This is a genomic window from Shewanella donghaensis (genome assembly GCF_007567505.1).
Classification (GTDB): domain Bacteria; phylum Pseudomonadota; class Gammaproteobacteria; order Enterobacterales; family Shewanellaceae; genus Shewanella; species Shewanella donghaensis.
The window spans coordinates 2883573-2998915 of record NZ_CP041783.1 but is presented as its reverse complement, the minus strand read 5'-3'; the positions used below and the strand labels follow the sequence as shown (position 1 = coordinate 2998915).

100 protein-coding genes and 1 pseudogene (2 of these 101 cut by a window edge) are annotated in these 115343 nt (G+C 41.0%); 44 read left to right on the top strand and 57 right to left on the bottom strand.

The window, feature by feature from the left end:
* On the bottom strand, positions 1-307 hold the 5' portion of the coding sequence (locus FPK91_RS12705; protein ID WP_144211595.1) for an NADPH-dependent FMN reductase. 221 nt of this gene lie to the left of the window's left edge; the window shows 307 of its 528 coding nt (coding positions 1-307); its start codon is at positions 305-307; its stop codon lies off the left edge, out of view.
* Between the two features lie 212 nt (positions 308-519).
* On the opposite strand from FPK91_RS12705, the gene FPK91_RS12700 reads away from it, so the two are divergent.
* Positions 520-1437: a LysR family transcriptional regulator gene (locus FPK91_RS12700; protein ID WP_144211594.1), complete on the top strand. Its 918-nt coding sequence runs from the start codon at positions 520-522 to the stop codon at positions 1435-1437.
* Between the two features lie 168 nt (positions 1438-1605).
* Here the strand turns inward: FPK91_RS12700 and FPK91_RS12695 are convergent, their stop codons facing one another.
* Both FPK91_RS12695 and FPK91_RS12690 read right to left on the bottom strand, forming a co-directional pair.
* Complete coding sequence (locus FPK91_RS12695) at positions 1606-3477, bottom strand: methyl-accepting chemotaxis protein (protein ID WP_144211593.1); 1872 nt, start codon at positions 3475-3477, stop codon at positions 1606-1608.
* Between the two features lie 419 nt (positions 3478-3896).
* Positions 3897-4208 carry an ArsR/SmtB family transcription factor gene (locus FPK91_RS12690; protein WP_144211592.1) on the bottom strand — a complete coding sequence of 104 codons (312 nt, stop codon included), beginning with the start codon at positions 4206-4208 and terminating at the stop codon, positions 3897-3899.
* 105 nt (positions 4209-4313) lie between these two features.
* Here FPK91_RS12690 and FPK91_RS12685 point away from each other — a divergent pair, with 105 nt between their 5' ends.
* Positions 4314-5261 carry a permease gene (locus FPK91_RS12685; RefSeq protein ID WP_144211591.1) on the top strand — a complete coding sequence of 316 codons (948 nt, stop codon included), beginning with the start codon at positions 4314-4316 and terminating at the stop codon, positions 5259-5261.
* Positions 5262-5369: 108 nt separating this feature from the next.
* Here the strand turns inward: FPK91_RS12685 and FPK91_RS12680 are convergent, their stop codons facing one another.
* Positions 5370-5933 (bottom strand): lactoylglutathione lyase family protein, encoded by a 564-nt coding sequence (locus FPK91_RS12680; RefSeq protein WP_144214391.1) that lies wholly within the window; start codon positions 5931-5933, stop codon positions 5370-5372.
* A 452-nt stretch (positions 5934-6385) separates the two neighbouring features.
* On the opposite strand from FPK91_RS12680, the gene FPK91_RS12675 reads away from it, so the two are divergent.
* The 4 genes from FPK91_RS12675 (at position 6386) to hmpA (ending at position 9939) form a co-directional block, all read left to right on the top strand.
* On the top strand, positions 6386-7267 hold the full coding sequence (locus FPK91_RS12675; protein WP_144211590.1) for a LysR family transcriptional regulator: 882 nt from the start codon (positions 6386-6388) through the stop codon (positions 7265-7267).
* Between the two features lie 50 nt (positions 7268-7317).
* Positions 7318-7851, top strand: a complete 534-nt coding sequence (locus FPK91_RS12670; RefSeq protein ID WP_144211589.1) for a DUF2937 family protein — start codon at positions 7318-7320, stop codon at positions 7849-7851.
* Positions 7852-8046: 195 nt separating this feature from the next.
* On the top strand, positions 8047-8520 hold the full coding sequence (locus tag FPK91_RS12665; protein ID WP_144211588.1) for a peroxiredoxin: 474 nt from the start codon (positions 8047-8049) through the stop codon (positions 8518-8520).
* A 225-nt stretch (positions 8521-8745) separates the two neighbouring features.
* The gene (hmpA, locus tag FPK91_RS12660) at positions 8746-9939 is read left to right on the top strand and encodes an NO-inducible flavohemoprotein (protein WP_144211587.1); all 1194 of its coding nucleotides are present in this window, start codon (positions 8746-8748) and stop codon (positions 9937-9939) included.
* 94 nt (positions 9940-10033) lie between these two features.
* On the opposite strand, the gene envZ is transcribed toward hmpA, so the two are convergent.
* The 10 genes from envZ to FPK91_RS12610 form a co-directional block, all read right to left on the bottom strand.
* Positions 10034-11353, bottom strand: a complete 1320-nt coding sequence (gene envZ, locus FPK91_RS12655) for a two-component system sensor histidine kinase EnvZ (protein ID WP_144211586.1) — start codon at positions 11351-11353, stop codon at positions 10034-10036.
* A 42-nt stretch (positions 11354-11395) separates the two neighbouring features.
* Positions 11396-12121: an osmolarity response regulator transcription factor OmpR gene (ompR, locus tag FPK91_RS12650; RefSeq protein ID WP_144211585.1), complete on the bottom strand. Its 726-nt coding sequence runs from the start codon at positions 12119-12121 to the stop codon at positions 11396-11398.
* 196 nt (positions 12122-12317) lie between these two features.
* Positions 12318-13370 (bottom strand): hypothetical protein, encoded by a 1053-nt coding sequence (locus tag FPK91_RS20950; protein ID WP_264371763.1) that lies wholly within the window; start codon positions 13368-13370, stop codon positions 12318-12320.
* Between the two features lie 184 nt (positions 13371-13554).
* Positions 13555-14034 carry a transcription elongation factor GreB gene (greB, locus tag FPK91_RS12640; RefSeq protein ID WP_144211584.1) on the bottom strand — a complete coding sequence of 160 codons (480 nt, stop codon included), beginning with the start codon at positions 14032-14034 and terminating at the stop codon, positions 13555-13557.
* Positions 14035-14155: 121 nt separating this feature from the next.
* Positions 14156-14596 carry a hypothetical protein gene (locus tag FPK91_RS12635; protein ID WP_144211583.1) on the bottom strand — a complete coding sequence of 147 codons (441 nt, stop codon included), beginning with the start codon at positions 14594-14596 and terminating at the stop codon, positions 14156-14158.
* Positions 14597-14695: 99 nt separating this feature from the next.
* The gene (locus FPK91_RS12630; protein WP_144211582.1) at positions 14696-15388 is read right to left on the bottom strand and encodes a TorD/DmsD family molecular chaperone; all 693 of its coding nucleotides are present in this window, start codon (positions 15386-15388) and stop codon (positions 14696-14698) included.
* A 52-nt stretch (positions 15389-15440) separates the two neighbouring features.
* Positions 15441-16121: a DMSO/selenate family reductase complex B subunit gene (locus tag FPK91_RS12625; RefSeq protein ID WP_144211581.1), complete on the bottom strand. Its 681-nt coding sequence runs from the start codon at positions 16119-16121 to the stop codon at positions 15441-15443.
* Positions 16122-16133: 12 nt separating this feature from the next.
* Positions 16134-18647 (bottom strand): DMSO/selenate family reductase complex A subunit, encoded by a 2514-nt coding sequence (locus FPK91_RS12620; RefSeq protein WP_144211580.1) that lies wholly within the window; start codon positions 18645-18647, stop codon positions 16134-16136.
* Between the two features lie 45 nt (positions 18648-18692).
* The gene (locus FPK91_RS12615) at positions 18693-20684 is read right to left on the bottom strand and encodes an MtrB/PioB family decaheme-associated outer membrane protein (RefSeq protein WP_144214387.1); all 1992 of its coding nucleotides are present in this window, start codon (positions 20682-20684) and stop codon (positions 18693-18695) included.
* 27 nt (positions 20685-20711) lie between these two features.
* Positions 20712-21629, bottom strand: coding sequence for a DmsE family decaheme c-type cytochrome (locus FPK91_RS12610; RefSeq protein ID WP_319593220.1), 918 nt, complete (start codon positions 21627-21629; stop codon positions 20712-20714).
* Between the two features lie 254 nt (positions 21630-21883).
* On the opposite strand from FPK91_RS12610, the gene FPK91_RS12605 reads away from it, so the two are divergent.
* The gene (locus FPK91_RS12605; protein WP_158638089.1) at positions 21884-22801 is read left to right on the top strand and encodes a helix-turn-helix domain-containing protein; all 918 of its coding nucleotides are present in this window, start codon (positions 21884-21886) and stop codon (positions 22799-22801) included.
* 247 nt (positions 22802-23048) lie between these two features.
* Positions 23049-25409, top strand: a complete 2361-nt coding sequence (locus tag FPK91_RS12600; protein WP_144211577.1) for a Tex family protein — start codon at positions 23049-23051, stop codon at positions 25407-25409.
* 174 nt (positions 25410-25583) lie between these two features.
* Here the strand turns inward: FPK91_RS12600 and FPK91_RS12595 are convergent, their stop codons facing one another.
* Both FPK91_RS12595 and FPK91_RS12590 read right to left on the bottom strand, forming a co-directional pair.
* On the bottom strand, positions 25584-26489 hold the full coding sequence (locus FPK91_RS12595) for a hypothetical protein (RefSeq protein WP_144211576.1): 906 nt from the start codon (positions 26487-26489) through the stop codon (positions 25584-25586).
* Positions 26490-26771: 282 nt separating this feature from the next.
* Positions 26772-27062: a putative quinol monooxygenase gene (locus FPK91_RS12590; protein ID WP_144211575.1), complete on the bottom strand. Its 291-nt coding sequence runs from the start codon at positions 27060-27062 to the stop codon at positions 26772-26774.
* A 177-nt stretch (positions 27063-27239) separates the two neighbouring features.
* Between FPK91_RS12590 and FPK91_RS12585 the strand changes: the two genes are divergently transcribed.
* Positions 27240-28175 carry a LysR family transcriptional regulator gene (locus FPK91_RS12585; protein ID WP_144211574.1) on the top strand — a complete coding sequence of 312 codons (936 nt, stop codon included), beginning with the start codon at positions 27240-27242 and terminating at the stop codon, positions 28173-28175.
* 410 nt (positions 28176-28585) lie between these two features.
* Here the strand turns inward: FPK91_RS12585 and FPK91_RS12580 are convergent, their stop codons facing one another.
* Both FPK91_RS12580 and bioH read right to left on the bottom strand, forming a co-directional pair.
* On the bottom strand, positions 28586-29095 hold the full coding sequence (locus FPK91_RS12580) for a hypothetical protein (protein ID WP_144211573.1): 510 nt from the start codon (positions 29093-29095) through the stop codon (positions 28586-28588).
* 66 nt (positions 29096-29161) lie between these two features.
* Entirely contained in the window at positions 29162-29953 is a 792-nt protein-coding gene (gene bioH, locus FPK91_RS12575; protein WP_144211572.1) for a pimeloyl-ACP methyl ester esterase BioH, read from the bottom strand.
* Positions 29954-30022: 69 nt separating this feature from the next.
* Here bioH and FPK91_RS12570 point away from each other — a divergent pair, with 69 nt between their 5' ends.
* Complete coding sequence (locus FPK91_RS12570; protein WP_227006559.1) at positions 30023-30847, top strand: ComF family protein; 825 nt, start codon at positions 30023-30025, stop codon at positions 30845-30847.
* A gap of 32 nt (positions 30848-30879) precedes the next feature.
* On the opposite strand, the gene FPK91_RS12565 is transcribed toward FPK91_RS12570, so the two are convergent.
* Positions 30880-33468: a M14 family zinc carboxypeptidase gene (locus tag FPK91_RS12565; protein WP_144211571.1), complete on the bottom strand. Its 2589-nt coding sequence runs from the start codon at positions 33466-33468 to the stop codon at positions 30880-30882.
* A 198-nt stretch (positions 33469-33666) separates the two neighbouring features.
* On the opposite strand from FPK91_RS12565, the gene nfuA reads away from it, so the two are divergent.
* Together nfuA and FPK91_RS12555 are read left to right on the top strand one after the other, a co-directional pair.
* Positions 33667-34245, top strand: coding sequence for a Fe-S biogenesis protein NfuA (nfuA, locus tag FPK91_RS12560; RefSeq protein ID WP_144211570.1), 579 nt, complete (start codon positions 33667-33669; stop codon positions 34243-34245).
* 152 nt (positions 34246-34397) lie between these two features.
* Positions 34398-34988 carry a prepilin-type N-terminal cleavage/methylation domain-containing protein gene (locus FPK91_RS12555; RefSeq protein WP_144211569.1) on the top strand — a complete coding sequence of 197 codons (591 nt, stop codon included), beginning with the start codon at positions 34398-34400 and terminating at the stop codon, positions 34986-34988.
* Between the two features lie 84 nt (positions 34989-35072).
* Here FPK91_RS12555 and FPK91_RS12550 read toward each other — a convergent pair whose 3' ends face one another.
* Positions 35073-36167, bottom strand: coding sequence for a PepSY-associated TM helix domain-containing protein (locus FPK91_RS12550; RefSeq protein ID WP_144211568.1), 1095 nt, complete (start codon positions 36165-36167; stop codon positions 35073-35075).
* Positions 36168-36739: 572 nt separating this feature from the next.
* Between FPK91_RS12550 and FPK91_RS12545 the strand changes: the two genes are divergently transcribed.
* Positions 36740-38878 (top strand): TonB-dependent siderophore receptor, encoded by a 2139-nt coding sequence (locus FPK91_RS12545; RefSeq protein ID WP_144211567.1) that lies wholly within the window; start codon positions 36740-36742, stop codon positions 38876-38878.
* 142 nt (positions 38879-39020) lie between these two features.
* On the opposite strand, the gene FPK91_RS12540 is transcribed toward FPK91_RS12545, so the two are convergent.
* Both FPK91_RS12540 and FPK91_RS12535 read right to left on the bottom strand, forming a co-directional pair.
* Positions 39021-40946: an alpha/beta hydrolase family protein gene (locus FPK91_RS12540; RefSeq protein WP_144211566.1), complete on the bottom strand. Its 1926-nt coding sequence runs from the start codon at positions 40944-40946 to the stop codon at positions 39021-39023.
* A 91-nt stretch (positions 40947-41037) separates the two neighbouring features.
* Positions 41038-42375, bottom strand: a complete 1338-nt coding sequence (locus FPK91_RS12535) for an MATE family efflux transporter (RefSeq protein WP_144211565.1) — start codon at positions 42373-42375, stop codon at positions 41038-41040.
* 9 nt (positions 42376-42384) lie between these two features.
* Here FPK91_RS12535 and FPK91_RS12530 point away from each other — a divergent pair, with 9 nt between their 5' ends.
* Positions 42385-43431 carry a polysaccharide deacetylase family protein gene (locus FPK91_RS12530; RefSeq protein ID WP_144211564.1) on the top strand — a complete coding sequence of 349 codons (1047 nt, stop codon included), beginning with the start codon at positions 42385-42387 and terminating at the stop codon, positions 43429-43431.
* Between the two features lie 142 nt (positions 43432-43573).
* On the opposite strand, the gene FPK91_RS12525 is transcribed toward FPK91_RS12530, so the two are convergent.
* On the bottom strand, positions 43574-44293 hold the full coding sequence (locus FPK91_RS12525) for a porin (RefSeq protein ID WP_144211563.1): 720 nt from the start codon (positions 44291-44293) through the stop codon (positions 43574-43576).
* Positions 44294-45258: 965 nt separating this feature from the next.
* Between FPK91_RS12525 and FPK91_RS21270 the strand changes: the two are divergent.
* From FPK91_RS21270 to FPK91_RS12515, 3 genes and pseudogenes are all read left to right on the top strand, one after another.
* A pseudogene (locus tag FPK91_RS21270) lies at positions 45259-45484 on the top strand (S26 family signal peptidase); the annotation flags it as partial.
* 370 nt (positions 45485-45854) lie between these two features.
* Entirely contained in the window at positions 45855-46697 is an 843-nt protein-coding gene (locus FPK91_RS12520; protein WP_144211562.1) for a leucine-rich repeat domain-containing protein, read from the top strand.
* 644 nt (positions 46698-47341) lie between these two features.
* Positions 47342-47698, top strand: a complete 357-nt coding sequence (locus tag FPK91_RS12515; RefSeq protein WP_144211561.1) for a hypothetical protein — start codon at positions 47342-47344, stop codon at positions 47696-47698.
* A 967-nt stretch (positions 47699-48665) separates the two neighbouring features.
* Here the strand turns inward: FPK91_RS12515 and FPK91_RS12510 are convergent.
* From FPK91_RS12510 to FPK91_RS12490, 5 genes are all read right to left on the bottom strand, one after another.
* Positions 48666-49295, bottom strand: coding sequence for an SCO family protein (locus FPK91_RS12510; protein ID WP_144214384.1), 630 nt, complete (start codon positions 49293-49295; stop codon positions 48666-48668).
* 152 nt (positions 49296-49447) lie between these two features.
* Positions 49448-50353: a heme o synthase gene (gene cyoE / locus FPK91_RS12505; RefSeq protein WP_144211560.1), complete on the bottom strand. Its 906-nt coding sequence runs from the start codon at positions 50351-50353 to the stop codon at positions 49448-49450.
* Positions 50354-50367: 14 nt separating this feature from the next.
* The gene (locus FPK91_RS12500) at positions 50368-51348 is read right to left on the bottom strand and encodes a COX15/CtaA family protein (RefSeq protein WP_144211559.1); all 981 of its coding nucleotides are present in this window, start codon (positions 51346-51348) and stop codon (positions 50368-50370) included.
* Positions 51348-51902: a hypothetical protein gene (locus tag FPK91_RS12495; RefSeq protein WP_144211558.1), complete on the bottom strand. Its 555-nt coding sequence runs from the start codon at positions 51900-51902 to the stop codon at positions 51348-51350. The genes FPK91_RS12500 and FPK91_RS12495 overlap by 1 nt, the downstream gene beginning before the upstream one ends.
* Before the next feature lie 37 nt (positions 51903-51939).
* Positions 51940-52707: an SURF1 family protein gene (locus tag FPK91_RS12490; protein WP_227006558.1), complete on the bottom strand. Its 768-nt coding sequence runs from the start codon at positions 52705-52707 to the stop codon at positions 51940-51942.
* Here FPK91_RS12490 and FPK91_RS12485 point away from each other — a divergent pair.
* Complete coding sequence (locus tag FPK91_RS12485) at positions 52706-52924, top strand: DUF2909 family protein (protein WP_144211556.1); 219 nt, start codon at positions 52706-52708, stop codon at positions 52922-52924. The genes FPK91_RS12490 and FPK91_RS12485 overlap by 2 nt on opposite strands.
* A gap of 7 nt (positions 52925-52931) precedes the next feature.
* Here the strand turns inward: FPK91_RS12485 and FPK91_RS12480 are convergent, their stop codons facing one another.
* The 6 genes from FPK91_RS12480 to lexA form a co-directional block, all read right to left on the bottom strand.
* Positions 52932-53807, bottom strand: coding sequence for a cytochrome c oxidase subunit 3 (locus tag FPK91_RS12480; protein WP_144211555.1), 876 nt, complete (start codon positions 53805-53807; stop codon positions 52932-52934).
* The gene (locus FPK91_RS12475; protein WP_144211554.1) at positions 53804-54367 is read right to left on the bottom strand and encodes a cytochrome c oxidase assembly protein; all 564 of its coding nucleotides are present in this window, start codon (positions 54365-54367) and stop codon (positions 53804-53806) included. The genes FPK91_RS12480 and FPK91_RS12475 overlap by 4 nt, the downstream gene beginning before the upstream one ends.
* Before the next feature lies 1 nt (position 54368).
* Positions 54369-55973, bottom strand: coding sequence for a cytochrome c oxidase subunit I (gene ctaD, locus FPK91_RS12470; protein WP_144211553.1), 1605 nt, complete (start codon positions 55971-55973; stop codon positions 54369-54371).
* A 9-nt stretch (positions 55974-55982) separates the two neighbouring features.
* On the bottom strand, positions 55983-57572 hold the full coding sequence (gene coxB / locus FPK91_RS12465; protein ID WP_144211552.1) for a cytochrome c oxidase subunit II: 1590 nt from the start codon (positions 57570-57572) through the stop codon (positions 55983-55985).
* Between the two features lie 430 nt (positions 57573-58002).
* The gene (locus FPK91_RS12460) at positions 58003-58509 is read right to left on the bottom strand and encodes a cell division inhibitor SulA (protein ID WP_144211551.1); all 507 of its coding nucleotides are present in this window, start codon (positions 58507-58509) and stop codon (positions 58003-58005) included.
* Positions 58506-59123 (bottom strand): transcriptional repressor LexA, encoded by a 618-nt coding sequence (gene lexA / locus FPK91_RS12455; RefSeq protein ID WP_144211550.1) that lies wholly within the window; start codon positions 59121-59123, stop codon positions 58506-58508. The genes FPK91_RS12460 and lexA overlap by 4 nt, the downstream gene beginning before the upstream one ends.
* A 160-nt stretch (positions 59124-59283) precedes the next feature.
* On the opposite strand from lexA, the gene plsB reads away from it, so the two are divergent.
* Both plsB and mtr read left to right on the top strand, forming a co-directional pair.
* Positions 59284-61704 carry a glycerol-3-phosphate 1-O-acyltransferase PlsB gene (plsB, locus tag FPK91_RS12450; RefSeq protein WP_144211549.1) on the top strand — a complete coding sequence of 807 codons (2421 nt, stop codon included), beginning with the start codon at positions 59284-59286 and terminating at the stop codon, positions 61702-61704.
* A gap of 11 nt (positions 61705-61715) precedes the next feature.
* Positions 61716-62960: a tryptophan permease gene (gene mtr, locus FPK91_RS12445; RefSeq protein ID WP_168926924.1), complete on the top strand. Its 1245-nt coding sequence runs from the start codon at positions 61716-61718 to the stop codon at positions 62958-62960.
* Positions 62961-62996: 36 nt separating this feature from the next.
* Here mtr and FPK91_RS12440 read toward each other — a convergent pair whose 3' ends face one another.
* Positions 62997-64022, bottom strand: a complete 1026-nt coding sequence (locus FPK91_RS12440; protein WP_144211547.1) for an AraC family transcriptional regulator — start codon at positions 64020-64022, stop codon at positions 62997-62999.
* Between the two features lie 137 nt (positions 64023-64159).
* Here FPK91_RS12440 and FPK91_RS12435 point away from each other — a divergent pair, with 137 nt between their 5' ends.
* From FPK91_RS12435 to FPK91_RS12420, 4 genes are all read left to right on the top strand, one after another.
* Positions 64160-64567 (top strand): MFS transporter, encoded by a 408-nt coding sequence (locus FPK91_RS12435; RefSeq protein WP_144211546.1) that lies wholly within the window; start codon positions 64160-64162, stop codon positions 64565-64567.
* Complete coding sequence (locus tag FPK91_RS12430) at positions 64564-65787, top strand: HlyD family secretion protein (protein ID WP_144211545.1); 1224 nt, start codon at positions 64564-64566, stop codon at positions 65785-65787. The genes FPK91_RS12435 and FPK91_RS12430 overlap by 4 nt, the downstream gene beginning before the upstream one ends.
* Positions 65788-65982: 195 nt before the next feature.
* Positions 65983-66768: a VOC family protein gene (locus FPK91_RS12425; RefSeq protein ID WP_144211544.1), complete on the top strand. Its 786-nt coding sequence runs from the start codon at positions 65983-65985 to the stop codon at positions 66766-66768.
* A gap of 42 nt (positions 66769-66810) precedes the next feature.
* A complete protein-coding gene (locus FPK91_RS12420) occupies positions 66811-67077 on the top strand; it encodes a hypothetical protein (RefSeq protein WP_144211543.1) in 267 nt (88 codons plus the stop codon).
* A gap of 84 nt (positions 67078-67161) precedes the next feature.
* Here the strand turns inward: FPK91_RS12420 and FPK91_RS12415 are convergent, their stop codons facing one another.
* The 3 genes from FPK91_RS12415 to FPK91_RS12405 all read right to left on the bottom strand — a co-directional run bounded on the left by FPK91_RS12415 (position 67162) and on the right by FPK91_RS12405 (position 72857).
* Entirely contained in the window at positions 67162-70293 is a 3132-nt protein-coding gene (locus tag FPK91_RS12415; RefSeq protein WP_144211542.1) for an efflux RND transporter permease subunit, read from the bottom strand.
* 10 nt (positions 70294-70303) lie between these two features.
* Complete coding sequence (locus tag FPK91_RS12410; protein ID WP_227006557.1) at positions 70304-72226, bottom strand: efflux RND transporter periplasmic adaptor subunit; 1923 nt, start codon at positions 72224-72226, stop codon at positions 70304-70306.
* Between the two features lie 133 nt (positions 72227-72359).
* Positions 72360-72857: a hypothetical protein gene (locus tag FPK91_RS12405; protein ID WP_144211541.1), complete on the bottom strand. Its 498-nt coding sequence runs from the start codon at positions 72855-72857 to the stop codon at positions 72360-72362.
* A gap of 496 nt (positions 72858-73353) precedes the next feature.
* Between FPK91_RS12405 and FPK91_RS12400 the strand changes: the two genes are divergently transcribed.
* Positions 73354-73917 carry a NapC/NirT family cytochrome c gene (locus tag FPK91_RS12400; RefSeq protein WP_144211540.1) on the top strand — a complete coding sequence of 188 codons (564 nt, stop codon included), beginning with the start codon at positions 73354-73356 and terminating at the stop codon, positions 73915-73917.
* Positions 73918-74016: 99 nt separating this feature from the next.
* Here the strand turns inward: FPK91_RS12400 and FPK91_RS12395 are convergent, their stop codons facing one another.
* A complete protein-coding gene (locus tag FPK91_RS12395; protein ID WP_144211539.1) occupies positions 74017-74301 on the bottom strand; it encodes a DUF1145 domain-containing protein in 285 nt (94 codons plus the stop codon).
* A 42-nt stretch (positions 74302-74343) separates the two neighbouring features.
* Positions 74344-74934: a 16S rRNA (guanine(966)-N(2))-methyltransferase RsmD gene (gene rsmD, locus FPK91_RS12390; RefSeq protein WP_144211538.1), complete on the bottom strand. Its 591-nt coding sequence runs from the start codon at positions 74932-74934 to the stop codon at positions 74344-74346.
* Positions 74935-75111: 177 nt separating this feature from the next.
* On the opposite strand from rsmD, the gene ftsY reads away from it, so the two are divergent.
* The 4 genes from ftsY to rpoH all read left to right on the top strand — a co-directional run bounded on the left by ftsY (position 75112) and on the right by rpoH (position 79351).
* Complete coding sequence (gene ftsY, locus FPK91_RS12385) at positions 75112-76572, top strand: signal recognition particle-docking protein FtsY (protein ID WP_144211537.1); 1461 nt, start codon at positions 75112-75114, stop codon at positions 76570-76572.
* 6 nt (positions 76573-76578) lie between these two features.
* Positions 76579-77271, top strand: a complete 693-nt coding sequence (ftsE, locus tag FPK91_RS12380; RefSeq protein WP_144211536.1) for a cell division ATP-binding protein FtsE — start codon at positions 76579-76581, stop codon at positions 77269-77271.
* Positions 77271-78236, top strand: a complete 966-nt coding sequence (gene ftsX, locus FPK91_RS12375; protein ID WP_144211535.1) for a permease-like cell division protein FtsX — start codon at positions 77271-77273, stop codon at positions 78234-78236. Before ftsE ends, ftsX begins: the two co-directional genes overlap by 1 nt.
* Before the next feature lie 254 nt (positions 78237-78490).
* On the top strand, positions 78491-79351 hold the full coding sequence (gene rpoH / locus FPK91_RS12370; RefSeq protein WP_144211534.1) for an RNA polymerase sigma factor RpoH: 861 nt from the start codon (positions 78491-78493) through the stop codon (positions 79349-79351).
* Positions 79352-79507: 156 nt separating this feature from the next.
* On the opposite strand, the gene menE is transcribed toward rpoH, so the two are convergent.
* The 5 genes from menE to FPK91_RS12345 form a co-directional block, all read right to left on the bottom strand.
* Positions 79508-80998, bottom strand: coding sequence for an o-succinylbenzoate--CoA ligase (menE, locus tag FPK91_RS12365; protein ID WP_144211533.1), 1491 nt, complete (start codon positions 80996-80998; stop codon positions 79508-79510).
* A 1-nt stretch (position 80999) separates the two neighbouring features.
* Positions 81000-82145: an o-succinylbenzoate synthase gene (menC, locus tag FPK91_RS12360; protein WP_144211532.1), complete on the bottom strand. Its 1146-nt coding sequence runs from the start codon at positions 82143-82145 to the stop codon at positions 81000-81002.
* A gap of 47 nt (positions 82146-82192) precedes the next feature.
* Entirely contained in the window at positions 82193-82963 is a 771-nt protein-coding gene (menH, locus tag FPK91_RS12355) for a 2-succinyl-6-hydroxy-2,4-cyclohexadiene-1-carboxylate synthase (RefSeq protein WP_144211531.1), read from the bottom strand.
* The gene (gene menD, locus FPK91_RS12350) at positions 82963-84690 is read right to left on the bottom strand and encodes a 2-succinyl-5-enolpyruvyl-6-hydroxy-3-cyclohexene-1-carboxylic-acid synthase (protein WP_144211530.1); all 1728 of its coding nucleotides are present in this window, start codon (positions 84688-84690) and stop codon (positions 82963-82965) included. Before menD ends, menH begins: the two co-directional genes overlap by 1 nt.
* A 233-nt stretch (positions 84691-84923) precedes the next feature.
* Positions 84924-85358 carry an Lrp/AsnC family transcriptional regulator gene (locus tag FPK91_RS12345; RefSeq protein ID WP_144211529.1) on the bottom strand — a complete coding sequence of 145 codons (435 nt, stop codon included), beginning with the start codon at positions 85356-85358 and terminating at the stop codon, positions 84924-84926.
* A gap of 140 nt (positions 85359-85498) precedes the next feature.
* Here FPK91_RS12345 and yjeH point away from each other — a divergent pair, with 140 nt between their 5' ends.
* Positions 85499-86773, top strand: coding sequence for an L-methionine/branched-chain amino acid transporter (gene yjeH, locus FPK91_RS12340; protein WP_144211528.1), 1275 nt, complete (start codon positions 85499-85501; stop codon positions 86771-86773).
* A 130-nt stretch (positions 86774-86903) separates the two neighbouring features.
* Here yjeH and FPK91_RS12335 read toward each other — a convergent pair whose 3' ends face one another.
* A complete protein-coding gene (locus tag FPK91_RS12335; protein WP_144211527.1) occupies positions 86904-87353 on the bottom strand; it encodes a tellurite resistance TerB family protein in 450 nt (149 codons plus the stop codon).
* Positions 87354-87485: 132 nt separating this feature from the next.
* A complete protein-coding gene (locus tag FPK91_RS12330) occupies positions 87486-88016 on the bottom strand; it encodes a DUF2780 domain-containing protein (protein WP_144211526.1) in 531 nt (176 codons plus the stop codon).
* A 181-nt stretch (positions 88017-88197) separates the two neighbouring features.
* Here FPK91_RS12330 and FPK91_RS12325 point away from each other — a divergent pair, with 181 nt between their 5' ends.
* Positions 88198-88929 (top strand): hypothetical protein, encoded by a 732-nt coding sequence (locus tag FPK91_RS12325; RefSeq protein WP_144211525.1) that lies wholly within the window; start codon positions 88198-88200, stop codon positions 88927-88929.
* Positions 88930-88962: 33 nt separating this feature from the next.
* Positions 88963-90363 (top strand): tetratricopeptide repeat protein, encoded by a 1401-nt coding sequence (locus tag FPK91_RS12320; protein WP_144211524.1) that lies wholly within the window; start codon positions 88963-88965, stop codon positions 90361-90363.
* A gap of 103 nt (positions 90364-90466) precedes the next feature.
* On the opposite strand, the gene FPK91_RS12315 is transcribed toward FPK91_RS12320, so the two are convergent.
* The gene (locus FPK91_RS12315; RefSeq protein ID WP_144211523.1) at positions 90467-90811 is read right to left on the bottom strand and encodes a hypothetical protein; all 345 of its coding nucleotides are present in this window, start codon (positions 90809-90811) and stop codon (positions 90467-90469) included.
* Positions 90812-90933: 122 nt separating this feature from the next.
* Positions 90934-91926, bottom strand: coding sequence for a LysR family transcriptional regulator (locus FPK91_RS12310; RefSeq protein ID WP_144211522.1), 993 nt, complete (start codon positions 91924-91926; stop codon positions 90934-90936).
* 112 nt (positions 91927-92038) lie between these two features.
* Between FPK91_RS12310 and FPK91_RS12305 the strand changes: the two genes are divergently transcribed.
* Positions 92039-93241, top strand: a complete 1203-nt coding sequence (locus FPK91_RS12305) for a multidrug effflux MFS transporter (protein WP_144211521.1) — start codon at positions 92039-92041, stop codon at positions 93239-93241.
* A gap of 122 nt (positions 93242-93363) precedes the next feature.
* On the opposite strand, the gene FPK91_RS12300 is transcribed toward FPK91_RS12305, so the two are convergent.
* The gene (locus tag FPK91_RS12300; protein ID WP_144211520.1) at positions 93364-94392 is read right to left on the bottom strand and encodes a putative porin; all 1029 of its coding nucleotides are present in this window, start codon (positions 94390-94392) and stop codon (positions 93364-93366) included.
* Between the two features lie 145 nt (positions 94393-94537).
* Between FPK91_RS12300 and FPK91_RS12295 the strand changes: the two genes are divergently transcribed.
* Both FPK91_RS12295 and FPK91_RS12290 read left to right on the top strand, forming a co-directional pair.
* A complete protein-coding gene (locus FPK91_RS12295) occupies positions 94538-95194 on the top strand; it encodes a tRNA-uridine aminocarboxypropyltransferase (protein ID WP_144211519.1) in 657 nt (218 codons plus the stop codon).
* 4 nt (positions 95195-95198) lie between these two features.
* A complete protein-coding gene (locus tag FPK91_RS12290; protein WP_227006556.1) occupies positions 95199-95573 on the top strand; it encodes a hypothetical protein in 375 nt (124 codons plus the stop codon).
* 127 nt (positions 95574-95700) lie between these two features.
* Here the strand turns inward: FPK91_RS12290 and FPK91_RS12285 are convergent, their stop codons facing one another.
* Positions 95701-97176: an ATP-binding cassette domain-containing protein gene (locus FPK91_RS12285; protein WP_144211518.1), complete on the bottom strand. Its 1476-nt coding sequence runs from the start codon at positions 97174-97176 to the stop codon at positions 95701-95703.
* A 208-nt stretch (positions 97177-97384) separates the two neighbouring features.
* Here FPK91_RS12285 and FPK91_RS12280 point away from each other — a divergent pair, with 208 nt between their 5' ends.
* From FPK91_RS12280 to FPK91_RS12265, 4 genes are all read left to right on the top strand, one after another.
* Complete coding sequence (locus FPK91_RS12280; protein ID WP_144211517.1) at positions 97385-98686, top strand: amidohydrolase; 1302 nt, start codon at positions 97385-97387, stop codon at positions 98684-98686.
* Positions 98687-98724: 38 nt separating this feature from the next.
* A complete protein-coding gene (locus tag FPK91_RS12275; RefSeq protein ID WP_144211516.1) occupies positions 98725-100050 on the top strand; it encodes a M16 family metallopeptidase in 1326 nt (441 codons plus the stop codon).
* The gene (locus FPK91_RS12270) at positions 100050-101498 is read left to right on the top strand and encodes a M16 family metallopeptidase (protein ID WP_144211515.1); all 1449 of its coding nucleotides are present in this window, start codon (positions 100050-100052) and stop codon (positions 101496-101498) included. Before FPK91_RS12275 ends, FPK91_RS12270 begins: the two co-directional genes overlap by 1 nt.
* 216 nt (positions 101499-101714) lie before the next feature.
* Positions 101715-102290: a hypothetical protein gene (locus tag FPK91_RS12265; RefSeq protein ID WP_144211514.1), complete on the top strand. Its 576-nt coding sequence runs from the start codon at positions 101715-101717 to the stop codon at positions 102288-102290.
* Between the two features lie 61 nt (positions 102291-102351).
* Here the strand turns inward: FPK91_RS12265 and trmL are convergent, their stop codons facing one another.
* Positions 102352-102816, bottom strand: coding sequence for a tRNA (uridine(34)/cytosine(34)/5-carboxymethylaminomethyluridine(34)-2'-O)-methyltransferase TrmL (gene trmL / locus FPK91_RS12260; RefSeq protein ID WP_144211513.1), 465 nt, complete (start codon positions 102814-102816; stop codon positions 102352-102354).
* Positions 102817-103310: 494 nt separating this feature from the next.
* Here trmL and FPK91_RS12255 point away from each other — a divergent pair, with 494 nt between their 5' ends.
* Genes FPK91_RS12255 through FPK91_RS12245 form a run of 3 tightly spaced genes read left to right on the top strand, consistent with a single transcriptional unit; the run spans position 103311 to position 106109 of the window.
* Positions 103311-104378 (top strand): DUF2157 domain-containing protein, encoded by a 1068-nt coding sequence (locus FPK91_RS12255; protein WP_144211512.1) that lies wholly within the window; start codon positions 103311-103313, stop codon positions 104376-104378.
* Complete coding sequence (locus tag FPK91_RS12250; RefSeq protein WP_144211511.1) at positions 104375-105502, top strand: DUF4401 domain-containing protein; 1128 nt, start codon at positions 104375-104377, stop codon at positions 105500-105502. Before FPK91_RS12255 ends, FPK91_RS12250 begins: the two co-directional genes overlap by 4 nt.
* Positions 105495-106109 carry a GDYXXLXY domain-containing protein gene (locus tag FPK91_RS12245; RefSeq protein WP_144211510.1) on the top strand — a complete coding sequence of 205 codons (615 nt, stop codon included), beginning with the start codon at positions 105495-105497 and terminating at the stop codon, positions 106107-106109. Before FPK91_RS12250 ends, FPK91_RS12245 begins: the two co-directional genes overlap by 8 nt.
* Positions 106110-106237: 128 nt before the next feature.
* On the opposite strand, the gene FPK91_RS12240 is transcribed toward FPK91_RS12245, so the two are convergent.
* From FPK91_RS12240 to FPK91_RS12220, 5 genes are all read right to left on the bottom strand, one after another.
* Positions 106238-107509 carry a YeeE/YedE family protein gene (locus FPK91_RS12240; protein WP_144211509.1) on the bottom strand — a complete coding sequence of 424 codons (1272 nt, stop codon included), beginning with the start codon at positions 107507-107509 and terminating at the stop codon, positions 106238-106240.
* Positions 107510-107752: 243 nt separating this feature from the next.
* Positions 107753-108526 carry a hypothetical protein gene (locus FPK91_RS12235; RefSeq protein ID WP_144211508.1) on the bottom strand — a complete coding sequence of 258 codons (774 nt, stop codon included), beginning with the start codon at positions 108524-108526 and terminating at the stop codon, positions 107753-107755.
* Between the two features lie 298 nt (positions 108527-108824).
* Complete coding sequence (locus tag FPK91_RS12230) at positions 108825-109625, bottom strand: ThuA domain-containing protein (RefSeq protein WP_144211507.1); 801 nt, start codon at positions 109623-109625, stop codon at positions 108825-108827.
* A gap of 95 nt (positions 109626-109720) precedes the next feature.
* Positions 109721-111448: a GMC oxidoreductase gene (locus tag FPK91_RS12225; RefSeq protein WP_144211506.1), complete on the bottom strand. Its 1728-nt coding sequence runs from the start codon at positions 111446-111448 to the stop codon at positions 109721-109723.
* Positions 111449-111477: 29 nt separating this feature from the next.
* The gene (locus FPK91_RS12220) at positions 111478-112011 is read right to left on the bottom strand and encodes a gluconate 2-dehydrogenase subunit 3 family protein (protein WP_158638088.1); all 534 of its coding nucleotides are present in this window, start codon (positions 112009-112011) and stop codon (positions 111478-111480) included.
* Positions 112012-112325: 314 nt separating this feature from the next.
* On the opposite strand from FPK91_RS12220, the gene FPK91_RS12215 reads away from it, so the two are divergent.
* Both FPK91_RS12215 and FPK91_RS12210 read left to right on the top strand, forming a co-directional pair.
* Positions 112326-113495 carry a BamA/TamA family outer membrane protein gene (locus FPK91_RS12215; RefSeq protein WP_144211504.1) on the top strand — a complete coding sequence of 390 codons (1170 nt, stop codon included), beginning with the start codon at positions 112326-112328 and terminating at the stop codon, positions 113493-113495.
* A gap of 1213 nt (positions 113496-114708) precedes the next feature.
* Positions 114709-115343: the 5' end (the start) of a bifunctional 2',3'-cyclic-nucleotide 2'-phosphodiesterase/3'-nucleotidase gene (locus FPK91_RS12210; RefSeq protein ID WP_144211503.1), read on the top strand. Its footprint extends 1504 nt past the window's final position; 635 of the gene's 2139 nt are visible here — the first part of the coding sequence; it begins with the start codon at positions 114709-114711; the stop codon falls past the right edge of the window.

Here is a 115343-nt window from a genome sequence, read left to right as displayed (position 1 = left end):
GAAAAACTTTTTGATCAATACGCGAAGTCCAATCAAATAAATTTTTGTAGGCCGCAGTATAAGAACCATTATGCTCAGCAAATGAAATAACTAATGCATCTGCTTGACCAATTTTATCAAAGAAGGCTTTAGCCAATGCAGGCTGACCCAGTTCTTTTTCTCTATCTTCACTAAATAAAGCAATTTCATAGTCGTTAATATCTAACAACTCTACTTCTGCTCCATCGACTAAACTAGCTGCATAGTTTGCTAACGTTTTATTAATTGATTTTCTGCTACTGCTGGCTGCAAATGCTAATATTTTCATGTTATTGCCCTTATTTTTGACTGGTATGTGTTTGCTTGGTACTAACTTATGTCGCTACTTTACGGACTTATTGAGGATTAATTAAGCCATTCATTGGATAATTATTGTTTCCATATGACTCTTAATTGATTACATATTAATAGACTTGCCCTTTATTGGAATGAATAAGCCCGTTATAGTGACATAAATGAATCAATACTTTGCTGGCTGCTATGGACCAAGATACAAAGCTTTTTGATGGTGTAGTGATATTCACACATGTTATTGAATTAGGGAGCTTCTCTTTAGCGGCTGAAAAGACCGGCCATTCGACTTCTTACGTCAGTAAAGAAGTGACTAAACTAGAGCTGCGCCTTAACACTCGGCTATTACATCGCACCACCCGTTCACTGAGTTTAACTGCTGAAGGTAAGCTTTTTTATCAGCAATGCCAGCAAATGGTCGCTGATGCACACGCGGCGATAAATATGATTGATAGCAGCTTGCTCATTCCTTCTGGCACCTTAAAAATTAGTTGCCCAGTGACATTTGGTCTGCAGTATTTACAGCCAATACTGTCATTGTTTATGCGAACGTATCCCGAGATTAAGTTGGATATTGATTTTAGTGATCGGCAGGTCGACTTAGTACAAGATGGTTATGATCTGGCGATTAGAGCAACGGGCCAATTAAGTGATTCAAGTTTAATCTGTAAGCGTATTAGCCAATTTCATGCGCATATTGTGGCAACGCCGCAATATCTTGCACAACATGGCACGCCGCAAACGCCGCAAGATTTGATGGGCCATCAATGCATTTGTTATAGCAATTTAAAGCAGCCAGATCGCTGGCAGTTTGAACATACAGATGGGCATACTGAAGTCGTTGATGTGACCCAAGTTATTGGCTGCAATAATGCCGATATGGAACTGGCAATGGTACTGGATCATCATGGTATTTGCCGCTTGCCGTCGTTCTATTTAACAGAGGCACTAGAGAAGCAGCAGTTAACGATTATATTGCAAGACTATATTCAACCTGAAATTGATATTTATGCGGTTTACCCTAGCCGAAAACACTTAACCCCTAAAGTGCGAAGCTTTATTGATTTACTGGTCGAGAAAATGCCTAAGACGACTAATTTGAACTAAATAAAAAGCTTGGGCTAAAGAACTAGCTAAGATTTTTTAGCAATAAAACCCGTTTTATCGGGCTTTATGAGGTTAAGGCTTTATTAACGCAGTGATAAAAACGCTTAAAAAAGGCTGCAATGTGCAGCCTTATTTTTTTGGGGGATTGCTACATATTCACACTGAAAACTACAGTACAAATGTCGCCACTAAGTCATTCAATGACTTAGCTTGCTTCTTCAAATCTTGTGCTTGTAATAACCCATTCGATGACGCAATACTAATTTCATCAGTGACGTCTTTAATCGCCACAGTATTCTGAGTTATTTCGCTAGTGACCTGGGTTTGTTCTTCTGCTGCCGTTGCAATTTGACTTGCCATGTCTGAAATCAGCGTGACTGCTTGGGTAATTTCTTCAATGGCTTTAGTCGCTTCATCAGCATCATTGACACTGTTAGACGCTAAAGATTGGCTGCTCTGCATTAAGGTAACTGCTTTAGACGTGGTTTGCTGCAGTGTATCGATGGTTTCGTAAATCTCACGTGCAGAGTCTTGAGTTCGATGAGAAAGCACTCTGACTTCATCGGCAACAACGGCAAAACCTCGGCCTTGATCGCCAGCGCGCGCAGCTTCAATTGCGGCGTTTAATGCCAATAAGTTTGTCTGTTCAGCAATACCTTGAATCGTCGAAAGAATACTCGAGATAGCTTGTGCATGACGGCTCAACTCACCAATCACATCAGTGGCTTGAGTAACTTCTTCAGCGAGTAAATTGATTGACTTACGGGTGTTATTTACCAAGCCCTGACCTTGTATGCTGCTATTACTTGATTGTTGAGCTGCTGTAGCGGTTTGCTCTGCGTTTGAGGCAATTTCATTGGTTGCACTGGCCATTTCTGTTACCGCGGTAGCCACCATGGTGACTTCTTGTTGCTGCACTTGTATTTCTTTTTCGGCTTGATGGGAGTTCAATAAACTTTGATCCGCTTCTTCATCTAATTTTTGGGCTACTTCGCGGATTTGATTAATTAATTGATGCTGGCTGTCTACGAATGAATTGAAATTTTCAGCGAGAGTGCCGACTTCATCCTGGGTGTCAATTTCAATGCGTTGAGTTAAATCGCCATTTCCATTAGCAATACGGCCTAGCGCTTGAGAAACTTTTGATAATGGTGCAAGTAAGGTGCTAATCATCCAAGAAATCGTCGCCATACTGATTAAAAGCACAATAGCAGCGATACCTAGTTGAGTTAGTAATAATGATGTCAAAGGTGCTTCAAGGGTTTCTTGATCGAGTATCAGTATAAGCTCCCAATCAGTATTAGGAATATCTTCTGCCCAAACCAGTTTATTTTTATCCTCAGGAGAAAAATGAATTGGCATTAATTCGTTGGAAGTGCGATTTTGCTTTAATAGGTTGTAATCGAGATCGGTATCTATGGTGCTGATGTGACCCATGGTTTTACTTGGGTCTTTGTAAGCGATTACGGTGCCATCTTTATGCATCATAATGGCAAAGCCATTTGAAGGCAGTTTCATCCGATTAACATCATTCACTAAGCCATCAATTGACAGGTCACCACCAATGACACCATTTTTAGTTTGTGCAGCGAGAGTGACCACCAGAATATTATAGGCAACATCGAGATATGGTTTGGTAAGAATGAGTTGCCTTTCTGTTGTTGCTTGTTGATACCAAGGTCGCTGGCGAGGGTCATAACCTGTGCGGTCAATACTTGGGTCTGAATCGATCATTTCACCAGAGTCTTTACCGAAATAAGTCAGCTCGAAACGACCTGATTGTTGTGCTTGTTGTAATGCATCTAAGGTATTGATATTCGCTTTATCACCTAAAGCACTAATGACGTCTTTTCTGGTCGCTAGCCATCCACTAATTCTTTCAGCTTGCTGAGTACTTAAGCGCTGAACTTGCTCAAGGTTAGACTGTAAAAGCATGCTTTTTTGATTGGAATAACTTAGCCAAGACAGTAGTGCGATTACTATCGATAAGGCGACCATTACAGGCACAAGGATTTTTTGCTTTAACGAATAAGATTTCATATTGACCATTGTTATAATTTAATGAGTAGAGCTAAGTACCGCTGAACGTTAATTAAAATGACACTTAATTAATTTGGCCGCGGATAATGACATGGTGCTGTATGTTCACCAAGCAAAATGACTAAAAATCGAGCAGGCTATACACCGATGCAACAACTGATATACGGTTTGGAAATGTTTGCATCAAAATAGATATAAATAGTTTTGTGTTATATAAATTATTTGCGAGTCACTTCGTTGCTCATAGCTCGATCACATAGTTAGATCACATAAAGCGGCCACAAAAGATCTTTACTGTAATCATAAGAGGATTAGATTTTTGGCCATTTAAACTTAAGGTTTTTACAGGGTTGATGATTGCTTATTTTTAAGGCGAGAGAAGCCAGAAGGCTAGGTTAAGAATAGAACCAAAGCTCACTTTATAGTGAGCTTCTTGTTGATGCTTGCTCATCTGCGCAGCATTCATCTTGTAAAAAGCTAATCACTGCTTGCAGCTTATCAAACTCAGCGACACAAAATAACGTACGACCTTCACGACGCTGCGAGATCAGTCCTGCAGAAGCTAAACTCGAAATATGATGAGACAAGGTTGAACCCGGTATCGACAAATCCTGTTGTAGGCTACCAACAGCAATGCCTTGGTATCCAGCTCGAACCACTTTATTGAAAATGGTTAATCGTGTTGGATGGCCTAATTCTTTCAAGGCCTTAGCAATAACTTCAATATCCATATTCACTCCTAAGGAAATTTATATTTCGATATTACTAGAAATATCTTGATCTCGCTAGTTTAATAATCTATATTTCGACTATTCTGGAAATGTAGAGGTGTAATTATGAAAGATTTCATCTTAGTTAATACAGATATGTTTAAAGAAACATTGAATATGTTTGTGTTCTTAGCGGTTGAATTAACCTTGTTGTTTTTGGCCATTAGCTATTTTGTGGGTGTGCTACAACAATTTATTCCGCCTGCCAAGATTCAACAAATTTTGAGTGGTAAAAACGGTAAAGGTTACATCATTGCCGCTTTTTTAGGGGCGATAACCCCGTTCTGCTCTTGTTCTACTATTCCTTTTTTAAAGGGACTGCTTAGAGCAAAGGCGGGTTTTGGCACCATGATGGTGTTCTTGTTTGCAAGCCCCTTACTCAATCCCATTATTATTGGTTTGTTCGTAGTGACTTTTGGGCTGCAAGTGACCTTATTTTATTTTGTCATTGCGATGGGCGTATCAGTTATTGCAGGTTATAGCCTTGAAAAATTAGGCTTTGAAAAATATGTCAAACCAGAAGCATACATGACAGCTGAAGTGAAAGGTGGATGCGGTAGTTCATGTAATGGTAAAGCGGCAAAGCCTCTCACTAAATGGGATAAAGTTTTCAGTAAAGCATTGTGGCACACCACTTGGTCTGACTTTAAAAAAGTATTGCCATATCTTATCGGTGGTATCGCTGTTGGCTCGTTAATATACGGATTTATGCCTACAGAGTTTGTTGCCAATGTTGCGAGTGAAGATAACTGGTTTGCTATTCCAATAGCGGCAGTGGTTGGTATTCCACTTTATATTCGTGCTGAAGCCGTGATCCCATTAAGTGCCGCTCTGGCAGCTAAAGGTATGGGCTTAGGTGCGGTAATGGCGTTAATTATTGGTAGTGCAGGCGCTAGCTTAACTGAGGTTATTTTACTTAAATCGATATTTAAAAATCAGATGATAGCCGCATTCTTAGTGGTGATTTTATCCATGGCAATGTTGGCAGGTTTTACTTATCAATGGATTTTTTAGCCGCGGGGAAATAGTCCAAGTACCAAGCTTGGGTTATTGCAGTTAAAGGGTAAATAAGTAAAAGGAGGCAACTTAAGATGCCTCCTTTTATTATGTTGTGCCGCTTATTTAGTTATATGCGCCGCTGGCATATTGAAGTTCATAGCTGTGGCTATAAATTTCTAGAATGTTTCCAAACGGATCTTCCATATAGATCATGCGGTAAGGTTTTTCACCAGGAAAATAGTAACGTGGTGCTTTCATACGCTTCTTACCACCTGCAGCCACAATTTTATCAGCTAACTCTTCAACGTTTGGATCTTGAACACAAAAATGGAAAATACCTGTTTTCCAATATTCAAAATTATCTTTAGGGTTTTCCTGATTTTTAAATTCAAATAACTCAATGCCGATGCGATCGCCAGTTGATAAATGCGCAATTCTGAACCGCTCCCAACCTGCACCAAAAACATCAGTGCACATCACACCAATTGGGCTATCGTCTTCAACAACTTCAGTCGGTTGCATAATCACATACCAGCCGAGCACTTCAGTATAAAATTTAACCGCTTTTTCTAGGTCTGGTACTGAAATACCAATATGAGAGAAAGTACGTGGGTAGGGAGTGTTGGTATTAAATCTTTCGACATCAACATCGTTCGCTTTATCTGCTGGTGCGCTAGTTGCGCCCATGACTGATGGCGCTGCAGATGCAGCAACAGCTGCGGCAACGCCCATTCCGACTGTTTTTAGCATACTTCTGCGACTTAAATTTAAATCGATACTTTCTTCATTTTTGCTCATGACTTATTCCTAATTAACCTGCCTAGATTTGATAAGCCTAGTCTATAGCCATGGGTATAGGATGAAAAATTATCAATAATTATTGTAATGATAAAAAAATTTGATAATTAATCTGGTTGAACAAAGATGACAAAGTTGGTTTGGTGATGATATTTATTATGAGCTTGCTTGTCTGTGATAGTAGTAAAAATTTAATGTGCTTCTCAAATGTGCCATTTCAGTCACGACATTAATCGATTAATTTTTTCGTCTTAACGGATTTTAATGATAAAAATCTTCCTATTGAGCCATAATCGGTCATTATCCCTGCTTACTTTGCTGTTCTATATTTAAGGACTTCCATGCTAACTCGTTCTGATGATTTAGACATTTTACTGACCGTGGTCGATACGGGTGGTTTTTCAGCTGCTGCTGAACTGTTGGGTATTCAAGTGGCGAGGGTGTCTCGTTCAGTCACTAAAATTGAGCAACAGCTTGGAGTCACGATTTTAAATCGCACTACCCGCAGAGTTGATGTGACAGATGAAGGGCGTCAATTCATTGAAGCTGTTCGCAATGGGTTGCAGCTGTTGCAACAAGCTGAGCATGATCTCATTTGCCGAGGTGATCTACCAAAAGGGCGATTAAGCGTTAATGCCGCAAGCCCATTTGTATTCCATCAATTGGTGCCACTGATGCACGAGTTTAGAACGGCCTATCCTGATATTGAGTTAGAGATCACCTCTAATGAAGGCTATGTTGATCTCCTTGAAAAGCATACCGATGTCGCTATTCGTATTGGTAAACTGTCTGACTCAACTATGCATGCTAGAGCATTAGGGAATAGTTTACTGTACCTAGTGGCTACACCTGAATATTTAGCCAAGCGCGGGATCCCCAAGCAAACCTGTGAGCTAAATTATCACGATTTAATTGGTTTTTCAGAGCCGAAAATTTTGAATAATTGGCCGCTAAAGGGCGGTTATGTAGCAGAACCTACAATGCGGTCCAGTAACGGTGAAACCTTACGTCAGTTAGTGCTAGCGGGTCATGGAATTGGCTGTTTGTCTGGCTTTATGGTGAATAAAGATCTCGCAGAAGGGCGTTTAGTGGCGGTTTTAGAATCTGAAAAATTGGTGAATACCGGTCGTGAGCAAATCAATGCGGTGTACTATAAATCATCATCGGTCGCACGGCGCATTTCAGCATTTATTGACTTTATTCAACCTAAACTCACGCTGTAATTGATGTTCTTACATCATCTTTTTATTTCGTACAAAGGCAGTTATTCATTATGAAACCAGTATTCGATTATTTGCGGTTAGTTCTTTTTGTCTCAGGCGTGCTGTTGGGGATACAAGTTCCGGCTTTTGTGGATCAATATGGCCAGCGTTTAGATGCACACACCACTGAAGCACAATTGAGTTTGTCTGAATTTCAGCGCGATGCTGACCGCTTTTTCGAGGGTGACATTAATCGGCTATTAGCGCATTACCAAGCAAGTCCTGATGTGGTGGTTAATGCTGGTGGTCAGAGCATTCAAGCGGTTTATGATCGCTATCAACTGCTTAATTCAGCATTAGTGCAGTTTAATCAAACCGCTTACAGTGGTTTTGAACAAGTGGCTTTTTCACCGTTAGAAGATATCCGTCAAGAAGTATGGCAGCAGTTTAGCCACACTATTATGTTGGATACTCGGGCTATTGTGATTGGCTTAGTATTAGGCTTCTTATTTTCTTTACTGTGTGAGTTGAGTTTAGTCGGTTGTGGAAAATGCTGTAAGCATGCTTATCGAGTCGTAAGGCCTATTTCATCTAAAACCAGCTAATTCGAGTAAGTCATCTAGATGAATGAACTCAATAATGAACTAGGTATTGAGCCAATTAATAATCTCATCCGTAATATCTTTTTAAGATACATATCACTAGACCGTTAAACAGAGTACCCACACATTTGCTCTGTGTTTGTCAGAGGTTTTTAGCGCTATGCTACAGCACAATAAATACATTAATAGGGGTTTTACATGATTGAACAAGGGCAAAAACTTCCAGCAGGTACTTTAGGTGAACTAAAGGAAAGTGGCATGGTCACTCACGAAGTCGGTGAATTATTTGCGGGTAAAAAAGTAGTATTGTTTGCTGTTCCTGGTGCGTTTACGCCTACGTGTTCAGAAGCACATTTGCCAGGTTTTGTGGTATTAGCAGATCAATTAAAGGCCAAAGGTGTTGACCTTATTGCCTGTCTTTCTGTGAACGATGCCTTTGTGATGAAAGCCTGGGGTCATGCGCAAAATGCCGATGAGCTGATGATGTTAGCCGATGGCGATGCAAGTTTTACTAAAGCTTTAGGTTTAGAAATGGATACTGCTGGTTTTGGCGGCGTTCGCTCACAACGTTATGCAATGATTGTCGATAATGGTGTAGTGACAACCTTAAATGTTGAAGCGCCAAAATCATTTGAAGTCAGTACAGCAGATGCGATTTTAGAAGCGTTATAAGCTTGTTGTAATCGATGCGTGTTTTAATCAAAGCGAAGGAAAGCCAGTGGTTACACTATATTGAGTGAAGCTCTGGCTTTTTATTTGGCATTTTTATTAAAATGGTTTTTTTAATTATTCGATCGTCGTTAAATAATTTTTAATGCGAAATATATTGATCTAAATCAAATGCGTGTTTAATATTATCTTAAAACATGCATTTTAAATACATATTAGAGGTTGTTTATGTTAGATCAACATACGATGGACGTTGTTAAAAGTACTATTCCCTTATTAGAATCAGCTGGCCCTGCGCTAACTACGCATTTTTATCAACGTATGTTTGAACATAATCCCGAGTTGAAAGATGTGTTTAACCTTGCACATCAGCATACAGGCGGACAACCGGTTGCATTATTTAATGCCGTTGCAGCCTATGCCAAAAATATTGATAACCTTGCCGTGCTTGGATCTGCAGTTGAGCGTATAGCCCACAAACATACCGGTTTTTTAATTAAACCTGAGCAATACGCCATTGTTGGTGGTCACCTATTAGCAACCCTAGAAGAGTTAGGTGGCGATGCCGTTACTGAAGAAGTCTTAACGGCTTGGGGTAAAGCTTATGGTTTCCTTGCTGATATTTTTATCAACCGTGAAGCACAGCTTTATCAGCAAACCGCAGCAGCTAAAGGTGGCTGGGAAAATACCCGACGCTTTATTATTAAGGCTAAAACTCAAGAGTCATCATTGATTACCTCGTTCTTGCTAGCGCCTGAAGATGGTAAAGAAGTGATCGACTTTATTCCAGGTCAATACTTGAGTGTGTCGCTTGACCATGATGAATTGGAGTTTAAGGAAGTGCGCCAATATTCGCTTTCTGATGCACCAAATCAACATACTTATCGCATCAGTGTTAAGCGTGAAGAGGGTGGCAAGGTGTCAAACCTATTACATGGCCATTATCAGCAAGGTGATGTTATTGATGTGGTTGCGCCTGCTGGCGACTTTACGCTAATTGAAGATGCGGCTAACCCAGTGGTATTGATCTCTGCAGGTGTTGGGCTTACACCAATGAAAAGCATGCTGAATCAACTTATTGCTCAAAAAAATGGCAATAATATTACTTGGGTACATGCTTGCGAAAATGGGACTGTTCATGGCTTTAAAGAGGCCGTTAAAGCTAAAAAATTAAGCCATGATAAGTTACAAAGCTACGTTTGGTATCGAGAACCAACCGCGCAAGATTTACCTGCTGAAGATTTCGATTTCATCGGGACTGTGGAATTAAGTAAAATTGCTGACAGCATAGTACCCAATGCACATTATTACTTCTGTGGCCCGATAGGCTTTATGTCGGTAATTAAGCAGCAGTTACTGGCATTGAATGTACCAGAATCACAACTTCACTATGAAGTATTTGGACCGCATTCAGATTTATAATTCCTGCTTTTAAAGCGAAAACTATAAAATAAAAAGCGACTCAACTATATACTCTATAGCGGTCGCTTTTTTGTTGTGGTTTGAAGCTCATGCATTACTTTTCCATCGGTAACCATACCTGAGCGTGGAGGCCACCTTCTTCACGATTTTTAAGCTCGATTTTGCCGTGATGCCTATCGATAATACGCTTTACGATAGCTAAGCCTAAACCTGAGCCTACTGAGCCTCGAGCGCTATCGCCTTGGGTAAATGGCTGAAATAGCTTTTCAATCTCTGCTTCGTTAATTCCTGGGCCGTTATCTTCGATAATAAAACTGACACCTTTAGCCGTTTGATATGAGCTGATTTTTATCAAGCCGTTACCATAGCGAAAACCATTTTCGACTAAATTACTCAATACGCGTTTAATCGCCACGCTTTGAAAAGGCACTAAAGGACAATCTTGTAAATTGAGTTCAATTTTGCCTTCTCGGTGCATTTCCTGTTGGTTAATTTCCTGGATTAAGCGGTTGATATCATTTGGCTCTCTGGCACTTTCTTGGTCGTGACGAACATAGGCAATAAACTGATTAATGATGTCATCCATGTCTTCAATATCGGTGACTATGCCATCTTTAAGATACTGATCTTCATCCACCATCATTTCAGAGGCTAAGCGAATTCGTGTTAGTGGCGTGCGTAAATCGTGGGATATGCCGGCCATCAGTAAGGCTCTATCTTGTTCAAGCTGCTTCATACTGTGAGACATTTGATTAAAAGCGTGCGTTACTTCGACGATTTCAGATGATCCGCTTAAGGGTAATGGCTCTGGGAATTCGCCTTTAGATACAGAGAACGCAGCGCGTTGTAAGCGTTTAAGTGGCTTATTCAGACGTCTTGCAAATAACCATCCGCCAGCGACACTTAAGGCGCCAATGACCAATAAATAAAGGGTAAGTGGCGATAAATCGTTTTCGTTTAAGCCAGTTAATGGCACTTTAATCCACACAGATGTGGCTTGAGGAGGCCGGATCCAAACCTCTAGCTGAGAACCTTGTGAAAAGCGCACTTCAGCTTCCCCGCCAAGGTACTCTGACATCTGTTTAGATAAGAAACCGTAGTATGTCGCTGAATCTAAACCCGCCTCAATTGCGCCTTGTTGGTTGTAGATTTTCATATCATCATGGCGCACTTTTGCATTGAGTGCATCGACAATAGTGAGATGTTCACGGCTGACTTCAACTCCGTCAATGAACAATAAATTAATTTGCCGAGCAATCAGCTGGTTAATTTGCTCATAACTGGGTTTGATGAAGTAAATGGTCACCGATAGGTAAGACACCAACTGATTAATCAGTAGCAAGCTACCAATTAACAGCACGGTTTGACTGAATGAATTGCGTGGCAGTATTCGCTGCCACCATTTCAGTGTGATGGCTTTGGGCTGGCTAACGGCTTTGGTCTGGCTGATAGGGAATTAACCTCGAGCTGTGCCGTCGGGCACAAAAACATAACCTAAACCCCAAACTGTTTGGATATAACGAGGATTGGCGGCATCGACTTCGATTAGGCGACGTAAACGTGAAACCTGTACGTCAATAGAGCGTTCAAGGGCTGAATAGTCACGGCCACGGGCTAAGTTCATCAACTTGTCACGTGATAACGGTTCTCTTGGATGCGATACCAATACTTTTAATACCGCAAACTCACCTGAAGTCAGAGCGATACTCTTGTCTTCATGGAACATTTCACGGGTTGCTAGATTCAGTGAAAACTCACCAAAACTGACCATTTCTTCTTGCTGTGCTGGTGCTCCTGGTACTTCGGGAGTTTGACGACGCATCACTGCTTTAATACGTGCTAACAACTCACGAGGATTAAAGGGCTTTGGTAAGTAATCATCAGCACCAAGTTCTAGACCGATGATACGGTCAACTTCATCACCTTTAGCGGTCAGCATCACGATAGGGATTGGGTTTTCTTGTTGGCGTAAACGTCGACAAATTGATAATCCATCTTCACCCGGCAGCATTAAATCTAACACTAATAAATGGAAGTTCTCGCGTTCTAACAAACGATCCATCTGTTCTGCATTTGCGGCACTACGCACTTGATAGCCTTGCTCGAGGAGGTAGCGTTCCAGTAATGCTCTGAGTCGCATGTCATCATCGACAACGAGAATTTTAGATGTTTCCTGACCCATGAGATATCCTTTTGGCTAAACTTTGGCGTTAAATACAGTTATTAAGCTAAATATAGCGACTTTATGAGAGTGCAAACAAGAGGCGAGTGAGTTGTTTGCGAATCGATTAGGGTAATATTAACAATATTGAAGGTTAAGTCTATGAAATAGATTGAATTTAATGCTTTAAGTTTAACAAAGAGAAATTGTAACCAAATCAGTTCTTACGCATTAATTTGGAAAACTCATCAATAATGCCATTGTCATCATTATCCAGTAAGAAGATGAGTTGATCATCGTTGAGTTTTATTTTTAATGCGGCATGAGAAATTTCACTGAAGCGACTAAAACCTGTTTGTTCGTTATCATCGTATTCGGCCTGAAAAAAGACTTCTCCTGAATCTGTTTGGTGTTGATATTGCCCCCATTCCATTCCTGTCAGGTTTTCATCACTATCAAAGTTGATTTGCAGTTGCACGTATAAACCATTTTCGAGCATTAAAACGGCATATAAATCATCACGGTCATCGTTGTACCAATAGCCTTCTATTTGTTGCGACGGTAGCTGAGTATATTCAATAATCTTGTCGATAGAATAATCTGAAGAGGTGTCGATATTGAGCTGTAAACTATGATCACTGCCGTTGAGATAAACATCACTGTTATTAAGCTTAGCTAATAGGGTAATAAACCCTTTAGCGGGGTTATTACTGAAAGTGGGATTAAAGCTAATTAGTAGGGGTAAATCAGCTAGGGTGTTGGTTTGTTTAAGCGTGTAGCTACCCCACTCTGCAAAGCTATTTTCAGGAATCTGTAAATCTATGCCAAGCTGCAGATAAGTTTGATCTTGGTTTATTTGTAATAATTCTATATAGCCAGCATGCTGATTTATCCAATTACCAATAATGTCCATTGACGCTTGATTATGGTTTATTAGCTCAGGATTATTGTGCATCGGGACTGAAGCTAAGGGCTCTGAATATCGCTGTTCTGTATTTAATGACTCTGAACTTAGCGGCTCAGTATTTAGTAACTCTGTATTTAATGACTCTGAACTTAGCGGCTCTGTATTTAGTAACTCTGTATTTAGGAGATTTGAACTTAGGGATTCTGTATTTAGGAGGTTTGAACTTAGCAGCTTTGAGTTTAGTAAATTTGAATTTATGTTTCTAGGATTATGGGGCACTTGCTTGATTGGGGCTTGGCTAATGGCCAAGACCTGAAAACTTAATATGAGTACAGCAATGGCCAACAAAAATTTACGAAACATAAAAGTCCTTTTTATGTTATTTACCAAAGCCTATTTTATTCGTTAAGGCAGAGTAAGCACAAATCAGATACTAAGTTTAGTAAAGTCACTCGATAGGGCAAGTTTTGCAGTGTTAAATTGCCCCAAAGATGGAGCTAAGCGGGATTATGTTCCATTGTGGTGCAAATAGAGAACATTTTGTTAGTTATAAAGCTGTGTAAGATATTTTGTTGATGTACCAATCTTGCGGCCCATCAGGAGTTGGGACAACAGCATCGTCATCGACTTCTTTTTTCAGCAAAGCACGCGCCATCGGCGAGTCGATAGAAATATAACCCTTAGCACCGCCATAAATTTCATCTGGGCCGACAATACGAAACTGCAGTACATCACCGTCATCATTTTCAATTTCTACCCAAGCCCCAAAGAAAACCTTGCCGTCTTGTTCCGGCGAATAGTCAATGACTTTCAAGCTTTCGATACGTTTTCGCAAAAAACGCACTCGGCCATCAATTTGACGTAATAAACGCTTATTTTCTTTGTAATCAGCATTTTCTGAGCGATCGCCAAGACTCGCAGCCCAAGCGACTTTTTTGGTGATCTCTGGGCGATATTCACGCCATAAATAGTTCAGCTCAGTTTTGAGTTTGTTGATCCCTTCTGGGGTGATGAGGTTGGTTTTCACGAATTGTCTCTACGTAGTACTGCCTAGGAGTGAAATTACCTAAAATGGGGGCGGTTGTCGATGGTTTTAAATTTAAGCGTAACGGTAATGATGCCGGTAGTTATGAGACTGACAGATATCACTAGCCCATATTGCGCGTTTGGCTGCGACGTTGAGCGCGAAGGTGGCCTAGCTTTTTCATCGCATCAATGACTTGTTGGCTTTGATTTAACATTTTAATGTCAGTGACGGTGAGCTGCTGGTATTGCTTAGCGTAATATTCAGCTAATTGCAGGATTAAGGCTTCAGCTTGAGTAAGATTATTTTTACTAATCTCTTTAACAAATAACAGTAAAAAACCGTCAAAAAGAGCGCCAAAAACATCTTCTGTCGTGAGTTCTGTTTCGGTGTTTAGACGCTTTTCATCATTCACTAATGCTGCAGTGAGGTTAGCGGTAGTTATAGCCGTGGTTGCACCGACAAATAAGCTGTTCACATAGGCATCTAGCTGCCAAAAAGATACCAATTGATGAGACCATTTGGCCTTATCCCATTGTGCACCGACTGCATGTATAACTGACATAGTGAGTTCCTGAAGCTGGAGTGTTAGCAAGTCTTAATAAGCCACAGCAAGGTGAAGATTTAGCGACCTACTTATGACTTATTTATGACTGATTAAGTGCTATCTAAATAATTTACGTGGCATTGGTATCACGTTAAATGCGTCAGTTAGCTCGGCTAAATAATCACTGGCAAGTAATGAAACTCCGCGATAAAAATCAGTTTCAGCATGTTCTAGCGCAATGTCGAGACAACGTCCGGCCCACGGCAATAAGTGCTGTTGTAGTAGCACTTGAATAAATTGCTTCAAGCTTTGGCTATCACTGTCTTCATCATTATCAGCGTTAATTAAACGCTCAAAACTCGAATCTAATACAGCAAAGAAAAGCCCTAAGTGATCGACAGGTTGTGGCATATCAAGGCTAAAGTTAACCCCGTGCTGTTTATAAAAATCGATAAGGGCGATGGTTGATGCATCGAAATGCACTTGAGCTTCACCTAAATAGGCTGACCCTTGTGGTATCGCAATCGGTTCACCTGGACCATAGAATAGCTGACCATAATCGACTTTAAGGTCGTTCATCTGTTCAACATTCCATTGTCCAAGGTAGTTATTTAGCGCATCACGTCCCTGTTGATTAGCGGTTGTTTGTTTAAATTTTGGCCAAGTAGCCGCTACCGCGTTTTCCTTGAACCCTTCAACGAGTTCTGTCTCTGGATAGAGGCAAAAAACATTATGCAGAATACGTGCGATTGCTTGGTATTCAGCGAGTTTATCTAGCGATATTTGTTCAACAGTTTGTGAGTTGCTCATTATACTTTCCTCAAAAAGGGTAGTGGTTATGACTAACCACTACCAAATCTGATTAGACTTCAGAAGGGTTTAATATCTTACCCGCACCAGCGCCAGCAGGTTGACCATTGCGATTTGCTTTAATGATCAAGTTTGGCGTTGTGATAGATGGATTAGGGAGTGGTGCAATATGCCCATCACCCGCGCCATATTTAGCTTGGATATTTTCTACTGTATCAAAATCTAGTGCACGCATTGGGCATGATTCAACACAGACAGGTTTACGTCCTACAGCGAGTCTATCGTAACAACCATCACATTTAGTCATGACCTTACGTTCTTGGTCAAGTTGTGGTGCATCGTATGGACAAGCTCTTGAGCAGCTTTCACATGCAATACATAAATCTTCAGCAACATGGACTAAACCGTCTTCACGACGCTTATGCATCGCACCTGTTGGACAAGCTTTAACACATACAGGTTCGCTACAGTGGTTACAACCGATAGACATATAATAAGCAAATACGTCTTGCTCAAAAGTCCCTGTTGCAGGGTCAACATTCCAAGACCCACCGCCGTACTCATAAACACGACGCCAGTTAACACCGGTTAAGCTAGGCACGCCGTTTTCAACGGGCTTAGTTGCGTTGCGAATTTCATCACCTTGTCTATCTTTACAAGAGATGTGGCAGGCTTTACAGCCAGTGCATTTAGTCGTATCGACATAAAAACAATATTGAATTGAATCGCTCATAGTGGCGCTCCCTTATAAAACTTTACGAAGTTGAACACGGTTAGTGTGTTGTGGATTACCTTTAGCCACTGGGCTAGGCATGTAACGGGTCAGCGAGTTAATCGCGCCGCCAATATCCACAACTTTGCCTGATAAGCCAGTACGACCATTTGGATCAGGTTTGAACCAAGCGCCTTGACCTAAAGCAACAACACCCGGTAATACGCGAGGTGTTACACGGACAACCACTTCAATAGAACCACGTTCGTTATACATTTCGACAGTGTCACCAGAGGCTACGCCGTACTGCTGAGCATCAATCGCGTTCATCCATACAGCATCTTCTACAGCTTCACGTAACCAAGGTACGTTGTGGTAGCTAGAGTGAGTACGACCCTTAGTGTGATAACCAGCGAGTTGTAACGGGTAATCTTCTTTAGTGTCTTCATCTTCATAGCCATCCCACGTCACTGTGTACTGTGGAATTGCAGTGATGGTGTCGCCTTTAGCTTTGTTTTGTTCCCAGTTTGCTGAGCGCCAAGCTAACTCTGCAGAATGGATTTCAATTTTTCCTGATGGTGTACCAAGAGCTTCTCCGCCATTCACAAATCCTTGTAATGCCACGTTGCGGTTTTCCATGTTCTTACGGAAGAAACCAATTTCTTGTGCTTCTTTATAAGTTGATGGGAAAGCAGGTGTCACACCTAAGTTTTTGCTGTTTTCGCGAGTTTGTTGGTATAACTCTTCAAGCCACTCATCTTCCGTTTTACCTTCAGTGAATGCCGCGCCTACGCCCATAGCTTCAGCAATCATTGCAGATACTTGGTACATTGACTTACAGTCCCAGATTGGATCCACAGCCGCTTTCATCGCAGTGATATAACCCATAGCGCCTGAAGCGTATGAATCATCAACAAGGTCGTTAGACTCTAACCAAGACGTATCAGGAATGATGATATCGGCGAACTTAGCGCCAGGTGTCATCCAGCAATCACACGATACTATCAGTTCAACGCCGCTTTCATCTTTTAAGATTTCTGCAGTGCCGTTGATGTCAGCATGTTGGTTTAGTAGCGAGCTATCAGATGCCGAAATGATCACTTTGATGTTAGTGCCTAGTGGCGTATCTAAGTCATCAGTTCCAGTGATTCCGTGACTACGTGCTGTCATGGTTTCGCCGTTGTGAATGGCTTCTGACCAAGTAAAGAAAGAGATTTTTTCTTTTACAGGGTTTGAGCCAGTAGGGATTGAACCACGGTACATGTTAGTCATGTTTGGTAGCTCACCATTTGATGAACCTTCGCGGCCTAACTTACCTGCTAGTACGCCCAACATGTATATGGCACGAACCGTTTGCTCGCCGTTTGCTTGACGGTTAACACCCGCACCAGCAATGATGTAAGGCTTTTCTGATGCCATTAAATCGTCAGCAACTTGCTTGATATTGGCTTCTGAGATACCAGTGATTTTCGCAGCCCATTCAGGCGTACGAGGTGCACGGTCACTAAATGCGCCTAAGCCCATAATGTAGTCGTAGTAGTTTTCTTCAGACTTCATTGCTGCAGCGTATTCGATTTTTTTCGCGTCGCCACTGGCTGCAAATTCTACTTTTTGCGCTTCGATAGAAGCTGCGTCATAACCCACGCTGTGTTTATTGATAAAGTCGATAGAGTTAGCGTCAACCCAACCAGAACTGATCATCAAGTAAGCAATTGCTTCAGCTAAGGCTGCATCAGTACCTGGACGAATAGGTAACCAAGAAGACTCTTTACCTGTCATTGAATCAGTGTAGCGAGGATCAATCATGGTCACTTTAAGGCCGTTAGCGCGTTGCAATGCCTGTAAGTAATCATAACCTTCACCAGAACCCGATTGACGGATTTCACTTGGGTTGTACGCAAAACCTAATAGAAAGTCACTGCTTTCAAGCGTTACAGTGGCAGAACCTGAAGTGCTGCCAGTACCAAAGGTATGCTTAGCCGCTTCAGTTTGTTGTGCCCAAGAGTAGTTACCGAAGTATTGTAAACAACCGCCAACTAAGTTGAATAAACGGTTGAAGTTAGCATTTGATGCGAAGCCGTAGTAAGCACCTGAACCATAACTTCTGAAGATGGCTTTGTTGCCATGTTCTGCAATAACTGAAGTCAGTTTGCCACCGATTGTGCTAGCCGCTTCTTCCCAAGTGATTGGCACAAATTTGCCTTCACCACGCTCACCAACACGTTTCATTGGCGACTTTAAACGGTCATACGCATAAGTGCGTTGACGTAAAGAACGACCACGGGCACAAGCACGAACTTGATGTAAACCGTAAACGTCTTCTACTTCATGGTCAGTTTCGACACGGGTAATCATCCCATCTCGACTGAAAACTTTAACTGGGCAATTTGAGCCACAGTTAACTAAACATGCTGACCAAGTCACTGCTTCATCGACAGGCGGTTGTGGCGGGATTGGCTCTGCATCTTTCGAACTGCTATTACAGCCGGTTACTGTTGCAGCGCAACCCATAGCCGCACTCATCTTCAAGAAACTTCTGCGTTCCATTATTGTGTCCTCTTACTAAAATATATTCAGCGCGTTGGTAAACGACTACAGCAGATAGCTGAAATTCAGCATGATCTGATGGGCGTTATAGTTGTGATTTAGTTCGCCTAAAGTGACCATGCCTGGTACTTCATCTGGCGATATTTGTGCATCATCGGTGTCGTAATAGCGTTCGTAGCTATAAGTTAGCTTCAGTGCCATTTGCTCATTTAAGGCGTAGTTGGCATACAAGCTAGCGGTATGGTTATAGGAATAGTAATCGCCGTAGGGATTGGTTCCTGTGCTGGTAACGTAAGTGTCACTGCTTGAGTTGCTGAATAGGTAATCAGCGCCTAAAGTCAGTTTGTCTTCCATTAACCCGCCATAACTTACGCCAGCACCCATGTTGATGAATTTGTCTTCAATGTCTGCGTACCAATCAGGATCGCTATAACTTTGACTGCCTGCTTGAGCAGAGTTAATCCACTGTTGGCCAGCAAAACCATAGGCTGATAATTGGTTGGTGATTTGTAGATTAACGTTAACGTCGTAGCCGTAATCTTCTGACTCAGTTAAGCCGATGACAGTGTCGTCGTAGTCATCTTTTGCATAACGACCAGTGAAATCGATACTTAGCCAATCAAGTGGGGTGTGATTAACGCGAAGTTCAACATCATTGCGTTTTCTATCTGCAAGATAGTATTTGCGCATTAAGCTGTTTTCTTCTGATGACGTTAACTCGGTCGCTTCATACTCAGAACCACCACGGTTGCTGTGGCTGGTTTTGATATCAATAACAAAGTTATCAACGGCCCGGATGCTGAATTTAGCCCATAAGCTATCTTCATTCGTTTCTTCACGTTCGCTGTGAGTACGTTCAACGTCTTTGCGATCATATCCACCTTGAAGGCGATAGCCGCTAGCAATGCGGTAGCTTGCGTTTACTTTGAATGTTGAGCGTTCAATGTCAGTGGCGACGTTTTCTTTAAATGTGCCATTAAGACTGTTGAAGCTGTACTGCTGGAATTCAAGTACTGAACTGTTATTTTCGCGATTGCTGTAATCATAGCTACCGCCTAAACGGAAACGATTGGTCAGCATTGATGTCACTCTAAAACTGGCATCAGTGGTATCAATTTCGCCATCCCAGTTTTGAACAGGATTACCAGACATTTGAATCAAGTCATCATCTTGAATCATGCGACCAACAATAAAGCGGCCTGACATAACGGTGCGATCAAGCTGGTATTGACCAGATAAAGAAACTTGATGCGCCTCATTATCTGGCGTCGCAGCATATAAGTCGTATGAGTACGGTAGGCTAAGATCGTTAACGTTATTTTTGTATTGGCTACCAAAATAACTCAGCTCTGTTAACCATTTTTCACCCGTTAATGCAGCACCTGCTGTAAATGAATCAGTCGTTGAGTCGACCACTAAGCCGATATTAACCGGATTTGGGGTAACAATACTGCTGCTCTTATATCCGGTTTTATCTTCGGTTTCGTAGCGTAGATAAGCTTGATAGCCGTCTTGCTTAACTTTGGCGCCTAAACCCATTTTTTCACGTTGTTGAGATAGCTCGAACGTGTAAGGTTCATCACTTGGCACCATCATGCCGTCGTCATAGTAAAGCTGACTTTGAGCATCACCAGACTGGTATGTAGTGAGTAATTGGTAATCAGCATCAACAGAGAATAAACCTGTTTTGCCAACGCTAACGTTGGCAGAGCTGTTTTCAAAACCAAGTTGATTGGCTTGAATACTGGCTTGATAACCATCATCGCCCTGATATTGAACATCACCGCTGACATTAGTCACAAAACCGTCTTGGTCAGTACCAAAGGTATTTGCTGCATGGACATCGTCACTGTCGATGTAACCCGCTGCAACACTTACGCTACCGCTATAGCCAGTGTTTGCTTCACAGCGCTGACATTGATATTTCTGTTGGTCTATATTGGCCGTATTAGCATTACCAACAGCAAAGTTAGCTGCCAATGCGGGTGCTGATGCAACCAGTAATGAGGCGGTAATAATATTAAGTTTAAAATTCAGTTTATAACTCATGGTGTCGCTCCTCATTTAGCGTTGCAGCAAGCTGCCGGCAGGATGGTTAGAACCATGGATTTGACTGTGGCAATTTAAACAACTCTTACCGCCGCCAAATGCATCCATACCGGGTTGCGGTACAACTCGACTTGCGTGACCATCATCGGCATGACATTGCTGACACAGTTGCGGTGCACGGTTGTTGAGCATGCCTTCATTTACACTGCCGTGTGGGTTATGGCAGGTCACACAGTTTTCAGTAACGGGGGCGTGTTCCCATAGCACTGGGCCACGTTTCTCTGCATGACAGCTATAACAAGTGTCATTAATAGAAGGCTTGTTTAAGGCACTTTCTGTCATCGAACCATGAGGAGAGTGACAATCAATACATGTCATCTGATCCCATTTCATTGGGTGAGCTGAGCGCTTGTTCATATCCGCTTTTTCACGGGTATGACAGCTAGTACAGGTATCGTTAACGGTTAACTTGTCTAAGGCAGGGTCTTTCTCGGCATGAATGTTATGACAATCAGCACAAGCAATTTCTTCAAGGTTATGAGTGCTGCTATGCCAGGCCATTTGTTGTGGGTCATTATGACAACCCTGACATACGGTGTTCTGCGCTTGAGTTGATAGCTTGCTGTCCTGACCAAATTGAATCATTGGCTCTTTGCCGCCACGGTTATGATTACCTTGTGGGCCATGACACGCTTCACACTGCAAACCAGCCATTGGCGAACTGCTGCTATTGAGGTCGCCATGGGTACCTTTAAAGATATCCATGACTTTCTCGCTTTTACGATGACACATTAGACAGCTGTCTGCCCCTTTAGGGGAGTACTTTCCTTCAGTGAACTTTTCAACTAATTGTTGCTCTAATTGTTCACCTGAAATGTCATCCCATGGTGCTGAAACAGCACTAAATGAACATAAACATATGGTTATGCTCATATAGGTTATGAAGTTTCGATAGCAGTTCATCAAGTTACCTGACCTTATTAAATCGAATGTTAAAAATTGCACTAATCAATAAGGGGTAGTTTAGAGCTTTAGCTATGTCTAATCGATAAAATTGAATTATCAGAAAACGACAAATGTGATCCAGATCTGCACGTTAGGTAACAAAAGTAATTAAAATACAGCCTCTTTTAAATTGAGTGACAATTAGTTAATTTTATATGATCAAATATAAATGCAGACCGGCTGTGCATACAAAAATCGTATGTGAATATTGTGAATTAATTAATTTTCCCTTGCCGGATGAATACCATCATTATAAATATCTTTCAGATACAGATTTGATTGGTTTTAATACTATTACTAATTTATTACGTTTCATTGAAAAACATTGTGATAATAAATATTTCTTTATTGATCTATTAAAATATTTTAATCAGCGAATAATGGCATTCACCCAAATTGACCTGTCGAGTGAAATAAGTGATGCTCAAAAATTGCTTGCATTTACCCAATTTTATAATGAGGTTTCAGACTTAAATTGGAGTAATGTAGAAACGGATGACTCGATTGGTTTAGTCGCTACTCGTGCACCACAAGCCATTGCTTCACAATATGACGATCTGTTTATTTATAGTTGTTTAACCAATATCTTAAGTTATTCTTCAAAAGAAAAATCTAATATAATTATAGAGTTACCTTTCGAGCGGGCATTTTATGGTGTCAATGTTGATTTGTTTGATAAGGTTACTTTTAATTGCCAATCTATGTCGGTTATCGTCCCTAAAGATGAACGAGACTTTGGCTCACTATCTATGATAACCGAGCTTTCATTTTCGAGTGTCGATCGTATAAAAGCCGCAGCAAATAGTATTCAACCTTCTCAATTATGTTTATCAAACTTGGCCAATGCCATTGGCGTGTCGGAACGTGGTTTACAACGAGAACTTAAAATTAATAATCACTGTGCTAAGGATATGATTAATAAGACGAGAATGAATTCTATTATTTCTATTTTAAATAAAAATAATGGCAATATTAAAAAATCAGCTTATGAAAGTGGTTTTAAAGACTTACCAAGTTTTAGTCGATACTTTTCTAAATCAGCGGGTCACACTCCATCTCAATATGTTAAAAAACATATTTATAACAATGTACAACTTTAGTTTTAAATAATAAATGCAAATGATAATAGTTATTAAATAGATGTATTTTGATCAAATTAATTCAATTAAAATTCATTAACTTACAATTCCGACTAATTAATCGAATATCATACCAGTATTAAAATTCTGCAATTTATCGCATTTATTGTCGATAATATCCTTAAAAAACATCGATTGTTAATAACCGTTTCAGGCTGTTTATGCTATCTTTGGCCTCATTTGTTATTCAAAGCCAAATAGACCTTTTATGCCAAGTATTGCTCAAATAATCGCTCAGGAACTGAATGTTCGTGAGCAACAAGTCTCAGCAACGATTAATCTGCTTGATGATGGTTCTACCGTTCCCTTTGTTGCCCGCTACCGTAAAGAAGCAACTGGCGGATTAGATGATGCGCAACTGCGTACCTTATATAGCCGCTTAGGTTATTTACGCGAGTTAGCAGAGCGTAGACAAGTGATTCTTTCTAGCATTGATACTCAAGGCAAATTAACGCCAGCATTACAGCAAGCTATTAATGCAGCAGACAGTAAAACCCGTCTAGAAGATTTATACCTTCCTTATAAACCTAAACGTCGCACTAAAGGTCAAATTGCAATTGAAGCAGGCTTGCTACCATTGGCTGACTTTTTATTGGCTAATCGCAGCATTAATCTTGATGACAAAGCGGCTGAGTTTATTAATGCAGAAGCCGGCTTTGGTGATGTTAAAGCAGTATTAGATGGTGCACGCTTTATCTTGATGGAACGCTTTGCTGAAAATGCTGACTTACTGCAGAAGGTTCGTAAACATTTGAGCCAACAAGCTGTGCTTGAAAGTCGAATGGTTAAAGGTAAAGAGAAAGAAGGTGCAAAATTCAGAGATTACTTTGAGCACACAGAAGCCATTACTAAAGTGCCTTCGCATCGAGCTCTGGCAATGCTTCGCGGCCGCAATGAAGGCGCACTTAGCTTATCAATGAATGCCGATCCGAAAGCTGAAGTCGCTCAAAGCAGTTATTGTGTGGTGATTATTGCAGATCATTTTAATTTGAAGTTTTCAGATTCGACAGTCGATCAGTGGCTTAAAACGGTTGTGACTGCAGCTTGGCGCATTAAAATTGCCCTGCAGATGGAAACTGAATTCATTAGCCAAATGCGTGAACGTGCTGAAGTTGAAGCCATAAACGTGTTTGCTCGTAATCTTGGTGATTTACTTATGGCAGCCCCTGCGGGTCCTAAAGCCACCATGGGCTTAGATCCTGGACTGCGTACTGGCGTTAAAGTCGCGATTGTCGATAACACCGGTAAGTTTGTCGCTCATACCACTATTTTCCCCCATGCGCCGCAAAACGTCTGGGACAAATCAATTCGCACCTTAGCTAACCTGGTTAAGATGCATAAAGTCGACATCATCGCGATTGGTAATGGCACTGCTTCACGTGAGACCGATAAATTGGCCGCTGAAGTGATGAGCTTTATGAAAGAGACTCACCCAAGTTTGACTAAAGTCATGGTCAGCGAAGCGGGTGCATCGGTTTATTCAGCTTCTGAGTTAGCTTCTGATGAGTTCCCAAATCTTGATGTCTCTATTCGCGGTGCTGTGTCAATTGCGCGCCGACTGCAAGACCCATTAGCTGAGTTAGTTAAAATTGAGCCAAAATCCATTGGTGTCGGGCAATATCAGCATGATGTTAGCCAAAGCCAACTATCAAGTTCACTTGAAGCGGTGGTTGAAGATTGTGTAAATGGCGTGGGCGTTGATTTGAATATGGCTTCAGCGCCATTGCTTGCTCAAGTGGCTGGTTTGAATAAAACCTTAGCTAAAAACGTGGTTAATTACCGCGATGAAAACGGCAAGTTCGAAACCCGTAAACAATTATTGAAAGTGGCACGTTTAGGGCCAAAAGCCTTTGAACAAGCAGCGGGTTTCTTACGTATTAGCCAAGCTAAAAATCCATTAGACAGTTCATCTGTGCATCCAGAAGCGTACAAATTGGTTGAATCTATCGCTGCTGCGAAAAAACAAACCGTTGCTAGCTTAATTGGTAACAGCGAGTTATTGGCACAGTTAGATGCTGCTGAGTTTGTCACCGATGAGTTTGGCTTACCAACCATAACAGACATCCTTGCAGAACTTGATAAACCTGGACGTGATCCACGTGGTGAATTTAAAACCGCCAGTTTTAAAGACGGGGTTGAAGCGCTTAACGATCTTAAGCTTGAGATGATCCTTGAAGGTGTAGTAACCAATGTGACTAACTTTGGCGCTTTTGTTGATGTAGGCGTACATCAAGATGGTTTAGTACATATTTCTTCATTGACGGACAAGTTTGTGAGCGACCCACACACCATAGTAAAAGCCGGTGATGTGGTTAAAGTCAAAGTAATGGATGTTGATGTTGAGCGTCGCCGAATTGCTTTAAGCATGCGTTTGGATGAACCATTACAAACGGATAAGACAGCTAACAGAAGCAGTTCAAACAAGCCTGGTCAAAACACTCCGGCGCACCAAAAGCCGGCTCATAAGGCTGGTGGCCAGAAGCAGGCTGCACGTAAACAGAATAAAGCCCCTGAGAATGCGGCAATGGGTAATGCGTTTGCTGATGCTTTTGCTAAGCTGAAAAAATAATAATGATGTAGCGATATTCGCTCATTATTTTTAACGCCTTAATATATTTGAGTTTACTCATCTGTGTTAGGGCTTTTTTTTTTGCTTGCCGTTTATTGCTTGCAGTTTATGGTGCGGAGTTTATTACAGGTCGTTTACTGGAATGTTTATCGGGTAAAAAGTAGTGAGATATTATTACTCTTCTAAATAACTCAGACAGACCTCTTCAAAATTACTTTTTGGTGAAATGACCTGATTATTTTTGAGCATCTTTGTTAATGCTTGCTGGCTAATATGTTCATTGTCGATAGTAAATACCAAGCGTTTATCAAGTTGGCTTTGGATTAAAACCCGACAATGTTCTCGGTAAAACATATCATCAAATAACCCGTTGGCTTTGATGCGCTGCAAACCGATTTGTATTCTATTGGCTAACTCTGGCAAGGTCGGTGATACATAAAATAAGGTTACTAATGGAATATGTAAAAGGGTATTTTTCTCGACCATTAAATCGGGATAATCTTTGCGATAAGCGGCGACTTCATCATATGCCTCATTAATGCCCCGTCCAAAACTGATAAAGCGTTCTTTATCTAGCATATGGAATAAACCATTATAACTTGAGCCAATCACCACATTCATTTCGGCTTGTTCCATGGCGAAACGGGTCGACCAAAACATACCAGATCCTGTGGGTATTTTTTTGAACTGCTCAAAGGAGGTAATGTTGGCAAATAGGGATTGGTTTTGTTGTTTGATGATGAAAACACGAAATCCTTGAATGCCTTTTCTTAAAGGCACATCAATCGCGATAAGCTTTTCGTTCCAATGGGGTTTAGGTGCTTCAGCAATAACATTAATCAATTGACCACTGACTAACTCAGACAAGACTCTGCTAGCAGTCATGGGGACAGAAGATGTTTTTATTTCCCATTCACCAAAATCATCTTCGGTATGGATTAATATGAGCTCCATAATGTTATGAGTGTATTCATAACGGGTATCTCTTTCTGAATCTGGCAGATTTAAAATAACGATATCTTTGGCAACAGCGTCAGCAGTCATCACTAAACTTAAGTTCAGTAAGATTTTAAACGCCACAAAAATCCCTTTTTTAAATAGCAATATATGCCTTTTGCATAGCCGTATGCGGAATATGAAATAGTTATATCAATATAAAGAATAACGAGTTAAGACACAATCATACTTAGTTATTCATCTTTAATCCTGTGACATTACACCGAGGTAGAATAAAAGCTTCATCGCTTAATCTTCCTTTTGCGTAATAGATGAAATTGATTCTGCGAATCAAAGGCTTTTTCAAGGTATAAAAAATGGGATGACATCTGGTCATCCCATTGTTATTTATCTCATGCTGAAAAATTACGCAATTTGGGTCATTTCATTCAAAATAAACTGCTCAACCGCACCTTCAGTGGCCATCATGTACTGCTCTAAATGGGTATTACCCATGTGTGTTTGCCATAATTCACGGTTTTCCCAGTTTTCATAAAACATAAAATGCGCTGGGTTTTCATTGTCTTGATGTAAGTCGTAATTGATACAACCTTCTTCTGCACGAGTAATATCCATCAGTTTAAGTAGTTCAGCTTTAACGAGTTCTACTTTATCTGCTTTAGTGATGATGTTTGCTACGATAGTTAACTTAGCCATGATGATGATTCCTATTATTTGTGAGAGTCAGTGTTCGTTTGATGTCGATATATTAACCATTGCACTGACATTGATAAACAGGGTAATGTTGGAAAGATTATCAAAAATAAATAGATAATTGTTTATTACAAGAATCGTTTATCACAAAAATTGCTTATCACAAGGTTTGGTTAATAAATGTTATTAGAAGATCTGATTGTTATTCTAAAAGTGGCTGAGTTTCGCAGCATTACTGCCGCTGCGGCCAACCTTGATATGCGTACAGCGACCGCCAGTGCTGCCGTTAAACGTGTTGAAAATAACTTAGGCGTTGAGTTATTTGTTAGAACCACCCGACACTTAAGGCTATCTGCTGCAGGTGAGCGCTATCTTCCTCAATGTGAAAAAGCCTTGTTGTTGCTGGATCAAGCTAAGCAAAACATGAAGGATGATTTGGATATCATCGATGGTCAGCTGCGGATTGCTTTGTCATCAGATTTTGGACGTCACTTTGTCACCCCATGGTTAGATGAATTTATGGATGACCATCCTCAGCTCAGACTACGAACCAGTATTAGTGATAGTAATATCGACTTTTACCGAGATTCTATTGATATTGCTCTGCGTTATGGCTCGCCAACAGAAGCCAACCTTTATGGGTTTAAGATTTGTAATGTGCCAAGGCTATTGTGTGCTACCCCTGAATACCTTGAGAAAAATGGCACTCCACAGCATCCACATGACTTACCATCGTTTAATGGTTTGTTGTATCAGCTTTATGATGTCGTACATGATGTTTGGCATTTCAGTGATGACGAGAATGAATTTAAAATTAAGATGAATAGTAACCGAGCGGGTAATGATGGCGATCTGGTTAGGCGTTGGTGTGTTGCTGGTAAAGGGCTTGCTGTTAAGTCGTGCTTAGATATGTCAGCGGACTTATTAGCGGGTAAGGTTGTTAGTGTTATGCCTGATTTTAAACCCACTCCCACAGAGCTATGGTTAATTTGCCCCAGCAGGCAATCGATTACACCTGCTGTCAGGTTATTGCGAGATAACTTTAGAAAACAAAGCACTGATATTCTTAAGCAACTTATTGCTAAAGGCTTTATTGATAAAAGCGTTTTAAAATAATCAACTGTGTCATTAGAAGTTTAAACGAGTGCAGACAAGTTACTTTGTGACTGAGGCGTTGTGGTTTGTTGATAATAATCGCCAACGCGTTGCCCTAGCTGCTCATAAAACTCATCAGGTTGATCGACCAAATTGTCAGTTAATAGCTGGCTTTGTATTGCTAAAGGCTTTATTGATAAAAGCGTTTTAAAATAATCAACTGTGTCATTAGAAGTTTAAACGAGTGCTGATAAGTTACTTTGTGGCTGAGGCGTTGTGGTTTGTTGATAGTAATCACCAACACGTTGCCCTAGCTGCTCATAAAACTCATCAGGTTGATCGGCTAAATGCTCAGTTAATAGCTGGCTTTGTATTGCTAGAGGCTTTGTTGATAAAAGCGTTTTAGCATAATTAACTGTGTTATTAGAAGTTTAAACGAGTGCTGACAAGTTACTTTGTGGCTGAGGTGTTGTGGTTTGTTGATAATAATCGCCAACGCGCTGCCCTAGCTGCTCATAAAACTCATCAGGTTGGTCGGCCAAATTGTCAGTTAATAGCTGGCTTTGTATTGTGGCTTTATCTGAACTCGTACTAGAGGCATTTGATTGGGTTTTAACCTGAATATCTCGGCGCTGAATTGTTGGAGAATTGTTTGCCGCAATGCGTAATAGTTGTGGCAATACATTTTTAGCGACATTGGATTGTTGTAGCGGGCTTTCTTGACCTGTAGATTGTTTTTGCTGTTGGCGGTATTTCTCTTCAATAACATCGTAGCGTGCAGACTGATCATTTTTTTGATTCAGTGCGCGTTCATGATGTGCATTTGAAAGCTGTTGCGGCGGTAAAATAGGTTTCGCTTGCTGATTATCCGCACGCGCAAGATCGGTTGCAACATTACTTGTCGCAATCGGTACTTGGGGATAATTGGTCACAATCAGCATAAAGCTCACTTAAGAATTAACTAACAACGTTTAAATTATAGTCAATTAGTAAAGGCTTTTATAGGCTTAGTCTGTATATTTTTTGATCCATGGCAATAATTCATTCAAAAATGCATTTGGGTGTGAAATGAACGGTGCATGAGATGCTTTATTGTGAATAACGTCTTTAATACTTGTTGCTTGTGGTAAAAGATTAATTATCTTCTTAGGTACTAAACTGTCACATCTGCCCCAAATACGTAACCATGGCTGAGTAATCTTATGTAGTTCAGGACGTAAATCTACGTCCCTTAGCATGGCTAATCCTTGATCTAAAACCGCCTGGCTAGGTAAAGGTTTAGCTAAAACAAGTCGTTTAATCGTGAGCATATCCTTTTTAGCAGAGTCACTGCCCATGGCTTGAATCGCTAAAAATCGCTCAACCGTTTTGGCTAGATTGATATTTAATTGCTGGTGAAATTGGCTGAGCACTTTGGGATCAATACCCGGCCATTCAGGTTGTTCCTGCGCCATAAAGCAGGGGGAAGAGGCAACTGTAATTAGCGCTTTGACAGATTGTGGATGGCTAATGGCGATTTGAGTTGCGACTAGTCCGCCTAATGACCAACCTAACCAAATTGCATTTTCGGGCAGAGCTTGAGCTAACGCGGTTGCCCATGCCTTTATGTCATTCTCATTGGCTTCGCTATCGCCAAAACCCGGCAGGTCGACATAATGCACCCTATACTCAGACAGCGCTGTTTGTAATGGATGAAAAACAGCGGAATTGACTCCCCACCCATGCAGTAAAACGACATCTTTGCCGTTGCTGGCATTATTATTGTCAATAGTATGGATATGTAACGCTGGTGGATTCAAAAGATAGCCTCAAATTTTTGGCTCGCGATGACGAGGTATTAGCACTGTCATACAGGATAAGGATATTACATGGCTTGGCAACTCACAAAAAATCGCTTTCGCGGTTTTCTGCAGCAAAAATGTCCACCGTTATTCAGGCAAAGCTATGACATACAAAGCCTTGGCATACAAACTGTTATTACTGCGATTAAGCGTAATTTACCTAATCGATGCTTGCTATGTCATCAGGATATTGAGCAATACGCCGAAGGTAAACCGCAAACAGGCGTCTGCCAAACATGTCTAGTCGCAGGACTTTATCATGACGAAATCTGTTTAGGTTGCGGTAAACCCATACCGCTATTACAAGTCTACTGTGGCCATTGCCAACATATTGAACCGATGTTAATTATTGCGCCATGCAGCTATCATCAAGGTTTAGGATCGTTAATTGCTGGGATAAAATATCAGCAGCAATGCGCGCCACTGACAGCATTGGCGCAAGTATTAGCAATTCGAGTGATGGATTTGGTCGCCAGAGGTTTAATTGATTTACCCCAAGTATTGATACCTGTGCCACTTCATCGTAATCGTCTAAAGCAACGAGGCTTCAATCAAGCGTGGTTAATTGCAAACGAGCTGAGTCAGCTGTTGGGTATCCCCATGGATGATAGTTTGTTGAAGCGCATTATTGATACTAAAGCACAAGCGGGACTTGACGGTAAACAGCGCCGACAAAATTGTGCAGATGCTTTTGAATTAGTGAAAGAGATCCCCTATCAAAGGGTGGCATTGATTGATGATGTGGTGACAACAGGCACTACCGCCAATGAGATTGCGAGCTTGTTTCATGGTCATTACGTGCATGTGCAATGCTGGTGCCTAGCAAGGGCTGAAGCACCAGGTTTGCTGTGATATTGATTCAGCCGATAGCCAATGACTAACGCTTATTTAAATCCCTTTTGAATAAAATACAGTGAATTAGCATAGACTTTTTCAGAGCCTAACCAGATATTTCTGAACAGCAGATTATCGGTTAATGCCACAATATGGCCCTTACCTTTTTGCTCCACAATCATGGCAGGGGTGTTGGCAAAGGCACGCTGGTATTCCTTAGCAAGGTAACCACTGACCAGCGGCTCATTCTCATAATCTGCTGCCACAATGAATGGGGTTGAAGTGAGATTGAAACTGATTTCTCGGTTTTTCATGACTTGTAGTGGGTTAGGCAAGCCAAAGTTAATGGGGTGAGTATCATCAAGCTTTAATGACACAATCGCGCCACCAATGGATTGCCTAGCATTCAATTTTGATTTATCGCCAAAACTCATGCCTGAAGTGCTAAATAAATTATTGAGTTCTTTATGTGTTTTAGGTTCAGACTTTAAAATATTGCGCTTATTTAGCCAAACGAGAGCCCGTTTTTGAGCCACGATCGTGCCGCCATCAATAGTAAATTTTCCTAGCTTTCTGGCGGTGGCATCACTCATTAAGTTATAGGGTCCGTCGGCCATGAAAATATGGCTGTATCCAGATAAGTCGAGCTTTGCAAGGCGATCACTATTCACCATAGTCACAGGTGTTCCCAGTGTTCTATCAAGGTAATACCACATTTGCCCTGTTTCAGAAGCGTTAGTATCAGCACCTGTGATGAGTAGTGGTTTAATCGGTTTAATGGTAATGAAGTCATCGCTACCTAAATCCATCCCCGATGAAGTATGTGAGCTGGTTGCTGGGGTGACATTGACTTGGTATTGCTTAGCCAATTTACTGATAAATTTGGGCAGATTACCGCTAAATTTAGGCTGGCGTTGCGGGATCTGCAAGCTGCCTGCAGGAAACGTTATCTCGGCCGACTTGTTAGCCGTAGGGCCGTTATCAGGCAAGCTAAAAGGCATTTTGGCATATTTAACCTGGATATTTTTAGCCAGTAATTGCTGCAACATTGGCGCTGCAGAGGCTTGTTGCCAATCAATCACAAAAGCGACATTTGCTGCTGCATCAAGTTGATTCATCAGGGTTAACTGAGGCTTATTTGCCGTTAAATATTTGGCACTAGGTTTAGCGCCATTTATTATCGTTAGGGCTAATGCTGACTCAAAATTCCAAGTTGAAATATCATAAAATGTTTCATCTTTAAACTCAGTTCGCTTATCAAACAATGCCTGTAAAAGATCATGTTGAGGCTGGCTTTGTGGAATAAAAAGGCTGTTTTGAGGCATAAAGAGGATGTCATCATCTTCTATATTTTGACTCAAATATTTAAAGCTGATTTTGTGTTGTTCAAGAATCGAGGTGAGCTCGTCAATATGTGCTGCGCCACCTTGGGCTTTCACTAGGCGGCCTTTTTGCTTGCCATCACGGGTGCGTTTTATGTTAGTAGCAAAAAAGTCACCCTGGTACTTTATGAGTTTTTTACGTAATGCGTCAGCACCTTTAAGGCTTGATATCGAGGTAGAAAATTGATTATCAATACTGTTTTGTAAGGTCACTACGCCATTCGGTGAGTCTTGTGCCTGACCGCGTGAGCTCGCTTGTTCAAACAAAATTCCAACGGAACCGTTAATATCCGGGTAAGTAGACCCTTTACCGTAAAAGAAGTCATCGAACATCTGCCCGCTGAAATACACCTGTTTCACTTCATCTAAGGCTTTGCGGTGATAGGCGGCAAGCTCATTTGATAAAGTTTGATTGGCTTTACTCGTTAGCGGGTTAACCCTATCTGGGACCCCAGGTTGGAAGAAGTATGATTGGTTGTGCCACATTTCATGGAAATCACCCACATAATGAGGCTGCCACTTATGGAAGAAGGCGACACGACCTTGGGATGCAGGGTGACGTAAGAATAACCAGTCGCGATTTAAATCCGCAAGGTAATGGTTAAAGCGTCCTCCAGGCCAATCCTGGTTATGTTCACGGTGATTTGGATCCGTGACGATAACATTGCTTCGATTATTGTTGGCCCAGGTTGAGAAGCGATCAAAGCCGTCAGGGTTTTGGGTTGGTGTGAGTAGAATTACGGTGTTTTCTAGTAATTGTGACACCCATTGCTCATTTGAGGCTGCAAGGTAATGGCTGAGTGCGACAGCGGCATGAGCGCCACTGGCTTCATCGCCATGTATAGAGTAAGCCAACCAGATGACTAATGGTCCTTGTTGTTTCGCGCCATACTTCACTTGGCTGCGTTGACTTATTATTTCAGCTAGATTTTGTTGGTTTTTGTCTGAGGTGATGACAGCCGTTAGCTGTTGGCGTCTTTCATGGGAGTAACCGGCAGAATCTAATGACACCCTTGAACTTTGGTTGGCTAACAATTGTAAGTAATGGTTTATTTGATCATGGCGTAAATGCCACTCGCCTAAAGGATACCCTAGGTATTCAGCAGGTTGAGTGATACTTGAATCAATGCTTTCGCTTGAGAGACGTTGCTCAATACGGGATTCTGCCTGCGCGATTGCAAATAAAGGTAAGCAAACCAAGCATGAGAAAAGGGTGCTTTTTGATAAGTATTTAAACAGTGTATTGAAGCTAATCATATAAGAAACAAGATCATAAAAATAAAACCGTATAATCACCATAAAGTGATTGAGTTTAAATCTCCATATAAAAACCCATTTTATCCGTATTTTTTATGCAACTTGGGAGTCACAGGACTACAAAGCCGACGCAACTAATAGTATCATGGCGCTAATTCTCACTAAATCACTCAAGTATTATTTAACGGAGCAGTTTTTATGATCAACATTTCTGATACGGCTCAGGCGCATTTTGTAAAATTACTGGCCGATCAACCTGAAGGCACTCATATCCGTGTGTTTGTTATCAGTCCTGGTACCGCTCAAGCTGAGTGTGGTGTGTCTTACTGTCCACCTGATGCTAAAGAAGCTGATGATACTGAATTACCATTTACTGGTTTCAGTGCCATGGTCGATGAGAAAAGTGCACCGTTTTTAGAAGAAGCGAGCATTGATTTTGTAACGGACCAACTGGGTTCGCAACTAACATTGAAAGCACCGAATGCAAAAATGCGTAAAGTGTCATCAGACGCGCCATTAAAAGAGCGTATTGAGTATGTTATTCAATCAGAGATTAACCCACAGCTAGCTAGCCATGGTGGCAACATCATGCTAATTGAAATTACTGAAGACGACGTTGCCGTTCTGCAGTTTGGTGGTGGTTGTAATGGTTGTTCTCAAGTTGATATCACCCTAAAAGATGGTATTGAAAAGCAGCTATTAGATATGTTCCCTGGTGAACTATCAGGTGTTAAAGATGTGACTGACCATCAACATGGTACTCACTCTTACCAGTAAACATGTAAGCTTTATTGTTGGTCACACTGACAATACACTGCACTTGCTTTACAAAAAACGTGGCTATTTAGCCGCGTTTTTTTTGGTTGAATTTATGCTGTTTGTAACCCTTGTGTTATAACTAAAGTATTAAAGTCTGTTAGGGAACTGTGGTGCATTATAAAAATAACGCTTTAAAGCAACACCTGAAAACCCAAGGTTTTACCCTTATTGAACTCGTCGTGGTCATTATTGTGTTGGCTATTTTAGCGATAATTGCGGTGAGCAAATTTATTGATATAAAGCGTGATGCTGAAATAAGCCGAGTAAAGGCAGTCGCGGCATCCTTTGAGCAGTCGGTTGCTTTTTCTCATACACGATGGCAAGTCATTGGTGGCAGCGAGCCAATGAATGATCTACCAGACTTTGCCAATAATGATTTAGATATGAATACCTTTGGCTATCCGTTAGGTACAGGAAAAGGTAACCCTATGGGTAATCCTGTGAATATTGGTCCAGGTCAGCAAGGGTGTGTCGACCTTTGGAATGCTCTGATTGAAAGCCCACCATCGGTTGCCATTAGAAATGCCTCAGATGATGTGGACTTTGAATCATATCGACATTCAGCTGCGGGCGGCACAGGTTCGACGCAATGTACTTATGTACTGCGAACGCTTGGTGATACTGCAGGGCGAAATAGAGCTGAGATAAAAATTGTCTATGACTCGGTAGAAGGGACTGTTCAAGCCTTTATCGATGAATAAATCGTATCAAATGCGAGAAAAAAAATAGCGGCTTAAAGCCGCTATTTTTATGTCTGTGATTTAATATCGAATTAACATAGCTGGCTACTTTTTCTTTTTTGACTTGAATATACGTCGATAAAAAGTGACTGTGCTAAACAATAGAATCAAGGTACCAACCACTGCTACTAAGGTAATAAATACAACGTATTTAAGTGGCATATTCAAGGCGTCATGCAAAGGTCTCACAAAGCTTGCCACTCTGCCTGATAAGTCTCTATCACTGTGTTTCAGTGCCGCTTTTATTGTTCCTTGTTGGTGATTCATCGTGATGCTATCAGCTTGTCTTAGCCAAACATCAGCATGGCTATCAAAACGAATACTGAAATCTACTGATTGTGGCTTGGCTGTTTTAGGCGCATCAGGATCAGGTTTTTTCTGTCTTGGTTTGTTGACTGCAACCAGTAATGACTCTGGCCATAAATCTTGAGCCGTTTGTAATTGACTCTGCCAATCATTCGCTTGGCTAACTGGATAGTTATTGACAGCTTCAACCATTTCGACAGAAGGCTGGTGCTTCAAACTATCCATCCATAAGCCTTTATAGGTAATCAAAAAGCCTGTGATACATAATAAAAATAGTGGCACCGATATGAACAAGCCTAATTGGATGTGGCTTTTAACTAAGCTGCTCGATTTGGTGTTGGTTGGGATCGAATGTTTTAGTCTGAATGTTTTACGTACTCGCCACCAAAGGTAAATACCAACTAGGGTAACAAGACCACCGACTAACGATGCCCAAGCATTGATATATTTACCAACATCACCGAGTAAGAAGTTTCTGTGTAGCCAAAACATGGTGGTCCAAAGAGGGATATCTGTCACCTTGTGATGGGAAATCTCATTCAACTCACTATCGAAGGCGATAGATTGACCACGGGTTGCCCCTTCAATAAAAGGAGTGTGTTCAGTGGGGAAACGCACACTGCTCATTTCTGGGTAATGTTCAAAAATATATTCAGTGGCGTGAGCTTTCTGTTCGATAGTCAAAGGAACATACTGTTGCCCTTTATCGTCCATCCTTTTTAGCATGTCCATGCCGCCCAGATACACGCCAGTCGTGAGTACAATTAGCATACAAATACTAATGACAAAACCGACCCAGTTGTGAAACCACTTTAAAGCGGGGACTACTTTCATGTTTACTTTCTCAGGTTAAGTGTTGGCGATAATGGCCAAAATATTCAGGTTAAATATGACACTGAATCAAATTTTTGAGAATGATAATTAATCTCACTTATTACTTCAATTAAAGAAATGTAAAGAAAGTAAAAAAACCGCCATTATGCCATTTAGGTCACACTTTTGTCGGAGATAGCTATGGGGCGTTAAATATTTAATTTTGAATAAAAATTCATCAATCTGAATAGTTTTTAGTGAGAATAAGTGACTTTTAACTACAATAAAGTGTTTAGTGAAGTTATGAGTTAAGAATAATACCAACCAAATCATTGTTGATATTATGTTAATTGATCTTTTTGCCATGTTTATATCGTATTTTTTCATTTATGCCAATTCAGACATCTTTGATTGATGAACGCTATTTAATATAGTTATGCAACATTTATTCATTGCTATTTACATGTTTTACCTCCTTTAGTGCAGTTGTTCACACTTCTCTATGACTGCGCAATAAAGTACTTCACTTATCGATGAATGCAAATGATAATCCGTCTCATTAACGATTACTGCCAATTTAAGGGCTACTTTGTATGAGACTTTCACCTATTGCATTTGCTGTTGTTGCTAGCTTAGCTTCTGCTTCATTAGCTGCTGAAGAAACAAATAATGACACTGAAAATAACTTAGATTTCGAACTGAACATCGAGAGAATTCAGGTTACAGGGATGAATTTTAATAATTACAAAGTGGGCTCATCTTCAGGAGCAATGCGTGGTGATATCGACTTAATGGATACGCCGCAATCGGTGAATGTGATCCCTGATTTTGTCACTGACGAACAGCTTGCAACTAACTTGTCTGAAGTACTCGTCAATGACTCAAGTGTGACTGGCGGCAGTGAAAAGTGGAATCGCCAAGTATTCAATATTCGTGGTTTTGAATTAGATTCTGGTAGTGGTTTTTTAATCAATGGCCAACAACAATTTTCTCACTATGTGCAACCGATTGAAACACTACAGCAAGTTGAAGTGTTAAAAGGCCCATCAAGTATGCTTTACGGCCAGTCAGGTCCTGGCGGCTTGATTAATATGGTGACCAAAAAGCCAACTTACGACACCTTGTTTGATGTGGCATTTGATACCGATGCCAATGGTTCAACCCGTTTTCAGCTAGATGCTGGCGGCGCGTTAAATGATGCTGAATCTATCCGTTACCGTTCAGTATTAGTTAAGCAAGATACTAACTACTGGCGTGAGTACCAAGATGGCAATGGCGAACAAGAACAAGAACGTGATCGCTTTTTAGGCTATCTCAATCTTGAATTTGACCTACATGATGATGTGATGCTGTCAGTTAAATATGATTACACTGAAGACACTACTGGTATCGATAGAGGTGGCTGGTTAGATGACAGCGGTGAGTTAGTTGGTGATCGTGAAGATATTTGGGATATGTCATGGGCATTTACCGATAACAAGGTTGAAAACTTAGGCGCTGACTTAACTTGGTATGTTTCTGATGATTGGAAAATGACTACAGGTTATAACCATCAGTCATTTACTCGTCAGCGATTAGATTCGTCACCAACAATGGTGGCAGGCATGGATCCAACAACCGATGGTTACCAAATTAAGGCGTTCGATCGCTACGATGATTGGCAACTAAAAACCGCTTATATGGACTTCACCGGTATTGTGAATGCCTTCGGCATGGAACATCAGCTACTTGTTGGTGCCAATATACTTGATTATTACTACGGTCAGCTTAAAGACAGCGGCGAAGCACAAATGGTAAACCCTGGTGATACTGTTGCTCGACCGGATTTAGATTACAACAATGACACCACAAAATATGAGTCTAGCTACAAGCATTATGGCTTTTATGTACAAGACTTAATGACGATTAACGATGAGTGGCAAGTACTTGCTGGTGTGCGTTATGACGAACAGAAAAAAGATGGCGAAGGCGAAAACAGTTACGCAGTATCTCCTAAATTTGGGGTGATTTACTCACCTGCAGATAATGGCAGCATCTATGTAAACTATTCTAAAAGCTTTAATCCTCAGTCAATCGTTAACAGTGATAACGATGTGAATGACGGTATGGATTTAGACCCAGAGTACGGTGAGCAATACGAAATCGGTACCAAGTGGGAATTGTATGACGGTGGCTTACTGTTAACGGGTGCGATTTTTGATACTACAGTCACTAACGTCACAGTCCGTGAGCAATTAGATCAACCTATCGGTGACAACGAGTACATTACGACTCAAAGCGGTAAGCAACATCACCGTGGTTTTGAAATAGGTGCACAAGGTCAAGTGAGCGACAATGTGTTCGTCACCAGCTCAATGATGTTTTTAGATGCAGAATATGTGACAAGCTCTGAAGATACCGAACAACTTGATGGTAAAACACCGGTTGATGCACCTGAATGGTCAGCAAATATCTGGACTCGTTACGAAGTGAATGATGCTTTAGCTCTTAACTTCGGCGCCATTTATGTTGGTGAGCGTTTTGCTAATACCCAAAATACCATCGTCAAAGATGATTACGTCAGATTTGATTTTGGTGCAGCTTATTCGTTTGCGATTCAAAATACTGATATGAGTGTACGTTTTAATATCAAAAACTTATTTGATACCGATTATTTAGGTGGTGGTACGAATACTGATGTCACCGTGGGTGAAGGTCGAAACTTTAGTTTAGCCTTTGAAGCGAAGTTTTAATCTGAGTTCTAAGCTGAGTATAGATAAAGAGTTTTAGTGAAAGGCCCTAACGTATAGCGAAACGTTAGGGCCTTTTTAGTATTCCTGATGGCTTTAAAGTCTGTTTTTAGCTCTTAATAGCTAGGCTTTATAGGGCTAATGGTTAATGTAAATTTTTATGTAAAAATTTTTCGATGGCAATAAAGGTTTGTATACGATGCTCATTATTGCTCAAATAGTGGTCACCATTTTCTAGCTCTATATATTCGACTTGTTTATCCAGATCTTCTAATTCATCGAACATATCTTCACTATGTTGCACTCTAACTACGCGATCTTTATCGCCGTGAATAAGTAATACCGGGACATTAATGTCTTTTGCTTTACTTAAGGGGGAGCGCTCGTATAGGGCATCATAGTCATCACCAATCTGCTTTTTCACGATTTCAAAATTACTGTAACGTCTGGAAGATTTAACTAAATATTCAACGTCGGTGACACCCGCCACACTAACAGCGCATTGATATAAATCTTGAGTTGTAGCTACACCCATGAGTGCGGCATAGCCGCCATAACTTGCGCCGACAATGCATATTTTTTTAGGATCAGACACCCCTTGCTCAATGAGCCAGCGGGTACCATCTTCAACATCGTTTTGCATATCCAAGCCCCAGCTTTTTAAACCCGCTTGCATAAAATCAAAACCATAACCTGATGAACCTCGAAAGTTCATTCGTAGAACGGCATAACCTCTGTTGGCTAGAAACTGCGTCCAATAATCAAAGCTATTTGAGTCATAACTAATAGGGCCTCCATGGGGAAAAATGATAGTAGGCAGGTTTTTAGCTTCCTTATTTTGGGGAGTCGTTAAAAAAGCTTCGATTTCTAGGCCGTCTCGAGCTTTATAAGACAAGGTTTTGGTATCAGCTAATAACTCGGGGGTTAAGCTTTTATATCGATATGCGATAGGAAATAACTGTCCTGCATCACGATCACCAAACAGATAAATACCTGCTTCTTTGGTATTGGTGGAATAAACAATATAACGACGCTCATCTTCACTGAATTGGGTAATATAATTGCGATAATCTGGTAGCGCTTTATTCAGCCCATTAACTAAGCCAATGTATTCTTTGTCCCAAAAGGTATATTCAGACTCGTCACTATCATCAATCCCAATGACTTTTTGTTTGAGATTGGAATATATTAATGAGCCTTCAACATCATAAGATTTTCTGCTAAAGACCAATTCTTTAGTCAGTTTGGGGTCGGTTAAGTTAACCTTGAAAATGGCCAGTAAGTCATTATTGTAAGCCTTTACATAAAGAATATTGGGGTCTTGAGCAAAGCCCATCGGCCAAATTTGTTCCTTAGCAAAGGCCTCAAACTCCCATAAAATGCGTCTATCTTCACCAGTGTCGGCTTGTTCGTAGATTCTGAACTGAGTGTCTTTGTGATAAATGCCAATTCTTACTTTATGTTGCCTATCGGTTATCCAATCTTGGATATTGGGTTCTGCTGGCTGAACAAATTTGAATCGACCATTTTTGGTGTTGAGCTTGATAACTGATTCAAAGTTGGCTTTATTGCCTAAGCCATTAATACCAAGCAGTAAATGGTCATTACTATCAGGGAGTTTATCAATAATATTGGATTGGATCTGAGGCATCCATTTAAACTTTTTCAGCGATTGCTTGCTAAGAGAGTTCATCGACTTCTTTTTACTGAGGGAGTATTTGATTAAACGGGTTTCAGTTGTCGGGGTGCCATATCTTACAGCAGGAAATTTAGCTTTAATGAGTAAAGTGTCATCGTTTGCCCAGCTTAATGACAAAATGACAAATTTTTCATTATCTGTTTGGATAGGGAAGATAGATTCACGGGTATCAATATCAAGGATATTAATAATTGTCCCTTGCTGCTCATCAGTATTTAACCTTACTAATGAAGCTATTTTTTTGCCATTTGGTGACATGCTCACATGACTAACATCAGGAATACTGGCAAACGCTTCTACAGGCAATGGCTGTGCAGATACTGTTACTGATAAAGCGCAGAGCGCCATCAGTAAATTAAAAATCCATTTCATTAAACAATCCCTATTAACACATTTTTGTTATAGGTATGTTATCAGTTAAGGGGCTGATAAATCTACTATTAAACTCAAACAGGATAGGTCGTTAGATTTGCTTAAAAGCACTACTGTAGCGGTAATGCAGCGCTAATGAGAGGCTGCGGCATAACATAAACGCGCTCATGGCAGCCCATAGGGCACTGTTTTCATAATCTCGCAGCAAGTACCAACACGGGAAAAATATTCCAAAAGTTGATAAAATCATACTATTACGCATCATTTTACCCTGTGCCGCGCCAATATATACCCCATCAAATAAGTATGAACCAAATGCCAGCAATGGCATGAATACCAACCAAATAAGGTAGTGCTCGGCTTGTTGTTGCACCAACTCAATATTAGTCAATAAGCTAATGATATTATTGCCAGCAAAATAAAATAACAGGCTGAAACCAACGGCAAACAAGGCCGACCAGGTTGCGGCAAGAGTAACTGAATCATGTAATAAATTTAGATTCTTTTGACCGACAGCGCGGCCAACTTCCGCTTCGGCATAATAGGCTATACCATCTAATGCATAGGAGATCAGCATCAGTAAATTAAGCAGCACAGCATTGGCTGCAATGATGTCATCACCTAACCCCGCACCGTAAAAGGTCATAAAGGTAAAGCTGGCTTGCAAACATAAACTACGAATAAAAATATCGCGATTAAGTTTTAATAAGCGCGAGTAGCCTTTGAAGCTGATATGGACTAATAACTGACGGAGATTAAAGTCAGCTTGCTGATACAAAGCGCGTTTTACAATGACCGCAGCGACGGTAAAGGCACAAATGTCAGCAATAACAGAAGCAAGAGCAGCGCCTTTTACATTCCAATCTAGGCCAATAACAAACACTACATCTAAAACGATATTGACGATATTGGCGATGATTAACTGCCACATAGCGGCTTTAGGTGCTTGTCTACCGAGTAACCAGCCCAGTAGGACTAAATTCAATAGTGCAAAAGGCACTGACCAAATACGAATTTCTACATATTCACGGCAAAATTGCTGCACTTGCTCGCTGGCTTGGCTCAAAGACATGGCAAAATCGAGTAGGGGTTGTTGCAGTAAAACAGCACAAAACCCAAACAGTAAGGCGATGCAACAGCCTTGAACCAGCAATTTTTGCTGAGTTACGGTATCATTAGCGCCGTAAGCTTGGGCAACCAATCCCGTAGTGGACATGCGTAAAAAGCCCAACAACCAGACAATTAAGGTAATGATTGTACTGCCAAGTGCCACCCCGCCTAAATAATAGGCCTCACTTAAATGGCCGATGACCGCGGTATCGACTAAACCTAATAAGGGGATAGTGATATTGGATAAAATCATCGGCAATGCTAAAGCAAAAAGCTGACGATTTTTTTGGCTGTTAAAAAGTAATGCTTTTATGGACATAGGAATATTATGTTAAAACAAAGTCTTTTGGGATTATTGTGGTTAATTTCACTCAATGCCAACGCCGTAGTGATTTTGCAATATCATCACGTGTCAGAAACCACACCTGCGAGTACCAGCGTGACGCCTGCTCAATTTGAACAGCAAATGCAATATCTTGCTGAAAATGAGTTTACCATCATTCCGCTAACCGAAGCGGTAAACGCCATAAAGAATAATACGCCGCTAGCAGATAAAAGCATTGTTATTACTTTTGACGATGGCTACGACAGTATTGCAACGGCAGCAGCGCCAATATTAAAAAAATATGATTTTTCTTATACCTTGTTTGTCTCGGTAGAGCCGATAGAAAAAGGCTATAGCGGCATGATGAGCTGGGATGATATTAATCAGTTAGCTCAAAATGGTGCAACAATAGCTAATCACAGTTGGGCCCACGAACATTTAAATCGTCAGTTAGAAGGTGAGTCTAAACAGCAATGGTTAGAACGAATCGAAACTAATTTACTTGATACCGAAGCTGAAATTAAAAAGCATACGGGTCAAAGTGTAAAAATGTTGGCTTACCCCTATGGCGAGTACAATGCGGATGTAGAAGGCATTCTTAAAAAGCACAATTTTATAGGTCTTGGGCAACAATCTGGTGCTGCAGGACATTACTCAACATTAACTGCACTACCGCGCTTTCCTGTCGCGGGACCTTATGCCGATTTAGATAGTTTGAAAGTGAAATTTACCAGCCTCAATATGCCAGTGGTGAAACAGAACGTCAGTGATCCCTTACTTACTCAAGGTCAATGGCGCCCAGAGTTGATTATCGAGCTAGATATTGAGGATATTTACCCGCATCAGGTGATGTGTTTTGTACAAGGACAAGGCGCGAAAAAGCCGACCTGGCTATCTGAAACAGAGTTTAGTATTCAAGCTTCAGCAAACTTACCCGCGGGTCGAAGCCGCTATAACTGTACTGCGCCGAGTAAAACCAAGTCTGGTTACTACTGGTTCTCACAAGCTTGGGTAAGACCGAATAATGATGGCTCTTGGCCAAAAGAGTAAATCTGTTTTAGCTCCTGAATCCAAACTTTAATGGATTAGCTCAAGAGCGTAGCGCTTGGTTCTCACCAGATCAAAGGGGTAGATTGCTAATACCCCTTTGATCTGGTGAAGTTGTTTCAATGGTGAACGATTTCACTAACAATTAGAACGCGTATGACGCACCAATAACAGTAGTGTAGTTATCAACTGCAAACCCATGTGTGGAAACTAAATCATCCTGGTAGCCAAATTCTAAATAAGGCTGAACCCCATTGCGAGTCCAAGTCGCGCGAACCTCATGCTTTATTGAGTTAGTGCCCTCGTCCATTAGGTAATAAATGTTGTTGTACGAGAACGCGGCGTTAAAATTTGTTGGACTATAGGCAATGCTGTTGTCGAAGCGTGTGCGGAAACGTTTGTAATCGCTGCTATCAAGGTCAATACGGGTGCGATGGCTTAACGATACACCGCTGTCAAAATCATAACCCAATCTGACTAACATACGGCTTTCGATGCTATCACCCTGGTGAATAACGTTTTGATAGCCAGCTGCTACCCAAAAATTCTCACCAGTTGAAAACGATTGCTCAATACCTAGCATGGTATAAGGTGTATCAATATAGTCAACTGTCCCCAGTTGTAACCCATCTAGCTCTATGTAGACAGTAAGATCACCAAAGCTGTTGTCAAAGGCATGACCAGCCTCAATGGTGGCTACCACATCTGAACCGTATCCTGCCTCAACCATCGACCCTGATTCAGAACCTAATCTTGCGTCTATGTCGCTATTAAATTTTACATTACCAGTGATATATGAATTACTTGCGAATGCATTTGATGCAAATATCAATGCAGCCGCTCCTAGAAAGTACGATTTTTTCACAGTGTTACCTTTCGTTATGGCTTAAGTTATGTAATTGGCCATCATTTGCCCCTAACAACGTTCCATATTTTTCGAGCAAACTAAGTGATAGAAATAACACTGTCAAGCGAGGTAAAATGAAAGTCCTCGATAAATTAGCAAGGCCAACTCAATAGTTTCTGCACAGTATTTCAAGGCATCAGAACCAACATTTAGCGTCCATCGAACGCTTGGGTAAAACTGTAAACAGACGCTGAAAATCATAATTTGGGGCTGGCTATTATTGCCAAAGTTATCACCAGAAAGTGCTGCTTGGTGTTGACTTGTGTTCTAACTACTAAAACCTAAAATAATCATTTTTTCGGCCAGTAGTGAATGGTCGGGAATCTAGTCTTGTCACATTAATGCCATTGCCGATGTTGCCATAATCAAGCTGGAACAGTAGCTTGGGCCATTTTTTTTGAAGGTTAAATATTGATTTAATAGACTTTTGTTGATGCATAGTGGCTATCAGGCGATAGCTTTAAGTAATTGATTCTGGTAAGACTTTCTTGCATTCCCAGTTGTCGGCGCGCTTCTATTGACAAGATTGTTACTCATAAATAATTATGAGTTTCACCGTTCAATTTTAAGGATTATCCAGCTGTAAACTTTATTAATCACGACAAGTTTTAAGTTGATGAAAAGCCAAATCAAAGTGATTAAACGCCAAAAAATAAGTTTAAGTCTTAAAAAGAATTAATTTGAACACAGGTTATTTGATAACAATTAATTTCATAGTTAATCATTTAAATCAAAGGCTAAATAACAAGTTGAGCTTCTATATTTTTGTTTTTTCTCTTTTTTGTGAGTTCTAAAATTCTTGCAGAACCTTCTTCCAAAATAGTGAACCCTTGATACGATATAAAGTGCTGTTATGTGATGTTTAATCCTAACCAGGTTGAAAGGGGGCACAATATTATCAGCAACAAGGCACTTAGTATTTTGAATTTGTGGTACCAAAGGATAAATATTTTGTCATGGGACAATCGTGATGATAGCCGTGAGAGTCGCTTTTGGGGATTTATCCAGAGGAAAATTTTGTCGGTACAACCGTGGCAATCTGGATTAGTTTTTGAATACGACCGTAAAGACGCTTATATTTTGCCTTCTTGGCTACCAACTAATATTAGGTTCAGCCGTATAGGTAGTATTATTAAAAGCCTTTTCTGAAGGTTGTTTTAATTTTATAAATCTTTAAAAAAGTTCTATATAACAAGGCATACTCATATCGTTTACATATAAGATGATGCCAATTTATACGAATGTTAATAAAAATGTATTCTGACAAATGTACACAGACTTTAGAACAGAGCAATTATCGGTGAGTAAGAAAAGTTAAGCCTAATATTGTGCTTATTTCACGATTAGCGATACTTTATATGTCGTCGTCTCCATTGAACAGAGCTTTAAAGGTATAACATCTCAATAACTCAACGTAACACATTGTTACTAAGGCTAATTATTCTTTTTTGTTGTGCCAATACCGTGCTTATATGATTAATCAATCAAAAGCTATACGATTTAACATTAAGGCACTTCGATGTTTATTCTCACAAAAAAAAGACTGTTAATTCTCTCAATGAGTGTTTTTATGATGGGGTGTGATTCATCTGAAGATTCGACAGAAGGATGGTATGAGGATGTCTATTTTGAGCATCCTGAGATGAAAGCATGTTTCATTGAGTCGGCTAAAACTCAAAACTGGTCAAGCGTAGATGATGTGACAGGTTTTTATTGTCATCACAAAGATATTGATTCTATCGTTGGTATTGAGCAATTTGAAAATTTAACTGATTTGCAATTAGGAGGCACAGCCCTGAAGGAAATAAATCTTAGTGGGAACCCACTTTTAGATCATGTAGTGATACACGGTAACCCTTTGCTCAAATCCGTTGATTTTTCATCTAATGTTGAGCTAACAAATGTGTATGTTTATGATAATGTAATTGAAGAGGTTAATTTATCTAGTTTGCCTAAATTACATACAGCTTATTTTTTTAAGAATAGGATAAAAGAGATAAACTTAGATGGAACTGATATTGAATTTTTAAACCTTCAACACAATTCGATTGAAGAAATTGATTTAAGTAATGCACGAAGTATCCGAGAACTAATACTTAGTTATAATCCTCTCACTCAAATTGACCTGTCTAATTTACATGATTTACGCGCATTATTTATCATCGATACTGAGGTCGATAAATTAGATGTTTCATTTAATTGGGAGCTTAGCAGCTTATCGTTAATGGAAAATAAGATTGAAAATATTAGGTTTGATAATAATCCTAGCCTTACTAGGGTTAATATTGAAGGTAACCCACTTGATATAGAAACGTTAGATTACTTGTCGACTATTGATTGGATCGAAGACCTGAGTTTTTAATAAATGGTAGATACAAGTTTCAAGGCTATTTTGTAACAAGAGTGCATTACTTATTTGTACAATACCTCTGTGAACATATCCGTTAGATTAAGGACTTTATTTCCTTGATCTAATTATTCTCAGTAACGTTTCACGTTGGTTGGAGCTCACTAGTTTATGGCATAAATCTGTTAAAAATCTACTCATCCACATAAGTTTACTTACCAGCTGCCCAAATACCAATGAATATTAGGTTCAGCCGTATTGGCAGTATTTCGAAACGCCTTTTATATCAACATCGTTCCCTTTATTAAATAAAGCCTATATAGCAAGTGCATGCTCATATACAACGGCTAATTTTGGATTTCTCTCATTTTACCTACAGTGGGTGTCTGTATTTGTAACGTATCCGAATTAAAAAGAGCGCTTTCTAAAGCAAAACGTAGATTCTCACAAAGCCTAACGATTTAAAAAGTGACCTTGTAATATCAAGAGTCTAAACTTAATAAAATCTGCAAGTTATTACAATTATGAATGATTACACTGCTCATACAGTTTTTTATTCAGCTTCATGCTAGTTTATAACTACAATCTAATTGAACATTTTTTATTTTTAAGCATCAGAATGTAAACAACAATCAAATTTGATAATGAGGTAACACCCAATGAATTTAATGAATAAAATATTGCTATCTTCAACCTTAAGCCTGGCTTCATTAACAGGGATGGCTCATGCAAGTGACCTGAATTGTACTGTAGCGGGTGGAGACGATATTTCTATGGTCAATATTGATATTCTGCGTTCAAATGAAGCAGTCGTTAGCTTTGATGGTGGTTTCAAGTCTGCAATATTGAGTAATATTTACCGTATCGATGGTATTGATGGTAAAGATATTAGTGACACTCCAACCTACTTATTATATGAAAAATACCCTTTAGCTGACCACATGATGTTTGCGACAGTGCAAATTGATGGTCAAGATGCTGTTAAAGCGCAATGTATTGTGACTGGTGAAATGTAAGTTACTTATTTTTTATCTAGATGGAATAAGGTAAACAAATTTGCCTTATTCTTATTGGATCTTCAAATTTAGTTCTATTATCCGAAACAGATTAAAAGTTGCGCCTCTTCGCACTCTCTCTATTATTTCCCCAGTAATAGCTGCGAAACTTTCTTAGACGTGAAAGATTTCTAAGGGGGATTATCCAGCTTTAAATTTCATTTGTTACTAATCTCCGCTATTTAATATTATTACAGAGTTAAAATGCTAACGCTTCTAATGAGGTATTTGTACAGCTAGAGCGCGATGTTCACATCCTTATGAGCTTCATGCTGTCTAGAAAAAAGAGCCTCTGCGTCCTCAATTCAAATTGATTCTTTTAGAATTTTAGCTTCAAATCTTTTTGTTTTGTCATTTGCTTACAAAATGATACATAAGTTGAACTGTTGATTTTTAATGAATTTATTTGTTCACCCGACTTTCTAGCATGTACCTCTGTTATATAACAGTGATAAGTGGTTAGAAAAGAGATAGTTTGGTAAATCTTAGCTAAACAACGTAAATATTTTGAGGACAATATGGACAAATTTAACTTTGATGCACAGATCAAGATGCTTACTTATTGCTTCTATTTTGGGGTTTTTATGTTTATAGCCGAGATATATTTCGATGATTTTCTTACTTTAATTGGCATCGAACATGCCTCTGAAAGAGAAGCTCCAAACATGTACTTCTTTTTGTTTTTTTGTTTTTCTTTTTTTGGGTTCCAAGGAATACTTAGAGGTTTAAAGGCTATTTATGAAAGGAAAAACTAAAGCCTTCCTATTATGACTTATGTAATGGTCAACTAATTTTGGCCATCTCGTTACTGGCCACAAGTGAGTAAATATATCGGTAATTTTCTAAAAAACCTCAATATTTTTCATATTGAGGCTTTAACAATTAACTCATCAATCCATCTCACAACATCACTTTCAACGATAAATTCTTAGACATTATCAATAATCAATTTCAGATCCGCTATCAGCTGTTTATTGAGTATTTGCGGTATTTTTCCTGGTTGGGCTTTAGGTTTAAATACGGCAATTTTTTCTGCTTTTGGTGACACTAAAACATAACTGGCACTGTGATCTACTTGGTAATCGTCACCGTCACCGACCATTGCATAGGCAAAACCTAGGTCACGGGTAAAAGGGAATAGCTGGCTATGCTCTGCGGTGACCGCTTTAAAATCCCCATTGAAGAAGTTGATGTAATCCAAACGTTTAGTTTGGCTATCTCGGTCAGGATCCACTGACACAAACACCACCTGAATATTGTCGGTGACAGCTTGCAATTCTGGGTAAGCGGCATTGAGTTTATTGAGGGTTGTTGGGCAAACATCAGGGCATGAGGTAAAGCCGACAAACACTAAACTCCATTTTCCAAGTAGTTGCTCATTACTAAATTCATTACCCAATTGATCGTGCATTGAAAAGGGGGCAAGGGGTCTTGGGTTATCAAATAAATAACTTGTTTCAAGTGCCAGATCCGGCACTGCTTTAGTAGTGGCTATTGTAGCTGATGAATTTTTTTTGCTAGGAAATAGCGCTGCTACAGCAATGCCTAAACCCATCATGATAACGGCTAAAACGAGAATTTTTTTCAATAGCTGACTCCACTAATTTTATTTTTATGTGTAATTTCTCTATAGCGCTAATGTGGCTTCACCTTTTGCCATTCTCAGTAGAATGGCAAAAATCGAGATGAAACTATCAGCTCATCGTAATGCTAGACCCATAAATAATGGTCGACTAACAACACTAAGAATAAAATCATTAAGTGATAAATTGAGAACTTAAATACGTCCATGGCCAAACCTTCTTTATCGTGATATTTAAGCTCCCACGCTTTATAAATAAAGCCACAACTTAATATGGTTGAACCAACAAGATAAACGGGGCCGCACATGCCGACGAGTACCGGCAATAAACAGGCAATTGCCAGTAACAAGGTGTATAGCAAGATACAGGTTTTAGTAAACTCAACACCATGAGTTACCGGTAGCATCGGGACGTCGACTTTGGCGTATTCTTTTCTACGGTGAATAGCCAATGCCCAAAAATGTGGCGGTGTCCAAGTGAAAATGATGATAACCAGCAATAGCGCATTACCGTGTAATTCATTGGTGACCGATGTCCAACCTAATAGTGGTGGCATTGCGCCTGCTAGGCCGCCAATAACGATATTTTGCGGCGTTGCACGCTTAAGGTAAGCGGTATACACCACGGCATAGCCGATTAAGCTAGCAAAGGTTAACCATGCCGTAAGCGGGTTAACTAAGGTATACAAAATAACAAAACCGCCTAAACCGATAGAGGTCGCAAAGGTCATCGCTTTGATGGCTGAAACTTTTCCTTTTGGTAATGGGCGGTTATAAGTACGGGCCATTAAGCCATCAATGCGGCGATCAATTAAGTGGTTATAAGCCGCAGCTGCCCCCGCCATCATCGCGATACCGATCATGCCAAAGACGAGTGGTTGTATTGGCACTGCCCCTGGTAATGCGAGGCACATTCCGACAAGAACGGTTAATAGCATGAGTGCGACAACTTTCGGTTTGGTCATTTCAAAGTAGGCGCGCCATGGTAGCGAAGCGCTGCTTGCATTTGCTGGTATAGAAATAGATTTAGCCATAATAGAATCCTTGCTTAAGCTTTACGCCACAGCGCGTAGTTAATGAAAATAACAGTAAGTAACAATAACGCGGCGCCGCCATTGTGAGAGACAGCAATCCCTAAAGGCAAATGCATCACTATATTGCTGATACCAAGGCCAACTTGAATTACAACTAAGGCAAACAACACCCAAGCACTTTGTCGTATTGTGCTTGATTGTGCTTTGAGTAATTTAAACCCAAGCCAGCACAAGCTGATTGCAGTGACAATGCCCCAAATTCGATGGGTCACATGAATGGTCATTCGAGCAGGGTACTCAAGCACACCATATTCGAAACTTGGATGGTCTCCTTGAAAAGGTGAAAATGCATCTGCAAATTGCAGATTATCAACCCAGTTACCCTCGCAAAACGGTAAAGATGTACAAGCCAAAGCTGCATAGTTAGATGATGTCCAGCCCCCCAAGATGATCTGAACGACCAGCACAACTAAACAAGCCATTGCCAGTGGTGCGAGCTTTCTGGCATAGAGATCACCGCCGGGGATCCTCAGTGGTTTTGTGCGTAAATACAGGAGTAATAACAGCGCAAACAAACTGAAGCCGCCAATTAAGTGCCCCATAACCACGATGGGCATGAGTTTCATGGTGACAGTCCACATCCCCAATGCTGCTTGAAACAGGATTAATGCCGATATAAGTATGGGCAGTTTTTTGGGCGCTTCTGCACGCCTTAGACATACGATGAGAATAGTTAAGACTAATAACCCCAATGTGCCAGCAATGTAACGATGAATCATTTCAAGCCATGCTTTTTCGGGCTCGACAGTTTGATTGGGGAAGGCCGTTTCAACTTTTGCTAAGTCAGCGCTATCACTGGGTACACCAATATGGCCATAACAACCGGGCCAGTCAGGACAACCGAGTCCGGCATCAGATAGGCGGGTATATGCGCCCATTAAAATGACTGCAAAGGTAAATACCAAGGTAAATTTCAGCAGATTTTTTATCACCATTAACCGACCCTCGACAGCTTCAGCATCTTACGAAGATCGCCAATCATTGATTTGCCTTGGGCAATATTTTCTTGCTCGCCAACAATGCCTGGGTATTTCATGACTAAACTGCCTAGTGGATCAACAATAATCATCTGCTGTTTAGTGAGCAGAGCGGTCATTGCAGGGCTCGCTGTCGCGGTTGCAAATGGGACTTGCAGCTTGATTAGAATATCTTTATCGCTATCGGGCGTGAGTAAAATAATTGGGCTGACGCGATCTTGATGTTTGCCTAAAGCCACATGGCTTTGATGGAGTACATACAAGCGCTGCTGACATTGCTCTAGGCATTCTTTAGGTAATAAATATAGCAGTTGCCACATTTGTGGCTGTGGATTTACCATGGCCAATGTTTGATAGTTAACATCAGCCGCAATGAGCTCACCTTTGTTGGTGGCTGCGCCATTATATAAATCCATGCTAAGTACTAGCTTGGCCACCACTACCGGTAAAATGAATACCAGTATTAGCATATAGAGTGTCTTGTTGCCTTTTGGTTTTGATGGGGAGTTCATACTTGCTCCTCTTGTTACGTCTGTTTTTGTTATAGGATTAGGTTTTTACTGCTTCATTTTTCGGTTTAAAAGTTTTCCAACCAAGCCATAGCATGAGCGATAAAAATACAGCTGCCATGGTGAACCATTGCAATGCGTAGCCTTGATGCTTATGGGCTGACAAAGGAATTGGTGTCCAAGGTTTTGCTAGATTCATATTCGGTGTTACATCTGGCTGCAGTACTGCTGGTGCCAGTTCATGACCTATTTTCTCTGCTAAGGCCACAAGATTTAAATTTTGGAAACGAATAATCTCTCGGTTTTTTACTGTAAATTCTTCCACATAAAGTTGGTCACTCAATGGGTTGGTTTGTCGCTGATAAACCCGGCCAATGAGTTGATAAGGCGTCAAAGGTAATGGCATTAAATCAGGTAAGATGCGGCGATCTTTATTGGCCGCCACAAAACCTAATTCAACTAATAACCAAGGTTGAGTCGTTGTTATTTCAAATATTTGGTAAGCCAGATAACCGACTTGGCCGTTATAAACTTGATTCTCAAGCAGTAGTATCTGTGAATTGACAGCTGTGCCAGTGACATTGATACGGTAACCCGTGAGTGGCTCAGCATTACCTAAATTAATAAAAGCGGCATAATCTAATTCACTAGCAGCTTGTCTTGCGGTTAACGTTGTTTGCCACTGTTGCTTTTGTACCGCTCTGTCGAGTTGCCAAAAACCTAGCTTGACCAAAATAGAAAACACACTCACAGTAACAAGCAGTAATAAACCTGTTGATAGTCGCCAGACCCGCGAAGGAGAGCCCATGGACATCTTAGTTATTTTCAAGCTTGTGTTAGTACTGCTGCTTGTATTCATATTATTTAATTTAGCTAGAGCCCTGTTTATTATGGTTAAAGCTGAAAGCCAGCAATCCATGAGTCAATATTTAGGTCGTCGAGTTATCTTTTCTGCTTTAGTGATGTTGCTATTGTTACTGGCCTTAGGATTTGGCTGGATAAGCCCAAATCCGAGACCGTATTAAGTTGTTTTTAAAGTACGTAAACAAAAATAAATAAGCATAACCACACCACATCGACAAAATGCCAATACCAGCTACCAGCTTGAAATGCGAAGTGCTTTTTAGGGGTAAAATGTCCTTTCTGCACTCTAAAAAACAGGATGATTAGAAATACTGTTCCTAAGGTGACGTGCATACCGTGGAAACCGGTCAGCAAGAAGAAGGTATTACCATAAATCCCCGATGCCAGTGTCAGTCCCATTTCTTGATAAGCGTGAACATATTCTTCAACTTGCAAGAATAAGAAGCCGATACCTAACAATACCGTTAGCCCTAACCAAACCTTGAGAGCTCCGCGCTTAGATTTCTCTAATGACACGTGGGCAAAATGTAAAGTAACTGAAGAGGTGATGAGAATAAGGGTGTTATATAGTGGTAAACCACCCCAGCCCATTGCTTCAGTGGTAGTGCCATCCGGCGTTTTCACTAGCGGCCATATAGCCTCAAATGCTGGCCATAGCACCTCGTTGGTCATGGCGTTATTTGATGCACCACCTAACCAAGGGATTGCGACCATTCTGGCGTAAAATAAAGCGCCAAAAAATGCCCCGAAGAACATAATTTCCGAGAAGATAAACCAGCTCATTCCTTGTCTAAAAGAACGATCCATCTGGGCTGAATATAAGCCTGACATTGATTCATCAATGACATTTTTAAACCAACCAAAAAGCATAAATATAATTACTGCGATACCAGCAACTAACATGTAGCCGCCAGAAGATTGCTCTGTAGAAAGCTGTTGAACGTAATTACCAGCACCAAATGCAATCAGGAATAACCCGATAGCGCCGGTAATCGGCCAGACACTTTGCGCTGGCACATAGTAGTTTTCATGTTTCGTTGTCATCTTGCTGCTCCTTGCTCTATGGCTGCAGTCTGTTTGTCTGTGATGTCATAGAGGGTATAAGAGAGAGTCAAAGTATTAATGGATTCAGGTAAATCTGCGTCCACATAAAAAATTAAAGGCAATTCAGCATCAGCCTTTGCTGCTAGAGGTTGTTGATTGAAGCAGAAGCACTCAGTCTTATTAAAATAAGCCGCGCCTTGACCAGGCGATACCGACGGTATTGCTTGGCCTACGAGGTCATTTGAAGATAAGTTCTTTGCTAAAAAAGCGGTCCGTGTCAGTTCGCCAGGGTGAACCTGAATACGGTTCACTGTAGGGGTAAACTCCCAAGGCATATTGCTTTGTACTTGGGCAATAAACTCAACGGTCACGGTGCGATTTTTATCAATTACCACGGCTTCATATGTGCTGGCAGTACTTTGGGGTTTTCCATTAATTCCCAAGGTATCGCACAGCACGTCATATAAAGGCACTAGCGCAAAACCAAAGCCGAACATGCCTATGGAACCAAAGATTAGTCCGATAAGTAATTTACGATTTGATTTTGTCGGCTGGCTCATATCATTTCACCTCAGGTGGTGTGGTGAATGAGTGATAAGGCGCAGGACTTGCAATAGTCCACTCTAAACCTTCAGCACCTTCCCATGGTTTATCGCCTGCTTTTTCGCCGCCCTTGATACATTTCAGTACTACAGCGAGGAAAATCAGTTGTGATAAACCAAAGGCAAAACCACCAATAGAGACAATCTGGTTTACATCTGCAAACTGGATTGCGTAATCCGGAATACGACGTGGCATGCCTGCTAAACCTAAAAAGTGCATTGGGAAAAACAGCACATTGACTGAAATAACACTACACCAGAAATGCCAGCGACCTAATGTTTCGCTATACATATGGCCGGTCCATTTCGGTAACCAGTAATACGCGGCTGCCATAATGGAGAAGACAGCGCCAGTTACGAGTACATAATGGAAGTGAGCTACAACGAAGTAGGTATCATGATATTGGAAATCTGCTGGTGTTATTGCCAACATCAATCCTGAAAAACCACCGATGGTGAATAAGATGATGAACGCAATAGCAAACAACATTGGGGTTTCGAAAGTAATCGACCCACGCCACATCGTCGCGACCCAGTTAAACACTTTAACTCCTGTCGGCACCGCAATGAGCATGGTGCAGTACATGAAGAATAACTCCGCAAATACTGGCATACCTGTGGTGAACATGTGATGTGCCCAAACTAAGAAGGACAAAATCGCAATGCTTGAGGTGGCATATACCATTGACGCGTAGCCGAAGAGCTTCTTACGACTAAAGGTCGGAATAATCGCTGAGATAATGCCGAAGGACGGTAAAATCATAATGTAAACTTCGGGGTGACCAAAGAACCAGAAAATATGCTGGAACATAACTGGATCGCCGCCGCCTGCAGCATCAAAGAAGCTGGTGCCAAAGTATTTATCGGTTAATACCATGGTGACTGCACCCGCGAGCACCGGCATGACCGCAATCAACAAGAATGCAGTAATCAGCCATGTCCAAACGAATAATGGTAGCTTCATCCAGGTCATACCGGGTGCACGCATGTTCACAATCGTGACGACAACGTTAATTGCCCCCATGATCGAACTGATACCCATAATATGTATCGAGAATACAAACAATGCAGTGGAATCTGGGCTGTAAGTCGTCGATAGTGGCGCATAGAATGTCCAACCAAAGTTCGGTCCGCCACCTTCCATAAATAGCGTGCTAAGCAACATAGCGAACGCGAAAGGTAAGATCCAAAAACTCCAGTTATTCATACGTGGCAACGCCATATCTGGCGCACCAATCATCATTGGAATAAGCCAGTTAGCTAAACCGGTAAAGGCTGGCATTACTGCGCCAAATACCATTATTAAGCCATGAACCGTGGTCATTTGGTTGAAAAAGTTAGGTTCAACAAGCTGTAAACCCGGTTGAAACAGTTCAGCACGAATGACCATAGCCATTGCGCCGCCAGTTAAAAACATAATGAAACTAAACCATAGATATAGTGAACCTATATCTTTGTGGTTAGTGGTTAAAACCCAGCGCATGATGCCTTTTGGCGCCCCATGATGATGGTCATCATGGTGATCGTCGTGAGCGGCTGGTGAATCTTGTGTAATTGTGCTCATTTTAATCCCTTACTTTCCGTGACCAACAACATCAGAAGCCTGAACCGCATCACCGGAGTTGTTACCCCATGCATTGCGTTCATAAGTCACCACGGCAGCGAGCTGTTGTGGTGTAAGTAGTGAGTTAAATGCCTGCATGGCAGTACCAGGTTGACCATTGATGACAACATCAAGGTGACCAGATACGGGCCCGGTTATCACTGGACTACCCACTAATGATGGGAACGCACCAGGTAAACCGGTTCCGGCTGCTTGATGACAAGCAACACAGCTGGTCATGTAGACTTTCTCACCCATGGTCATCAGCTCATCCATAGTTAAGTCATCTAATACCACCGCTTTAACTTCTTCTACCGCTTGTGTTACGGCTTCAGTTGCAGATGCTTCGACTTGTTCAGTCTCAGGTAGGGTCGCGGGTAAAGTCACAGGCGTAGGCATGTCTTTACTGGGAATTTCTACTGGAGCAGCGGAACTTGAAGCACCACCGTTGCCATTCACATCAGCTGCTTGAACGGTATCACCTGAATCATTACCCCAAGCATTACGCTCATAAGTGACTACCGCAGCAATTTCTGTTGCCGTTAGCTGTTTAGCAAATGCTTGCATAGCAGTACCCGGTTTACCATTAACAACAATGTCCACATGACCAGAAACAGGTCCTTTGATCATTGGGCTACCGATAAGAGAAGGGAATACACCAGGAAGGCCTGCACCATTAGGTTGGTGGCAAGCGGCACAACGGCTCATATAAATTTGTTCGCCTTGCGCCATTAACTCTTCATGACTAAGTGTCTGTGAAAGCGAGGCCTCAGCAGCGGCTTTAGCATCAACAGTTAATTGCTTTTGGTCGATTAACCACTGGTCAAAGTCTGCTTCAGATACGGCTTCAACCACAATCGGCATAAAGCCATGGTCTTTACCGCATAACTCTGCACATTGGCCGCGATAGGTGCCGATTTTATCGATTTTAGTCCACGCTTCATTGATGAAACCAGGATTGGCATCTTTCTTAACGGCAAATGCAGGCACCCACCAAGAATGGATAACATCATCGGAAGTCATTAAGAAACGCACTTTTCTATCGATAGGCAAAACTAACGGCTTATCTACTTCTAATAAGTAAGTCTCCGTTTTAGCTTCGGTACCTGTGATTTGCGCCGCAGGGGTTGAAAGTAAGCTGAAAAACTCGACGTCTTCATTAAAATAGCTGTAATGCCATTTCCATTGTGAGCCGGTTATTTTGATGGTCAGTTCTGCATCGCTAGGATCTTCCATCGCAATCAAAGTTTTCGTTGCTGGAATGGCCATGCCGATAAGAATGACAAATGGCAATACAGTCCAAGCTATTTCAACTTTGGTACTATCGTGAAAGTCTGCTGCAACAGCACCTTTTGATTTTCTGTGATAGATCATCGAATAAATCATGATCCCAAAGACCACAACACCAATGGCACAACAGATATATAAAATTATCATGTGAAGGTCATAAACCTTACCACTGATATCTGTCACACCTTGAGTCATGTTTAGTGGCATTTCAGCCGCAGTGAGTGGGGCTGCAAGCAACGCCACCATTAATCCGTACAACATTCGCTTCACAAGACTACTCCTCTGCTAATTGCGAAATGCAATTACAAAGAAAAGCCACACAGTAATACTCTGCTCTATGCAAACTTTTCATTCCCGAAAAAGTTTGATCTTTTCAAAGTACACGGTGGCTTTGAGCTTGAAAACTCAATTATTTTATGGTTTTACGCTGCCACACTTGTACCTAATACTGAACTTATCAATTTTATTTGACGCTTTACATTCAAGGCTTTCTATACCGCATGGTACCAGCTCAATCTTTTATAGCGTTTGTCGCCGTCTATCATTTATTACTCGAAAGTCACAACAATTGTTACCTTCTTGTTAACTACACTACTTGGAGTTTAAATATTGATCAAGATCACTTTTACATCTAATTTGCTGAATAAAAGCGAAAAAAAAGCCCCTCACCAAAGTGAAGGGCTTTTTTATCAGTGCTTTCTTAGTGAAAAGAAGCCAGATTTAATGTATTTGTTGTTGCTGAAGTCGCTGATAATGTTTGCTCATCACGTAAGTGAGTATTTACATCTTCAATAATTAGCCCTTGAGCTAAAGCGCTTTTGGCAACCAACTGAATGCGGCGATTATCGCGAGAATCTAATGGTGTCGTCCAAGTAATTACTGCACTTGACGTACCACTTGTCAGTGCTTTTTCCATTGCCCACAGTGTTTCAACTTCATCTTTGGTATGAACCAACAAAACTCTGTCCATGCGAACATTAGCATTGGCAAGGATTTGTTTATAGCCGATATGTGGCGCATTAATCAGCACAATCCAACGACCTTGCTGACTTAAAACCGCGAGTTCACTACATAATTGCGTTAACTCTGTTAAGCCTTGGTTCTGGGTGCGCTTAGTTTCAATACCTTGTTTTACTGGTATTGAGTCAGAGACCATATCAACCCATAAACCTGGATGACGGGGTGCATTACCTATTAATGTGTTCATAACCAACCTCCATTACGAATAACGCCAACAGCAAGCCCTTCAATCGTTAGGTTTTGGCAGTTTAAATCTACTTTAATTGGCTCATATTCATCATTCTCTGCATGCAGATAGATAATATTGCCTTTCTTTTCAAATCTTTTAACGGTGACGTCGTCTTCTAAACGTGCAACAACAACTTGACCATTGGTCGCTGTTTGCATTTTATGCACAGCGAGTAAATCACCCTCTAAAATACCAATATCTTTCATACTGTCGCCACGAACACGTAGTAAAAAATTGGCATTGGGTTTAAACATTTCTGGGTCAACTTGGAAATACTGTTCAACATGTTCCTGAGCAAGGATGGGTTCACCTGCAGCCACTTGGCCGATAAGCGGTAAGCCTGCTTCAACTTCCTCTTCAACTTGCACCATACGAATACCGCGAGAGGTACCAGGAATAATTTCAATACAGCCTTTTTTGGCGAGCGCTTTTAAATGCTCTTCTGCAGCATTAGCACTTTTAAAGCCTAATCGAGTAGCAATTTCTGCACGAGTCGGTGGCATACCAGTTTCGGCGATATTACATTTAATAAGCTCTAATATTTCAGCTTGGCGTGGCGTTAAAGGTCTCATATTGATTCCTGTTTTTATATACAGTGACTGTCATTATATACAGTATTTTTAATCGTGCAAGTATTAACCATTAATTTTTACAATTAATGTAGGTTAGGGAATCTGAACAAGAATCTGGTATTCTATGCGCAATAAATTGATGTTGAAAATGCGAACACTCATGTTAAAACCTGATTCAATCATTGCAAAATCATTACGTTGGATACAAAAACTCATGGTGCACACTGTTGTTGTGCCAGAGGATCCATTTGCCGATCTGAACTTAGACCCAGATAAACCAGTGGTCTATGTAATGAAGACAGAATCACTCAGTGATATTGCTGCTTTAAATGAAGTGACGGCTAAATACGGCTTACCGAGCCCCTATGAGAGACTAGACGTAGATGGTTTAAATACACCGAGAATTGTGTGTGTTGAAGGTCGTAAACCTTTGTTTGGTAAACGTTTAAGTGGCGATAAGTTTGTGGATAATTTCACAAAGCTACTAACATTACATAAGAAAAATAATGAGCTAGATATTCAGTTGGTTCCGGTTAGCCTATATTGGGGACGTATTCCTGGTAAAGAAGACGATACCATCACTGCTGCTGTTTTTGAGCGTGAAAATCCAACTTGGCTGCGTAAATGGTTGATGATTTTGTTTTTAGGCCGTCACAGCTTTGTGCAGTTTTCAAATGCGATGTCATTACGCTATATGGCTGATGAACATGGTACTGACGTCAGTATTGCTCACAAGCTTATTCGTGTTGCACGGGTTCACTTTAGACGTCAACGTAAAGTGATGACGGGCCCGCAACTGCCGAATCGCCAAGCGATGTTCAACTCATTATTAAAATCTGAGGCGATCACTAAAGCGATTAAAGAAGAAGCGGTTAACAAAAAAATATCAGAAGAAAAAGCCCGCGAAAAAGCGATTGAATATTTAGATGAAGTTGCTGCAGATTACTCTGATAGCTTAGTCCGTATTGCAGAGCGTTTTCTCACTTGGCTGTGGAACAAGTTATACAGTGGTATTAGCATTAAAAGTGCTGAGCAAGTGCGTAAACTGCATCATGATGGTCACGAAATTGTTTATGTGCCGTGTCATCGTAGCCATATGGATTACTTACTGCTTTCATACATACTGTATTACCAAGGTATGGTGCCGCCGCATATTGCCGCAGGTATTAATTTGAATTTCTGGCCTGCAGGGCCTATGTTCCGCCGTGGTGGTGCATTCTTTATTCGCCGTAGTTTTAACGGCAACAAACTTTATACCGCGGTATTCCGTGAATACTTAGATCAGCTATTTGCTAAAGGCTATTCGGTTGAATACTTCACTGAAGGTGGTCGTTCGCGTACCGGTCGTTTATTAGCGCCTAAAACTGGCATGTTAGCGATGACGGTTAACTGTGTACTGCGCGGAATCGAACGCCCAGTCACTCTGGTGCCTGTTTATTTAGGCTATGACCATGTGATGGAAGTGTCGACTTATCACAAAGAGTTAAGCGGCAAGAAAAAGCAAAAAGAATCCGTTTGGCAGGTATTTGGAGCATTGCGTAAATTAGGTAACTTTGGTCAAGGTTATGTCAATTTTGGTGAGCCGATTAATGTGCAAAATTTCTTGAATGAACAATCGCCTAATTGGCGTGAAGAGATTGCCAAAGACCCAGATCAAAAGCCTTCATGGTTAACGCCTGCGGTTAATGTACTGGCGAATAAAGTCATGACTAACATCAATGGTGCAGCCGCTGCGAGTTCAGTGACATTAACCAGCATGGTGTTATTGGCATCAGAGCAAAATGCATTAGAGCGTACCGAGCTTGAGAGACAATTAGATTTATATCTTAAAATCTTAAAAGATGTGCCATACACTCAGTATGCGTCTGTTGCTGATGGTTCATCTCATGATTTAGTTGAACAGTGTTTATCATTGAATAAGTTCACTTCAACGACAGATGCAATGGGCGAAATCATTTCTATTGATGATAAATCAGTCATTGCCATGAGCTATTATCGCAATAACATTATTCATCTAATGGCAGTACCTTCTTTAGTAGCAAGCTGTTTGGTGCAATATGAAGAATTTAATCGCGAGAAAATACAGCAAATTGTTAAAGACTTTTACCCATTATTGAAAGCTGAACTGTTTATGGGCATTAAAGATTTAACGACGTATGTTGATCATGTTCTTGATTTATTTGTTGAGCAGCAATTGATTTCTGGTACTGATCACTTTGAAGTCAATCAAGGTAACATTACCCAGTTAATGCTATTGTCTGGGACGGTAAGTGAGACCTTACAACGTTACGCGATTATCTTTAATTTATTGGCTTACAAGCCAGAAATTGAGCGTTCAGATCTTGAAAGCGCTAGCCATTTATTGGCTCAGCGTTTAGGTGCTTTACACGGAATTACTGCGCCAGAGTTTTATGACAAAAAGCTCTATAATAATTTGAGTGTTAAATTAAAAGAATTAGGATACCTATCGGGTAATGACAATCAATTTGAAGTCATCCGAATACGTGATCATGCCAATGGTATGCTGCGTTTATCTGTTCGAAAAACCATTGTCGATAGCGTCACAGTGGAACATGGGTAATTACTAATTTTATGAGCGCAACACAATCACAACCGCAAAATAAATCCTTATTAGGCGGCGCTATGATCATCGCCGGTACTACCGTTGGTGCTGGTATGTTTTCTTTGCCTGTTGTTAGTGCAGGCATGTGGTTTGGCTATTCATTAGTCATGCTAGTCGGTATTTGGTTTTGTATGCTGGTTTCTGGGCTGATGCTGCTTGAAACTAATTTACATTTCAAACCTGGCGACAGTTTTGATACGTTAACCAAAGTGACTTTAGGCCAGTTCTGGCGGATCATTAACGGTCTGTCAATTGCCTTTGTTTTATACATTCTGACCTATGCCTACATTAGTGGCGGTGGCTCGATTGTGAACCACACCTTATCGGGTATGGGTATTCATTTACCGCAAAGTGCTGCAGGTTTAGTGTTTGCTGCAGTGCTTGCTGCAGTGGTTGTTATCAGTACTAAAGCGGTTGATCGCATTACCACCATTATGATTGGCGGCATGCTCATAACGTTTTTCCTTGCTGTGGGCAACTTGCTGATAGATGTGGACAGCGCTAAATTATTGATGCCAGATGGTGAAGCTAGTTTTTCACCTTATATATTGGCAGCTCTGCCATTTGGTCTTGCAAGCTTTGGCTACCACGGTAATGTACCAAGCCTCGTTAAGTATTATGGCAAACAGCCTAAAGTGATTATAAAAGCTATCTGTATCGGTACTTTTATCGCATTAGTCATTTACGCTTGTTGGTTAGTGGCGACCATGGGCAACATTCCTCGCAGTCAGTTTAGCGACATCATTGCCCAAGGCGGCAATATGGGCGTATTGGTTGGCGCTTTGTCAGAAGTGATGGCCAATAAATGGCTTAACACCATGTTGACCTTGTTTGCTAACTTAGCGGTAGCGTCATCATTTCTCGGTGTTACCTTAGGTTTGTTTGATTACCTTGCAGATTTATTTGGTTTTGACGAATCAAATAATGGCCGAATCAAAACTGCGGCTATTACTTTTATCCCACCGACAGTATTGGGATTATTATTCCCTAACGGCTTCTTGATGGCTATTGGCTTTGCTGCGCTAGCTGCCACTATTTGGGCGGCGATTGTTCCGGCTATGATGGCTTATAAGTCACGTAAAATGTTCCCTGATGAAAACAGCTTCAGAGTCCCTGGTGGCACGCCATTGATTGTTGTCATCATCGTATTCGGTATTGTCACTGCGACTTGTCATTTATTGGCAATGGCAGATTTACTGCCTGTTTATAGATAATTTTTTGGTAAACAATCTGTAAATAAAAAGCCCTTTTTAAGGGCTTTTTTGTTGGATTTTTTGCAAGTATTGAGTCGGGGTTTGTTGATGAAACAGCTGAAAGCTTTTACTAAAACTGCGATTACTTGAATAACCTAATAACACGGATATTTCGGTAATACTTTTCCCTTCCTGCATATACTTAATTGCTAGATTCCCCAGAATATATTTCAGTAACTCCGTAAAACTAAAACCTGTGAAGGCTAACCGACGCTGTAATTGTTGCTTAGATAGGCCGCATAAATTGGCTAATTTATTTAAGGTAGGTAAACCATAAAAACGACAATAATTCACCATTTCGTACAGTAACTTGGGGACATCATGTGCCTGTGGCATATTGAGAAATTTATCGAGTTGATTGAACGGCAGTGCAGTATCGGCATCAAATATAGGCTGGCCCACTTGATGATGAAATTCATTATTAATTAATTCATTTAAACCAATCCACAGCTCAGTTTGCGGCGCATTCCAAGTGACTTTACAGCCCATTAATTTTTCAATGCTATTTTGTCCTAAAGTAGGCCCGCTTAGCATGACTTTAATTGGGCTGTAGTTAGGGCCTAAGAAATGGCGTGCTGTATTTAATAGTGAGATAGCAATGCGCAATGAATCATGGGATTTAGACCTGTCGGTGGCATAAGGGTTGTTGTAACACCACTTTATAATTTTACTTGATTGGATGCCGTAATAACTGGCACCGGATTGAAAGCTGGCAATAGCGTAGTTTATTCGCCTAAATGATAGAGCTAAATCAGGGGTCGATAAGAACCAATTCCCCAAGGGGCCAATTTGATTAAAATTGAGATAAGATTGTAATTTGAGCATGAAATCTTGCTCACCTGTAAGTTGTTCAATTTTAATAAACCAATCAGCCACTTCAGTAAATGGGATCAGTGCCATGGGCTCATCAAGTAATCTTATTGGAATGCCTAAACTCTCTGACTTAATGCCATAAACTTTTTCAATTCCCAGCAATAAAGGCTTAATACAGCACACTCGGATAAAAGACATATCAAACGACATACTAAATTTCTCACTGGATACGGTGTCACTATATATATCAAAAAATAGCTGAAAATGATACTAGTGGTGACTTGCTGTTGTCCTCATTTTAAGAACATGCAGAATGTGCCCATTGCGATTGTTTGAGGAGTTTTACCATGAGTTTATTTAGTATGCCGTTTGTTGACTCAGGCGTTGATACCGCCCTTCACGGATTAGCATTAGTTGTTTTAGTGGTTACGGTCGCGGCGGCAGGAATAGGTTTCTGGCGAATTCATGAATTGCCGATCAATAAAGCGCATAAAGAAAAGCATCAACAGATAGGCTTGATTACTGCGCTCACCTGGATTGGTTTTGTCTGGCATTGGGTGTGGGTTTTAGCTGTGCTGGTGGCTTTTGTTGATAGCGGTAAAGCGTTGAGAAGAATACGAGATATCTGGCGTGAGAGCGAACCAGAACCCCTAACACCAAAACCTCTAGCACCAGAAGCTCAACAGTCAGCATCACATCAGTTAGAGCCAGCACCGCAGCAAGCTGCCACGATAAGTAAAGGAGCGTTATTATGATTGAAGGTTTAGCTATTTGGGCGCTACTGATTTACATACTTAGAATGGTGGGAATGCCTTGGAATAAAGGCACTAAAGCCTTTGCATACCTGGGGGGCACCGGTTGGTTAATGTTTGTATGGGTGGGGTTACTTAATTACGCACCGATGGATTTATCTGGTGGTTCGATAGTGCAATCTCCACATATTCAACTGCGCCCAGCATCGACTCAGATTAAAGGCAATGTAAAAGGGATTTATGTTGAGCCTAATGAAAAGGTGGTTGCTGGTCAGCTTATTTATGAAATTGATGATGAGCCATATCAAATTGCGTTGAATAAAGCCCAAGTACAACAGCAAACTGCTGAAGTCGCCTTATCGCTATCAAGAGAAGATATTTTAATTGCCAACAAAGAGCTGCAAGTTGCAGAGTCTGATGTATCGATAACTAAAAATCAGTTACATGCATCAAAGAAAGATTTGGTTTGGAAACAAACGACCTTAGCGCGTTATGTTGAGCAAAACAGTAAAGTTGCTGACACCATAACTCAAAGCCAGTTAGATGAGCAGCAAACCGCAGTTGATTTGGCGCAATCACAAGTTGATGCTTACACCACGAAAATTTCTAAAGCGGGTACAGAAGTCCATAAGGCACAACTTAATATTCAAAAGGCGCATTTAACGGTTGATAGTCGCCAATCAGACTTGAACAGTGAAATTGAATCGGTTGCGCAAGCGCAATGGAACTTAGATAACACCAAGGTTTATGCGCCTGCGAATGGTTATTTAACTAACTTTATAATGCGTGAAGGCCAATATGTTGGAGTGGCACCGCGAATTCAGATGTACACCGATGAAAAATACGTACTGATGCGTGTTAATCATCAAGCGATCCGTAATGTAAAAGTCGGGCAAATGTCTGAGTTCTCATCTGCGGTGTATCCAGGAAAAGTATTTAATGCCCACGTTGAAGGCATTATTGAAGCGACGGGTGAAGCACAAGGTAGTTTGTTGGCGCGTGATGATAATGTTAGACAAACCACGGGGCAAAATTTAAATAACAAACACCACTTTGTCAGGTTGAAACTGGATGAAACTGAAGGTTATGATATTCCTGTGGGCTCAGTAGGCTTAGCGTGGATATCAGCGGCTAAACCGGTGGAGTTTCTGTCCTTCCTCGATATCATTAGAGGCATTATTATTCGCATGAAATCGCAAATTTACTACTTGTGGTCCATATAAAGAAATCAGATGAATTAACTGGTCATTTTTTTTAATTATCTGATTTAAATATCAAATGCCCTCAAATGAGGGCATTTTTGTTGCTGAGAACAGCCTAAATATCAACCTCGACATTAGTGCTAAAAAGGGCTTAACTATAAGTAGGTTGGCAATTAGACAAATTAATTCTCCCATAAGATGCCAAGGATGATTTATATGAAGGTTTCAAACTATAAGCAGGGGCAGCCTTGCTGGATCGAACTAGCCACACATGATTGGTACTCAGCTAAAATATTTTATCAAAAATTATTTCAATGGCAGGCTGATGATATGCCCATGCCTGAAGGTCATTACACCATGCTGCAGCTAGAAGGTGATGATATTGCTGCCATGTATCAAATGCCACAAGAAATGCTAAAACTGCCCACACATTGGGAGTTATATTTTGCTGTGGATGATGTGGATGAAACGGTAAAAGTGATTAAACATGCGGGTGGTGAAATCGTTGCTGGACCTCATTCAGTGGGTGATTCAGGTAAAATGGCCGTATGCCACGACCCTGAAGGGGCACGCTTTTCTATTTGGCAAGCCTTCGACCATGTGGGGATTAAGCGTTCATTTGAACCCAATACCCTGTGCTGGGTGGAGTATATGTGCCGTGATAGCGTCTTAGCTAAGAGCTTTTATCGTCAAGTGCTTAGTTTTGATACGAGTACGGTAGACATGTCTGAGATGGGGATTGGTGATTACGTGCAGTGGCTGGTAAATAAGCAACCCGTTGGCGGTATGATGGAAATGACACCTGAGTGGAAAGATACCCCACCACATTGGATGCTATATTTTAGCGTCGAAGATTGTGATGCAATGGCCAAAAAAGCCGAAGAGTTAGGGGGGCGTATTTGTGTTCCTCCAACGGATATTCCTGATGTAGGCCGTTTTGCCGTCATTGATGACCCACAAGGCGGCACCTTTTCAGTGATTAAATTGACCAAGGTATTTTAAGCGTTAATATAAGTGTAAATAGTGAATAAGCAAGGATGAGGAATGACTGTAACAAAGGACGAGAAACTGGCCGTGATTCAAAAGAAAATGACCATGGTGGCAATAATTGATTTTCCAGGCACTTTATTAGTGGCTGCTGGTTTATACGGTTTAGTTGCAGGTTTTGATACTGCTGCTTATCCTATGTTAGCGAATTCAATACTGCTGTTCGCTATGGTCGGAGTCGGTGGTTGTATTATGGCTTGGGGTATTTTTAGGATGATGCAATTGGCACGAGAAAAGCAAACCGTGCTTAGTGAGCCAAGCTAACAAACTCTGATTGAGATTATGACTTTATAAATAAAAAAGGCGCCGTAAGCGCCTTTTTTATTATTGATGAATAACCTTTTAAATCTACTTGCTGAGTTTACGGCCATAAATCAGTAAATAGATTGCAGGGATGACAAACAGTGATAGCAAAGGCGCGGTGACCATACCGCCAACCATAGGTGCGGCAATTTTTTGCATCACTTCGTTCCCCGTTCCCGTACCCCACATTATCGGCAGTAAGCCAAAAAATATGGTCGCAACCGTCATCGCTTTGGGTCGAATACGCATAACAGCACCTTCAATCAATGCCTGACGTAAATCATCTTTACTATTGAGAGTGTCATTGCGTTTTCGGTCTCTAATACTGTTGTTTAGATACACCTGCATGACTACGCCAAATTCAGCCGCGACCCCCGCAAGGGCTATCATGCCGACTGATACAGCAACCGAAAAGTTGAAGTTCAGTAGATATAAAAACCATGCGCTGCCCACTAAGGCAAATGGCAAGCTCAGCATAATCACCGAAGCTTGGGCAAATGAGTTAAAGGTCAGCATCAGTAATATGAAAATAACTGCAATCATTAATGGAATAACTAACGTCATTTTAGCTTCAACACGTTGCATATATTCATATTGCCCGGCAAAGCTATAACTATAACGTGCTGGCAGCGTAATTTGTTGGTCTAAGGCTATTTGCGCTTTCTTAATATATTCGCCAATAGAAATATCTTTAATATCAACAAATACCCATGAAATTAAGCGGCCATTTTCACTGGCAAGCATTGGAGGTCCATCGCTGATGGTGATGTCTGCTAAAACGCTTAATGGCAGATATTTACCTGTTTTGGTTAATACTGGTAAATCCCTGATTTTTTCGATGCTGTCACGTAACTCTCGTGGGTAACGAATGTTAATTGGGTATCGTTCTTGGCCTTGAACTGACTCGCCAACTTTCATACCGCCTATGGCGATTTGCACCACATCTTGGATGTCACTTAGGGTCATACCATATCGAGCTGCATTTTTTAGTTTCGGCTCAATATCGATATAACGTCCACCACTACTTCGCTGCGCAAATGCTGATGTTGTGCCTGGTACTTGGCTCATCACCGCTTCTATTTCAGTGCCTATCTTTTCTAATTCGGCGACATCAGAACCTGATATTTTTATGCCGACAGGCGTTCTAACCCCTGTTGATAGCATATCGATACGGGTTTTTATCGGCTGCACCCACGCGTTAGTCATACCGGGCACTTTTACCGTTTTTTGCAGCTCTGCAATGATAGATTCTAAGGTCACGCCTTCACGCCATTCATCATGTGGTTTAAGCATTATGGTGGTCTCAAGCATGGTTAAAGGTGCAGGGTCGGTAGCAGTCATCGCTCGTCCCACTTTACCAAATACTCTTTTGACCTCTGGCACTGTTTTAATCAATCTATCAGTTTGTTGTAAAATTTCAGCGGCTTTACCTGCACTAACACTAGGCAGGGTTGTGGGCATATAAAGTAAGTCACCTTCAGCGAGTTCTGGCATAAATTCAGAACCCATCTTTGTCATAGGATAGTAAGCACTCGCTAAAGTGATCAGTGCTAATACGATAGTGAATTTAGGAAACTTTAATACCAGTTTGAGTAATGGCTGGTATATGGCAATTAAAAATCGACTGATGGGGTTTTTGCGTTCATCTGGAATATTACCGCGGACAAAATAGCCCATTAAAACTGGAATCAAGGTGATGGCGAGTATTGCTGAAGACGCCATTGCAAAGGTTTTAGTATACGCCAGTGGATGGAATAAGCGGCCTTCTTGGGCTTCCAGTGCGAACACGGGAATAAAGCTTAAGGTGATGATCAACAAACTAAAGAATAGCGCTGGTCCCACTTCAACAGAGGCCTCTTTGATTAATTGCCAATGAGCTTCACCTTCGGGTGGTTTACCGTGTTCTTCCCGATATCGTTCTAAATGCTTGTGGGCATTTTCTACCATGACAATGGCCGCATCGACAACGGCTCCTATGGCAATGGCAATCCCCCCTAAGCTCATGATATTGGCATTAACGCCCATAAAATGCATGATGATAAAGCTGCTTAATATCGACAATGGCAAGGTGATTATGGCAACTAGCGTTGAGCGTGCATGTAATAGAAATAGTAAGCAGACTAAGCCTACCACCAACATTTCTTCCATTACTTTGTGCATCAGGTTATCCACAGAATTGAGGATAAGTTCTGAGCGATCGTAAGTGATAACTAACTCGACACCTTCAGGTAAACCGCTTTCAATTTGCTTAATTTTCTGTTTTACATTGTTAATGGTTTCAAGGGCATTTTCGCCATAGCGCATCACCACAATACCGCCGACGACTTCACCTTTGCCATCAAGTTCTGCAATACCACGGCGGGCAGCTGGGCCTGTTCGCAGCTGCGCCACATCTTTCATCAATACTGGTGTGCCAGTATCAGATAACACCCCTAAAGGAATTTCGGCAAAATCTTCAATATTTTGTCTATAACCTGATGAGGTAATCATGTATTCAGCTTCGGCCATTTCGATAACCGAGCCACCTACAGAGCTATTAGAGCTTGCCAGTGCATTTTTTACGGTCATTAAATCGATTTGATATAAGGCGAGTTTATGTGGGTCGACCACGATTTGATAAGACTGCTCCATGCCGCCAATAGTGGCAATTTCAGACACACCTTCAACACTTTGTAACTCCAGTTTTAAGAACCAGTCTTGCAGTGAACGTAGCTGGGCTAAATCGTGATTACCTTGTCTATCGACCAAGGCATATTGGAATACCCAACCTACGCCAGAAGCATCTGGCCCCAATGTTGGGGTTACGCCCTCAGGTAGCTGGTCTTGGGTTTGTGATAAATACTCTAATACTCGAGAGCGAGCCCAGTAGATATCAGTATTATCTTCGAAAATGATATAGACGAATGAGTCGCCAAACATTGAAAATCCACGCACTGTTTTAGCACCGGGTACTGCCAGCATTGCCGTGGATAGCGGGTAAGTAATTTGGTCTTCGACTAATTGTGGTGCTTGGCCTGGGTACGAAGTTTTAACGATCACTTGTACATCAGATAAGTCCGGTAGGGCATCCAATGGGGTGGTACGCATGGCTTGATAACCGACTACAGCGATGATTAAGGTGAGTAATAACACCATCGCACGTTGTTTTATCGAAGCACTGATTATTTTCTCTAGCATGAGAGTGCTCCTAGTGGTTATGGGCTGCAGGCGCTTTATCTGCGCCGCTTAAACGTAATAAGCTACCTTGAATGCTAGCTTCTGAATCAAGCAAAAACTGCCCTGAAACCACCACATGATCGCCTTCATTTATGCCTTCAATGATCTCTGCTTTTCCCTGCGCAATGATGCCGACTTTTACAGGTACCGAAGTAAATCCGGTATCGTGACGCTGAACTACCACCCGATTTTCGCGGCCGGTTAATATCAATGCTTCTGTGGGAATAGTAATAATGTTGCGCTTAGGGCCGCCAAATAAAGATACATCCACTAAGGTACCTGGTCGTAAGCTTTCATTTGGATTATCTAATTTTATTCTGACTCGCATGGCGCGAGTGACAGGATCAAGTTCTGGGTAGATATAATCAATATCTGATTCTAATGAAAATAGCCCTTGAGCCGATGCTGTAACCTCAGCTGATCGGCCTTTTTCTAGCCAGCTTTGTTCATTTTCAAATACATCTGCGATGACCCAAACGGTAGATAAGTCGACTAACTCAATTAAAGTATTGCCTGGTTGAATATACATGCCGTCACGGATATCCATTTGGCTAACAAAGCCATCTTGCGGGGCATAAAAAGGTACCCGATAAATAGTTTCACCCGTAGTTTCTAATTGTTTAATAATCTTTGAAGATATACCTAAGAGCTCTAAACGTTGACGGGCTTTACGCTCTAGTATGCTGCCGCGTTGATTATCTTGCTTTAAATAATCAATTGCTTGCATGTAATCATCTTGAGCGTTAATGAGTTCTGGTGAATAAAGTTCATACATTAACTGACCTTTTTTGATTTTTTGGCCAACATTATTGATATGCAATTTTTCAACCCAACCGGTTATGCGGGTATGCACATGAGTAATACTATCTTCGTTATACTCAACGGTGCCAATGGTGTTAACGAGGCGCCATAAGGTATCTTTTTCAACTTGTTGAGTTCTCATCCCTAAAGCTTGTTGCATGCCGCCTGATACACCAACGACGATTTCTTCAGCTGCGGCGCCTAAAGTGACTTTTTCTAAATTCATCCCACAAATAGGGCAAGTTCCTTGAGTGTCAGACACGATATGCGGGTGCATTGGGCAAACAAACTTAATGGTTGGTTCAGCATCTGTAGGTAATAAGCTCGGCTTAACAGTATTAAATACTTTATCTGCTGCGCTGTTTGTTGAGCTATTTTCAACACTAATCTCAGAGACCGGCATTGCCATGTTTGTGGATGTTTGGGTATGGCCATGTTGGCTGTGGTCAGCTTCTTCCTCTTCTTCTTTTGCCACTAGAAACATATTGCATTTAGGGCAGGTATCACCTGATTTATGGCTGGTTACTTCAGGGTGCATTGGGCAGATATAGGTTTTTTGTACCTGTGATATTGGCATCGGGTCTGTTTTTACTTCTTCTAAAAACATATTGCATTTAGGACAAGTATCGCCTGATTTATGGCTAGTGACTTCAGGATGCATTGGGCAGATATAGATCTTCTGAGCATGTTCATTTGAACTGTGACCAGCTTCCTCTTCTTCCTCTTCCTCTTCTTCATTTGCCACTAGAAGCATATTGCATTTAGGACAAGTATCACCTGATTTATGGCTGGTGACTTCAGGGTGCATTGGGCAGATATAGGTCGTTTCGGCGCTATGGTCTATGGCAGCCTCAGGGCTAACTTCTTCTAAGAACATATTGCACTTGGGGCAAGTATCACCCGATTTATGGCTTATGACTTCAGGATGCATTGGGCATGAATAGGTGATTTTGTTTGCATCATGTTGATGCTCATTAGTTGCGTGAGCATTTATATGAGTGTGCGCTGTGGCGGTTTGTTGTGCGGCAACGGGATAACTAAATAGCCCAGTAACAAAACCCACAAAGGTAATGAATAAAATAGCGTGTTTCATAAAAACCTCGAAGTACGGCAGGCGAATAGCTTAACCGTGCAAAACTTAAAAATACTAATAAATATAGATGTCTAGATATAACACTGATAGTACATATTACAGAGCTGTAGCTATGAAGTGTCTAGTCAATGATCTAGCTAATCGGAGGTCGAAAGGCTGGGAGGGTTTTATGATAAAAGAAATGGGGCAGTGAGGTTGCATCAGCTTTGCTATTGACCGCTTTTGCCAACACTATGTCAAATGAGAGTAAATGTCCTGTCATCGAGATTGTCATGCAATGACCACAATCAATGGCGCAGCCAGCTTGACCATCACAACAGCTTTTTGAAGTGCTTTTTGACTTAAGCATCGCGTCATCATCGCAACAATGGCTGGTTTTTTGTGGCATTTTACCTGACATCGATGAGTGACAATCCATGGCGTTGGTATCTTGTTTTACGGTAGACGATGGCATTAGTTGCTGGTGGTCAGACGTTGATATTTTACCCATTGAATCTACCGTGACGGAATCAGTCGCTGAGTGTGTCATAGGGTTGGCGACCATAGCATAACCATTAGTTATCAACCCTTGGCCTAAAATGGCAAACAAGGTGATAAAAACGATGATTTGATGCGATAGTTTAGCGCTCATTTTTCCCACTGAATTGATAATTAGTCATCACGGATTGTTAATCTATTGATTTAAAATTGATTATATCGATTAAATCAGAAAATTAACGTATTAATCTTAATAATATAACGTTTATTAATTTTTACAGCAATGCGCTAGTGCACAAAGTAACTCACGGCAATTCCAATATTGTATATTAGCAGTTAATACAATGGATGCTTGTATTGTACACATTAATGCAAATGTACGAAGTTTGTCATTTTTGTATTGATAACTTTGCCATAAGGTCGGCTATGTATTAGGTTTAAAAGCACCATAAAGGTTCGAGTCGGTTTGCAATATATAGATCTTGATCTCATTTTAAGCATATATTGACAACTTATTAATTAAAACATGCCTTTAATTCGTTTTTTTATGGGAAAAACAACCTAGAATAGATTTACTATTTTTAGAACTTAAAATTTATATTTTCGAGTTTAAAAATTATAAATTATAAAACTGTTAACTGGAGATGACGATGAACTGGCGTGCACTATTCAAACCGAGCGCAAAATATTCAATTATCGCACTAATCATAGTGGGTGTTGTTATGGGTGTAGTGGGCTATTTCGCCACTCAACAAACTTTACATGCAACAAGTTCAGATGAATTTTGTATGAGTTGTCATAGTAATCACTCACTTAAAGATGAAGTGTTAGCTTCTGCACATGGCGGCGGTCGCGCTGGTGTTACTGTGCAATGTCAAGATTGTCACCTTCCACATGGCCCAGTTGATTACTTGGTGAAGAAGATTATCGTATCTAAAGATTTATACGGTTTCGTCACAATCAAAGATTTCAATACTCAAGCTTGGTTAGATGAAAATCGTAAAGAGCAAGCTGATATCGCGCTGAAATATTTCCAAGCTAATGACTCTGCTAACTGTCAGCATTGTCACACTCGTATCTACGATAATCAGCCTGAAACAATGAAGAAAATGGCTAAACGCATGCATGAACGCAATGCTAAGCAAGAAGGCGACAAGAGAAAGACTTGTGTAGATTGTCATAAAGGTGTTGCTCACCCTTACCCTAAAAAGTAAGTTGATGATTATTAATCGGGAGTGATGATCCTGATTAATTAAAAAAACCTCGCTTAGGCGAGGTTTTTTTATGTCTGTAATGTTTATTACGGTAACTCTTTAGCTGTTGTTTTTATCCAGTTCGAGTACTTTCTGTCTATATTCAAGTAAACCGAAAACACCAAAAAAATACACCTTGAGGTAATCAAGAGCAGATAATTTTAAGAGGCTGCTAAACATGGTATTAAATATCAATAATTGGAAGCAATGCATTACAGCAGTGATAAATAATAAGATATTTAAAATTATGCTGACTTGGCCTTCAAGCGGCATGAATAAATTGTAAAACATCACTAGCCAAGTGATTAAGGTAAAGCTTTTACCGATGACGATAAAATATTTCATGGTTTTCCTCTGAGAGTTTTTGCTGGTTTAGCTAAGCGGTTATCAATCTATTTGATATTGAAATAATCGGTAAGACACTTGGCCGGCACTTTTTTGCTTGAGTTCGACCCAATCTGCAGGGATCTCAAGATCTGTTATATCCGACTCTGTTTCTAAATATATTAATGCATTTTCGTTTAGCCAGTTTTTCTCTGCTAATAGCGCCAATGTTGGATTCGCTAAGCCTTTTCGAAAAGGCGGATCGACAAATACAATATCAAAGCCTTTCTCTTTAGTGCTATCTAGCCCTTGTTTCAACGTGACGAGACTATCGCCATTAATCACATCTGCATTGTCACATTTGAGCGTCACAAGGTTCTGTTTAAGCTGCTTTGCTGCATTACTCTGTAATTCACAGATCCTTGCATAGCTTGCGTAACGGGATAATGCTTCAAGGCTAAGTGCACCACTGCCAGCGAAACAATCAAGTACTCTTGCACCACTAATATCGCTAGAAAGCCAATTAAACAAGGTTTCACGGACACGATCTGTGGTGGGTCTTAGGCCTTCAAGATCATGAATCGGTAACTTTCGTGAACGCCATTGCCCTGAAATGATCCTGACCTGGCCGCTAGCGGACTTATTTTTGGACATTTTGCCCTCGTGATTTTGCCTGAACAAAGAAAGTGGTAGACTATGCAACCAATTAGATACTCGATATTTTATACCAAACTGCTGTTTAAAGGTGAGCATTCCTTTTAACAAGTTTAGTATTGAATGTTTGAGATAACTTCTCCGAATTTTATAGCTCATTAAGCACTGGTAGTAGACATGGCAAAGAAAGGTTTTTTTTCGTGGTTTCGTAAAGACAAAACCAAAGAGCAAGAGCAAGTTACAACCGACAATGCGCAGCGACAGGCTGATGCCAATCAACCCGATGAGCAACTTGAGCAGCAACAAGCTGCCGAGGCTTTAGCATTAGAACAAGCCAATACTGTCAAAGAAGCTGAGGCATTAGCAGAGCAAGAACGTGTCGCTGCAGAATTGGCAGAGCAAGAACGTGTTGCTGCAGAATTAGCAGAACAAGAACGTGTCGCTGCAGAATTAGCAGAACAAGAACGTGTTGCTGCAGAATTGGCAGAGCAAGAACGCGCTGCTGCGGAATTAGCAGAGCAACAACGTGTCGCTGCGGAATTGGCAGAGCAAGAACGTGTTGCTTCGGAATTGGCAGAGCAACAACGTGTCGCTGCAGAATTAGCAGAACAAGAATGCGCAGCTGAAGAATTAGCTGAGCAAGCTCAATTAGAAAAAGAGTCAGAGCAAGAACAGGTTCAAATTGATGAACCTCAAGCTAAACCCGTAAAAGAAGGTTTATTTGCTCGCTTAAAGCGTGGATTGGTTCGTACCAGTGAAAACATTGGTAGCGGATTTATGGGTATCTTCCGCGGTAAGAAAATTGATGATGACTTATTCGAAGAGTTGGAAGAACAGTTATTGATTGCCGATGTGGGCGTTGAAACGACCACTCGACTTATTGAAAGCTTAACTGCACAAGCATCACGCAGACAGCTAAAAGATGCAGAAGCACTTTATGATTTATTACGTGATGAGATGCAAAAAATTCTCGACCCTGTGGCAATCCCACTTGTTCCAGAAAATGCTGACGGCCCTTTTGTTATTCTAATGGTAGGTGTTAATGGTGTGGGTAAAACGACCACCATTGGTAAATTAGCAAAACAGTATGAAGAACAAGGTAAATCTGTCATGTTAGCAGCTGGTGACACATTCCGTGCAGCAGCGGTTGAACAGTTACAGGTTTGGGGCCAACGTAATAATATCCCTGTGATTGCTCAGCATACGGGTGCCGATAGTGCATCAGTATTATTTGATGCATTACAAGCTGCCAAAGCGCGTAATGTTGATGTATTGATTGCAGATACCGCAGGTCGTTTACAGAATAAGAGTCACTTGATGGAAGAACTGAAAAAAGTTGTTCGCGTCATGAAAAAATTAGACCCTAATACACCACATGAAGTCATGCTAACGCTAGATGCTAGTACAGGGCAAAATGCGATTAGCCAAGCGCAATTATTCCAAGAAGCTGTTGGCGTAACAGGTATTACTATCAGTAAGTTAGATGGTACTGCTAAAGGTGGTGTAATTTTCGCTATTGCAGATAAGTTTAATATTCCCATTCGTCACATAGGTGTCGGTGAGCAAATAGATGACTTACGCACCTTTAATTCTAGCGATTTTATTGAAGCATTATTTAGTCAGGAAAAGGCAGAATAGTCATTTATGATCCAGTTTGAGCAAGTCAGTAAAATTTATCCGGGTGGCCAAAAAGCACTCTCTGAAGTTAATTTTCACCTGCAACAAGGGGAAATGGCCTTTTTAACCGGACATTCTGGCGCAGGTAAAAGTACCTTGCTCAAATTGATCACCGTTATCGAAAGAGCCAGTGCCGGTAAAGTGTCGATTAATGGTCATGATATTGCCAAATTAGGCAAGAAACATGTGCCATATCTACGTCGTAATATCGGCATGATTTTCCAGAATCATCATCTACTGATGGATAAGAGCGTATTTGATAATATTGCGCTGCCATTAGTGATTGAAGGTTTTTCTCACGGTGAAATTCGTAAACGCGTTGCAGGTGCATTAGACATGGTGGGTTTATATGGCAAAGAACGTCATTTGCCAATCATGTTATCTGGTGGTGAGCAGCAACGAGTCGGTATAGCCCGCGCGATTGTGAATAAACCGCCGCTATTACTTGCCGACGAACCAACGGGTAACTTAGATCCTAAGTTATCGATGGATATCCTCAGATTATTCGAAACCTTCCATGACTCTGGTACTAGCGTACTCATCGCAACCCATGATTTGGGACTCATTGCACGGATGAAGTACCGCACCTTGACCTTGCGCCACGGAAAAATGCTTGGCAGTGAAGAGCTTTATTCTGCTACCACTGAAGGACAAGCATAATGACCAAAAAAGTTAAAATTACCGCAAGTAAACTGCCTTTTACTGGTCGCGTGGTGATGTTCTTTGTGCGCCATATTCAACAAGCTATGGCCAGTATTGGTGAGCTTTGGCGTAACCCTGTTTCTTCTGTCATGACCATGGCAGTACTTGGGGTGAGCTTGAGTTTGCCAGCTGCTTTACAAGTACTCGTTAAAAATGCTGAAAATATTACCCAATCCTGGAATAACGCGGCAGAGATTTCGCTGTTCATTAATGAAGGGCGTAGCGAGCAATCGATTCAAAGTTTAATGACCCGTATAAAAGTTTATGCCGAAGTGGATGTTGTTCATTATATAAGTCGTGAGCAAGCGCTAGAAGAATTCCAACGTTTATCAGGTTTTGGTGAAGCATTATCTTATCTTGATAGTAACCCTTTACCTGCAGTGGTAGTGGTTACACCTCTGGCTCGCCACTCAAGCCCTGAAGGTGCGAGACAACTATTAGTTAAGCTTGAACGTGAACCCGAAGTGAGTTTTGGCCGTTTAGATATTGAATGGCTTGAACGTCTACAAGCTATGGTGAAACTCATTGAGCGTACTGTACTCGCTATTGCTGCATTACTGGTATTAGCTGTGGTGTTAGTGATTGGCAATACTATTCGCTTAGCGATTATGAATCGCCGCACCGAAATTGAAGTGATGAAGCTAGTTGGCGCGACAGAATCCTTTATTCAAAGGCCGTTTCTTTATACCGGTATTTGGTATGGCGTTATTGGTGGTGTACTGGCCTGGGTAATTATTAACTTGTTGGTGTGGTATCTCGACTCTGCACTGGGTGAGTTATTAGGGTTATATGGCAGTCAATTACAGATTCAATCATTGAGTTTTGCTGAGCTAATTAAGCTAGTATTATTAGCCTCATTTTTAGGCTGGCTAGGTTCATACTTATCGGTAAGGCAACATTTACGTTCAATTGAACCTTCTTAGGTATTTCAACGTACAATTTTCTGTAGATAAATTTATGCTGACTAGATGGGTAGTTGGAAAAATGAACTTTTGTTCACTTGCAATCAAGGCCTTTTAAGCCGAGTATAATTAAGTACATAAATTGTGCACCCACTAATACTGAACGTCTGTTGACATATGTTGTCATATCGTAGATAGTTCACGAACCTTTGCTAAAAAACAGCAAAGGATTTAGTCAAAGACTTGTTTTAATCGTTGTTAAAGTAGGAGCGCCAATGGCCTTTCAATCGCAATCTATGTCACTTACTGTCCCTAGAGGTAGTAGCAGCTTAGAAGCTTATATGCAGTCAGTCACAGGCATCGATATGCTTGGGGTCGATGAAGAGCAGGAGCTAGCCAAGCGTTTGCAAGAAACTGGTGACCTACAAGCAGCGAAGAAACTGATTATGTCGCACTTGCGCTTTGTTGTGCATGTGGCCAAAGGTTATTCTGGATATGGTTTGCCACAAGCGGATCTGATTCAAGAAGGCAACATTGGCTTGATGAAAGCGGTAAAACGTTTTGATCCGAATGTTGGTGTACGCCTAGTGTCTTTTGCTGTGCATTGGATTAAAGCTGAAATTCATGAGTACGTGCTTAAAAACTGGCGTATCGTGAAAGTGGCCACCACCAAAGCGCAACGTAAATTGTTCTTCAATATTCGTAAAACTAAAAAGCGTTTAGGCTGGTTTAGCGATGAAGAAGTCGGCATGGTGGCTGAAAATTTAGGGGTGACGAAAAAAGACGTCATGGAAATGGAGTCGCGCATGGCGGCCCAAGATCCAGCATTTGATTTAACAAACGATAATGATGATGACGGTGCTGATTTTGCCCCGGTTCATTTTTTAGAAGATCACTCTTCTGATGTTGCCGTTGAAGTTGAAAACCAAAATTGGGAGTCTGACTCTCAAGCCCGTTTATTCTCGGCGATTAAAACCCTTGATGAACGTAGCCAACATATCCTAAGAGCCCGTTGGTTGGATGACGACAAGACAACATTACAAGAACTTGCGACTACTTACCAAGTGTCTGCAGAACGTATTAGACAGCTTGAAAAGAATGCCATGACCAAGCTTAAGTCTTGTATGGACATCTAATAAGTTCAGATTGATCCGTTTCAATCTCGCTAACGATTAAAACCTGCTAATGCAGGTTTTTTTGTGCTTAAAATTTATGAAATATAAAGTTCGTAGAGTTGAATAAGTTTTTGGTGAATATAACGCGAATATAAATAGAGCCATCCAATAAAATAATCAGTCGAGATTATATTGAGCCTTAATGGCGGCAATAATCTGTTTTCTAGGGGTTTTTAAACTGGCAGATTCAATATTATCTGGCCAAGCATAATAGTGACGAGGTCGCTTGAATCGCGCAATATTGGTGGTTATTGTGGTTTCTATCTCAGTAATAGTTTCTACTGATAAGCCAGAGCCAGAGCCAGAGCCAGAGCCAGTTGTGTTGAATTGAATTATCGCGGCAGGTAATAAACTGAATTTTGCATCATGCTGCGGGAATACAATGGCTTGAGCAATATCAGGATGTGCTCTAAGTGCCGCTTCAATTTCTTCTGGGTGAATATTCTCACCACCACAAATAAACATATTATCCACACGGCCTAACAAATGCAGATTACCCTGCGGATCTAATCGGCCTTGATCCTGAGTGCAAAACCAGCCGTCGTTATCCAGTGTTTTTTCAAGTTTTAATGATGTTGACTCATCAGATAAATAGCCTAAAAACAGACAAGGTCCTTTGACCCAAATAACCCCGTCGATTAGCTTTAATTGTCTTTGAGGCAGCGCAGTTCCTAGATGGTGCTGAGTATTAATCGCTGCCGTGGTGATTTGCGAACTCATTTCAGACATACCGTAGCTGCAAAATGCATTGATATTGAGTTTCTCGAGCGAACTAACTAAGTCAGCATCAATCGCGCCGCCGCCCAACAATAAGGCTTTCACATGTTGCAGCGCATCTGGATCCTCATTAAGAATTTGGCTTAATTGCGCGGAGACTAATGATAGATGGCTTATGGGCGTTTGCGTTAATTGTTCAGTCAGCGGTTTACTTGAACTCATGATTAATGTCGCCGCCGCAATAGCGCAACGATTCACAATAGCTAAACCACCAATATGAAATAGAGGCAAAGAAAGTAACCAGCTATCACCTTCATTTAAAACAATATTAACCGCAGAGCCTTTCGCACTAGCAATATGATTGCTAAGGCTATGTACAACGCCTTTAGGCGTTCCAGTTGAGCCAGAGGTGAGGATAACGTTAACTGCGGCTCTAACGTCTACAGGGCTCGCTCTAAGGGGGGCTTGGTTATTGTTCTGAGTGTTCACATTTACGGTAAGTTTAGCTGCGCTAAGTTGCTGGGTTAAGGGTTGCTCCATTGCTGACGCAACTTGCTGATCTAACCAATAACTATTGATGTTAAAGCGCTGACATAATTGGCTCACTTGTATCGCAGGGAAACGAGGAGATATTGGGACAAATAATGTGCCTAAATCAATGCAAGCCCAATATAGGCAAATCATTTCTAGGTTGTTGTGACTGATACTAGCAATGCGGTGGCCTTTCACTACACCTTGAGCACTCAGTTGCTGCGCTAACAACAATATCATCTGACTAAGTTCAATATAGCTAATTTGAGATGTTCCAGCAGTACCATTAGGTAACACGATTGCCACTGCATCGGGGTGGTCAATGGCAGTTTGATGTAATGGCGAAATCATCTGAGTCATCTTAGTTTTTACCGTGATCTTCTATTTCAGTAGCTTGAGTTTGGGTCAGAATTTGAGTCTGATCTTGGTTCAGCTCTTGGGGCTGATCTTGAATTAAAGTCTCACTTTGTAGTAACTGACAAACCTGCATATTGAGCAGTCCTTGATTATCAATTAATGGCTCGGTAAAACTGCTTAAAGTATCTAATCCTGGAGTCTCATCTGGCGTCAACATATAGCTTAATTTGGCTAAATCATTAATCCCAAGATTTGCTTCTAAGCTTGAGCTTAAAATACAGCGAACACCATGACTGTTAGCTGTGGTTATTAATGCTTTTAGCTTCTTTATATCGCCGATAATAGTGGGCTTGATAACAAGCGCTGTTAGGCCATTGAGCATTTCAAATTGGTAGCTATTGTCGTTCAAGCTTTCATCCAGTGCGAAAGGTATTTTAAGGCTTTGATAAACCAACTGGCTGTCAGCAAGGGTTTTACATGGCTCTTCAATGTACTCAATTGATGCTTTTGGCACACAAGCTAAAAACTCAATGGCTTGCTCAGGTGTAAAGCCTTGGTTGGCATCTAAACGCAGCTTTAGCTTTGGGTTAACCTCTAGAATTTGGTGTATGTAAGTAATTTCTTGTTCAATGCTGGCCTGGGCGACTTTCACTTTTACTGAGTAGCTGCGTTTATCTAATTGGGCAATTTTTGCCTGTAGCATGTTCAGATCTGACTCTGGTTGATAATAGAAAAGGCCAATTTTGCTTTGCATTGACTGAGCATAATCATATTGAGGGTGATCAAAAGCGCCGTTAAGTTTCAATGCTAATAAACTTAAGCCAAAAGCAACCGAAGGCACTAGAGTTTCTGCAGCAATAACATCATCAATATGGTTAACTTTCTTTCCGACTAAACTTGGCAATATTGGGGTTAACTGATTGATTGCATCAGCAAGTGACTCATGACTAAAACCGGTTAACGCAGCACTTGTTATATCGGTACCAGATAGCGGAGATATCTCTACAAAAGCTTGCCTACCATTAGTTAGGCTTGCTGAAATTACCAGCCCGTGACGCTGATTAATTCGCTGACTAGCAACAGGCAGGTTTGGTGCTAAATCGATATGGTAGCGATAAAGCTCAAGTTGACTAATGAGTATGTCACTCATAAAAACCTCATTGTTATTCGTATCAGCGATTGGCATGAATGATGTCCTTAAGCGTGTAGAGTTTGAATTATCTTTGCTGCAAATACGCTGGGTTGAGCCTTATGAACATTGTGGCCACTGTCAGCAATAGTGATAACGGTTAAACCAGCACTTTGCTGCCATTGCTGAGCAAGTTGACTGAATTTACTGTCTTGCTGCCCGACCAACATATAGGTGGGGCAGTGTAAGTGTTTCAGTACATGTTGGCCATTTTCTTGTAATCCCAGTGAGGTACTTTTATAGCAATGTAATAGTGCTTGTGGATTATTCTTACTTCGAATCGCAATCAGCTTTGCTCTCTCATCTAGGGATAATTCTGCAAACACAGCTTGCTGATACCATTGGGCAAGAAAATCGCCAATAGGCTCAGAAGTCAGTTTATCTGCCCACTTTTGATCCTGGCTTAATCGTGTCTGCTTTTCTTTCATGGTAGTTAACCCTAGGTGAGATGATTCAAGGACTAGGCTTAATAGCGATTGGGGGTAAAACTTAGCAATATGCAGTGCCATTCGTCCGCCCAATGAATAGCCCAATAAGTGAAATCTTGGATAGCCGAGTTCAGTGACTTTATCGACTATGAATTTCGCTGCGGTTTCAAATCCAGGCGTTGGCAAGATAAGCTCATTTTCACCATGCCCAGGCAAGTCGATGCAAATACAGTGAAAATGCTGACTTAAGATTGGCAAGCTTGCTTGCCAATCTTCTTTTGAGCCTAGAAATCCATGCAATAACACCAGTGCAGGTAGGTCGGTGTCACCACAACGGTTAATGATTGGCATTAGTGTTGTTTCACCCATTGTGTGATGAGCTTTATTTGATCGCTCGCTTGTGTTGGGCTGACATTCACTTCAATCACTGATGTGCCTTTGTATGCCATAGCATCAGCGTAGGCTTCATCAAAGCTGGCTAAACTGTCCACTTGGTTATAGGGTAAGCCAAACATTGCAGCCGCATAGCCAAATTCCAAACCATGGCTTAAACGATAATATTGTTCACGAATTTCATCGTTCGGTACGGGTAGCAGGTTAAAGATATTACCGCCGTCATTATTTAAAATCACAATGACAAAAGGGCTGTTGATTTGTTTTGTTATAGCTAATGAATTTAAGTCGTGCAGACTGGAGATATCGCCAATCAGTAAGGTTGTTGGTTGCTTATTGGCTAAGGCTACACCAGATGCTGTAGCAATTAGCCCGTCGATACCTGATGCACCACGGTTGGTGTAGATATTAGGCGGTTCACACACAATTGGTGCATACATATCGTATAGGCGAATTGGCAGGCTGTTACCAATAAACCACTGATGAGATGAGGTCTGTTGCTTGGCTATTTGACGAACCACGAGAGGCTCACCAAAGCCGCTTTGGTCAATATGTTGTGCTAACAAAGCCTCAAGTTGTTGGTTGTGATTGACTAAGTTTAAGCCCCAATTAGCCTGTGATGACCGTGGCCAATTGTTGTTACACATATCTGTGATAGTGGTTTGCCAAATACGTTTTGATTGATGGTCAGGATCTAAGCGTTGCTGATTGGGCAATACTTGCCAGTAACTGTGCCATTGGTGGTTGGCGATAAAGCTCATTAACCTTTTAGAAATAAAGCGGCCGCCAAAAACCACCACTCTGTCAGCTTGTTCAATAAATTTACTGGCTTTAGGATTTAACAGTAGTTGATCAATATGACCTATCACACTCGGGTGTTGTCTCAGTTGTGATTGTGCATCAGCCACAATCGGCCAGCCTAGTTTTTGCGATAACTCAACAATCTGTTGTGGGTCTTCCTGAGGCGACAATGTTCCAGCAACAATAATCCCTTTACCATGGACAAATCGCATCATGGTGTCTTGGCTAGGCAAGTTGGATTGCGTTAGCAGACCATAGTCAGTGTAAGGATGTGAGTGACTTAACCAGGCTTTTATTGGCGATACATAATGGCTTAATGACTGTGCTAATTGCGCTAAAGTTTCTAGTTCTGTTGGGTACAGTGGTTCTCTATACATGCAATTGAAATGCACCGGCTGCGACAAGTTTGCTACGGCTTCATCGATGGTGGTCAATAACGCATTAGGGCTAATAGCTGTATCGGGTGTGGGTAAATTGACTTGTTTGGCATAATCAGCAAATATTGCAGGTTGCACAATGGCTTGATTGGCGCCACAACCAATGAGTTCAGGGGGGCGGTCGCCCGTTAATACAATCAAGGGAACTTGAGTGAGCCAGGCTTCAACAATCGCAGGATACAAGTTAGCCACCGCAGTACCAGAAGTGGTAATGATTGCCACCGGGCTTTGGCTTGATTTGGCTAAACCCAGTGCCATAAATCCAAGTCCACGTTCATCAAAATGCAGATGACGTTGCAAGTTAGATTGAGCAGCAGCCGCTAACGTCAGTGGGGTTGAGCGAGAGCCGGGTGCCATGCAGACATGTTGCACTCCTAATCTTGCTAGCTCTTCTAAAATAAGAGAGCCCCAAAGTAAGTTAATGTCAGATGTCGGCTGTGATTGCATGTTGAGAAACCTAATAAAAAAATCAGTTAGCAGAAGTGTAACGCTATCAAGCGGGTATATCTAAGATTTCGATTGAAAAATTATAAAATCCCTTTATTAAAAAGCTAAAAATCTGTGCCATTAAATTGTTTACAGCACATCGACAGCTTGCCGATGGTAGCGGTTTAATATCATAGACATAGTGTTATAAAGATCGCGCTACAGATTTAGCGTCTTCGATTGAGACCTATGGCTTAATTGCTTGGCTGGTTATTAATCCATTCACTCATAACGACATGGGTTTTAATTTTAATGATGTCATCTTGGGCATCAATGTATTCTCGTATTTGGTGTAGGCGCTTCATAGAAGGTGCATTCACGTAAACCAATAAATCCATTTCCCCAGTGATGCCTTGGCAAGTAATGACCTCGGGAATTGCGTGAAAAACATGGACAACTTCACCACAGTTTGCGCGCTCATGCTGGATTTCGAAATACGCCAAAACCCCTTCTTTTTGCGACTCACTCAATAACACTTGATAGCCACGGATCACACCCGACTGTTCGAGCTTTTTAATGCGTTCAGTGACAGCGCTGCGGGATAAGCTGACTTGCTCGGCAATGTTTGAAATGCTTTGGCGAGCATCGTGGCGTAGTGCATTAATGATTAGTTGATCGAACTTATCCAAGGTAAACCCTCCTTATGTTGGTTATTTGGCTTATTGCCGTCACTTTGTCGGTTTGATAGGTGATGTTGCTGGTGATAACCTGCAGTTTGAAAAGTGTTATCACTTTATAATCTTATTAAATATCACAATAGATAAAGCCAATGAATCAAATTACAGGAACGATAGGGCGCTGGCAAGGTGCCGGGTTGATGGCCACCACTTTGTTGGGGACAGGTGTGTTTATACTGCCTCAAATGACCATTGAAGTAGCAAATAGTGGTGCTTTACTGGCTTGGATTATACTTACCATCGCCATTTTGCCTGTTGCAGTGGTATTTGGATTATTAGCCAGCCGTTTTCCCCATGCTGCAGGGCCTGCCTATTTTATTGAAAAAGCTTTTGGTAAAACCGCAGGACGTACTATTGGTTTGTTATTTCTATTAGTGATTCCAATAGGTGCGCCAGCGGCTATTTTGATGACATTTCAATTTATGGATGCATTGGTCTCCATGACTGGCTTAGCGCAACTTGCCGCTGAGATATCCATTGTGGGTTTACTATTACTGCTTAACTATCGTGGTATTCAAGTGTCGGCCAAATTGCAGTTTGCTTTAACGATTGCCATTGTAGCCGTGGTAGCAGTGTTATTTGGCAGTAGTGGCGCTAACGTAGATCAATTAGATTCGATGACAGACTTTGCCAAACCTGAAGTATCAAGTGTGATGCTGGCTATGGGAATTGGCTTTTGGAGCTTTTTAGGTATTGAAGCGATGACGCATTTAGCTAATGATTTTCGTCAACCTGAAAAGGATATGTTACCTGCAATGATGATCGGCACTGTGCTGGTGGGCATTATCTACTTGGTGTGCACGTTATTATTATTAATGGTGCCAACAGAAGTTGAAGGTTTGGCAATGATCTACGCATTTAATAGCCTACTCAGTGGTTTTGGTGTTCCAGCTATCGGTGCGCAAGTGATTGGGGTACTGGGTATTGCCAGTGGGTTGGCTACCGTTAATGTGTATTGCGCCAGTGCAGCTCGATTATTGTGGAGCTTTAGTAAAGAAGGTGTGCTGCCAAAGTATTTTGACAAGCTAAACCCACATGGTGTGCCTTTACGGGCATTAGTGACTATTTTAGCAAGCATGGTGGTGGTTATTGTGCTGACTTTTGTTACCGAGCAGAAACTGGAAGACCTAATTGCCTGGAGTAATGGTGTGTTCGTCATTATCTATTTGCTGACAATGTGGTCAGCAGCCAAGTTACTCAGTAAACGCTATTTACCTTTGGTTATTGGTGGTAGTGTCTTTTGTATTGGTGTGGGCTATGCGCTTGAAGAGAACATGTTGTACTCATTTATTTTGGTGGTGACCGTCGCGCCATTTATGTATTGGCAAAAAAATCATTTAAATCGAAAGGCGCTCGTTAATACTTAATCGTTAGCGTCATATTCTTAGCGCGATAGTGTTCGTGGCATAGTGTTAGCGCCAAATTTCATGGGCCGCTTTAAACTCATTTTGACTCAGTTATCGTGAGCGATTGATAAGAATGAAGCCGCCATATAGTTTAACGTTGCTCCATGGCGATATTGCGCATTTGAATCACTTCGCTGTGCTTTAAATAGAGTAAATCAGCGGTACGGCGAATAATCTGATCTTCATTTCGGCACAGTTTTCCGTCTGAATAGGCCAACTTCCACATGCAAAGTAGTAGCTTCTGTTTCTGCTCAATGGTGCATTGATTGTTGATCTCGGCGGTAAATTCAAAAAGAGATATTGAATTTCCTTGCACTAATTTTGCCTCACGAATGAGATCATTGGCAGCCTCTAGGCTTAAGCCTAGGTTCGTTGTAAGCATCGTCGGTAACATCGCAACTTCTTGCTCATCAAGGGTTTCATCTGCATACATGACTTCAAGTAGTAAGCTGGCAGCCGCAAGATTAAATTGATGTGCTTTATCTTCTGGGGTGATTGCTTGGGTATGAGATTGTAAGAACTGTTTGAGTTTCGCGATCATATGACCTCCAATAAACAACACGGTTAATGCTGGTTTTTACTCGGTGTTATTGTTTTAAGCTTAACAGAGACAATAATGCCGAGCGAATAGCTCGGCATTAAATAAAATTAATCCATTAATAAATGGTTAATGTTACATGATTGAACTTAAGCCTTTCATTAACATATCAACCGTACCTTCAGTACCGTTAGTATCTAAATAAGACTTAGCAATATCAATCATTGGGCCAACATATTCTTTCTTAATACCCAAAGCTTCAAATGTGTCATATACCATGCTTGCTCCTTCAAGTGACTTACCTAAGTCGCCTGCTTGAGACAATAAACCTGACATCCCAGAGTCAGATGAAAGTGCTGGTACTGCAGCTAATAAAGCGTCTGTACCTGGAATGCTATCTGAAATCTGGCTGAAGTCAGAATCGCCTAAGTTCGATTGTGCTAGGCTTAAAAGAGAACCTAAGCCACCTTGAGCTTGATCTTTGGTTAGACCAAGTTGCGACATCACATTGCCGACTAAATCAGCTGACTGAGCTTCAGTGGCAGTTTCAACTTTTTCTACTTTTTTCTCTTCACTACCAAATATACTATCTAACCACCCAGCTTGAGCGGGTGTAGTTACTGCAAATGCTGCTAATAAAAGACTTACTGCTGGCGTCATTTTCATTGTGGTCATCCTGTACTTGTTTATGAACTGGTCAATTTAGTGATCATTGTAACGTTATTCACAAAATTGTGACAATTGATTTGAAGAACTTAAACTTAAGCACGATATCAATTGTGCAAAAAAGCACTTTTTTCGGTATCCTTAGCAGCATATTAATTTTATTTAGATTATTGGAACTCCCATGTCATTGTCTGCAATTTTGACTGAAGCATATAATTTCTTTCGTAACCACATAGTGGCACTGGCGACATTCACAGTGCCCCTACTATTAATTCAAGTCATGATTCAATTATGGTTAGGAAGTGAACTCGCGGCGCAAGCTGAAGTAGAAGTACCAGAGTTTGGCGCGATACATGGCGCAGCCATGATGGCGTTACTGTTGATCTTCTCTTTACTTATCGCAGCATTAACTTTGTACTTAGAAGTGCGTTCACGTGGTCATGAAGTTACCGCTGGAATGGTACTAAAGAACAGTTTTATGTTCGTGCCGCCATTATTGCTAGCCGGTGTATTTTCAGGTGTGGTCATTTTATTGCCTGTGATGCTATTTGCTGTATTCGGGCCTTTTTGGGTCATTGGCTTAAGTATTAGCTTCTATCTATTTGCGCGCTTGGCTTACGTTAATTTCATGGTGATTGTTGAACGACTAACACCACTTGAAGCGATTAAGAGTAGTTTTAAATTTTCATCACCAATCGTGCTCAAAACTATTATGATTTTGATGATGTATATTCCACTATCGTTAGTGGGCGGTTTGCTTTTACAGTTAGGTGAGTTTGGCGGTTTCCCGCTTCAAGTCATTCTTGATACCGTGTTCGCATTTTTAGGACTTTTCGTTAACGTTGCTTTGTTTAGATTGTATATGGTTACACGTGAGCCAACTGACGAAGAGTCAGAGCATACTGAAATCTAATTAAGTGCGTTAAGCGCAGAGGAGTTGCCCTAAGTGTTAAATGATATCGAGCTGATAGGCAGCTTCTCTCCTGACATTGTTGACGATTACACTAAAGCTAAAAGCTATGTACGGGATATTCCTACCCAGGCTTTGGTTTTTGTTCGAAGCTTTACCCATCAAGTGACCTCACTGCTTGCTGCTAAGAAGTCGGTTAAGTTCACTAGCCCCAATTTATATGACCGCATTGAGCAGTTAAATCGGCTGCGTTTGATTGATGTACCCACAACTCGAGCTTTGCATCGTTTGCGCAGTGACGGCAATCGTGGTGCACATCCTGAAAAGTACCATCTAACGCAAGTGCAGTTGGTGACATTAGCTGAAAAAACCATTCGTAATATCCTGTCGCTGATTGAGATTTTATACCCCAAATATCATCGAAAGCCCGTTCCTGAATATAAATTCCAAGCTTTTGACTCTTATGCTGGCCGTGAGTTGTGCTACCAAGCTGTGATGCATAATGATCCTCAAGCTCAATATTTAGTGGGCCTATCGCTTAAGTCGAAAGCGTTAATGCAGCAAGAACAAGAGCAATCATTAGATAAAAGCGAACAAAAATCAGAGTCTGAAAGCAGTTTCAAGCAGGCCACTTATTGGTTTAAGCTCGCATCGGCTCAGCATCAACAAGCATTATTTGAGTATGGCGTAGCCTTACTGCATGGGTATAGCGGGTCAAAGAATGCAGTCAAAGGCGAACAAATTATTGCGCAAGCAGCAGAAGCTGGCGTCATTGAAGCAAAAGCATTATTGGGCTTTTTCTATTTAGTTGGCTCTGAGCATTTTGACCTTGATATGGATCTTGCGGCTAAGTGGCTTGAACAAGCCGCGCTGGCTGAAAATGCTGAAGCGATGTCGAATTTGGGCGTGCTGTACTATCAACAGCAAGATTTAAGCAACGCATTTGAGTGGATTAATAAAGCGGCGCAAGCGGGTTATCCCCATGCACAATATCATCTGGCATTAATGCTTAATAATGGTGATGGATGTGATGTTGATGCTAACGCCAGTGAGCATTGGCTCGCAGAAGCAGCAGAACAAGGTCAACTTGATGCCATGTTTACTCGAGCGCAGCATATGCTTAATGACGATTCGGGTTTAGGTATTGATACCAGTTTAGCTGAGCGTTATTTACGTGATGTGATTAAATTCGGCCAGAATGTCCCAGCAATGATTGAGCTTAGTGTGGCGCTGGCAGATGGCGTGCTAGGCCGTATTGATGTGGTTGAGTCAGCTTCGTTGCTCAAGTTAGCAAAACAAGATGCCAATGATCAACAAACAGCAATCATCGATCCCATATGGCACTCTCTGCAGATTCAAATCGAAAATGTTATTGGTTTAAGTCCAAGTGCTGAAGAATTGAAATCATTGCAACATGCTCAACATATACTGACGTAGATTTCAGTTGTGAAAACGATAGAAATAAAAACACCGCCCATTGGCGGTGTTTTTATTGATGACCTAGAAAGCAATGCTTGATCATTGCGATAAGGTAAATGGTTTAATCGGCCTGGTGTTCGAAAGTTCGGCCGCCAGTTGCGCCTTTTGATGAACGGAACATCTCTGATTTATAAATCGATGATTCTCGTTGAACATTGTCGTCGCCACGATACACATTGTTTGGTTGTGCTTGTTGACCAAATATAGGCTGCATCTTAGGGGCTAAATATTTACGGCCTAATAAGTTTAATCCGATAAAGCTTACCAAAGCGAATAACAGCAAGAATGGCAGTAACACCAGTGATGTTAATAAAATAGCAGTGATAGAAAGTAAGCCTAAGAACGGATGCATAGTGCCAACGCGTTGCTTTAAACCTGCTTGATTAAAGAAATTATTTGTATTCATTTGTACTCCTAAATTAGTGTCACCAACTGCAATCAAAATAGCGATGGATTACATTGGTTTAATACTTTGAATATTAGTTTCAATGATTTTACGGCAATCGTCACGTTAATCCTGGTTAATGTTTACTCATTTTTATCGATTATTTGCACCGTCGATGTTTGCTTTATTGCCTTAGCAACACTGCCGCAAATAATATTTCGAAGCCACAAATGTCCAGGCGCTTCGCTATTTCGCTCATGCCAAAGCAGCACATACGCCATGGGTATAAATGAAAACGGTAAGGGGATTTCTACCAATGGATAGAGTAATGCCGCATGGCTTGCGAAACTGGAAGGCAGCGTAAAAATCAGATCACTATGAGCACATATGCTGGCCGCACCGTAAAAATCAGGTACGGTTGAGCTAATGCGACGATGCAAATTTTGGTCGGCTAAGTGGTAATCCAGTGCCCACCAATCATTGCCTTCACAGCGGACCTGCACATGCGCCATTTGCAAATACAGTTCTCTATCCCAATGGCCTGCATTGATCTTTTCCAGTATGGGATGATCTTGCCTGACAAGGCACACCTGCTTATCCTTAAATAACGTTTGATATTTAATCCCATCCGGTAATTGTTCTTTCTTAAAGTCAGCTTGGGGATGTGTATCACGTCCAGCAATACCAAAATCGATTTGACCCAGCTGCAGGTCTTGCATTGATTTTTCATTCCACACATATGAATCCAATTTTAAATTGGGTGCATCGTGTAAAATTGTACCGATAAAATAAGGCAATAATGTTTCATAGGCACTCTCTACCATCGCAAATGAAAAATGCTGATGACTGGAAGCGGGTATAAAACTCGGTGGTTGAACGATTTGATGCAAGCTTTGTAATAACAGCGGTAATTGTTGTGCCAGATTAACAGCATGAGCAGTGGGTTTTAAACCATGCGCGGTGCGCTGAAATAAAGGGTCATCTAATGTCACTCGCAAGCGATTGAGACTTTTACTTAAAGCTGACTGACTTAAATGCAAGCGACTTGCTGCGCGGGTGACACTTTGCTCTTCAAGCAATACTTGCAGAATAACTAACAGGTTTAAGTCAATTTTAGCGAGATTATCAATATTCATGTGATATTCCTCAAAGGAAATTTACTTTGGAAATAATACCATTTCTATTCATACCATGAGTAGTCTAAAATGCCGTCAATTAAAAAAGCCATTAACGATAAGAGATAAAGAAATGAGACGTAACTTGCTGCCGATACTGATGTTTATGGTGCTTCTTAGCCCATTAGCTATCGATATATATTTACCCTCTATGCCGACGATGGCGTTGGAGTATGGTGTCAGCGGCAGCCAAATTCAGTCGACACTGGTATTATTTTTGTTTGCTATGGGTGTAGGGCAAATTCTCATTGGGCCATTGGCTGATCGTTTTGGCCGCAGACCTATAGCGCTGTTTGGTATTATTTTATATGGCGTGAGTAGCATCATAGGTGCAATGGCGAAAGAGTTTGAAATACTGCAACTGGCTAGAGTGCTGCAAGGTCTGGCTGCTTGTTCAACCTCAATCGTGGTGTTTAGTGCGGTGCGAGATTGTTATAGCAGTAAAGATAGCGTCAAAATGTACAGTTATTTAAACGGTGCTATTTGTGTGATACCTGCGCTAGCACCGACTTTAGGTGGTTTATTGGCATTACAATTCGGTTGGCGTTCAACGTTCATCTTTATGGCTTTATACGCCATTATCGTTTTGGCCATTGTCATCTTTAAATTCCCAGAAACACGCCCTGAAAACACCGATATTAGCGGTAAGCTATATCGATGGGGTCGTTATAAGCCTGTATTAAGCGATCCGCATTTCTTGTTTTATGCCAGTGCTTGTATGGTTGCTATGGCATCAATTTTAACTTATGTCTCTTATTCGCCGATGTGGTTAATTGGACATTTAGGGCTCAATGAACTTGAGTTTAGTGGCTTATTTGGCTTAAACGCAGCAGTGAATATAGCAGCTTGTTTTGCGGCGCCAGTACTGGTTAAACATATTGGTAATCGACCTGGTGTCGTAGTGGCACTATCGATGATGTTATTAGCTGCCGTGCTCGAAGTTGTGATGCAATTAGTTGGACCTGATAGCGGTTTAGCGGCCGGTTTTGCCTTTATGTTGCCAATGATGCTGTTATGCATTGGTTTTGCGGTATTACTTGGCCCAGCAACAAGCATGGCACTTTCAGCCTTTGGTGAACGAGCAGGCACTGCAGCGGCAATGTTAGGTTGTATTCAAATGAGTGGTGCTTCATTGCTTACAGCCTTGGTACAAATGACCAGTCTCACAGCGCCTTATGCTGTGGCCATATTAATGGGCGGTTTGTCACTCGTGCTATTAATCATGATGTCTTTTAAAAGCTTAAACCATTTACATGTTGAACAGGTTCACTCATAAAAGCTGCTTGGATTAAGGTTTTAGCATCAGATAAATTGTGAAATAAAAATGCCTAACGATCATCATCGTTAGGCATTTTTTTGTGTGTAGCTACCATTTAATATAAGCGCTAAAAATTGATTTTAGAATCGGCCGTTAAGGGCGATACCAACGCTAGTACCTGAATCGCTATCGATAAAGATCTGCTCAATAGCAGCTCTGGCTGAAACGTATTTAGAAAAATGCCAAAAGTAACTAGTGTTGAGTGTATAAATATTGCGACTGTCGGAGTCACTATAGTTGGTATTGTCCTCAGATGTCTTATCTACCGTTTCTTGGGAATAGCTATATGAACTTTTTCTATCATAATTTAAATACTGATATCCACCACCAACAGACCATGAATTAGTAATATACCAATCAGCATTAATGGCTAGGCCCGTTGCTTTTTCAGTTTGTTCTCCGGTACTTTCAATCACGCCCTCAACAACCTCATCAGCATCATTTATATAAATAGTATCGTATTTTTTGATGTCTTTAGAATCAGTTTTTACATAGATACCAGTAGCTGTTAACATCAGACCTGATGTGGATTCGAACGGTAAATAATGCTGATATTCTAATGCGAAACCATCATAATCTTCACTTGAATCTCGGTTATAATCACCGTAAACATCATTAGATCTATGTTCAGAGTCAGAGTCTGAATTGGTCTGATATGACAAGGTAAATTTAGCGTGTGGGTTAAAATAATAACCTGCTTTGAGTTCATAAGTATCTAAATCAGTATTTGGTCCCCAGTTGCGTTCTGTTGATAGACGAGAATAACCCCCACCAACAAAGAATTTTGAGTCAAATACATATTCGCCAGAAAGTTCATATAGGTCTTGGTGTTCAGTCATAGCATAGCGTGCTGAAATCACAGAAGATTGGCTTAAGAATGTCGCCAGTTCATAAGGGGCGTCATTTTGCTTGACCCCTTGAAAATAATAACTATATTTAGCGCTAGCTAAACCATCAGAGTTTTCACTGGTGTCGAGAAAGCCAATTTCAGCTTCGTGATGAAATGTGCTGTCAGCGCTTTGGTTAGTTGATGAAGTTGCTTCAGCGGCAAAAGCGGCAGTGCTAGCGAGATAAAGCATCACGGCGAGTGATAACTTGCTACGAATCATAATTCTTCCTTGAGTTTAAAGAAGCTTTATTAGCCTCTTTATTAAATATCCATGTAAATTTAGATGGTTGTGTTTTTAATCCTCACTAACATTACATTTGTTTTTTTTATTTGCAATAATTTTATTACAAGGCGTTAAGTGTTGAATGAGTAGAGTTTATTGTCAAAAATGCGCTTATCCGCAGTCCGCCTGTATATGTAATAGCGTGACAAGGATAAAGGCTAAAACTGATGTGATAGTGCTACAGCACCCGTCAGAAGTTGAACATGCAAAAAATACCGTTAAGCTATTGTGCTTGTCGTTACCCCAAACCCAAGTTGTGGTGGGTGAAACTGCTGAGGATTTTGCTGAATTACGGCAGGCTTTGGAAAAAAGTCATCGCGCTGTATATCTGGTCTATCCAAGTGAAAATAGTCAGAACGCTGCAAGCTCTTCTGTGCCGAATGATTGCACCATATTATTAATTGACGGTACCTGGCGCAAAGCATTCAAAATGTTGCAGCTTAACCCCTGGTTACTCGCTCTGCCTGCATTGCATATTGAATTTGAAGGCGTTTCACAATATCGTATTAGAAAGGCTAAGCGCAGCGACAGTTTGTCGACACTTGAAGCGACAGCTTATACTTTACAAGCTATTGACAGCTCACTGGATATTAACCCGTTATTTGATGTATTTGATGCCATGGTGCAGCATAAGCTGAATGCGATGCCTGCTGAGGTGCGTGCCCGTTACGCTGATAGTTCAGATACAATTAAGAACAATACCAATATCAACAACAGTGTCAAAAACAAGGAAAAGTAATCGTATGATCCACGGACTAGTTTCAAATAAATTTTTATTGATCAAATCACTAGCGCTATCAGGCTTACTGGCGTGTGTTTCATTTTCGACTACAGCCACAGATAAACCCCGCCTTACCTTGTCACAACAAGCGGAGCAGGGACGAATAGATTCTAAAAAGACTGAGCAAAGTCAGCTCGAAAAAGCCCGTAAAGCTGCCAGCGGCACCACCAGTCGTGAGCAAGAAATCATGGAACGACAAGAGACTGGTGAGTGGCAACAAGAGCAGCAAGAAAAAGCCCAAGCTCAGTTTAAAGAGCGCGAGTCTCGTGCTGATAAATATTTACGTGAAGCACAAGAAGCCGCTGCTAAAGAACGTAAAATTGAAGAGAAAAAATAAGCTAACCCTTAGTTAAAAGCTTTAGTTACAAGCTCTTAGTTAAGAGCTTATCGTTAAAACTTATTGTTAAAAGCTTATCGAAAAAGCTTAGCTAAAAATCAAACAAATAACTGAGCGAAAAGTGACTTTAACTGACCACGGCTTTGTATCCACCGGTATGCTCATCAGCAACAAACTCAAGGTAGTTATCAATACTGTCTAAGCTATCTTGGTGGTAATGGGAGACATACAGCAGCTGGCTGAGATTTTCTCGAGCAATCAGCTCAAGGGTATTTTTGACTAAACGAATACCGAGATAATCCAGCCCTTGATAGGGCTCATCTACAATCAATAATGTCGGTTGTTTGACTAAAGCTCTAGCAATTAACAGTAGTCGTTGTTGGCTGTAATCCAGTTGTTTGAACGATACTTTACTGTAGTGCGACATATGTAAAATCGTCAGCCAATCTTCAGCTATTTGTTGCTGCGCTAGGCTGGCTTTTTGATACAAACCTATGGAGTCATAAAACCCAGAAACAATCACATCTATCGCGCTACAATTTAGCCGATACTGCAGGTGTAAGGCTGACGATACCATGCCGATATGCTTTTTAATTTCCCAAATACTTTCGCCACTACCGCGTTGCTTACCAAAGATATGAATATCATTACTGTAGCATTGTGGGTGGTCGCCAAAAATGAGCCCTAATAAAGTACTTTTACCGCAACCATTTGGGCCTTTAACTTGCCAATGTTGGCCTTTATCGATTCGCCAATTGACCTCGGTAAAAATGGTTTTATCACTGTAAGCGACCTTGCCATTTTTAAGTTCAAATATTGGGTTGTCAAAGTGGGTGTGGTGACGATGGCGCTGCATGATTGCCAGCATAAGCTCACTTTGCACTTTCGATTGAGATTTTATCTGGCTAATGACCGGGTGCTCATTCCAACTAGTCTTATCCATAATGCTATCGAGTTTGCCGTGGCTGAAAATAGCAATCTCATCAATCCATGGCGGCATATCTTCTTCTCGAGAGAAGATCACCATCATCTGAATATCCAGTTTACTCAAATAGTCAGTTAAATCTTGACGATGCTCAACATCGAGCCCTGAATAGGGGTTATCTAGCACCAAGAAGTCGGGTTGTGCAGCCAGCGCGATAGCAAGCATGACTCTGCGGGTTTCGCCAGTGGAAAGCTCACGAAAGCCTCGGTATTGAAGCGCAATTAAATCAAGTTCGTTAAGCAGCTTTTCGGTTAAGGTTTGATCATGACAATGAGCGAATATTAATGCGCTTACGGTACTGCCTTTATCGGCATAATCTAAAAAATCACTGTCATCATTGGCAAGTTCAAGCTCTAATAATCTTTGTTGCTCGGTGAGTGAAACTTGAGTAATAACCCCTTGGCTTTTGTGAATGGTTCCAGCAGTAATTTCAATGCTCGGTTTTTGTGCGTGCTCACCCTTTGTTGTCACATCAGCTAATAAATCACCAAGTATAGAACCAATATCATTATGAGCACTGAAAACACCCCAGGATTGGCGTTCTTTAATCAGCCATTGATCAATCTCAAGTAGGTTGCTAGCGCCTATTGCTTTTAATTGGTCGAAGCTGATTTCCATTACTACTCATCCTTTATCTTATTTGATATTTTGAATATAAAATAACAACAGTGGTGTGGAATAAATAGTCTTTATTTATCAGCATTATGGATTGAGTAAACAAATCGAAACAATTTTGAATGTACTCTTGGTAACAAATTATTTAACAACGTAACCCATTACATGTAGATTGAAATGCTACAAAAACGATAAAAACCATGGATGATTTATGCGCTTAACCACCCTTGCTCTTTGCCTTGCAACAGCCTCATGTACTTTTTCAAGCTCAATAATGGCTAAAACCCCTGATGCCGCTCAACTTGCTAATGATGTTGAAAGTAAAGTATTGGAGTGGCGCCGCGATTTACATCAACACCCTGAGCTGTCTAATCGCGAATTTAGAACCAGCAAAGTGATTGCTAAACATCTTGAATCGTTAGGGTTAGAAGTGCAAACCGGTGTGGCACATACTGGTGTTGTCGCTATTTTAAAAGGCGCAAAGCCAGGGCCGCTAATCGGTATTCGTGCCGATATGGATGCACTGCCGGTGACCGAAGTGGTTGATTTACCTTTTGCATCTAAGGCAACAGATACGTATCGCAATCAAACTGTCGGCGTTATGCATGCATGTGGTCACGATACCCATGTTGCAATGTTAATGGGCGTGGCAGAAAACTTGGTTAAGTCAAAAGATAGCCTTGCTGGTGATGTGATGTTTATCTTCCAACCAGCAGAAGAAGGCGCGCCAGCGGGTGAAGAGGGCGGTGCAGAGTTAATGCTTAAAGAAGGTTTATTTGCTAAGCGTAAACCTGATCAAGTGTTTGGTATGCATGTTACTTCAAGCTTGCCAACAGGTGTCATTGGTCTGCGCTCTGGTCCAGCTATGGCGAGTGAAGATTCATTTACTATTACCGTTAAAGGTCGTCAAACTCATGGCTCGCGTCCATGGGGCGGCGTTGACCCTATTGTGGCTTCAGCGCAAATTATTAATAGCGTACAAACCATTATTAGTCGCCGCGTTGATGTAACTAAAGCGCCAGCAGTGGTGAGCTTTGGCGCCATTAATGGCGGTATTCGTTCGAACATTATCCCCGATGAAGTTGAATTGATCGGTACTATTCGTACTTTTGATCAAGATATGCGCGCCGACATAAAAGTGAAGTTGGCTGAAATAGCCGATTTGTCCGCTAAAACCCTTGGGGCAACCGCGACCACAGTCATTGATGCAGGTTATCCCGTTACCGTTAATAACCCTGAGTTAGTCGCAAAAATGCGCCCTGTTATCAGTGACGTTGTTGGTGCTGATAAGCTCATTGAACCTGGGCTAATAACAGGAGCCGAGGACTTTTCATACTATGCATTAGAAACACCAGGCCTATTTTACTTCCTAGGTGTAACACCAGAAGGAACAGATCCTGCGACTGTCGCCAGCAACCATTCGCCAGCATTTTATGTCGATGAAAAAGCGTTAAAAGTCGGCGTGGAAACCATGACCCAATTGGCACTAACGGCACTGGGTGCGGTTAAGTAAAAATGATTAATTTTAAGAAACATAACAAGGAAACCATCATGAAACGCAACATTAGCGCGTTATTGGTATTACTCAGCTGTTGGGTGAGTTCGACTGCACTCGCCACAACGGTTGAGGATATTAATACTTTTACCTTAGACAATGGTATGAAAATTATGGTGCTAGAAGATAGCAGCATTCCTAATGCCAACATGTACTTATTTTGGAAAGTGGGCTCTCGCAATGAAGTGCCTGGTATTACCGGTATTTCACATTTTTTTGAGCATATGATGTTTAACGGCTCAAAGAAATATGGCCCCAAAATGTTTGACCGCACCATGGAAGCCGCGGGTGGAGCCAATAATGCTTACACCACCGAAGACATTACAGTCTATACCGACTGGTTTCCGGCCAATGCCATAGAAACGATGTTTGATTTAGAAGCGGATCGTATTGCCAATTTAGATATTAATCCTGAAATGGTAGAAAGCGAACGTGGCGTAGTGCAATCAGAACGCACAACAGGTCTTGAAAACTCTAATTGGCGCACTATTCAAGAAGAAGTAAAAAGTGCTGCATTTAGAGCGCACCCTTATAGCTGGTCTGTTATTGGGCATGAGTCAGATATTGCCGCATGGTCATTAGAAGATTTACAGCAATATCATAAGACTTACTATGCACCTAACAACGCCGTTGTCGTTATCGCGGGTGATGTAAAGGTGGCAGAAGTTAAACGTCTAGCTAAGCAATACTTTGGCGTTATTCCTGCACAAACTCCGCCACAAGCAGTGCGCACTGTTGAACCGCTGCAAAAAGGTGAGCGCCGTGTGTTTGTTGAAAAAGCCTCGGTGACCACGCCTAATATCATGTTGGCTTACCATGTACCTTCAACCAAACATGCTGACTACTATGCGTTAGATTTACTGAATACTATTTTTAGTGAAGGTAATAGTTCGCGTCTTTATCAAGGCCTGGTTGATAAACAAGTCGCTTCGAATGTGGTGTCTTACTTACCCATGTCATTTGATCCGAATTTGTTTTACTTCTTTGGTGTGGCTAATTCCGGTGTGGATGCAGTGCAATTAGAAGCGACAATGATTGCTGAAATTAACCGTATTGCCACCGATGGCGTGACTCAGCAAGAACTTGAGAAAGTTAAAAACATCAAATTGATGAATTTCTATCGCACCATGCAAACCATTAATGGCCGTGCTAATACACTGGGTCGTTATGAGTTGTATTTTGGTAGCTATGAAAAGCTATTTAGTGCACCTGATGCTTATAACAAGGTAACGGTTGAAGATATTCAGCGTGTTGCCCAAACCTATTTACGCAAGGCCAATCGCACCGTGGGCGTATTAGCTGCGACAGAAGGAGCTGACTAATGATTTCTTTTACAAAGTTTAAAAAGACTAGCGGCTTAACCGTGTCTGCCATCGCGCTTGCATGCAGTGTCGCTATGACAGGTTGTGCCAGCACTGCTGAGACCACCAAAACCGTTGATACGGGCAGCTTTAGTATGCCGCAATATGAGTCGGTGACTCTTGATAATGGCTTACAAGTTAACTTTATGGTGCAAAAAGAAGTACCGATAATTAATGTTAATGCGGTGGTGCGAGCCGGGGCTGTTAATGACACCACGTCAGGCGTGTCTTATATGACCATCAAGAGTTTGTTACTCGGTGCTGGTGGTAAAAGCAAAGCGGACATCGAGCAAACGGTGGACTTTTTGGGTGCGAGTTTATCAACGGGATCTGGCCGAGAAAGCATGACGGTGAAAGCCGATTTTATGAGTAAAGACCTTGATACAATGCTTGATATTATGCAGCAGGTTATTGTCAGTCCTGATTTTGATAGTACTGAATTTGAAAAGCTAAGACAGCGTGAAATAGTCGGGCTATCACAAGCCAAAGAAAGTCCGCGGGCCGTTATTGGCCGCTACTACAATAAACTGATGTTTGGTGAGCATCCCTATGCTAACCCTGTATCTGGCAATAGCACGTCTCTAGCTGAAATCAATATTGCCCAATTACGGGCATTTCATCAAAGCTATTTTCAACCTAAGAATATGGCGATTAATGTCGTCGGTGACTTTGACGTCCAAGACATGAAAACCAAACTATCAGCTGCGTTCGGACAATGGGAAAATACTGAAATTGCGGTACAACCTGATTTGAGTAGTGGGCTTCCTAAACTTACTAACAGTAAAGTGTTATTGGTTGATAAACCTGATGCTATTGAAACGACGTTTATTATCGGTGGGCTTGGGATTAAACGCGATAACCCTGACTACGTCGGCCTGACCGTGTTGAATACCATTTTAGGTGGTCGTTTTACCTCATGGCTCAATGATGAATTACGGGTTAATGCAGGGCTAACCTATGGTGCACGTTCAGCATTTAGTACTTATTCAGATGCGGGTGTGTTCTCGATTAGTACCTTTACTAAATCAAGTACCACCAAAGAAGCCATCGACTTAGCCTTAAAAACCTATGCACGATTATGGGAGCAAGGCGTTGATCAACAGACGCTAGATTCGGCCAAAGCCTACGTTAAAGGCCAGTATCCACCTAAGTTTGAAACGGGTAGCCAATTAGGCGAACTCCTTGCTGATATGTACATCTATAATTTTGATGATTCATTTATCAATGAGTTCCAAACGGATGTTGACGGCCTTACATTGGCTGAAACCCAGCGACTCATCAGCACTTATTTTCCGAAGGACAATCTGCAGTATGTACTGATTGGTAATGCAGCTAAAATTGCGGACATTGCCAAAAAGTATGGTGAAGTGACCACAGTCAATATCACTGATGTCGGTTTTGGACAGTAATGGTTTGTTAATCAATAATTTGAGTTGGTTACTGCTATAACGATTTGAATAGCGACTTCACTGAATCATCGTAAGTTATTATGAAAAGCCTCGCATATACTGCGGGGCTTTTTCATGGGGAATTATTTTAATTAATAAGATAGGATAAATGGGGTAGGTTATTAAGTCATATGCAGTACAACTATTTAATTCGACACGTTTTAAAGGATTCAAACTATGAAGAACTTGTGGCGCTTCATTCTTATCAGCTGCTTATGTGTTTCAAGTGATAGCTTTGCTGCCAGAATTGAACTAACACAGTTTTGCCCTATTCTAGCGGGTCAGTGGGCTGGATCAGCTGCAAAATCAGGTATGGCTCCAAGGCAAGTACAAACTTCAGTGATGTGCTCCCATGACAAACGCAATCTGATTTTATCGGTGAGTAAAGGCGATACTAATCCATACAGCGAAACATGGTGGTTTCGCCAGCAAGGTACACAGGTGCTGCTGACTTACAGTAATGGTGCAGGAGAAGATAGACAGCAGTTATTTAGCCTGTATCAACAAGGTGAGACGTATTCATTGCTCGGTGAGGGCAGCTTGAATCAAAGACCTGCGCTTATTCGACTTGAGTTTTTACCCTTGGATAGTGTGACGCTAAAACCTGAAGCTGAGCCTAAAAAAAGTGTAACCCCGCAATCTAAACAAGCATCTAGCTGGCTTTGGCGCCAGAGCGCCCATTATCTAGATGATGATAGCCAGCGATATCAATTAATCCGTGGTATTGAGTTAACGGCTAATGCTAGTCACTAATTCAAGTAACTAATGCTAGCGATTCACTTTAGCCACTCATATTAGCCACTCATATTAGTTGCTAGCAAGCGCCTGCAAAGTCTAATTGGCGCCATGCTTCGTAGCTAATAATTGCCACAGAGTTCGATAAGTTTAAACTGCGGCTACTGGCTGCCATAGGTATGCGTAAGCGCTGCTCAGTCGGTATTGATTCAATAATATCCATCGGTAAGCCGCGAGTTTCAGGGCCAAATAATAATACGTCATCAGCTTTGAATGCGAGTTCAGTATGCGGTCGACTACCTTTGGTAGTGCAAGCCATGATGCGCTTACCAGCCATTGCTTCTAGAAAAGAGGCGAAATCTTTATGGCGAGTAATAATGGTTAAATCTGAATAATCTAGTCCTGCTCGGCGCAGTTTTTTCTCTTCTAAATCAAATCCCAAAGGTTCAATTAAGTGCAGCTTAGCGCCATTGTTGGCACAAAGACGGATAATGTTGCCTGTGTTCGGGGCAATTTCTGGTTCGTACAGCGCAATATGAAACATGGATAGCTACCTTCATTGATTGAATCTGGAATTATACGCAAAACCTCAATGCTGTGTGAAAAAAGCTGATAAAGATTGAATGAAATAATCTGTTTAAACTGTTCAGCCATTAAAGTATCGAGCTAATTTCACTTTATTAGGCTTTATAGTTTTAATTTGGGTTGTTCAAAAGCTGATTTCAGACAATAAATAACATGACGAGCCAAAATGATTAATGTGATATTTTTTTATGGTGATAATTTGAAAGGGAAGTAAAATCACGTTCAATTCTGCTTTAAATTTAAACTTGTCGTAGCAAATGGCAGTGTGCCACGAATACAGGTAAGGATTTATAAAGCATTAACTTGACTCATATTTGTAGTCATAAGCCTAAAATAATAAGACTCGCTTTAACGCCAGCATTGTGAGCTGATTAACGCTGTTAAACGATCAGAATTAGCAATACACTCATTAAGTACCTATCCCTACATGGAAGCAACTGGAATGGATTCAATATGACATCAAATCGACATCAATTAATTGAGTTAATTGAGCAAGGTGCAATTGAGAAAGATAAAATAAACGCAGCGCTTATCATTAGCCAAGTTCAGCCTCGCAGCAATGATTGGCTCAATTTCTTTAACCAACTACTGGCTTGGTTAGGCGGATTAGCCATTACTTTTTCAGTACTATTTTTTGTTGCTTTTAATTGGGACGAAATGGGCAAGTTTGCAAAGTTTGCGCTGGTAGAACTATTAGTGGTACTGGCCGTTGCTGCCTATTACAAGCTCAATACGCTTACTCACCAAGCATCAATATCCTCAGACCATGCGGTCTCAAAAAACGCCCAAGTACCTAAACTGACTGAGTCCGTTGCCAAGGTACCGCTATTTATGGCGGCGATATTCTTTGGGGTATTACTGGCATTATTTGGGCAAACCTATCAAACAGGCGCCGATCCTTGGCAACTATTTTTCAATTGGGCTGTGCTCATTCTCCCATGGGTGATTATCGGCAGATTAAGTGCGCTGTGGATGTTATGGATTGGGCTAATCAATTTATCCATCTTGCTGTATTACATGAATTTTGGCGGTGCTTTAGGCTTTTTTATCAATCAAGAACTTAATTCGCTTTGGGTAATATTCTTCTTTAATACGCTGGCGTTAGCGTGCTGGGAATTACTGAGTCAGCGGTATACATGGTTAAGCGCTCGCTGGGCGCCACGTTTATTAGCTATCGCCAGCGGAACCTGCATTACCTGGTTAATGATTGGCAGTATTTTAGGTTTCAGTGACGAGAGTTATCTTAGTTCAGGTTTCAGTGAAATTGGTATGCTACCCGTGATGATATGGCCAGTGTGGTTGATAGCGATGTATTTGGGCTATCGGAAATACCAGCAAGATTTGTTTATGCTTGCAGGCATATTGCTGTCGGTGAATATTGTGGTGATTTGTTTTGTTATCTCCCATTGGCTAGAAGCCATCGGGGAGATTGGCTTTTTATTGATATCCAACATGATGATTGCCATGGCTGCAGGCTCAGCTATTTGGCTGCGTAAAATCAATAAGGAGTGGCAATCATGAATGACTTATTAAAAAAAGAGCCAGTAAATAGTCAAACCTCTTTATGGCAAAGCTTATTGCAACATGAGCTGGTGGTTGGTGAGCAACCCGCAAAACCAGAGCTAAAATCCCCTTGGTTTGTAAAGTTATTATTGGCGATTTCAGGCTGGTTTGCAGCGCTGTTCTTTTTAGGTTTCTTAGCCATTGGTATGGAGTTTATATTTGACAACGAGATAGGTGCTTTCATTGTCGGTACGATACTTACCATAGTGGCGTATGTGCTATTTAAGAGTAATAAAAATGAATTTGTCGAACACTTATCGCTAGCCATTAGTTTTAGTGGGCAGATGCTCATCGTCTATGGTTTTATCTTACATTTTAACGATAACACCAGCTGGTTACTCACCACGCTACTGCAATTTAGTTTGATGGCGATTATGCCCAATGATATCCATCGCTTTTGCTCAGCCTTGTTTGGTGCATGTTGTTTTATCGTCACATTAGCGCTTTTTCAGCTCCCATTTATTGGCGGGAGTGTTGTTCTATTCGCTGCTTGCTGGCTATGGTTGCATGAATTTGACCGAACCAGCCAACAAACTCACACTAATAAACTAACCCATTTATTTACCGCCTTTTTAGATAATAAACGGCCTATAGCTTATGGCTTTTTATTAGCTCAATTACTGCAAACATGTTTACTGTCATTCCAATATGGCTGGTATGAGTTAGTTGATTTTGGTTTAACAAATGAATTACTCACTTCCCCTTGGATGGGTAATGTTCTCATGGCTTTAGTGGCATTATATGTGGTGTGGCAGTTGCTTAAACGACACCCAGAGTTACCAGCTAAAGTCCGTTATATAGTCCTTACAACAAGTCTACTTATCTCTACTTTGTCATTCGAGGCTCATGGCATCAATGTCGCGATATTAGTGCTAGTACTTGGTTTCTCAGCCAGTAATCGGCTACTCATTGGCTTAGGCATTGTTTCATTACTGGCGTTCATGTCGGCTTATTATTATTTCCTGGATTACAGCTTATTAGAAAAGTCCTTCACATTAATGTTTATGGGGGTGTTTTTACTGGCAATACGTTGGATTATGCTCAAGTTAACAGCAAAGCATCAGGAGCTGACAAATGACTAATATTGCAAACCTTGCTAATAAAACATCAGGGTTTAAAAACCTTAACACCATCATTTTGGTCGGCACTCTGGTGTTGATGCTGGGGATAATTAACTGGGAGATTTTTCAAAAAGAGCAGCAAATAAGACAGGGCGATCTGGTCTACCTTGAGCTTGCTCCAGTCGACCCGCGCTCGCTAATGCAGGGTGATTACATGGCGCTGCGATTTAAAATGAGTAACGATATCCGCAGTGCGCTTAAATTGATTCAAGAAGAACTGACTCAAGAAGAACTGGTTCAAACAGAGCAAAACCTTGCTGAAGCTAACCGAGAATGGCGGCAACTACCCAATAGTGACGGATACGTGGTGGTGAGTTTTGATTCACGCAATATCGCCAGTTATAAAGCCTTATATAACCAACAAGATCTGGCCGCCAATGAAATGAAGTTACTGTATCGAGTTCGGGACGGAAGCATAAAATTTGCCACCAATGCGTTCTTCTTTCAAGAAGGCCATGCCAGTATTTATGAGTCAGCACAGTATGGCGAGTTTAGAGTAAACAGTAATGGTGAGCCGCTATTAACCGCAATGTTTGATGCAGAATTGAATAAGCTCTTAAAACCATGAAGTTAATAAAATTTAGAGATATTTCATGAGTTAGCTAAGTGAGGCCAGCTCACTTAATAACAAAAAGCCCGCTTATCGAAAGATATGCGGGCTTTTTGTTTTATAGCGTATCAAGTCTGTTTTTTATTCTATTTCATTACCGCTTGTTGGAAACGGTTACCTGCAATGGCGCCGATAACCAGTACCAGTAAATATACCCAGCCAGATAATGAGAAATTTGCAATGGGGGTGAACAATGCGCCGACATTACAACCGTTAGCAAAGCGTGTTCCAAAGCCCATTAACAGTCCTCCTAAAGCAAACAGTGCTAGCTGTTTGGTGGAGTGGTTTATGGCAAATGAGAATTTAAATTTACCCATAAATAACACCGCGATGAGCGTGCCTAAGAAAATCGCGAAGTTTTGTACAGATACTCCATGTTCAAAAAAAGGCGTGCTGAACATGGCTTCAGGTCGCTGGCTTATTTCGGTAATTGTGTTCATTTCAACCCCAAACAACATCAAACCTTTAGCAAACCAAATACCAAAGGGGGTCGATGCGCCCCAGCCTGAGCCAGTACTTGCCATCATGATGCCAAAAATAACGGCGATAACTAATGCCGTGGTGCGCATTTGCCACAGGTTGGCGAACCAGTTTTGGTATGTTTTTCGGCTAAATAATGAGAATGATGTATCTTCATCATTGTTAACGCTTTGGGATTGAAGCTGTTGACGTGCAATTTCACCTGCCACACCTAAGTATGAGCCTTTACGGCGGCGATAGTTTTCATATTTTTTGGCAGTAATCACCACGGTTAACGCTAAAACTATGGTCACTAAAATTGACATGAAGTAACCATTTAGCGGCGTGTCAGCAAACAGGTCGGGTAAAAAGACCCCTTTACCTTGATAGCTCGCTGATGAAAACCAGCTATCAGTTATCCAGCTTTGGCTGCTTTGTAATGGAAAGCCAAAAAAGACCCCCGCGCCAAAAAACACTAAGGTGATTGCTGCTCTTGGCACATCACTGACAAACTCCACCATCATCCCCGTTGCACAGCAGCTGGATAAGCTCATACCTGCGCCAAACATGATGCCGCCAATCAGTAGCCCTGCATTAATGGGGTTAATCCATAAATCATAGTGCTGGCTGTCAGCGTTAAGCAGTAAACCAGCATTGATGATGGCGGTGATCACAAACATGAACATCAGGGTTTGTAATAATTGGGTCGAACCGCGGCGGTAAGCCCGGTTAATGCTGCCTGCAAACCCGATGGCGCCTTTGGCCAACGCAAAGCCTAAGCTGAGCCCTAATAACAAGCGTAAAAACAGCCCGTCATTGGCTAACTGAGTGGCACCAATTACTAAGGTTAATAGCAAAATACTTACGGCCATCACGGCTTGATTTTTATTTATTTCCACAAGACCAACTCATTACATTTGATAACAAATTTAAAACAGAAATTAAACAAATGGTATTGTTTTCAAGTGTTTAAGTGTATCTGCTATTTTAAGGAGATTATGGTGAACTCGCCTTTAGGTGTCTATCGCCAGCAGCAGTTTTAACTAGACCGCTTTGTAATAACTCATGCAATAAGGTGAATTGAAATAATGAAATAACATGCACCCATTAATTTTTTAGGATTGGATACTTTTAAATGAGTGTTAATACATCACACTCGCGATAACGTAAAAAATGACCGACATACCTAACATCATCATGATTGCGAAGGGGTACAGCAACGCATATGCACCGTATGAACTTCTATCATTCTCACATTCCACTTCAGCGATAGCCATGGCGGTGATAAAACTGATGATGACACTAACGGGTAGCGTCCACCAAAAGCTACTGGTGTGAAAAGGGACGATAAAGTTAGCCGCGATGATCAGCATAACCAATATTGTGCGGGCTTCAGTTTTAAAGCGCATATTGATTAGCTGAACGATAAAGATCAATACGTAAGCTAGACCTGCGTGGAATACACTCAGCGTTGGTGCGATGGCTAACTGTGGTAACTCTAGTTGTGATGATTGATTTAAGCTTGCCTGTTCTATGTCTGCATTATTGAAGCGAAAGAATATGATTAACGAATTTATTATTATACTGCCTGATAGCAGGTATAACTGCTCTCTCCATTGGGTGTCGTGATGTTTAAATTTATCGACAATAAAATTAATCAAAATGACACTTAAGATGACCCCTAATAAATAAATGGCTTTATCCCAATGGGGGATATCAAAAAAGTACACACTGTAACCGGTAAGAATAATATATGGCAGCAGCCAAGGTTCTTTTGTATTACTTGTCTTTAGGTGTGGTTCTATCTTAGAGTCTATCAGCGTTTCAGAGGTGGTGACGGGGGCGGTTTTGTGGTCGGTATATACGGCAAAAATGCCGAGTATGGCGGCTAGAGCCAACCAAGTTGTAAAATCCATTTTAAAATCATCCTTTTTAATAATGAAACCTTGTTGCTAATTAAGCGTAACTACTTAATTTATATGTTGTCTGCAACAGAGTTTTCAACCCTAATAGTAAAACAAATTAGTCTGGTATTTCAATTCTAATCAGGGTGACTTATGAGTTTAAGAAATATCCCGTAGACTTTTGATGCTTAAAACAAGAGATGTGAATTTGCGACGTAGAATATGAGACGTAAAATATGAGGCGTAAAATTTAAAGCCCGTTTATCTGTTTTGGGACGAGGCAGATAAACGGGCTTTTTGAATGCTAAATTCAGTCGGTATTATTCAGCCCCTTTCCTGTAGCCGCCCAATAAATGCCCCCATAAAGATGCTGTAAAAAGAGAGGGTCATCATAGGTTGCGGGAATATGTCCCAGCGCAGTATAGAATGAGCGCCCACCGTCAACCTCTTGATACCAAGCAAGCGGGTGAAACTTTCCCATGCCTTCGACTTTAAGCTCGCCCCATTGAGCACTAGCTTGATAGCTAGTTTCATCAACACTTAAAATGTATTTGAGGTTGTCAGAGTAAGGTTCACTGAAATGATAGTATTCATCGGTCCATAAAAAGGTCTCTGGCATTAACGCTACACCGGGGAATTGATCGTCTATTACATTGATTTTTGCCGTTTGAATTGGAGGGTGGATGACAAACTTTCTCCCGACTAATTTTGTATACCAAGGCCACTGGTGTTCGGTATCTGATGCTGAATGAACGCCGACAAAGCCTTTACCAGATTGAATGAAAGCCTGCATTGCTTGTTGTTGCTCTGGATTAAGAATATCACCAGTGGTATTGAGGAACATTATCACATCAAATCGGGCCAGATTTTTACTGTTTATTTGTTTGGCATCTTCATGCCATTCATAGTCAAAGTGGTGTTTCTGTGCCAATTGTTTAACTGCTGTAACACCTTCAAGAATGCTTTGATGATGCCAACCTGCTGTTTTAGTGAATAGTAAAGCGCGAAATTGTTTCGCTTGTGCTGCTTCAATGGTGAATAGGCTCAGTCCTATGTATGCAATTATGTACGCAACTATGGTGAAAGCTAAATAAATAACGGAACGATTCATTTTGCTCCCTTTGCTGACAATCGTCATGGTGATATCCCTATTTTATTGCTCGTTTAACGCCGATAGCTTAAAGAATGAGTCAGTGAAAATGGCGCTTATAAGGTATTAGCCCGTAATTGTTTATCGGCATAATCAACCGCGCGAGCAGTAAAAGCCATGAATGTAATAGAGGGGTTCACGCAAGACGTCGATGAAAATGCCGCGCCGTCGGTAACGAATAAATTAGGCACTTCATGGCACTGATTCCACTTGTTTAGGTAAGAGCTTTTTACATCATCGCCCATGCAGCACCCCCCCATTTCATGAATTGCGCCGCCTGGTGGGGCATAGCCTTCAAAGCCTTTTATATCAACAAGCCCTGCCGCTTTTAATATCTCTTTGGCGGTTGTGGTCATATCATCGACCATGTTTTTCTCATTTTCTTTATATGCCACATCAGTCACCAGTACTGGTAACCCCCATTGATCTTTGTCAGTGGGATGCAAAGTCACTTGATTTTCATATCGTGGCAACGCTTCACCAAAGCCCCACATACTGAAATACCAATTACCTGGCTGGCTGACTTGCGCTTTAAAGTCAGCACCGATACCTTGGCCATTTTTAGCCCATTGCCAACCGCTGCGACTTGCTCCACCTTGGAAACCATAACCGCGAATAAAGTGAGTTTTAGTGCTGTTTTCAGCGGGTGTAGCTGCTGATGCTTTATTATCTAAGTTTCTAAAACGTGGGATATAAACGCCACCAGGTCGACGACCTTTATAGTAGTCGTCTAAGTATCCGGGCATTTTTGCACTCGCACCGCCACCACCACAATGATCCATCACATAGCGGCCAAGAATGTCATGACGATTACCAATACCTGCAGGAAAAGCCGCAGACTTAGAGTTTAAGAGGATTTGAATGGAACCTAAGGTCGAGGCGCACATGAACACCACTTTGGCAGTTACAGTATGTGATTGGCCTGTTTTGTTATTTACATATCGCACCCCAGAAGCTTTGCCTGTTACATCGTCATAAAGTACTTCTTGCACTTGAGCATTGGCTGTTAAGGTGAAATTGCCTGTTCGTTTTGCTGCGGGTAAAGCACCTGAGTTTGAGGAGTAATAGCCGCCAAATGAACAGCCTCGAGGACATTCACTGCGAGCCTGACATTGAACTCTGCCTAGGTCAGTATGAACTTTGTTTGCTTGGGTGAGGTTGGCCATACGGGCGGGGATAAATTTTCGCTCAGGGTAGACCTGTTCAATTTTCTCCTTCATTGCCCGTTCCACCACGTTGAAAGGCTGGTGGGGTAAAAATTTTCCATCGGGTAATTGCGGGAGATTTTCGTAGCTGCCAGAAATACCGACAAAAGGTTCAATATAGTCATACCAAGGGGCAATATCAGCATAACGAATGGGCCAGTCAATGCCATTGCCATCACGCTTATTGGCTTCAAAGTCTTGTTCGCACCAGCGATAGCTTTGACGCCCCCAGATTAACGACTTACCGCCGACTGTGGCGCTGCGATACCAGATGAAAGGTTGCTTCTGTTGGTAAGGGTTTTCAAGATCATTAATTAAGTGGTGCTTGGTAAAGTCATTATAGATATAGATATTTTTTTGAATGTGTTGTTGCAGCTTGAATTCTTGTAATACTTCACCGCGAAAAGGCATTTGCCAAGGTGCCATGCCTTCTGTTTTATACTGACGATGTTCGATGGGTTCACCCCGATCTAGTACGAGGGTTTTATAACTTTTCTCACAAAACTCTTTAGCGGCAATACCGCCTGACATTCCCGAACCAACAACAATAACGTCAAAATCCATTTTATGCTTTTCCATGCTTATTCCTTTAAATTGCCCTGTTTTGGTTAAAACCACACTCGCCCAACATCTTTGAGTTTCATTTCTTGATATGGCCCAGGGATAGGATCGAAATTAAGCGCTTGTGTTGCGCCCACTTCAGAGGTGTAGTAACCAATGACAATGAGCTGTTTAAGTTGCTTGTAGAATAAACTCTGCTCATTTGCCGCATACATGTGGTCATCTAGATTTTGAACTAACGCCAGTTTCTCATTGGCGCTATGCTGCAAAAAGCTGGGACTGTCGTTACATAATAAGTCGAGCTGCTGAATAAAGCGTTGGCGTAGCGGCGCTTCCATAAATTGGTGCACGTAATGGTCGACATAAAGGTGCACATTGGCGGCGCTGGCGCTAGGAGTGTCTGTTTGTGGGATAATAATATCAGCGATGGCTTTTATGGTGTTTCGCTGCAGTACCTTAAACATGGGCTGAATTGTTTTGCTGTCAAAGGTTAGAGCGGCTTCTATTGCTGCGGTATTAAGTGAAGTAACACTGGTACCGATTAATACTGACAGATTAATTAAAAATTGGCGTCTATCCATAGCTAAACCATTTAAGTGACACATATAAGAATGAAGATGACTCAACAGAGCTTATTACGTATAGATTGATATTTGTGTACCTACCATAACGATCTAATTGTAAATTGTCTACAATAAACCTTGCGTGCAAAAAACGACGAATGACCCAAAAATCACTGGAGTATTCTTTGCACGGTTTGATCCTTCAACAGCGATTCGGCTTATCTGCCATATTCAGTAAAAATACTCGTCATTATGTTATGCAAATCTAACCAGACTCCTTTGTTGGTGAGATTGTGCTGTTCAGAGTTTATTTTGATTGAGTAGGCGAGTTCATGTTTAGGAAAATCTCATTATCCGTAATGCTTCTGGCATCATCACAAGCCGTGGCGGAGTCATCGTATTTTTTTGATGAACAAGATGGTCAGCTTGATTTAGGTTATCACCTTGCTGAAAATGCTTATGGTTTTTTACCCGTACCAGTGATTATTACCGAACCAGCCATAGGGCTCGGTGGTGGCTTAGTGGGGCTTTTTTTACATGAAACTGAAGAAGAAAAAGAGTTAAGAAAACAAAAAGCCCTTGAATCTGTCGATGGCGGTGCGCAGCTCATTCCTGCTGCTATGACATTAGTCGGGGCTGGTGGCACTGAAAATGGCACTTGGTTTGCGTTTGCTGGTCATCGACATTCGTGGCTTAACGACAGTATTCGTTATACCGTCGGCGGTGGCGCTGCCAATGCGAATTTAAATCTCTATTCTGATTTAGGGGGCCTATTACCATCGGGACAAAATTTCCAATTCGACACCACAACAGAAGCTCTGTTTGTGTTGCAAAAGCTGCAGTTTCGCGTCGCTGATACACCGCTAATGTTAGGTGTTAAACAAGTTTGGTCAGAATCAAGTGTGTCATCATCAAATAAGGTGGTGGATTGGCTGTTAGAAAAAGCTCTTGGCGATAAACATACCACCTCAGGTTTGGGGCTGACGGCTGAATATGACACCCGAGATAACATGTTTTTCCCAAAAAAAGGTTACATCTTATCGGCAGAGTATATGCAGTTCGACGAAAAATTCGGTTCTGATACTCAGTATGCCACCTTAGATACCAATGCAGAGGTGTATATGCCACTCGCTGAAAAGTGGACATTTGCAGTGGCGGCAAGTTATGAAGAAATATATGAGAAAGACACCGAATTGTCTCCGACAGCCAAACCTTATGTTGATATGCGTGGTGTCTCGGCATTTCGATATCAAGGCGACCAAATTGAAACGATACAAGCGCAACTGATGTATCACATTGACCAGCGTTGGACAGTATCTACTTTCTATGGTCATGCTTCAACTAAGACCCACTCTATTGAAGAGACTGAACAGTCCGTTAATGCTTATGGTGTTGGGTTTCGTTATCAAATCGCTCGACGTTACGGTATCCATATGGGAATTGATATTGCGGCAAGTGATGAGGAAGGCGCCTTATACTTTAAAGTCGGTTCGGGTTTTTAAATTATTCTTTATATGAATCCAACGAAGTAAGGCCTCATAGAGTCGTGTTTTAGGAGTGAGATGATTAACCTATTGAGGGCTTATTCAGCTGTTTTATAACCTCATGGCTTAGACGACTATTCAATTAAGTGATACCTCGCCAATTTCGGGTCACGTATAATCTCACATATCGACCTATGTTTAATGGCTTTGGCTAGATGTGGTCAGGGAGATAGAAATAGAATATTTTTTGTATATTTTTTATTGCCTTTAAATATAGAGGTGATATATTTTATTGTTAAGATCTTAATTAAAGTTTAATCATAATTAAATATCCTTGTCATTTTATATAAGCGCTCTCTATTTATAATTGCACTCTATTTATAAGTGCACTCTATTTATAAGGGTTTGTATAAGTATAAATGAGTTATTATATGTGACAATAAGATGTCTTATTGTTGCTGTGTTGTTTGTTTTTAATGGTTATATGTGTCGTGAATAAGAGTTTGTTATTGAATTTTTGTTTGAAACTGAATATATATCTAAGGTGAACTCTAAGCTATTTATGCGTAGTATTCTTATTATTGGAAAATATAATTTCTTTTTATTTAAGTCATACCTGAATTTTTTTGATCAAACTTATTTATGACACCCATGATGAAGAAGCGATCAAGTAACCGATACAGTGGTGATCTTGTTTGTTATCCCATGGCGATACAATCTAAGCTTGCAGCTGGTTTTTAACCCTCTTGTTTTGCAGTAAGGTTTTGTTTGTAGTGTTATTTTTATGCGTTTCGTTATTATCGTTTTTTTGGTGAAATTATATTTCTATCATTACTCTTCAATTTTTTCATTTTTAATTAATTTTTACTAAATTTATTCTACATATTTTTATCGCTTTAATATTCTTGTCATATTTAAGATTTTTATTTTGGTTGTTATTTAAGCTCTTTATGTAATTTTATATTTTGTATTTATTACTATGTTTTAAGTGTTTTATTGGTGAACAAAATATTTTGTTTTTATCGTTTATTGTTAAGTTGTTAATTATGTCATTTAGTATTCTATTTTAACTTTACTTAGTTATTAAATTTATTTAATTTGTTCTCGTTTTTAGAGATGTTGAATATATTGCTTAATGTTTTACTGCTCGAAACTCGGGAGGGGTCTTTATAATTCTTGAGTGAGCGTAATAATTCTACAGATATAAATAAAATAATTCTTTGGAGTAAACATGAAATTTAATGCTAAGAAGCTTCTGCTTGTGACAAGTGTTGCCGCAGCACTTACTGGTTGTAATAGCTCATCAAACGATAAGACTATTAGTATGGACCTTCGTTTAATGGAAACGACTGATATCCATACTAACGTTATGCCATACAATTACTTTGAAAGTGCAGATCACAACGAAACTAACTTACCTGAATGGGGCTTAGCGCGTACTTCTTTAGTTATTGCTGAAACGCGTGGTGAAGTATTAAATAGCATGTTGTTTGATAATGGCGATTTAATCCAGGGTAGCCCAATGGGCGATTACATGGCTAATAAAGGCACTGATTATCTAAAAGAAAATACTCATCCGGTTTACAAAGCGATGAACCATTTAGAATATGATGCCGCTAACTTAGGTAACCATGAGTTCAACTATGGCCTTGACTATCTAGATGAAGCGCTTGAAGGTTCTGAGTTCCCTTATGTTAGTGCAAACGTTTGGAAAGTTGATAGCGCACTTGAAAAAGTCAGCAATGCAGCTGATGAATGTGAAGTACGTATTACAGAAGATTTTTATGACCAAGCTGAAAATCTTTATAGCCCGTACGTCATTTTAGATCGCGAATTTACCGCTGAAAATGGTGAGTCATACAATGT

Coding starts and splice junctions, on each gene's coding strand:
- FPK91_RS12700 (WP_144211594.1), top strand. CDS start 520: ATGGACCAAGATACAAAGCTTTTTGATGGTGTAGTGATATTCACACAT.
- FPK91_RS12695 (WP_144211593.1), bottom strand. CDS start 3,477: ATGAAATCTTATTCGTTAAAGCAAAAAATCCTTGTGCCTGTAATGGTC.
- FPK91_RS12690 (WP_144211592.1), bottom strand. CDS start 4,208: ATGGATATTGAAGTTATTGCTAAGGCCTTGAAAGAATTAGGCCATCCA.
- FPK91_RS12685 (WP_144211591.1), top strand. CDS start 4,314: ATGAAAGATTTCATCTTAGTTAATACAGATATGTTTAAAGAAACATTG.
- FPK91_RS12680 (WP_144214391.1), bottom strand. CDS start 5,933: ATGGGCGCAACTAGCGCACCAGCAGATAAAGCGAACGATGTTGATGTC.
- FPK91_RS12675 (WP_144211590.1), top strand. CDS start 6,386: ATGCTAACTCGTTCTGATGATTTAGACATTTTACTGACCGTGGTCGAT.
- FPK91_RS12670 (WP_144211589.1), top strand. CDS start 7,318: ATGAAACCAGTATTCGATTATTTGCGGTTAGTTCTTTTTGTCTCAGGC.
- FPK91_RS12665 (WP_144211588.1), top strand. CDS start 8,047: ATGATTGAACAAGGGCAAAAACTTCCAGCAGGTACTTTAGGTGAACTA.
- hmpA (WP_144211587.1), top strand. CDS start 8,746: ATGTTAGATCAACATACGATGGACGTTGTTAAAAGTACTATTCCCTTA.
- ompR (WP_144211585.1), bottom strand. CDS start 12,121: ATGGGTCAGGAAACATCTAAAATTCTCGTTGTCGATGATGACATGCGA.
- FPK91_RS20950 (WP_264371763.1), bottom strand. CDS start 13,370: ATGTTTCGTAAATTTTTGTTGGCCATTGCTGTACTCATATTAAGTTTT.
- FPK91_RS12635 (WP_144211583.1), bottom strand. CDS start 14,596: ATGTCAGTTATACATGCAGTCGGTGCACAATGGGATAAGGCCAAATGG.
- FPK91_RS12630 (WP_144211582.1), bottom strand. CDS start 15,388: ATGAGCAACTCACAAACTGTTGAACAAATATCGCTAGATAAACTCGCT.
- FPK91_RS12625 (WP_144211581.1), bottom strand. CDS start 16,121: ATGAGCGATTCAATTCAATATTGTTTTTATGTCGATACGACTAAATGC.
- FPK91_RS12620 (WP_144211580.1), bottom strand. CDS start 18,647: ATGGAACGCAGAAGTTTCTTGAAGATGAGTGCGGCTATGGGTTGCGCT.
- FPK91_RS12610 (WP_319593220.1), bottom strand. CDS start 21,629: ATGAGCATAACCATATGTTTATGTTCATTTAGTGCTGTTTCAGCACCA.
- FPK91_RS12600 (WP_144211577.1), top strand. CDS start 23,049: ATGCCAAGTATTGCTCAAATAATCGCTCAGGAACTGAATGTTCGTGAG.
- FPK91_RS12590 (WP_144211575.1), bottom strand. CDS start 27,062: ATGGCTAAGTTAACTATCGTAGCAAACATCATCACTAAAGCAGATAAA.
- FPK91_RS12585 (WP_144211574.1), top strand. CDS start 27,240: ATGTTATTAGAAGATCTGATTGTTATTCTAAAAGTGGCTGAGTTTCGC.
- FPK91_RS12580 (WP_144211573.1), bottom strand. CDS start 29,095: ATGCTGATTGTGACCAATTATCCCCAAGTACCGATTGCGACAAGTAAT.
- FPK91_RS12570 (WP_227006559.1), top strand. CDS start 30,023: ATGGCTTGGCAACTCACAAAAAATCGCTTTCGCGGTTTTCTGCAGCAA.
- FPK91_RS12565 (WP_144211571.1), bottom strand. CDS start 33,468: ATGATTAGCTTCAATACACTGTTTAAATACTTATCAAAAAGCACCCTT.
- nfuA (WP_144211570.1), top strand. CDS start 33,667: ATGATCAACATTTCTGATACGGCTCAGGCGCATTTTGTAAAATTACTG.
- FPK91_RS12550 (WP_144211568.1), bottom strand. CDS start 36,167: ATGAAAGTAGTCCCCGCTTTAAAGTGGTTTCACAACTGGGTCGGTTTT.
- FPK91_RS12545 (WP_144211567.1), top strand. CDS start 36,740: ATGAGACTTTCACCTATTGCATTTGCTGTTGTTGCTAGCTTAGCTTCT.
- FPK91_RS12540 (WP_144211566.1), bottom strand. CDS start 40,946: ATGAAATGGATTTTTAATTTACTGATGGCGCTCTGCGCTTTATCAGTA.
- FPK91_RS12535 (WP_144211565.1), bottom strand. CDS start 42,375: ATGTCCATAAAAGCATTACTTTTTAACAGCCAAAAAAATCGTCAGCTT.
- FPK91_RS12530 (WP_144211564.1), top strand. CDS start 42,385: ATGTTAAAACAAAGTCTTTTGGGATTATTGTGGTTAATTTCACTCAAT.
- FPK91_RS12520 (WP_144211562.1), top strand. CDS start 45,855: ATGTTTATTCTCACAAAAAAAAGACTGTTAATTCTCTCAATGAGTGTT.
- FPK91_RS12515 (WP_144211561.1), top strand. CDS start 47,342: ATGAATTTAATGAATAAAATATTGCTATCTTCAACCTTAAGCCTGGCT.
- FPK91_RS12510 (WP_144214384.1), bottom strand. CDS start 49,295: ATGATGGGTTTAGGCATTGCTGTAGCAGCGCTATTTCCTAGCAAAAAA.
- cyoE (WP_144211560.1), bottom strand. CDS start 50,353: ATGGCTAAATCTATTTCTATACCAGCAAATGCAAGCAGCGCTTCGCTA.
- FPK91_RS12500 (WP_144211559.1), bottom strand. CDS start 51,348: ATGGTGATAAAAAATCTGCTGAAATTTACCTTGGTATTTACCTTTGCA.
- FPK91_RS12495 (WP_144211558.1), bottom strand. CDS start 51,902: ATGAACTCCCCATCAAAACCAAAAGGCAACAAGACACTCTATATGCTA.
- FPK91_RS12485 (WP_144211556.1), top strand. CDS start 52,706: ATGGACATCTTAGTTATTTTCAAGCTTGTGTTAGTACTGCTGCTTGTA.
- FPK91_RS12490 (WP_227006558.1), bottom strand. CDS start 52,707: ATGGGCTCTCCTTCGCGGGTCTGGCGACTATCAACAGGTTTATTACTG.
- FPK91_RS12480 (WP_144211555.1), bottom strand. CDS start 53,807: ATGACAACGAAACATGAAAACTACTATGTGCCAGCGCAAAGTGTCTGG.
- FPK91_RS12475 (WP_144211554.1), bottom strand. CDS start 54,367: ATGAGCCAGCCGACAAAATCAAATCGTAAATTACTTATCGGACTAATC.
- ctaD (WP_144211553.1), bottom strand. CDS start 55,973: ATGAGCACAATTACACAAGATTCACCAGCCGCTCACGACGATCACCAT.
- FPK91_RS12460 (WP_144211551.1), bottom strand. CDS start 58,509: ATGAACACATTAATAGGTAATGCACCCCGTCATCCAGGTTTATGGGTT.
- lexA (WP_144211550.1), bottom strand. CDS start 59,123: ATGAGACCTTTAACGCCACGCCAAGCTGAAATATTAGAGCTTATTAAA.
- plsB (WP_144211549.1), top strand. CDS start 59,284: ATGTTAAAACCTGATTCAATCATTGCAAAATCATTACGTTGGATACAA.
- mtr (WP_168926924.1), top strand. CDS start 61,716: ATGAGCGCAACACAATCACAACCGCAAAATAAATCCTTATTAGGCGGC.
- FPK91_RS12440 (WP_144211547.1), bottom strand. CDS start 64,022: ATGTCGTTTGATATGTCTTTTATCCGAGTGTGCTGTATTAAGCCTTTA.
- FPK91_RS12435 (WP_144211546.1), top strand. CDS start 64,160: ATGAGTTTATTTAGTATGCCGTTTGTTGACTCAGGCGTTGATACCGCC.
- FPK91_RS12430 (WP_144211545.1), top strand. CDS start 64,564: ATGATTGAAGGTTTAGCTATTTGGGCGCTACTGATTTACATACTTAGA.
- FPK91_RS12425 (WP_144211544.1), top strand. CDS start 65,983: ATGAAGGTTTCAAACTATAAGCAGGGGCAGCCTTGCTGGATCGAACTA.
- FPK91_RS12420 (WP_144211543.1), top strand. CDS start 66,811: ATGACTGTAACAAAGGACGAGAAACTGGCCGTGATTCAAAAGAAAATG.
- FPK91_RS12415 (WP_144211542.1), bottom strand. CDS start 70,293: ATGCTAGAGAAAATAATCAGTGCTTCGATAAAACAACGTGCGATGGTG.
- FPK91_RS12410 (WP_227006557.1), bottom strand. CDS start 72,226: ATGAAACACGCTATTTTATTCATTACCTTTGTGGGTTTTGTTACTGGG.
- FPK91_RS12405 (WP_144211541.1), bottom strand. CDS start 72,857: ATGAGCGCTAAACTATCGCATCAAATCATCGTTTTTATCACCTTGTTT.
- FPK91_RS12400 (WP_144211540.1), top strand. CDS start 73,354: ATGAACTGGCGTGCACTATTCAAACCGAGCGCAAAATATTCAATTATC.
- FPK91_RS12395 (WP_144211539.1), bottom strand. CDS start 74,301: ATGAAATATTTTATCGTCATCGGTAAAAGCTTTACCTTAATCACTTGG.
- rsmD (WP_144211538.1), bottom strand. CDS start 74,934: ATGTCCAAAAATAAGTCCGCTAGCGGCCAGGTCAGGATCATTTCAGGG.
- ftsY (WP_144211537.1), top strand. CDS start 75,112: ATGGCAAAGAAAGGTTTTTTTTCGTGGTTTCGTAAAGACAAAACCAAA.
- ftsE (WP_144211536.1), top strand. CDS start 76,579: ATGATCCAGTTTGAGCAAGTCAGTAAAATTTATCCGGGTGGCCAAAAA.
- ftsX (WP_144211535.1), top strand. CDS start 77,271: ATGACCAAAAAAGTTAAAATTACCGCAAGTAAACTGCCTTTTACTGGT.
- rpoH (WP_144211534.1), top strand. CDS start 78,491: ATGGCCTTTCAATCGCAATCTATGTCACTTACTGTCCCTAGAGGTAGT.
- menE (WP_144211533.1), bottom strand. CDS start 80,998: ATGACTCAGATGATTTCGCCATTACATCAAACTGCCATTGACCACCCC.
- menC (WP_144211532.1), bottom strand. CDS start 82,145: ATGAGTGACATACTCATTAGTCAACTTGAGCTTTATCGCTACCATATC.
- menH (WP_144211531.1), bottom strand. CDS start 82,963: ATGCCAATCATTAACCGTTGTGGTGACACCGACCTACCTGCACTGGTG.
- menD (WP_144211530.1), bottom strand. CDS start 84,690: ATGCAATCACAGCCGACATCTGACATTAACTTACTTTGGGGCTCTCTT.
- yjeH (WP_144211528.1), top strand. CDS start 85,499: ATGAATCAAATTACAGGAACGATAGGGCGCTGGCAAGGTGCCGGGTTG.
- FPK91_RS12335 (WP_144211527.1), bottom strand. CDS start 87,353: ATGATCGCGAAACTCAAACAGTTCTTACAATCTCATACCCAAGCAATC.
- FPK91_RS12330 (WP_144211526.1), bottom strand. CDS start 88,016: ATGAAAATGACGCCAGCAGTAAGTCTTTTATTAGCAGCATTTGCAGTA.
- FPK91_RS12325 (WP_144211525.1), top strand. CDS start 88,198: ATGTCATTGTCTGCAATTTTGACTGAAGCATATAATTTCTTTCGTAAC.
- FPK91_RS12315 (WP_144211523.1), bottom strand. CDS start 90,811: ATGAATACAAATAATTTCTTTAATCAAGCAGGTTTAAAGCAACGCGTT.
- FPK91_RS12310 (WP_144211522.1), bottom strand. CDS start 91,926: ATGAATATTGATAATCTCGCTAAAATTGACTTAAACCTGTTAGTTATT.
- FPK91_RS12305 (WP_144211521.1), top strand. CDS start 92,039: ATGAGACGTAACTTGCTGCCGATACTGATGTTTATGGTGCTTCTTAGC.
- FPK91_RS12300 (WP_144211520.1), bottom strand. CDS start 94,392: ATGATTCGTAGCAAGTTATCACTCGCCGTGATGCTTTATCTCGCTAGC.
- FPK91_RS12295 (WP_144211519.1), top strand. CDS start 94,538: ATGAGTAGAGTTTATTGTCAAAAATGCGCTTATCCGCAGTCCGCCTGT.
- FPK91_RS12290 (WP_227006556.1), top strand. CDS start 95,199: ATGATCCACGGACTAGTTTCAAATAAATTTTTATTGATCAAATCACTA.
- FPK91_RS12285 (WP_144211518.1), bottom strand. CDS start 97,176: ATGGAAATCAGCTTCGACCAATTAAAAGCAATAGGCGCTAGCAACCTA.
- FPK91_RS12280 (WP_144211517.1), top strand. CDS start 97,385: ATGCGCTTAACCACCCTTGCTCTTTGCCTTGCAACAGCCTCATGTACT.
- FPK91_RS12275 (WP_144211516.1), top strand. CDS start 98,725: ATGAAACGCAACATTAGCGCGTTATTGGTATTACTCAGCTGTTGGGTG.
- FPK91_RS12270 (WP_144211515.1), top strand. CDS start 100,050: ATGATTTCTTTTACAAAGTTTAAAAAGACTAGCGGCTTAACCGTGTCT.
- FPK91_RS12265 (WP_144211514.1), top strand. CDS start 101,715: ATGAAGAACTTGTGGCGCTTCATTCTTATCAGCTGCTTATGTGTTTCA.
- trmL (WP_144211513.1), bottom strand. CDS start 102,816: ATGTTTCATATTGCGCTGTACGAACCAGAAATTGCCCCGAACACAGGC.
- FPK91_RS12255 (WP_144211512.1), top strand. CDS start 103,311: ATGACATCAAATCGACATCAATTAATTGAGTTAATTGAGCAAGGTGCA.
- FPK91_RS12250 (WP_144211511.1), top strand. CDS start 104,375: ATGAATGACTTATTAAAAAAAGAGCCAGTAAATAGTCAAACCTCTTTA.
- FPK91_RS12245 (WP_144211510.1), top strand. CDS start 105,495: ATGACTAATATTGCAAACCTTGCTAATAAAACATCAGGGTTTAAAAAC.
- FPK91_RS12235 (WP_144211508.1), bottom strand. CDS start 108,526: ATGGATTTTACAACTTGGTTGGCTCTAGCCGCCATACTCGGCATTTTT.
- FPK91_RS12230 (WP_144211507.1), bottom strand. CDS start 109,625: ATGAATCGTTCCGTTATTTATTTAGCTTTCACCATAGTTGCGTACATA.
- FPK91_RS12225 (WP_144211506.1), bottom strand. CDS start 111,448: ATGGAAAAGCATAAAATGGATTTTGACGTTATTGTTGTTGGTTCGGGA.
- FPK91_RS12220 (WP_158638088.1), bottom strand. CDS start 112,011: ATGGATAGACGCCAATTTTTAATTAATCTGTCAGTATTAATCGGTACC.
- FPK91_RS12215 (WP_144211504.1), top strand. CDS start 112,326: ATGTTTAGGAAAATCTCATTATCCGTAATGCTTCTGGCATCATCACAA.